The sequence below is a fragment of the Legionella nigrisilvae genome (assembly GCF_977063395.2).
In genome coordinates this window covers 346,030-461,372 of record NZ_CDRUGZ020000021.1, presented here as the reverse complement: position 1 = coordinate 461,372, position 115,343 = coordinate 346,030, and the positions used below count along the sequence as shown (strand labels likewise).

The window sequence follows — 115,343 nt, the reverse complement described above, 5'->3', positions numbered from 1 at the left end:
ACAGGGGAGTGTCAATTGGAGTGAGCCTACTCGGGTCTTTGATTTTTTTGATTTAAAAGGTGATCTTCAATCTTTATTTTCTTCACTTAAAATAAAACAAGTCGAATTCGTAGCTGCTGTCCATGATGCGTTACATCCTGGTCAATCAGCACAGATACATATTAATGGAGTTCTCGCCGGATGGATGGGGATATTACATCCACGTTTGGCAGATGCTTTAGATTTGCAAGAGGATGTCTTACTATTCGAAATCAATTTAGCGGCATTAATGGGACATGAAGCGCCACGTTACAAAGCGATTTCAAAATACCCGCAAATTCGCCGCGATTTGTCATTCTTGGTTGACGCGGAAATCAGCGTTATGCAGATTGAATCAGCTGTTAGAGAAAACATAACCGAAAATTGGTTAAAATCTTTTGATGTATTTGATGTCTACACAGGTGAAGGAGTTCCTCAAGGTAAGAAAAGCCTTGCCGTGGCAATGACTTTGCAAGATGAAAGTAGGACTTTAGTTGATGCAGAGATAAATTCTTTAATTAGTGCTATAATCAACATGTTAGAAAACCAATTTTCAATCATATTGAGGGAATAATCGTGAATGCACTCAGCAAAGCAATAATGGCAGAAACCCTGTGTGATGAATTAAAACTGTCCAAGCCTGCATCAAAGGAAATGGTCGAGAATTTTTTTGAAGAATTGCGACATGCTCTCGAGCATGGCAATCACGTGAAGTTATCAGGATTTGGTAATTTTACATTAAGGGATAAGCCACAAAGGCCGGGTAGGAATCCAAAAACTGGAGAAGAAATTCCAGTAGTAGCCAGGAGAGTTGTGACTTTTAAACCTGGTTTAAAGTTAAAAACAAAAATTGAATCTATAGGAAAGTAGTCCATTGGCCTATTATAATAAACATATTCTCGTATGCACCAATCAAAAAGCTGCAGGCAAACAATGCTGTGGCAATACTGGTGGGGAACCTTTTTTTGATTATTTGAAATCCCGTCTTTTGGAACTGGAGATGCATGGTCCAGGAAAAGTGCGTGTAAGTAAATCGGGATGTCTTGGGCGATGTAGTTCTGGCCCATGTATCGTGATTTACCCTGAAGGCGTTTGGTACAGCTATTCTTCTTTCTCTGATATTGATGAAATCATTGAACAGCATTTAATTTCAGGCAATATTGCAGAGCAGTTATTAATTGACCAGGAATAATCAATAAATCAGGGCAGTCTGGATGTGGAAGTAGAGAAACCTGAAATTAAATTATGAAACACATTGATTTCGGATTCCGCTTTATCGTAGAGAGCCTATAGTTTAGGGTTATGTAGATAATCGCTTAGTACTAATGATGGTGTTTCTGCTTCACACAGATTAAACAAGAGAACAAAAATTATTATGATTCTTGTTTGAAATTTGCTATATTTACGCGGATTTAATTAATTGTTTATAAATTTTTATCCTTTTTTACTTGTAGGATGTTTCTGTTTTGGTTAAAATCGCCCGTCCATGATAGAAGATTACCAATTTAGGCGGTTCGGAGTTCATTTAATGAAGACATTTAGTGCCAAAAGCCATGAAGTCAAACGTGACTGGTTAGTGGTTGATGCCAGCGACAAAGTTTTGGGTCGCTTAGCAAGTGAGATTGCTCGTCGTTTACGTGGCAAGCATAAAGCTGAGTATACCCCCCATGTTGATACTGGTGATTACATTGTAGTTACTAATGCGGAAAAGGTTATTGTGACCGGCCGTAAATTTACCAACAAGATGTACTATCGTCATACCGGATATCCTGGTGGAATAAAATCAGATAGTTTTGAAAAATTACAGGCTAGAAATCCTGTTAGAATTATCGAACTTGCTGTTAAAGGCATGTTACCAAAAAATCCTTTAGGTAGAGAGATGTATCGTAAGCTAAAAGTATATGCTGGCAACGAGCATCCACATACTGCACAGCAACCCAAGCAACTTGATATTGAGGAATAAGTATTATGGCTGAAATGAAGCAATACTACGGCACAGGTCGTAGAAAAAGTTCAACAGCTCGTGTGTTTTTACGTCCAGGTAAAGGCGAGATCAAAGTAAATGGCCGTACTTTACAGGAATATTTTTGCCGTGAAACATCTTGCATGGTTGTAATGCAGCCACTTGAAACCGTTGAGCTTGTTAATAAATTTGATGCTTATATTACAGTATCCGGCGGTGGAGTTTCTGGCCAAGCAGGTGCTGTACGTTTGGGTATCGCCAGAGCATTAGTTGCTTATGATGAAGCAGGATTAGCAGAAGATGCTGAGCCTAGTCCAAATTCGGTTCGTAGAAAATTACGTGCGCGTGGTTTATTAACTCGTGATTCACGTCGTGTTGAACGAAAGAAAGTGGGTTTGCACAAAGCACGTCGTGCAACTCAGTACTCAAAACGTTAATCGTTTATTGGTTAAAAAACCCCGCTTCTGCGGGGTTTTTTATTTTGCGTGGTAAGAGTATGAAGTTCCTAGCCTAGGAGCAAGAAAGCGGGACTCGAGGTATCTATGTCTTATGACCCCGGTTATACTGCCTTGCACCCAGGCTACAAATACATAAGCAAATGATGGTGAATGAAAATACTAAGCCTGATCATGAACAGGATAAAAGCGATCGTATCGATGAAGATCGTCGTCAATTTTTGTTAAAAACAACCTGTGTATTAGGCGGGATAGGTGCTTTATGTGCTTTAACCCCTTTTGTGGCCTCATGGTTACCTAGTGCCAAAGCTCAAGCCGAAGGTGCGCCTGTACATGTTGATCTAAGTAAATTGGAACCAGGTGAGCAGGCGGTTGTTGAATGGCGCGGTAAGCCCGTATGGATAATTAGACGAACCAAGGAAATGTTACAGCGTCTGAGTCAGGGTTCTTCAAGACTTCGTGACCCAAATTCAGTAACGAGACAGCAGCCACCTTATGCAAAAAATGAGTTTCGTTCAATTAATCCAGAATACTTGGTTCTTATAGGGATTTGCACGCACCTGGGGTGTTCTCCAAAATACAAACCCAATTTGGGCGATTTAGGCCCTGACTGGCCCGGGGGGTTTTTCTGCCCTTGTCATGGCTCTACTTTTGATCTTTCCGGTAGAGTTTTTAAAGATGTGCCAGCACCTATTAATTTGGAAGTACCGCCATATTATTTTATCGATCAGCATACTCTTGTTATTGGTGAGGACAAAGTATAGATTCTTTGTCTGCATAATCGGTAGCCTGGGTGCAGCCAAGCGAAACCCGGGATGGTGAACAACATGGTTTTCCCGGGTTTCGCTCGCTGCGCCCAGGCTACAATTTATGATTGGTAACAGAAAAGGCTTGCTTAATGAATAGACTCCTCAATTGGCTCGATGAGCGTTTTCCTTTGATGAGCACCTGGAAAAATTATTTCAGTGCCTATTATCTTCCTAAGAATTTAAATTTTTTATATTTTTTTGGTTCACTAGCCCTTGTCGTTTTGATTAATCAATTGCTAACAGGTTTGTGGCTCACCATGTTTTATACTCCAAGAGCAGAACAAGCTTTTGCTTCTATAGAATATATCATGCGCGATGTTAATTTTGGTTGGTTACTGCGATATATGCACTCAACTGGGGCTTCTGCTTTTTTTATTGTTATTTATTTACATATGTTTCGTGGTTTACTTTATGGCTCATATCAAAAACCCCGTGAATTGGTTTGGCTTTTGGGGATGTGTTTATATATTTTACTTTTAGCGGGCGCATTTTTTGGTTATTTATTGCCTTGGGGACAAATGTCCTACTGGGGAGCAGAGGTAATCACCTCTTTGTTAGGTGCCGTTCCGTATATTGGTGAACATCTTGTCGTTTGGCTTAGAGGGGATTACTCAGTTGGGAATGCCACGCTACAACGTTTCTTTGGGTTACATGTGATTGCCATTCCATTCCTGCTTGTATTTTTGGTGTTCTTGCATGTTATTGCCTTGCATCGAGTGGGATCTAATAACCCTGAAGGTATTGAAATTAAAAATCACTTAGATGCGAAAGGAAATCCTCTAGATGGCATTCCCTTTCATCCATTCTACATAGTTAAAGACTTAGTCATGGTACTTGCTTTCCTTAGCTTATTTTTTGCCGTTGTTTTTTTTGCCCCTGAAATGGGGGGATATTTTTTAGAACATAATAATTTTGTACCCGCAAATCCTTTAATCACACCCGATCATATTGCTCCAATGTGGTATATGTCGCCATTTTATGCCATGTTGCGGGCGGTTCCGAATAAATTACTAGGCATTATCTGTTTGGGCTTAGCGCTATTACTGCTTTTCTTTTTACCATGGCTTGATCGCAGCCCGGTTCGCTCAATGCGTTACAAAGGGAAGTACTCAAGGATTATGTTGTTTCTAGGCGTAACTGCTTTTATGGTATTGGGTTATTTAGGAACAATTCCTGTAACTCCAATACGCTTGTTTTGGGCACGTATAAGTACGATTGCTTATTTTGCTTATTTTATCCTGATGCCTTTTTATTCTCGTTATGAACAATCACGTCCCTTGCCTTCTCGCCTAGGAGGGCAATGATGCGGATGCATGGAATCGCCTTCTACTTGGCCGTATGGTTTGGATGCTTCGTTCTAATTCCAGATGGATGGGCGCATACGGTAAAAGTCGATGTTCAAGATAAGGCTAGTTTACAAAAAGGCGCTCGATTATTTATGAATTATTGTTCCGGGTGTCACTCTTTAAAATATTTACGCTATAATCATATGGCCAAAGGGTTAGGGCTAATAGGATTTAATGGTCAGATAAATCAAGATTTATTAAAAAGTAATCTGATTTTTACCCAAGCAACAATTAATGATCCAATTCGTATTGCCTTGCCTCCTGAGGATGCCAAACAGTGGTTTGGGGTAGTACCTCCAGATTTATCATTAGTTGCTAGAGAAAAAGGGATGAAATGGCTCTATAACTATTTAAATGGTTTTTATAAGGATGATGCTCGTCCATTTGGTACAAATAACCATCTCGTTCCGGATGTTGCTATGCCAAATATTTTAGAAACATTGGCGCATGATCTACCAGAAGTGCAATTTGATCGAAATTTACAAGATTTGGTGACTTTTCTTGTTTATGTGGGTGAACCAGTACAGTCAATACGTCACTGTTTAGGATATTTTGTCGTGGGTTTCTTAGCGATTTTATTTCTCGTCGCCTGGGGTTTAAAAACAATTTATTGGCGAAAAATCGGCGTAAAGTAACCCAAAAAGGTAAAAATGTGGTAAAGTGCGAGTTTTTGTGTGTGTACTTACCTTTGTTATAGGTTGAATTAAATAGGAGTTGCTCATGGCAATTGTTGCGAAGCGCACTATAATGTCTTTATTTTCCGATACAGACGATGTTTACAGCCATCAGGTTCGGATTGTGTTGGCTGAAAAAGGGGTGAATGTTGAAATTCTTGCTGCCAAGCAGGCCGAACCCAGCGCTGATCTCTTATCAGTTAATCCATATGGAACCGTTCCTACTTTAATTGATAGAGAACTTGTGCTTTATGAGCCACGAATTATTATGGAATATTTAGATGAGCGATTTCCTCATCCACCATTATTACCTGTTTACCCGGTTGCTCGTGCTGAAACCCGTAAAATGATGCACAGGATAGAACATGATTGGTATTATTTAATGAACCGTATTTTAAGAGAAGATAATGCGGAACAGGCGAAAGCAAATTTATTTGAAAGTTTAACCGCACTGGATCCTGTATTCGCCGATAAGACCTATTTTTTGAGTGATGAATTTTCTTTGTTGGATTGTGCATTAGCACCGTTATTGTGGCGTTTGCCTCGATTGGGTATTGAAATTGCACCGGAGTTTAAAGGAATAATTGCTTACATGCAGCGCTTGTTCAAACGTGAATCGTTTCAAACAAGTTTGACTGATGCGGAGCGACAACTAAGAGCGGCATAATTATATGACAATGACATCAAATAAACCTTATTTAATACGCGCTGCCTACGATTGGATTGTAGATAACGAATTAACACCTTATATCCTGGTTAATGCCGAATATTCGGGAGTACAAGTTCCGAGAGAACATGTAAATCATGATCGTATTGTGTTAAATATCTCTCCGGCAGCAACTCGCGGTCTTTTGTTGGAAAACGATCGTATCATCTTCACTGCTCGTTTTTCAGGAAAAACAGAACAAATTTTTGTTCCACCAGGAGCAGTATTAGAAATCTACGCTAAAGAAAATGGTAGAGGTATTGCCTTTGCGATCGAAGATGAAGAAGATCCGCCTCCAGCATCTACTGGAGCTGCTGGCGCTGAATCGGATGGCTCAACTGTTTCTAAAAATAAACCTTCATTAAAATTAGTCAAGTAAAATGGACGTAGTCCGGTGCTTTTTAGCCTGGGTTAAGTGCAGTGTATCCGAGCGATTTTATCTCTTTAGCAACGATTCGGGTTCCTTTGTACTTCATCAGGCTACAACGCTTTAAACCAGACTACTTATAAGCAAGTGTTCGAAATAGTAGATTTGGAGCACAAGATGATCATACCAGCAAATGCCTTGTATCGTTGTGAACAAATTAGAACATGTGAGCAACAAGCTTCTTCTTTGTATCAGTTGGATGAAAATGCACTTATGTCCCGTGCAGGAGCGGAGGCATTTTTTCTTATAATTAAACTTTACCCCCAGGTACGACATATTGCCGTATATTGCGGTGCTGGAAATAATGCTGGGGATGGATATGTGGTGGCCAGATTAGCGCATGAGCATGGTTTATCAGTGACGATTTACCAGTGTAAAGCAGTGGCTGATCTCCCTTTTGCTGCACAACATGCAGCGTTAATGGCTATAAATTCAGGAGTGGAGTGTCAAGCGGCTGATGAACCATTAGAGACTGAAGTAGAATTAATTATTGACGCTCTTTTAGGAATTGGCCTAAAAGGGCCTGTACGTGGAGTTATTGCATCAGCAATTAATCAGATCAACTCCAGTGGGCTACCTGTTATAGCTTTGGATATTCCCTCAGGTATAAATGCCGATACAGGAAAGGTAGATAATTTTTGTGTTAAGGCCAACATTACCTTAACCTTTATCGCTCAAAAAGCAGGTATGTATACCGCCGATGGCCCGGATTATTGTGGTATTATTCATTGTTGCTCTTTACAACTTGATTCCTGTGTCTCTCATTTGGTTCCAACTGCTCGTCTTTTAAGTTCAGATACTTTATCTTTACCCTTGGCTAAACGAAAAAAAAATTCGCATAAAGGCAATTATGGCCATGTTTTAGTAGTTGGTGGGGGGCCAGGAATGCCTGGTGCAATCAGTTTGGCTGCTAAAGCAGTAATGCGAACAGGAGCAGGAGCAGTTACCGTTGCTACATGGCCGGAACATGCCAAAAGTGCCTTATCAATAATTCCCGAAGCGATGGTAAATGGTGTTGCAACTGCCCAAGATTTAAAACCGCTTTTAGCCCAGGCTACGGTCTGTGTTATTGGTCCAGGTCTAGGGGAAAGTGAGTGGGCGATGAATCTGTTTTTGACTGCGATTACCTCACAATTACCTATGGTTATTGATGCATCTGCCTTAAGATTGTTAGCCGAAAATCCTCAACTGGATGATAATTGGATATTAACACCACATCCAGGTGAAGCAGCTTGCTTGCTTTCTTCTTCTGCTGATTTGGTTCAGAAAGATAGATACCTTGCCGCGGCAAATATCCAGAAACAATATGGTGGCGTCGTTGTATTAAAAGGGGCTGGTTCGGTGGTTCAAACAGAGAAGGATACTTTTGTTTGTCCCCGAGGTAATCCTGCCATGGCTAGTGCTGGTATGGGTGATGTATTAAGCGGTATTATTGCGGGTCTTTGTGCTCAAGGATACTCTTTATCCGAAGCAGCACAATGCGGTGTGTGGGCTCACGCAGTTGCAGGGGATCTGGTAGCAAAAAAACTGGGAGGAACTGGTTTATTGGCCAGTGATTTATTTGATGTTTTACCTCACGTATTGAATTATCCTGAATGATGACAAATAGTGAATTAAATGATGTTATAACACTAGATTTACCTGATGAGAAGGCCAGTGAACTGTTTGCCTCCCATCTGGCCTCTTGTCTTTGTCCTTCTTTAATCATGACCTTTAGTGGAGACTTGGGGGCAGGTAAGACAACTATTATTCGCGCTATGCTAAGACATATGGGCGTTCAATCTCCAATTAAAAGCCCTACTTTTTCTTTAGTAGAAAGTTATTTATGCAATCATCTAACCCTACATCATTTTGATCTCTACCGTATACATCATGAAGAAGAGTTGGAATATCTTGGTTTTAGAGATTATTTTACCCAGGAGAGCATCTGTTGTATTGAATGGGCAGAAAATGCAGGAGGAGCATTGCCACAAGTCGATATTCGTTTTAAGTTAGCTATTAAGGGGGCTGGACGTGAAATGCAAATTATGGCATTGAGCGCAGCTGGTAAAAGAATTTTAGCGCGTCTTGCAGGTGAAATATGATATTTCGCTTCTTGTGTTTTATAGTGATGTGTTTTTGCTCGATAACAACATTTAGTGCCCAACTCAAATCAATTGTTTTAAAACAGCAAGGAAATCAAACCTCACTGTTTCTAACAATTAATGGTCCATTCACCCATAAATTATTTTTGTTAAATAATCCTGAACGAGTTGTCTTGGACTTAAATAATACACAATTGGCTGTCGATTTAAAGCAATTGGGTTTAATTAATGGATTAGTCCGACAAGTTCGAAGCGGGCATTCGGAGCCTAGAACTTTAAGGCTCGTGTTCGAAGTAAATCAAAAAGTACAACTTAGATCAGCTCCTTGGAAACCCAATGGTGCTTTTGGAGGTATTCGTGTTGATTTACTGCATAGCGGTCATCTTGTTGCGCCTATTGCCGCAACTACTCCTCCAAAAGCAGTGTATGTTGCCCCAAAATCCTACTCCACGCAGAAAATACAACAGCCAAAGTTGCCTGTGAAAGTTGAGACCAAGCAACCAACACTCCCTATCCTCGCAAATCAAAAGCCAATTAAGGTGAGTGGCAGACCCTCTAGACTCCGTGATGTTATTATTGTTTTGGATGCAGGTCATGGTGGCAAGGATCCAGGGGCTAGAGGTCCACACCGCAGTCGCGAAAAAGACGTTGTTTTAGCAATTACTTTGAAGCTAAAACAATTAATTGATAGACAACCCGGGATGCGTGCTGTACTAACGCGGTCGGGAGATTATTATGTTGGCCTGCGGCAGCGTCTTGATATAGCCAGAAAATATAATGGCGATGTATTTGTGGCAATTCATGCAGATGCATTCAATAATCCACATTCAAATGGTGCTTCAGTATTTGCTTTATCGCAGAGGGGGGCTACAAGCGAAGCAGCGCGTTGGCTTGCAGAAAAGGAGAACTATTCAGAATTAGGGGGGGTTAACCTGGGCGATCTGGATGATCAGAATGGTGTGGTGCGTTCAGTCCTGATTGATTTATCACAAACAGCGACGATAAATTCTGGTTTGCAAATGGGGGGACGAGTTTTAAGCCAGCTGGGTAATTTCACCAATTTGCATAATACTAAAGTGGAGCAGGCTGGGTTTGTTGTTTTGAAGTCTGCAGATATTCCTTCAATTTTGGTAGAAACAGGATTTATCTCAAATCCAATTGAGGAACGTAATTTAACCAACCCAGCATATCAAACTCGTTTGAGCCAGGCCATTTTTCAAGGCATTAAAGGCTATTTTTGGGAAAATCCGCCTCACGGATCTCGTATTGAGGCAATGACGACGAACAATGTCCATTTGGTTCGCGCTGGAGAAACTTTACCTGCTATAGCTGCCCGTTATCATGTTTCAGTTGCAGCCCTCCAGTCTACCAATCATTTGCGCGGAATCTCTCGACTTAAGCCGGGCCAAAAACTGGTGATTCCTCCAGCATGGGCATAAGAATTCATCAATTACCGCCGCTCATAGCGAATCAAATTGCTGCGGGAGAAGTAATAGAACGCCCGGCGTCAGTAGTGAAAGAGTTGCTGGAAAACTCTTTTGATGCCGGTGCAGATGCTATTACCATCGAAATAGGTTATGGCGGGCTTAATCAAATCAAGATCAGTGATAATGGAATAGGTATTGTAGCAGAAGACTTGCCTTTGGCCATTGCAGCACACGCGACCAGCAAAATCAGTACCCTTGATGATTTATATGCAATTGACAGTATGGGTTTTCGCGGCGAAGCATTAGCAAGTATTGCATCAATAGCAAAAGTTACTATTAGTTCCAGACCTGAACATCAAGAGACAGCGACCATGCTGCGAGTCCATGGCCTCGAGCGGTCTATTTCACCTTGTGCTCGGGCTGTAGGAACGACGGTAGATGTGGTGGATTTATTTTTTAATGCACCTGTTCGAAAACGTTTTTTAAAAAGCGAAAAATTAGAGTTTCAAGCAATAGAAACCACCGTGAAACGTTTTGCTTTAAGCGCTCCTGGAATTGCGCTCACGTTAAAACATAATGGAAAGCAGGTCCTGGCTCTTCCTGCTGCAACCAATGAACAAACTCGGTTAACACGTATTACCCGTATATTCGGTAGTGCTTTTGTTAAAGAATCAATTTATCTTGATGTGGAACATGGGGAAATGAAGCTCTGTGGTTGGTTAAGTAATACTAATTTTCAGCGTAGTCAAAATGATCGTTTGTGGGTTTATATTAATCAACGGATGGTTAAAGACAAGTTAATTCACCAGGCGTTAAAGCAAGCCTATGATGGTTTATTACATCCTGGTCGATTTCCTGCATGCATATTGTATCTAATGATTAAACATGCAGAGGTTGATGTAAACGTTCACCCCACCAAACATGAAGTTCGCTTTCAACAGCCCCGTTTAGTGTTTGATTTTTTAACCTCCCAATTGACTGCGGCACTGAAGGCTAAAAAAGAAACTTGCGAAGATGCTCCCTATGAATTGAGCGAACCGACGCATCAAAATCAGATTCAAACAATTTATGAACCTTATCCGAAATTAATTGGATCCAGTAACAGCATTTATCATTGTGAAACGGAATTATCTTGGGTCATTTTAAATAGCCGATATATCATAGTGTTCATAAATCAACAACCGTATATTGTGGATATAATAACCTTATATCAACATCGGATGCAGGAGCAAATACCGCAGTTGTTCTTTCCTTTGGCAAGTAGACCTTTATTGGTTCCTATTCGTTATTCTTTTCCGCAAAAGCGACACTCTAGTTCTATAGAATTAGTACAGAGTCTCAAATCATTAGGAATACATATGGAGTGGGTGGACGATAATGAAGTACTTATTCGGAGTATACCGCTTTGTATGCCACATTTAGATTTACGGTTATTTCTAGATTCAATTGCAGAATGCAATGTAGTTCAACAGGATCAATTACTTGAAATAATGAACCAATCACAAAAATTTGATCCTAGACTTCTAAACCGTGAGGAAAAAATTGAATTAAATGAATTATTACTTAAAATATATAAAGAGCAAAACAAAAAGTTTGGCTTATTTACAGCATTAACAAATGAAGATTGTAAAAAATTAGTAGATACATAGTTTTGAGCATAATTAAAATTAAAGAAATAGTTCCCTTCTTCCCTCACCTGGGGAGGAAAGTGTCTAGGGTTAATGAGGCGATTTACACGTACCATATCAGAACCCCAGTCTCACCCTCTCATAACGGGAGGGGTTTCTTCAATATAGGTTACCGCTTGTTTTTTAATTGAGATAATGAATGGTTAAATTAGTTTTATGTTTAATGGGACCCACTGCCTCAGGAAAAACGGCTCTAGCTTGTGAATTAGTTAAACGATATCCTTTTGAACTGATTAGTGTCGATTCAGCAATGATTTATCGGAATATGGACATCGGAACTGCTAAACCCACACCAGAAGAGTTACTAATTGCTCCCCATCATTTAATCGATATTAAAGATCCAATTGAGTCTTATTCTGCAGCTCAATTTTGTACGGATGCATTGTCTTTATGTGAACAGATTTACCTGAAAGGGAAAATTCCTCTACTTGTAGGAGGGACGATGATGTATTTTAATGCATTACAAAAGGGTCTATCAACGTTACCTGAAGCCAATTCGGTAGTTCGCCAACAATTAGAACATGATGCTGCTTTAAAGGGTTGGCCCGCTCTTCATCAAAAATTATTAGAGATTGATCCTGAGTCTGCAGCACGAATTCATGCACATGACGCACAACGAATCCAACGTGCGCTTGAAGTATATTATTTAACAGGTAAAACCTTATCGGCTTTTCATGAACTGGATAAGGAAAAGCCTGACTTTCATTTTGTAAATTTAATTCTCTTTCCAGAACAAAGAGCGTGGCTGCATAACCGTATTGCACAACGCTTTGATCATATGCTAGCTGAAGGCTTTATTGAAGAAGTAACGCAGTTAAAGGAACGATGGAATTTAACCATGCATCTACCTTCAATGCGTTGCGTAGGGTATCGACAGGCAATGGAATTTCTTCAAGGCGATTATGATTTTTCTATGATGCGTGATAGAGGTATTGTCGCTACTCGGCAATTGGCTAAACGTCAATTAACGTGGCTTAGGCATTGGGGAGAGGCTTTGTATTATGATCCACAAAATGAGGCTTTTCGCGATGAGATGATAGCGAAAATCGAGGAAATATTAGATAATCTTAATAAATAAGCGTTAAAGGAACATTATGTTAGAAACTAATAAAGAACCAGCGAGTACGAAAAAAAATTACGTGGTGCATCGTAATGAATTACCCCTGAGTTGTCCCACAAAAGATATGATCTTATGGAATGCCCATCCTAAGGTTTATTTGCCAATTGAAAAAACTGGTATAGAGGTATGTCCTTATTGTGGCTCGAGGTTTGTTTTACAGAATGATTAAATCCATTTGTATTGTACGATTATCTGCATTAGGTGATGTTCTAATGGCGGTGCCACTCATTAGAACCTTACAATCCAGTTTACCCCATGCAAAGTTGACATGGATAATTTCAAAACCTGCTTTTGATTTGGTAGAAGGGATGGATGGAGTAGAGTTTATTCTAATTGATAAACCGAACAACATTGCAGATTATTGGCGCTTTAAAAAACAAATGAAAGGGCGTACCTTTGATGTATTATTAGCTCCGCAAGCGAGTTTAAGAACTAATTTACTCTATCCGTTTATCAAAGCAAAACGTAAAATTGGTTATGATGAGCATCGAGCGAATGACGCTCATGGTTTATTTGTTAATGAACGAATAACCCCGGGTTTAGAGCACACTTTAGATGGATTTTTGAAGTTTGCTCAGGCCTTAGGAATAGAGAAACGTGTTATACGTTGGGATTTACCTATTACTGAAGCAGATTATGAATGGGCAACACAACATTTACCCAAGCAAGGTCCGATTTTGGTGGTTAATCCCGCTGCCAGTAAGCCAGAGCGCAGTTGGCCTGTTGATCGCTATATTGAGGTCTTGCAAAGAGCCAGGAAAAAATGGAATGTACACGTTATTATAACCGGTGGCCCCATCGATTTCGATAAACACTTGGCAGACCAAATTATCCAAGTGATACCTGCGATTAACCTTGTTGGTAAAACAAAACCCAAACAATTGTTGGCGCTCATTAGTAAAGCCACGGTGGTTCTTTGTCCTGATACCGGACCTTCACATATGGCTACTGCTGTAAATACCCCAGTTATTGCGTTACATGCGGTGACCAACCCCCTTATTTCTGGGCCATATCTTTTTCAAGACTTGGTTGTCGATCATTATCCTGAAGCAGCAGAAAAAATTTTAGGTAGTAAACGTATCGAAGATGTTTGGGGGCAACATGTACATGGCGATGAACCCATGCAGTTAATCTCTGTTGATGAGGTGATGGAGAAGCTATCTACTGTTTTAGATGATTATAGATTCCCTACCTAAACGAGATAGCTCTTCGTCTTGGGAGCCTACCAAAATTTTCGAATCCCGATAGCCATAATCCGACCAAATTCTTACTCTGGTAGAGTTAGATCACTTAAAGAAACACCCTTCCTCCACATTTAAAAGAGAATCCTTCGTACTCCTTTCAACTAAATAAAGCTCAATTTCTTCAGTGGATGACTTATTGGGAAGGCAATAATTCCAAAAGAAAGAGGTTGTAGGGCTTTTTGCAGATTTAAAATGGATAGGCTCAGGGTCGCATAGGGGGTCTTTTGAATATAGAGGTGAATGCTGGTTCATTTTTGAATGAGAGGATTCTCTAGGAGAGCTTGCTTCTTGATATTGCTTTTTCTCTTCTTGAAGATGATCTAGGGGTTGTAGTTTAAAGCGATAAACATTCATTAGAATCATGCAGGCTTGAAAAATCATCAATGCAACACCGACTACGGGGTTAAGAGTTAAGCCAACTGAAACTAATAACCCACCTGAAAGCAAAATTGAACCCAGGTTGTAAACCAGACTCATGACCAGATTTTGATTTATATTGGACACGGTTTGTTTAGAGACAGCAAACGCAGAAGCAATTGATAATAATGCTCCATTATGGATTACAATACCTGCTGCCTGCTGGGTTAAAACATCACTGCCGTCGGAAACTACCGCAATACCTAAGTCACTGGCAGTAATTGCAGGAGTATCATTACCTGCATCCCCGATCATGGCTACCTTATGTCCTTTTTTTCTTAAGGCTTGGATATGGGATGTTTTTGATTGCTGCCCTTTTTCTTCAGCCGAACTGGCGATGCAGTTAGCATAAACTGTTTTAATACCCAGCGCTTTGGCATAACGATGAGCGGTTTCCTCATCTGCACCGGTACATAAACAGATTTCTTTGCCCATTGCTTTTAAAGCTCTAATCGTGCAGCACGCATCGTCCCGCACAGGATCGGTTATGACCATAAATCCAATTGCCATTTTATTCCGGGCAACATAGACTATTTGATCACCAGCTTGTAAGTTGGGTTGCTTGAAATTGCGTGGAATTTTGATTCCTTTTTCTTTCATTACGGTCATGCTGCCAATGACATAGTTTGAATCTTTTATTTTCCCAGAAATCCCGGAATGATGAGAGTGATCTAATAAATCTGTTTCAATGTCTGTTATCTTGTATTGACTTGCAAAAGAATAAATAGCTTTTCCTATAGGATGACTTGATTGCCGTTCAAGGGCCGCACAATAAGACAGAAAATCGAGCTCACTAAGTTTACTTTCTTCAAACAGATACAGCTCTTTTACACTAGGAACCCCAGTGGTTAGAGTGCCATTCAAATCAAACATGACCGTGTCTATTTGTTCTGCTTGTTGTAGTGTTTTAGCGCTTTTATATTGTACTCCATGCTCCGCTGCTTTATGCATCCCGGTTTTTACTGCTAAAGGAGTGATCAAGCCTAAAGTACAAGGGCATGCACTTACTAAAACAGATACAGCACATTGAATTGCTATGGCAGCAGGAAAAAAGAGTCCAATAATTATCCCAGAAGTCACTGCCAGTATAATTACGAGTGGGATAAAGTAAGTGAGTAATTGTCCTGTTTTTATTTCAATAGGTGCTTTTTCTAGCGCTGATAGTTCTATGGCTTTATCGAGTCGAGCTAAGAAGGATGAATTTTGAGTTTTTGTTACACGTATTGCTAACGGCTTTTCATTGTCGGCTAAGCGCATACCAGCGAGTACTTCCGTTTGCGGAGAAAAATATTGAGGAAAAATCGCACCGGTATTAATCGTTTTGTAAATGAGACTTTCATCCTCACAAATGCCATCAAGTGGAATAGTTTCTCCAGAATGCACAATAATTACATCATCTACTTCAATCTTATCTAAATCAATTTCATCAAAACCTTGAACGGTTCTTTTGCGCACCGTTCTAGGAGCTCGGTCTTGGAATTTTGCAGTACCAATTTTTTCTTTAATAGTCTCTTCAATTGCAATTCCTAGATGTCTAAATCCATAAATAAGCAAACCGGCCTCAAACATCATGGGAAGCCAAGGTAGAAATAGCGAAGCGACGGAAACGATTAAGATGGAGGCTGTACTGAGCGCAAATAGGCTATCCATAGTTAATGTTCTAGCCTTTGTTAGTTTTGTCCAAGCGTCGTGATACGAGTTTGCACCTAATATTAAGGTTAGTAGGGTACTAAAAACAGCCAGTGAGCTCACTACCGCTAAGGGCAGTCCACTCGTAGCGAGGCAAATGATGAGTACAGCAAGTCCTGAGACACAGCCTACCGCACCGAGAAACCAATGCGATGTAAAAAAGCTTCGAGCTTTCTCTAAGTAATTGGCTTGCTGATTCTTTATTTGTGCATTTTCTTGGGGCTTTTCTTTGGTTGATAAATATTCATATTCTTTACAAATAAATAGTTCATCAATATAGTCTTTTACTTCGTTCCATTCTTTATATTGATCCGTAGGTTCTTGCTCTTCCTCTAGAGTAATGATTGTTTTTTTAGGATCCGCGGTGGTGAGATCGACATGGAACTCTTTCATTCTATCCTTGAGTTTTTGCCTTAAATGGTACTCAAGAGAACCACTACAACTGACACAGGTCATTCCGTCGACATAAAAAGTATAGGTATTATTTTTGGACATGTTGGCTCGTTCATTAAGGTTAATTTATTAAGATTTGATAGGTTCATTTAGGCGAGATGCATCGTGATTTTCCGAACTTAATGGGGCGGATTTTATTGATAAGATGCTAGCCTTAGTCATTGATAAATAAGACGTTTCTTCCTGATTTTAGAAAATATCAAGCCTTAAGTTTTCTTAAAAACTAGAGGATTCAATGTGGGTGAAATCATATCATATGCATCATTTTTTGCACCATGTTTTTTAAATGATTTAATAAAGAAGTTCTTAAAAGGGATCTGTAACTTGGGGTGAATGATTTAGGTAAGCCAATTCATTGTTGTCGGGATGAAAGGAACTCCTTTCACCCCGTAGTTTAACTAAGGTTGTTGCCCGGATGTAAAATCAGTTGAGGGGGCGCCTGTACGAACACTTTGTAATAGCAAAATACTATTAGTCATTAGTAGGCGCTCATGGATTTGACGATCTAAATACAGCTGATAATTGATTTCAGCAAGCAATATGGCAATTTCTTTTTGCACTACGGCAGGTGGCGCATTATTCAGACTATTAATCCATGGAGTATTGCTGGGTCCTGTACCCCCTGTCCCAGAGGTTCCGCCAGTACCCCCTGTACCTGTACTCCCTGTACCCGTATTGTTAGTGCTACCCGCACTAGTCGTGTTATATAATCTCCAGGTTGCCATATTAAATTCGTTCAGTGCTTGGCTCGTTTGACTTCCGCCCTGCTGATTAGGCGCAGTTTGAGGCATTCTTTTTGACATAATGTAATAAAGGTTACTTACTCCTACGGAGTTTTGCGCTGCATAGGTACGTAAACTTGCCAGATATTTAGCCAAAGTTTGTGTGGCCTGCAGTTGTGCAGTTGATGGAGTGTTAGTTCCTGTTTTCATCAGAGTTCTAGTGTACAAATTATCATAATCTGTATATTTAGGTAATGAGATGGGAACGACACTTCCAGTCACGTAGCGTATGAAATTGGCTGCAAGTTGTTCTTGATTTTGTGCTGTTAATCCATTTTTGGGTACCTCTCCGTTGCCTTGGGTACTGCCAAGGTCTTGATTTGAATACATCAGAGGTCCTGTTAGGGCGTTGCTATTAAGATGATTTAAGAATTGCTGAAGGTAATTAGCGTTAAAAAAAGTGAACGCATTAGGAATTTCTCCTACCACTTTTGACGGTACTAAAGTGTCATAAGTCATAGAGCAGTTTTCAGTAAAGGTTTGTGGATCTTTCATGCAGTAAGTATAATTTGGAGTTGCCAAAATATTTAATACTGCTTGGCTTACGGGATCTTGTTGATAGGTTTTTTGGTCCATCAAGGCATTTACAGTAACTTGTCCAGAAGATGACAAATTATTGTAATTAGGAAAGGTATTGTTAGCTAAGGGATTAAGAATGGATGCACTAGGATTCAGGTTAGATGTGCCAGAAGTTTCCGCAGGCAGAAACTGTGCATAAGGATTTCCTGCGTTTCCTGTATTTGATCCCCCTCCACCACCTCCTGCAGTGCTGCCTGAAGTAAAAGTGTTGACAGGAATGGAACCTAATAAAGTATAAAACTGATAGGCCTGAGCAAGTTGGGAAGTTGTTAAATTGATCAGCGAATAACTTATTGAATAGCTTTGATTACCTTGTGTAGGAGTTTCCGTTACGTTATAACCTAAATAATTACCAAAATTTTGGAAGTATTCCACCAATTTTTGAATATTAGTAGAGGTTTGTTGTTGATTATATGAATCGTTTGGATCCTGAGCTGCAGCTGGAAATACAGCAAAAAAAAGTACGTTGAGCAATACAAATTTAGACGCTAATTTCATTTATTCTTCCCCTTCAAGTGCACGTAAAACAAGTTTTAGACGGTACTGACAAAAAACGCGCGACAATAATCTGAGACGCTCAAATACAATATTTCTTTTGAGAAAGACCCCGGCCGGATCGTGGCTTCCAGTGCTTGTCTCTTCGGCATGAATCAAAACACGTGACGCACTGCCTGGATGGACTGTATCAATTGCTTGCAGCAAGCGTAATCCTCGACCTGATTTGATATTACCTACAATTCGAATAAATTTGTCTTCTTCTGATAAGAGGCTCATATCTATTTTTTCGATGTCATCAAGTTCTTTGCCTAATTGCTCCATTGCTTGTTCGAACTCTGGATTTCCATCCAGGGTCCAATCTTCTACACTCTCCATAAAGGTAATGACTCTATAAATCATAGGATCAATATATTCAAACCAATATTGAGCAGACGCTTCATGACTAAGATCAGGCATATTTTTACTCTTTCTTTACTGTATTTTTAGCGGATGGACGAAATCATTACTTACTACTATAGTATATTATGAAAGAGAAAAGAAAGAAGTAAAAAATATGAAAAAGCAGTCAAGAATTGGTAATCTGCTCAGAAGAATAATTAATGTCCGTAGGTGGTTTGATTGGGATCGAATGAAGGCCTTTACCCTGTATTTGGTAAATGGTTTTAAACGTTTATTTGTCCCACAGAAAAAAGTTCAGGGTGAGTCCTTCGACGATGCAGTGAAACATTTGAATCTGACCGACGAAAGTATACTTAGCAAACAAAAATCTCTATTCCGATTGAGTATTATTATGGTATTTGCCGCTCTTTTGATTATGGGATATGCCGTATTTCAGCTTTTCTATGGTTCATTAAAAGCGTTTCTTGTAAGCATTGTTGTAACTTTAATTGCATTGGTTTTAGCCTTTCGTTATCACTTTTGGTACTATCAAATAAAGAATCGTAAGTTAGGATGTACCTTTAATGAATGGTATCGAAAGGGGTTGTTGGGGGAAAGAAATGAATAAGTTGTTGATAACGTTACTTCTCCTGGTGTTTCCTGGTCTGGTTTTAGCCGATGGTTCTTTAAGTTTTGCCCCTCCTGCGAGTGATTATTCTGTTGTCTTTCTCGGTAATTTATTTGGTGTTGTTGATGGAGTTTTAAGCGGTACTGGTAGCCAAATCATGGGAAGCATGTTTGCAGTATTTAATGCTGCAGTTTTGGCATTAGGGGGTATTATTATTATGTATACCCTCATAGTTTCCACCATGAATACTGCTCACGAAGGGCAGATGTTGGGCCAAAAATGGTCTTCAATCTGGATTCCAATCCGTTCCACGCTCGGTTTGGCTTTATTAATACCCAAAGCCTCTGGCTATTGCTTAATGCAAATTTTTGTCATGTGGATTGTTGTACAAGGAGTTGGTGCAGCAGATAAAGTATGGGATGCTGCACTAAGTTATTTGAATCGGGGTGGTGTTATTATCCAAGCCCAGCAAATAAATCCTACCGCATCCTTGACTGAGAATTCCAGCACATCCGGAATAGCGGGCATTGCTACTGGGGCGGTAAATATGCTTGCTGGACAGGTTTGTATGCTCGGCATACAAAGACAACTGGAAAATACCCGCCAAGATCTTCTTGATGCTCAATCCAAACAATCAGGAGCCTGTTACTCTGCTGAACAGGGTAGCTCAATGCAGAAATTTTGTTCCACTGTAGTCCCAGATTTTTTAAGTTCAGTTAATGCAGTAGCTGTTCAAAATGCTTCGCCAACAAATTCGTCTTGGAATGTAAGCATGCCGAATTTTGACTCCAGTTCACCTTATAGTTTTTTAAACGGGATTTGTGGCAGCATCGTCTGGAATAATATTAGCACCCTGAACTCCAAATTTGGTAGTCAACAGTTTCAAGCGACACCTAGTGCAGGGAATAATGTGAAGGTTGGAAATAACACCTTAACCCCAGCAGAGATTGCAGCGACGCAAATGTCAAGAGGCATTGCAGTCCAACAAATGTATATGGACTTAACCTCAGTATCTCGATCTATGGTCAGTAATGATCCACAACTGTCTACAACTACGAATACGAATACTACCAATCCTTTTTCTCCAGTCGCAATGCAACAATTTGGTGTCCCTTATAAGGAAAATGGCACAGTTTGTACTAGTTATAACAGCGGTACTGCCTCACAAGATAAATGTGTGATTTGGGGGCCGGTACAAGGTTCAACAGTCGGGGGAGTTCTATTTAACGGTGCAGAAATTATCAATGCGATTAACGATTATAATGGTATTATGATGCCCACGGTTAATCTCGCCCGTCTTATTTCTCAATCATCAGATAAGAATAAATCCACTGAGTTTATCAACAAAGCTACCACCCAAGGATGGATAATGGCCGGTGCTTATTTCTTTAATCTGGTACAAATTCAGGGCACTTCATCCATAGAAAATGCCGGGCAAGTCGATTCAAAGACAGGGCTGGATTCAAGTTCATTTGATCCCACCGCGATGGCTAGTCCATTTGTTATAAGCTCTGATGGTAAGACCGTCACCTGTGGTCCAGGAAATATGAAAGATAAGGACTTTACTGCCTTGTGTACCTGGTTAGGTGCAAGCAGTGATGGATTACAAAAAATACAAAATGTACAAGCCTTAATTACTAGTACTTCTCCACCTAAAAAACCTTCTTTGTCTTCCAATATGACTGCCGTAGGAAGTGCTCCTTCATCTACGACCTACGGGTATATAAACAATGCATTAATGATGCAAACTCCTGGTCAACCTGGAGTTAAGCCACTTACTTTTGCTAATTCAATTAATTTCGCGATTAATACTGATTTGTATCGTTTACAGCGGCAAAATTTTTCTTGTGGTGAAGTTAAACCGTTCTTTTCAATTTGCTTAGGGCAAATTCTTGGAAATATATTTTATAACATCATTTTAGTGACTATATATAATCTGTTTCTTGACATATTTGGCCAGATTATCAATCAGGTGGTTATGGCATTTTTAATGATCCCATTACAGGGAATGGCAAATATCTTTCAACAGGGGGTGAAGATTCTTGCTGAACCTGGAGTTAATCCAATTGTTGCCTTGGCAAATATGGGGAATTATTACATTAATTTTGCCGGTAATTTATGGATGATGTTGTTAAATATGGCAATTTCCAGCGCTTTAATTCCAGTCTTTGGTATCTTTATTTTTGCGATGATGTCCTTGGCGATGCCGCTAGTAATTGCATGGGTTGGCGTAATGGTCAGTGTCGGTTTTACTACAGCTTATTACATTCCGTTGCTGCCCTATGTGATTTTTACTTTTGGTGCTTTAGGTTGGTTGATTTCCGTTATCGAGGCGATGGTTGCAGCACCGATCGTCGCGTTGGGAGTAACCCATCCTGAAGGACATGATGCCTTTGGTAAAGGTGAGGCAGCAATCATGATTCTAGTGAATGTTTTCCTAAGACCTTCCATGATGATCATTGGTTATATTACTGCTATTGCACTCTCTTATGTGGGCGTTTGGATTTTAAATGCAGGTTATGATCAGGCTGTGTCCTTCATGCAACAGGAGCATACCGATAATTCTGTTCTTGTCGAAGGACTTTTGGGCTCATCTCCATCTTCCTCAGGTAGTGGAATCGGAGGAGTAAGTTATACAGATTGGGCCGGAATTTATGCCTTCTTCTTCTCAATTTTAACCTATACCACCCTATATTTAACGATTATACAAAAAGCATTTACCCTAATAACCTATCTACCCGATAAAGTCTTGCGATGGATAGGCGGCACTCCTGAAAGCATAGGCCAGGAAGCTTCCCAATGGGGTGAGGAAGTAAAAGGTAAGACCCAAGAAGCAGGAAAAGAAACCCAAACCGCACAGGGTCAAATCGATAAGACTTTGGGTGGATATGGTGTGAAAGGTGTTGGGATGGCCAAAGGGCTTCTGGGCAAAGGCGGTGGTGGTGGTAATGTTGATTTTCAAGGAGGTAATTCTACACAGAGCTCTGATGGTGAGGGTGGTGGTAACGAGGGAAAATCTAAAGGTAAATCGTCAAAAAAAAAGAGTAGTAGCTCCAATCAGGACTTGGGCGGCACCGATATGCCAATAACCAAGTAAGAGGCACTAGGAAAAGGGGTGTTTTTTCTTCAGGAGCAAAGAATTTGTTGTACATTGGGCAGAAAAGTATTTGCCCATATGTTATAATTGTATATTAAATAAACACTTAAATAAGTTTTTATCATGGTTGAATTATCTGCTCCTCAAAGTACTATAACGAGTCATTCAGATTTGGCTCAAGATAAGCTTAATGTTTTGCAAAAAGCAAAAATGGATGAAGAGCGATTCATGCAAGAATTGTTTCTTTTTCTGCAAAATAGACGTGGAACAATCTTAGAAGCGCAATTTGACCATAAAACTCCATTAAAAGAAATTGCCACAAGCAGTGGCTATCCTGATCTTCCTACCGCTTTAAATAATGCAAAAAATGCCCGGGGACAGCCCCCCCTAGTGCAAGCGCTGCAAGAACAAGATTTCACAGTAGTAAGATTTTTGCTCGATTCGGGTGCCGAATATGATGCTCAAGCACTCGAAGAATACGATATCGCCATACGTAGTAAACGGGGACAAGAAGCCCTTCAGCAACAGATAATTGCTCCTCCTGAGGGTTATGCTCCATCCGCTTCGGATAAGTTACATTCAGTTAAAGAATTTGGTCTGGTATTAGGTATAGTAATGACCAGCCAAGATGGTGTTTCCTCCCAGCGAGCTCATATTGGACCTACATACCAATTGATGACGGATACGGTCAAGGAATATAGTCAGAGCTATAGTAAAGAACCTGCAAAAGGGGACTTCAAACAAATTGCAGATGCCTTTGCTTTTGCAAATAAAACTGCTAATTTTCAATATAGTACTCCCGAAGGAAGTCCCGAAGCCGGCAATGCACTTTCTAAACGAATACAATCAGGTGAAGTAACCAGTGTTCCTATAAATTGCAAAGGGCACGCCATGGGATTATCTTTTGTGCCAGTCGAAGGAAATCCAGATAAAACCTATTTAGTGTTTACCAACCGTGGCGAAGGTGCAGCAGGAAAACATGGAACCCATATTTATGAAGTAAATACGAAGAAAATCACTCCAGATTTTATAAATCAGGTAATGAGTGGTCATGATAATGGAAAATCCCATGCTCAAATCATGGAACACATTAATCAGGTTACTCAAGGTAAAGATCCGGTTAGTATTATCAATCAAAAACCCCAGAAATATGATAATTGTACCATTGCAAACACGCGCGCTAATATTCATGGAGTCCTTCTCTGTCAGGAAGCCAATCGCAAAGGTGGTTTTGACCATGTGACACAAGAAGTACGTAATGAAGTGAAACAAACTTATAAAGAGTTCACTAGTGACATGAGAGATAAAAAAATTCAGCAATTAGAAAAAGCCATAGAAAAGGATCCTGACAATCCAGATCTAAAAGCTCTCGCCAAAGGGTATTTGGACAAACCCAATAGTAAATCTTCTGATGCCTTGATCGCGACGGTTGCTGAAGACCATCAAGAATCAATCAATATGACTAATCCTTAGCCTAAACACTTGTGTAATATGGGTATAAAATATGAGTTATATCGATAACGCAATTATTTAGGTGCGTTCACAATCGATAGATCAGAAATTCCGCGAATAAATTCCGACATTTCAACAGGCTCTTGACCTATTTTTAAAGAGCTTCGGACAAAATTTGCTGCTTCTAAGATCCTATCTAGTTTATATTTTTTTAATTGGATTGAATGTAAATAAGCAACAAAAAATTCAGTTTTTAAATTACCAATACCTTTACCCATACCTGCAAGGGATGCATCGATAAAGCGAACTCCGGAACTCATTGCTGCCAGGGCGTTTGCTTGCGCAAGACCAAGATTGTCATGAGCATGAAAACCAAATTGAAAAGGATATTTATGAATATACCTATCGTAAATTTCTTGGGTACGAGTGGGGAGTAAACTGCCGTTTGAATCAGCAAAATAAATAATATCAGGGGCATATTCGCTTATTTTTTTGAGGGAATCATCCAGTTCATTATCTTTGTAAAAAGAAATGCACATTAAATTAACCGAGACTTCCAGGTTTGCCTCTTTTGCCATTTTTATCTTAGACAACGCAGATGCAGGTTCGTTTTTAGCGAAGCAGATTCTTAATAAATCGACGCCACATTCTTTTAGCTCTATCAGATCGGTTTGAGAGAGATTGTTTGGAAAAACCATTACGGCCATTTTTGCTCTTTGAATCAAAGAACGACATAGAAGCAGGTAATCTTTGGCGCACCAGCCCGCTCGACCTACTTGGAGAGGTGTAAAAGTGCCATTGCGATAGCCTATTTCAATATATTCAATGCCTGAGTTATCAAGAGGGCGAAGGATTTCTTCGAGTTGAATGTCATCAAAATTAAAATTAGTTCGATGGCCTCCGTCTCTCAATGAGGCGTCTAAGAGTACAACAGGATCAAGCATATAATTCCTAGTGTTGGTAATAAAAAATACCCTTACTTAAATTATAGCTAAAATAACACCTGATGGATAAAATCAGTCAACATAATCGTTTTCTTAAAGGTTCTTATTGTTGGTATTCCTTAGCACCAGCAATAATTAATTTGTAAACTCGTTCACTGATAATACCTTGTTCGAATTTTGCTTTCGCATCCCAAGTCATAAGTTGGCCTTTTTGGCGAACTAATTTACGGGTAGCCGAAGTAACATCATTGGGATCACTTTCAAGTAAAATATCGCGGACTTCTTCGTCAAATACGAGATACTCCCGTAATGCTACCCTTTTTTCATCTACGGTAGGGACAAGTTTTTGCCAAATACACAGTCTAATGGTTTCTAGAATATCAATAGTTCTTCCTAATCGCTCTTCACCAGAAAATGAAGTCACCAACCGACGCATGGTCTCGGCAACCCCCGAAGTGTGTAAGGTAGTATAGACAGGGTGTCCAGTAAGTGCTGCTTCTAATGCGGCACTGATTGTTTCTGCATCACGACACTCACCAACCATGATTAAACGAGGTTTGCGCCGCAAAGCATTTCGTACTCCATCAGCAAAGCTTGGTAAATGCCGAGGAATTTCTGATTGGCTTACCACAGCCGAAATGGTCTCAATTTCATCATAGACAAATTCGATGGGTGATTCATAGGTGAGTACTTTACGGTTGGAGTCTTCTGTTTCGATCAACTCACGGATAATAGAGGCCAATAATGTTGATTTCCCAGAACCGGTTGCTCCGGTAATAAATACGATGCCTTCTTGAGGGGCGATTGCCTGAAGTATATTATCGGGCAGATTCATGGTTTCAAGCCGCGGGGGAGTTGTGGGGATGGTTCTTAAAGTAATTTGGATTGCATCATGTCCTTCTACAAGACACGCGGTTCCATTTACCCGATAACGGTAACGAACGCCCCGATTAGGACGAAATTCATAGTGGGTATCGATATCCTTACCCGAAAGAAGCTGAGTTGTGGCGTTGGGCCCATATATCGCATTAATTAAATCACCCAGTTCGGTATTTGATAAACGACGATTAGTGATTCGTAATAATTTTCCATAAACCTCTGCATAAATAGGTTCGCCAGTTTGGATTGTTATGTCCGAAGCATTGAGACGCTCAGTGTGTTCCAACATTTTATCCATGAAAAGTGGAGTAAAACGCGTGGGTTCATCGGACATTAAATAAACATTATTATTCATACTTCGTATCAGTGGATTCTATTGTTATCGTTAATTGGAGCTATTGTAGGCTGCCAAGATTTATCAGTTATTATAATTTTAGAACGATTTGCCAATTTTTCCATGTTTTTGAATTGCTCTAAAGCATTTTCATCTTTAGAAACCGCTGCCCGCCATTGGTCACTGTTTACATTTAGAGCAGGTAAGGCAGTAATTCTCAATACGCGATCATCGATATGGATTTCGGAGGCATCCCCTGTAATTCCCAAATCAGTATGAGAGACATAAGGAGGAGTTACCATATTCATTGCTAATAATTTTCTATAAAGGATCATTCCACCAAAATCTTCTTTAATTCGCGCAATATTTTCTTCGAGAATGGTATTTGCTTGATCAATACCATTTTTCCAACCTTTGGCCGTGTAGATACACCATATTTTTTTCTCTACTTTGGTTTTAGGCAATAAGGTGTAGTGTGGATATTCTGGTTTAACATAATCGAGCCATAAATATTGGCGCCAAGTTGGTGGAGTGGTAACAAAGTGGGCCTGTTTTGCAACTCGATAAGTACGGTCCGAAATGCGAATGGTTTGCGAATCCGCAAGATTGAGCGTATTTCTACCTTCCAAGAGTACAGGGGGTAGAATATTGTGTTCCAGAATCAGGGAATTGAAATCATAAATGGCATCGAGTCTTCGCGATTGTCTGATCAAGTGCTCATCAATAACTTTTGCTCGCCAGGCTAAACCTGCTTGTGCGCCAAGGCTTAGAGCTGTTTCTTTTAAAGCCATTTGGCGAATTTTACCGTTCTGTTTTTTATTCCTTTGCTTAACATTTACATTTGCCATAGCTTGTATTCCTGCTAAAGAGCCAGTATCACCCATATATTTTGAGGAGTGGCATGCAAGCAACGAAGCAGTTAATACAACAACTATTAAGCTAGGAATAAATTTTGGCATAGCGTAATTCAACAACCTGACTGTTAGGATAAACATGAATATAAGCTTTTCTACCCGCTTGATAATCTATATCACGCAGGATTTCAGCTAAACTTTGATCTTTAATATTAAGACTAATTAAAACAGGAATTGAAGGTGCTTTTCCTAATACACGTAGTCGGAAATGAGCTGATTTAGCAATACGGGCAGTTAACTCTTCAATTGGACCTGACCAATCCACACTTGCTCTGGCTTGTAAGTTGTATGCATTAGGTATCGTGAGCGTATTGTCTTTATGTGGTGGTAAAATTTCTTTTTCGACACGCGCCATTTCATGCATGGAATCACTTACAGATACCGCTGCTTCTGCTAATTTAATTGTAGCATCGTCGCTAGGATTGTTAACTGGTGGTTTTTTGAAGAGTACTCCACCATGTTTACAACCCACAAGCAGGATTGAGGCAATAAATAGCATGAGAAGCTTATTGTTCATTCAATCTTCTTTAATGTCTGGAAATATTCGTTTGATTGAAACAGGAGCTAAGCTCCTTGTCAAGCCTATAAATGAGGAATTATATGAATTTAAACGGAAATAATTTTGCAAAATTTTCGTCCCTTATCTCATCGTAGCCTAGACGCAGCGAAGCTAAATTCGTCATTCGTGTCTCGAATGCGCTAGATTTTATTCGTCGCACGCAGATCACAAATTAATTTAGTTTTTCAAATAAAGCATAAACTACTTGTCCTGCTTTTTTGAGTTTTATTTGACGCCACTGCGTTTCATCCAAGTCAATAACTGTAGGAGATTCCAAGTAAACAAGACCTCCACGTTTAAGGACATTACTTCTTGTTATATAGGAAATACATTGAGGTAGGAGATTGTGAGCAAAAGGAGGATCCAGAAAAATGATATCAAACTCTTCTTGGTGGCCCTGAAGATATTGAAGTGCATCTGTTCTCAATGATTTGAGTTTTGGACTGTTAAACTCAGTGATTACTTTCTGTAAATTGGTATACGCTTTGGGCGATTGCTCAAGAAAAACTACTCGTGCTGCTCCTCTAGAAAATGCCTCAAAACCTAAGGCACCACTTCCTGCAAACGGATCGAGACAGCGAGCATCTCGGATGTCATGCATGAGCCAATTAAATAAAGTCTCGCGAACCCGATCTGGAGTGGGACGGAGTCCTTTTACATCTGGAACATGTAATTTTTTTCCTCGATATAATCCGCCGATAATACGAATGATTTGTTTCACGATTTACCCACGGTAAGTAATAGTAATTTATCTGGATTAACTTGTTGTTGAAATGCCTGTTTTATTTGCTCTTTAGTCACTGCATTAATACGGGCAGTGTATGTATCGAGAAAATCTTCGGGTAAATGATAAAAAGCAATCCGTAATAAAATATTTGCAATGCTGCGATTACCCGATAAAGAAAGGGGAAAACTGCCAGTGAGATATTGTTTTGCAGCATTGAGTTCTTCATCCGTGGGACCTTTATTAATATAAGTTCGCAACACGTTTTGAATGATCTCTAAGGCATTTTGAGTTTGATTATTTTTTGTTGATAAACTGATGAGGAAGGGACCTTTTCCGGACATGGGAACAAATTGACTATCAATACCGTAGGTCAGGCCTCTTTTTTCTCTAACTTCAATAGCAAGTTGAGACACTAATGCACCACCACCTAAAATATAATTTCCTACGATAAGAGGAAAGTAATTGGGTGCATGATGATCAATCCCTATCTGGCCAAGGCGGATCACAGTTTGAGTAGAAGGAAATGGAATCTTTACTGTATCGGCGTGGGTTAATTGAGTGGCTGGGGGAATAGGGGGAGCAGAATGTCCTTCAGGAAGTTCTTGAGTCAGTTGATCGGCAAGTTGATGGGCTGTTTCACTATTAATTGCGCCTACCATTACTAAAATAGCGTTTTTTGCAACATAATAACGTTTATTAAATTCAATTACTTGACTCATGTTAATGGCATTAACTGTCTCTGCAGTACCATTGACAGGATGCGCATAGGGGTGTTGCTGATATAAGGTTTGGAAAAAATGAAGATTAGCTATTTCTTCAGGGGATTCTTGGCGTTGTTCAATGGTCATCAATAATTGTTTTTTTTCTCTTGCAAACGCTTCATCTGGAAAATCTGGATGGTTAATAATTTGTGCAAAAGTGGTCGCTGCTTTGGGCAACGCTTCTGGATCAACGAGTGTTCTGAGACTAAATATCACCATATCTCGGTTGATCTCTGCTTTGTATTGAGCTCCCACATCGGCCAGGGACTCAGCAATTTGGTTTGCATCTTGACCCGCATTGCCCTGGTTCATTACGCGACTGGTTAAGGCACTTAAGCCAAATTGGTTTTCATCGTATGCTGAACCTGCCGCGAAAGCGAGGCTGATATCAAGCATGGGCACTTCCATAGCAGGATAAAACACGACCTGAACGCCGTTTTTGGTAAGCCATTTTTCCGTTTTGAACGTGCTTGCTGTCGTTGTGTGTGACAGTCCGATCATCAATGCCATAATACATGCGCTAAAAATTCTCATGATGCTGCCCTTTGTGGTTGAGGTTCTAATATTGCTGTCGTCATGTTTTTTTCTTGAAAGTAATGCTGGGCGGTTTCCTGAACTTGTTGTGGGGTAATTGCATTGATCGCTTTAGTATAATCGTTTGCCTTTTGCCACCCGATCCCAATGGTTTCTAAGAGACCCAATTCGGAGGCCTGGCCAAAAATTGAATCCTTTTCAAAAGTTTTCTGGGCAATGATTTGATGTTTGATGCGTTGCAATTCTACCTCGTTCACCGGATTTTTTTTCAAATCATCCAATTCCTTAAGAAGCCCATTTTGCAAATCCGTTAAAGTATGATTTTGACTGGGAGAACCATATACAATAAATTGGGTTTGATATCTCGTGTATGGATTATAATAGGTATCCGCACCTGTGGCGATATGCGTTCCACGAATCAAATTTTTGGAAAAACGAGCGCTTTCACCGGCATCTAAAATTCCAGCAATGACTTCCAAAGCATAGGGCTCGTATTCTTTTTTAGCAGTTTTTACACTGGGAACGGAGTAACCCATCATGAGCAACGGTAATTTGGCTGCGCCTTGAATATGAACAATCTTTTGACCTAAGGCGGGTGGTTCATTTTGCAATTTACGCTCAGGAATGGGATGTTTGGGTATAGCACCAAAATAATGTTCTGCCAAAGTCCGAACTTGCTCTGGGTTAACATCTCCTGCAACCACTAAGGTTGCATTATTAGGCGCATAATATTTTTTATACCATTCTCGCAAATCTTCAACGGACATATGCTGTAGATCACTCATCCAGCCAATAACCGGATGGTGGTAGGGAGCACTAAGATGCGCCGTTGCCAGAAAGCGCTCAAAAGCCAGTGCTTGTGGATTATCATCTGTTCGAAGACGTCGCTCTTCCTGGATTACTTTAATTTCTTTGCCGAATTCATTTGTATCTAGAAGCAAATGATTCATGCGGTCGGCTTCCAGCTCAAAACTGGTAGCAAGTTTTGAAGCATCTATTTTTTCGAAAAAAGCTGTGTAGTCATTATTGGTAAAAGCATTTGCTTGGCCACCAATTGCCGCTATAATTTTGGAAAATACCCCTAAAGGAAATTTTGGGGTTCCTTTAAACATCATGTGTTCCATCGCATGCGAGACCCCTGTAATACCACCGGGTTCATCCGCCGATCCTACGTTATACCAAATCATGGAAACAGCGATCGGCGCTCGATGATCTTCTTTTACCAATATTTTTAATCCATTATTCAATGTAAACTCTTGAACTTGGCTAAAGGTCTGGCAAGATAGTACCATGAGTAAAGTAAATAGTATTTTGCGCACAACTTAACCTCAAAGTAAAAAAGATGATAGAATTTCATATTTTTCAGGATTTGTACACTATATGATTAAATGGTTCAAACGCAGTCATGATTCTACCTCCGCGGAGGCCGATCCACAAAAGCCTGCTGACTCGTTGTCTCCAGCTCCTGTAGAAGTAACAGAACAGGAACAAGAGCCTATAAAGGAAGGTATTTTTGCACGTTTCAGAAAAGGATTAAGTAAAACTCGTCACCAGCTTGGTGACGGGATTGGCCGCTTGTTGTTAGGTAAAAAGGAAATTAGCCAAGACTTATTAGATGAGCTAGAGACTCTTTTAGTTAGTGCTGATCTGGGAGTAGAGACAACTCAAACTGTATTAAAACAGTTGACCGATAGTTTAGCTCGTAAACAGTTATCTGATGGAAATGCTGTTTATGAAGCCCTTAAATCTCATTTGCAAGCGATATTAACCCAAAATAATCAGCCCTTAACTGTAGAAACTGCCGACCATTCTCCTTTTGTTCTCTTAATGGTAGGGGTAAACGGTGCAGGTAAAACCACTACCATAGGAAAACTGGCTAAGCAATTTCAGCAGCAAGGTAAAAAAGTTATGTTGGCAGCCGGTGATACTTTTAGAGCGGCTGCAGTGGAGCAATTGCATGTTTGGGGAGAGCGAAATGATATCCCGGTAATTGCTCAACATACTGGAGCGGATAGTGCTTCGGTAATTTTTGATGCCCTGCAAGCCGCAAAAGCACGTAAAATAGATGTCTTAATCGCCGATACTGCAGGCCGGTTGCACACTCAAAGTAATCTGATGGAGGAATTAAAAAAAGTAAAACGTGTATTGCAGAAATTATGTCCTGAGGCTCCTCATGAAACAATGTTGATATTGGATGCAAGTATAGGGCAGAATGCTTTAGTGCAAGCACGACAATTTCATGAAGCAATTGGATTGAGCGGAATTACCATGACTAAATTAGATGGTACAGCTAAAGGCGGTATTTTGTTTGCTATTGCTAATGAACTTAGATTACCCTTTCGTTACATAGGGATTGGTGAAGGGATAGAGGATTTACGCCCCTTTGATGCAGAGCAATTTGTTGGTGCACTATTTAATGATCACATTTGACCAAGTGACTAAACGCTATCCTGGTGGTTTCGAAGCGTTAAGCCAGGTGAATTTTTCCTTGCAGAAAGGAGAGATGGCTTTCCTTACTGGGCATTCAGGGGCGGGGAAAAGTACCCTGCTTAAATTGATTGCTCTTTTGGAATGGCCCACTTCCGGTCAATTAACAGTAAATGGTTTGCGTTTGAACCAATTAAAAAAACGTGACGTTGCAGCACATCGCAGTCAATTGGGCATCACTTTTCAATCACCCTATTTACTAAATGATCGCACTGTATTTGATAATGTAGCTTTACCTTTACAAATTCAAGGCATGGCTTATCCCATGATTGCCAAAAGAGTCCATGCAGCTCTGGATATGGTTGGTCTATTAAGCAAGGAAAAAATGCTTCCTATCCATTTATCAGGTGGTGAACAGCAACGCGTAGGAATTGCACGCGCCGTGGTACATAAACCTGCCTTGTTATTGGCTGATGAACCTACCGGAAATCTTGACCCCAAACTTTCAACCGAGATCATGGCTATTTTTGAGCAATTTAATCAAGTGGGTGTTAGCATCCTTATTGCCACCCATGATTTGCCATTAATTGCAGGAATGAAACACCGTATTGTCATGCTTAAAGGGGGACGAATGTGTTAGGACGAGCACAATCAATCCTGGCCTACCATCTGCAGGCAGCGATACAGAGTTTAAATTCATTATGTCGTAAACCCTTGGCCACCATGATGACCTCCATCGTGATTGCCATTGCCTTGGCCTTACCCGCTCTTTTTTGGGTGTTTTCGGATAACGTGTCTCAACTAACCGCAAGTTGGCAGCGTGGCGGGCACATCTCTCTTTATTTAAAGCCAGGATTATCCGATTCAGAACAACAAGTGGTCTTGGAAAAAGTACGTAAAACTGATGGTGTAGCTCAAGTTTCCTTAAAAACCTCCTCTGAGGGTTTGTCTGAATTAATTCAGCAAGAAGGGATGCAGGATATTATGCGTTATCTTCCGGAAAATCCTCTACCCGCAGTGGTGGATGTGGTTCCGGCTTTAATCATTGATTCACCAGCAAAATTAGATTTACTGGCACGTCAATTACAGACCATAACTCAAGTAGACAATGCCAAAGTGGATATGGAGTGGATAAGTCGCTTGCATGCTCTTTTAGGTTTTGCGGCCAAGTTTGCCAATGCATTATTGGCTTTATTGGCAATGGCAGTTATTATGATTGTAGGCACTACACTGCGCTTGGCCCTTCATAGTCGACAAGAAGAAATTCAGGTTTTGAAGTTAATTGGAGCAAAAGATCCTTTTATTCTCAGGCCCTTTTTATATTCAGGGATTTGGTACGGTGCTTTAGGTGCTATTTTTTCGGTCTTTATGGTTAATATTTTTATTTTCAGCTTGGGAGCTGCGGTGAACCAGTTGGCCGTTGCTTATCAAATGCACTATCCATTAACAGGGCTGTCAATTCGCCAGATCTTGCTACTTGTTTTATTTGCAATTATACTAGGATGGATGGGGGCACGTTTATCGGTAAAACGACAATTGGCTTCCATTGAACCACAATTATGAGTTTGTTCTTTTATCGTGTTTTTACAGAGAAATTTTTAAAGGAAGAAGCATGAGTCAGTATTTGCAACTTGCCGAAATGAATTTACCTGTGGGCAGTCTTGATTCGTACATTCACAGGGTCAATCAAATTCCTATGTTATCCTTAGAGGAAGAAATCGCTTACGCTGAGCGTTTTCATACTGAAGGAGATCTTGAGGCTGCACGCCAATTGGTTCTTGCGCATTTACGTTATGTGGTCCGAGTTGCCCGTGGTTATTTAGGATATGGATTACCTCTAAACGATTTAATTCAGGAAGGTAATATTGGTTTGATGAAGGCGGTAAAACGCTTCGATCCAAAGATGGGCGTACGGCTTGTTTCTTTTGCAGTGCATTGGATAAAAGCAGAAATCCATGAGTTTGTTTTACGCAACTGGCGTATTGTTAAAATTGCAACAACCAAAGCGCAGCGTAAATTATTTTTTAATCTTCGCCAAATGAAAAATCGTTTAGGCTGGATGAGCAATGAAGAGGTGAATGCTGTCGCAAATGATCTGGGTGTAAGCCGCGAAGACGTGTTAGTTATGGAACAACGCCTGAACGCGATGGATACACCTTATGATGCTCCTGACGCCGATGAGCAGGATGAGTTTTATACAGCTCCAGAGCGTTACTTATTTAATGCGAATGACGACCCCTCTGTGTTATTGGAAAAGGAAAATGCTGGGGATCACGGGCGTGAACAACTCATGTTTGCCCTGGATCAGTTAGATGAGCGTAGCCAGGATATTTTACAGCAACGTTGGTTAGCTGAAGAAAAGCTAACATTACACGACTTAGCTAAAAAATACGGCGTATCCGCTGAGCGGGTCCGACAGCTTGAAAAAAATGCCATGAAAAAGCTGCGACAATATATAGAAAGCGCATAACTTCTCAATTCTTAGAGCACCCTCATTGCATGCAGAATCGTCCTATATATCCTGAATACATGCCATATTTGTAGCCTGAGTGAAGCAAAGCGAAACTCAGGTTTTATCATAGATTTCTTGATTTTCGCTACGATTTACCACATCTACGTTATCCAAAAAATCACACACCAATGGCCCCACTCGTTCATCCAATAAAACACTTACATGGTTCGCGTCAGGAAGTAAGCAAAGCCTAGAATTTGGATATTTTTTACAAAACTCGATAGATTCTTTTGTGCTAATTGTATTATCTAACTCTCCATGAATGCATAGAAAAGAGATATCAGGAGATTGAGCTATGAAATGGTGTAAGCGTATTAATTTAATATCAAATTGGGCTTGTTGCTTCATAACCTGACGTAACTGTAGATAACCATGACCGCTTAGTTTAAATTTTTTTGCCATCCGGTTAACAGGGCTGCGCATCTGCGTGGGTGATGCAATTAAAATTGCGCGCTCTGGTTTATGCTCTAATTGCCATTCAGGAAGTTGACCTGCTACATTGAGCGTGTTGAGTAGCATTGAGCCACCAAAAGAATGTCCAATAACGGCATAAAAAGGCCCATGTTGATTAATGGTGTCTTTCAGAATAGCAACCGCATCTGTCCACGGTAGTTGTAACCCCTTTGCCTCTCCATGTGCGGGAAAATCAAGTGCATATACTTCATAACCTTGCTGATGGAGCGCCTGGATTATGCGTGCCATATAGGCGGCACGGGATATCCATCCGTGAGTAATCAGTATTTTTTTCCCTTTTGAGTTCTTTTGGGGTACAAAACGATGCAACACATGGTGCCGAGGAAATTCCTGGTGAATTACTTCAGTACGTCTTCCCTCGATAAACTCACAAGCCAGTTTGGCAAAATCTCGGTACTCCTTTTCCAAAGGAAAAAAAATAGGAGTAATAAAGGCTTGATAACACAATTGGGCATGTAAAATATCTCGTACACGGATTAATGATGAAGTGATCATAATTATATCCCCTTAAGAGTTTACTTTAATTGTAGCACCAAAAATAAAACATTTTGTCAACAGAATAGTTTAGTTTTTTGCTTTTGGCGGGTTGCTGGCTGTGAACTTTTTTACATTAAGAAAGAAAGGAGGGAAAATGGTAAATGCTGTTATGGAGACTCAATAGAACTTAATGTATTTCATCACTTTATCTCTTTAGCTCAATTTTATAAACTAGAGCTTTTAAACGTTAATTCGGGTTTATTTCGGGAGCTTGAGATGCATACTTCAAATTATATTTATCATGATGATGGACAGGAGCTCCATGGATTTGTTGCTTATGACAATTCTTCGGAAGGCCCACGTCCTGCTGTGCTCGTTGTCCATGATTGGTCTGGTCGCAATGAATTTGCGTGCGACAAGGCAAAATTATTAGCCAAGATGGGTTATGTGGGTTTCGCTGTAGATATGTATGGGCAGGGAAAACTGGGTTCCACTACAGAAGAGAAACAGGCGTTAATGACCCCTTTAGTTTCTGATCAGGCTCTATTACGACGTCGTGTTCAAGCTGGATTGACTGCTGTTTGCTCTATGTCTGAGGTTGATAGTAAGAAAGTTGCAATTATTGGTTTTTGTTTTGGAGGAATGTGTGCTCTTGAGTTGGCTAGATCTGGAGCAGCTGTCAAAGGTGTAGTTAGTTTTCATGGTTTGCTGCACAAACCTGGAACTATAAAATCTGAACCGATCAAAGCTAAAATTCTAGCGTTACATGGTTATGACGATCCTATGGTTAAACCCGATACAGTTCATGTATTTTGCAAAGAAATGACAGATGCGCATGTAGATTGGCAAATGCATATGTATGGACATGTGCAACATGCGTTTACTAACCCCTTGGCACATGATACCCAATTAGGAACGATTTACAATTCAGTTGCTGCGCAACGTTCATGGCAAGCAATGAGCAATTTCTTGCAAGAGGTTTTGGGAAAATAATTTACTCTAAACGAAATAGAGGAGCCGGGGAAGCAATATAAACCCCGGAGTGCCACTTAAATTATTTTGCTTCACTTCTTTCGAATGTTTTAGAGAGTTATGGAATAAATCATTAAAACTCGTAGCGAGGGGCTCGATTATTGAACAATAAAGAATTATAATGCCGAAAAAATAATCTTGCTTCTGTTTTCTGTGTTTTTTCCATAAGTCTTTTACTCTAGAGTTAAATATAATATATTGAGTGATTTAAGTTCTTACTCGCTTTTTTATTAAAAGTAGACGACAAAACAAATCAAGTTGTGGAAAATTTACCAATTATTAGGAGCCTATCCCAATTTGAGTTTCTCATCCGGTCATAACACTATGAAATTGCATCACTTCTTTGAGCAATCTGTTGATAATTGTTCAGACAATATTGCTTTGATTTGCGATAATTCATTTATTTCCTATCAGGAGTTAGAACATCGCGCTAATCAATTGGCCCATTATCTCCACGAAAATACAATCTCCAAGGGTAGCATTGTAGGCATTCTATTAGAGCGATCGATAGAATGCTATATTGCTATATTGGCGACATTAAAAACGGGTGCAGCTTATGTACCTATTGAAGTAGATTATCCCAACGAACGAATTAACTATATTTTTTCTGATCTACCCTTTGATGCAGTTTTAACTTCCTCGTTACAATTAGCCCAGAAAAATTTGGAATGGCCAACTTATTATGCAATAGATCAATTGGCCGAAGAAATTTCTCGATACCCAACAAAGCGATTAATTCTTCAAGAAGATTTAACGGCTAATGACTTGTGTTACATCATTTATACTTCAGGTTCAACTGGAAAACCTAAAGGAGTTGAAATTACTCAGCGTAGTATTTGTCACTATGTTGAAGTTGCGAGCAAACTATATGATATAAAGAGTAATGATAAGGTATATCAAGGTTTTTCTTTGGCATTTGATGCTTCTTTGGAAGAATTTTGGATGGCTTTTGCCAATGGTGCCACCCTGGTTGCTTGTACTGCTAAAGAAGTTCGCTCAGGCTTAGGTCTCGTTTCCTTCTTACAACAACATCGAGTTAGTGTTTTTTCAACCGTCCCTACGTTATTGTCTACTCTAGAAGGACAATTACCTGATCTCCGCATACTTATTTTAGGCGGAGAGTCTTGCCCCTCCAGTTTGGTGAAGCGTTGGAGTAGAGAAGGGCTGCGGATAATTAATACTTACGGTCCCACGGAAGCAACCATTATTGCTACTTATGCAGAATGTAACCCTAAGGAAGAGGTTACCATTGGTAAACCCTTGCCCGGTTATGAAGTTCTCATTGTTGATGAACAATTACGAGAAGTAGCTGAAGGAGAAGAAGGCGAGTTGTGTATTGCTGGAGTTGCTTTGGCTCGTGGTTATGTCAATCGCCCCGAAGATACTGCAAAGAAATTTGTTTTTAATCCGTTAAATCACAAACAGCGCTTATATCGAACAGGGGATTTAGTTTCAAGAGCTCCTAATGGTGATCTTCTCTTCGCTGGACGAATAGACGATCAAATCAAGTTGCGTGGATTTCGTATTGAATTAAACGAAATTGAAACAGTAATCATGCAATATACTGGCATAAAACAAGCCGTGGTTTCTTTGCAAACCCTTGAGCAACCGACACTTGTAGCTTATTTAATCCTTGATATTAAAAATGCCTTTGATGTAAATGAATTTAAATCATTTTTGAGGTCGCGCTTACCTGATTATATGCTTCCATCGCTAATTGAAATTTTGGAAACGTTTCCAGTTTTAGCCAGCGGTAAAGTGAATCGCAAAGAGCTTCCTAAACCCGTGCAAAAATCAGAGAGAGTTTATATAGCACCTGAGTCTGAGCTTGCAAAAGAAATCGCTCGCGCCTGGGAAAACGTATTTGATTGTAAAAATATTTCAATAAGTGCAGACTTTTTCTATGATTTGGGTGGACATTCCTTACATGCAGCAAAGGTCATATCTAATTTACGCAAAATACCGGTGTTAAAAAATATTTCCATTCTGGATTTATATAAAAATCCAACAATTCAACTATTAGAACAGAAGTTTAATGATCCTTGCCTTAATCCACAAACCGATGAGCAACAAGCACCCAAGAAAAAATACAAAGTGCCACAATGGAAATATTATTTATGCGGTGTAGGTCAATTTTTTGGGTGTTTATTGCAATATGCAGTGGGAACCTTACAACTATTGGCTGTTATTTTATGTTACAGCTGGGTTAGCTCTGAATATTCAATTATATCTAGAGAATTACAGCTCGCCTTCCTAGGCTTGTTTTTGTCCATGCCAATCATTTCGTTATTTATTACGATTGGTTTGAAGTGGATTTTACTGGGACGCATTAAACCTGGCGAATATCCACTTTGGGGATGGTTCTATTATCGTTGGTGGTTAGTGCAAAGGCTGCAAAAGAATTTATTTTTAGCTAAGTTTTTAGTGGGTTCGCCCTTGGCTGGTATTTATTATCGCTTACTAGGAGCTAAAATAGGTAAAAATTGTTATCTAGGGTCGATGCAGATCTCTGCTCATGATTTGTTAACCATAGGGGATAACACTTCGATTGGTGCGGACAGTAGACTTAATGGTTATATCATTGAGGATGGTTGGTTAAAAATAGGTTCCATCAGTATAGGCAATAATTGTTATATTGGTTCACGTGCAGTAGTTGGGTTAAATGCACAACTTGAAGATTATGCTGTTTTAGATGAAATGTCCATGCTGCCTGATCAAGGCTTAATTCCTCAAGGATCTTATTTTGCAGGATCCCCAGCAGTGCCAGGTACTATTCCCGCAGATCACATTACTCGGAAGAAAGTTGCGATTGAAGAATCTACCCTGTTGGAAAATACCCTTTTTGGTATTTTGCATTACTTAGGCGTTGTTTTTGTCATGGGGGTTTATTATTTATGCTTAATTCCCTCAATCTCATTGATTAGCTATTACTACGATCAGAGTCATTATTTCACCACAATGTTTTTTGCCATACCTTTAGGGGCGATCTTATTTTTAGGGCTATATTATTTATGCATTGTACTCTGTAAAAAAATCATTTTAGATAAGATAAAACCCGGCAATTATCCTTTAAAGAGCTTTTATTACTTCCGTCATTGGTTGATAGTGAAATTATTGGATGGGGATGAAATCTCGATTATGGCAGATACCTTGTTTATGCCTGCTTTTTTAAGATTACTCGGAGCAAAATTAGGTAAGGGCGTAGAAATGGGGGAAACCCCTCATATTATTCCTGATCTAGTCACTATAGATGAAGGTGGTTTCACCGCCAGTTCTGTCGCTCTAGCTTGGCCAGGTGTTTATAATGGTTTTATTTCTTTTGCCCCGGTTTCTATTGGACGTAGAGGCTTTGTAGGAAATGTTAGTTTATTATCGGCGGGCAAATCCATTGGCGAGGGTGCTCTATTAGGATGTTTGTCGGTGACCCCATCTGACGGCAGGGCATCAGAACCTCATTCTGCTTGGCTTGGTTCACCTGCTGTGTTTTTACCGAAGCGCGAGCTTTTTGTTGGCTTTTCTGATAAAGAGACCTTTTATCCCTCCAAAAAACTCTATTTCATGCGCCTATTTATTGAGTTGATACGTGTTATTTTACCCTCGACATTTTCATTAATAGCATTATTTAATATGTTGTATGTCTTGGATTACATGTTAAGTGAATACTCCTGGCTTGTGACCGCATTGGTTCTCCCACCCGTAGAAATGTTTATTACGGTTTGTCTTGTTGGAGTATTGGTTGGCTTAAAATGGATAATGTTAGGTAAATTAAAACCTTTAACCAAGCCTATATGGGATCCTTTTATTTGGAAGAATGATGTGATCGAATATTCGTACAACTATTATACGAATCCGCATTGGACCAATAAAGTTTTAGGCACTCCTTTTGCACTTTGGGTGCATCGTTGTTTAGGAACTAAAGCGGGGAAGAGGGTTTTCACAGACAGTGCTGAATTTTCTGAATTTGATCTGATTACTATTGGTGATGATGTATGTATTAATGCAGAGACAATAATTCAAACTCATCTCTACGAGGATAGAATATTTAAAGTTTCGAATGTTACTATTGGCTCTGGGTGTAATGTGGGTGTTGGTTCAATTGTTCTCTATAACACCTTGATGGAGAATAATTCTTCTTTGGGTAGTCTCTCTTTATTAATGAAGGGTGAACGTTTACCTGAAAATACCCATTGGGCTGGTATTCCTGCCCAATCCACTGCACTTGGTAGGTCATACCCACAAGTGGCTCAGCAACGTGCTCCTGAAGAAAGCCCAGAAGTGCTTCCGGAATTATTATAATAATCAGCCTGGGTTTCGCTTCGCTTTACCCAGGCGTTTATGATAGGCCTTACCTTAATAAATAATTATCAATCAAGCGTATGTTGTCGATTCGTACGGCAGCAAAACGTCGATCGTGATGTTCTTCCACATACTCTACCATAATCCCTTTTTGAGTTAGCTTTTCGATGATTTGCTCACATGTGAGCTCTTTGTACTGAAATATTTTGGCAAACTCTTCAGCTAGAGCTTTTTGATCTTGATTGAGACGGTTATTTCGTGAACTGTAAGCCAATCCACTCGGTTCACGGATCGTCGGACATGCTTTAATTTCAATATCCATAAAAAAAGCATGAACCATACCTTGAATCAATAAGTATTGTTGGTAATCTTTTTCACCGAAATAGGCCCGATGAGGTTTAGTCAAGTTCAAAAGTTTCATAACTACCGTTAATACCCCATTAAAATGTCCCGGTCTATGGGTCCCTTCCATGAGTTGACAAAGTTGGTGTTCACTCACTTGATAGTTGTATTCATCCGCATACATTGAGTGTTCATTGGGAAGAATGCAAAAATCGACACCCGTATCTTCCATAATTTTAAGATCCGCTTCTAATGTTCGAGGGTAATTTTTAAAGTCCTCGGTTTGATTAAATTGGGTAGGATTTACAAATAAACTGGAAACAGTGTAGTGATTCTCTCTTCGACTGGCTAAAAACAAAGATGCATGACCTGCATGCAAATTACCCATAGTTGGGGCAAAGCCTAGAGTGGATTGAGCGGATAAAGTCCTACGAAAACTTATCCATTCTTTTAGATCGTGAAAAATTTTCATGAGTTACTCCTGAATAGGGTTACCATCTGAATAGGACCTGAATGAAGTGACGAATAAGGGTTTGCCATAGCTTTATCCAGATCCTATTCCTACAGTTTCATAGATGAGTCAGAACAATTCTTATTGATAAAAATTTAGGAAGAATTATTCTGCTCAATTTCAAATTAAAATGAATGTTCCGCTGTTGGAAAACTAACTTGTTGAACCTGTTGGGCGTAAGCATTTAATGCAGTCAATAGAATTTCTTTACCCTGAAGGTATCGTTTGACAAACTTAGGATTGAACTCTGTTTGTAAACCAAGCATATCATGCCAGACAAGCACTTGGCCGTCAGTATGAGAACCTGCTCCAATACCAATAGTAGGTATAGTTATTGAATTAGTTATTGTCAGCGCGAGCTGTTGGGGAACACATTCGATGACTAGGGCAAAGCATCCAGCCGTCTCTAACTGACGAGCTTGCTCAATAAGTTGTTCTGCTTGCTCTTTGTTTTTTCCCTGCACTTTATAACCCCCTAATTGATGAATGGATTGAGGGGTTAAACCGATATGTCCTATAACGGGCACACCCGCCTTCACAAGATAAGAAATCGTTTGACAGGTATCTGCATCCGCTCCTTCAATTTTCACGGCCTGCGCACCTGCCTGTAATAAGCTTTTTACATTGTTTACAGTGTGACTCAGAGAACCTTTATGGCATAAAAAGGGCAAATCACTAATTAAAAATTGTTGTTTCAGCCCCCGTGCTACAGCTTGGGTATGAAGTATCATCATCTCCATGGTCGCAGTAACGGTTGTTTCATGGCCATGAACTGCCATAGCTACAGAATCTCCGACGAGTACACAATCTATATTTGATTCAGCTACAATGCAGGCAGAAGGATAATCATAACAAGTGATCACTGAAATTTTTTGGTGTTCTTCTTTTTTACGTTTGAAATCATGAATTTTCATGCTTTTCTCCTCAATAAAAAAGAGTAAGCATTATAGTGGAACGCGAAACACATTATAGGTACCTGTCGCATGGATCAAGTCCTCCAAAAAAAATTAAATATGAAGTCGCTGCCAAGAGGTCAGCGCATTATGAGTCTTTAGAGCTGCTCATAAGGTTATCATATTTGAAATTCGGATAGTTGAGAAGTGGGGATAGGCACATTATCCTTTGGGTGTATCGAGTGGACTTCATCTTGAATTTTGTTACGCTGCATTCAAGCTTACAATGGTTATTTTTATACGGGTAGTACTTCATTTTGTATTTGATGCATTTTATTCATCTATAATTCTGGGTTATCATTGATGTTTCGCGCCACGGGCTAGTTTCATTGTGAGATATTTGGTACGCGGTGTGGAAAAGAGGTTTTTTATAATACGAGTTTTTTATGCAAATCACTGAAAAATTATCCCTCCCAGGCGAGCATCCTTTATTTTTGCAAGGAGCGATTGGGAAACTGGAGGCAGTTATAACTGTCCCAGAGCAGAACCATGCCGACTATATTGCTTTTTTAGGCCATCCTCATTCCCTTCAGGGTGGCACTATGAATAATAAAGTAGTGACCACTTTAGCACGTGTCTTTAGAGAATTAGACATCCCTTCTGTACGTTTTAATTTTCGTGGAGTGGGTCAATCTGAAGGGTCTTATGATGCGGGAGTAGGTGAAAGCGAGGATATCCTGGTGTGGGTTCGTGAGTTGCAAGAAGAGCACCCCGAGAAGAAACTAATTTTTGCGGGCTTTTCTTTTGGTTCTTATGTGACTTATCGTGCTGCGGCCCAATCTGGTTCCAAATTATTAATTTCCGTAGCTCCGGCAGTTAATCATTATAATTACCATGAATTTAATCCTATGCCATCTCCTTGGCTTATTGTTCAGGGCGATGAAGATGAAGTTGTTCCACCTGCTTTAGTTTTTGATTTTGCTGCCAAAGCCGCAATCCCGTTGATTCAGTTTGCAAACACCGGACATTTTTTTCATGGTAAATTAATCGAGCTCAAAGCAAAGCTCCTGGAATATATTCGCTCTCAGGTTGTTTTATAATGAATTTGATTACTCAATATGAAGCCGCAATTCAGTGCGGTGACATTGATGATGACCCTCTGCAACGCGACATCTTGACGCATTTGGAGAGTCTTGCATATCAGGTGAAAAAATCAAATTCGTCCTGGCTTTATCCCTTAATTAAGCCTCGAATTAAAGGGGTATATATTTATGGGCCTGTTGGTGTAGGAAAAACGTATTTAATTGATTTATTTTATGATTGCCTCGAAGAGAAAAAGAAGGCTCGCTTTCATTTCCATCATTTCATGCAACAGGTGGATGCTCAGTTAAGACGCTTACAAGGACAAAAAAATCCTCTTCGCCAAATTGCTAAGGAGTTGGCCAAAACGACTCGGGTACTGTGTTTTGATGAGTTTATGGTCCATGATGTCGCCTATGCCATGATTTTAGCGGAGTTATTGCAATCTTTAATTGCTTATGGGGTGATTTTGGTTATTTCTTCGAATATACCCCCCGATGAATTATATCGCAATGGAGTTCATCGAAAACGTTTTTTACCCGCGATTACCGCAATTAAAGAACATTGTGAGGTGCTCCATTTAAATGAGCAAAGAGATTATCGAGTAGGGAGAGCTCCACTGCTAGATGCTTATTTATTTCCTTTAAATGAGCATACAACCCAAGTGATGGAGCAACAATTCAAGCTTTTGGTGAGTGAATTTAAAGAAAATGGCACCATTACGATACAGAATCGCGAGATTCCTTATCTCAAACTTGCAGAACAATCGATTTGGTTTGCCTTTGATATTCTTTGTAATTTGCCGCGTAGTCAATTGGATTATCTAGAGATTGCAGATAAATTTGATACCATTTTCTTAAGTGAAGTTCCTGCATTAACCGTCAATCATACCTTACAAACGATTATGTTCATTCATTTTATCGATGTGATGTATGATCGCGGGATTAATATTATCATTTCTGCAGAGGTAGCAGTTGAAGAGTTGTATGTCGAAGGAGAAATGCAGGAGACTTTCAAGCGGACATTAAGCCGTTTGCTGGAAATGCAGTCGGTAGATTATCTGGCACGCCATCCCAAAAGAGAGCTTAAGGAGTTGATTTCAAAATAATTCGGCGGGAATGGTTGTAAAAGTGAGCCTATAGGTTCTGTTTGCTTCCCTACATTTAAGAAATAATTAAGGATCTTCTCTCCTGCGGATTGGACTCCCGATCTAGTAATCAAACACATTACTCCATCTCGCGGACAAACCGAAGGACGTAGGATAAGCTAAGGGCTATTATTTAATAACTGTAATGCTGCCTTACTTAGGCTAAGGGTTTATCTGGAATTAGAATAATGTATAATTTTTCCCTAAATTGAGAATGATTCTCGATTTCATTTATGTTAATATGATTAAGTTATTTGACGAGTTGCTGTTAGGACATGATAAATATTACAGAATTAATACAAGGTGATAGAGTACGGTTAACCAGTTTTGGTGCTACTGGGGTGCAATACAGACGCAGACTTTTATCTTTGGGAGTTACTTGCGGCACTGAATTTTTAGTTGTGCGAATGGCCCCTTTAGGATGTCCTATCCAAATTGAAGTCAGAGGAACTTCCTTAACATTGCGCAAGGAAGAGGCGAGCCAACTGATTTTGGAGCGTATATGACTCATGTGTTATTGGTCGGCAATCCTAATTGTGGCAAGACCACTTTGTTTAATGCATTAACGGGTGATAATCAGCGCATAGGAAACTGGCCTGGCGTAACCGTCGAAAAGAAAACAGGGTCGTTTTTGGTCGCGCAACAACGGATTGAAGTAACTGATTTGCCAGGAATTTATTCTCTTATAGCTCATGCAGATGGCATCAGTCAGGATGAAGAAATTGCGGCTCAATCTGTTGTTACTATCGAAGCGGATTGCATCATTAATGTGATCGATGCGTGTCATCTTGAGCGGCATTTATATTTGACCACCCAGATTTTGGAATTAGGAAAACCCGTACTGCTTGCGTTAAATATGATGGATATTGCTCAGCAAAGAGGAATCTCCATCGATCCAAAGGCTTTGTCACAACAATTAGGTTGTCCTGTTATTCCAATCCAAGCACATAAAAAAATAGGCATTGCACAATTGATGCAGGAAGTGACACGATTGCCTCAAGCAGCGACTCCCCTGCTATTTCCCCTAGCCACACCCATACAACAGACATTAATGACCTTGGAAAATACCTTAATTCATCAAGGTTATAGTCAATCGCGTGCTTATTATTATGCCCGTAGGCTCGCAGAGGGAGATAAACTCTTATCCGATAAGACAATTGCTCAAGATTTAACTTTATTGAATGAAGTAGATCCTAATCTGGATGTATTATTGGCTGATGCGCGATATCAAAAAATACATGAAATAGTTACAGTCGTGCAAAAAAAGGGTAGTGATGCCAGCGAACATTTCACTGCAAAACTCGATAAGATAATGTTGCATCGTTTTTTTGCTCTCCCTATATTTTTTGCCATGATGTACTTAATGTTTTTATTTGCAATTAATGTAGGTGGTGCTTTTCAGGATTTTTTTGATATCAGTACCGATACAATATTTGTTCAAGGAACCTCCTGGTTATTGCATCAAATCGATGCACCGAATTGGGTCATCGCTTTATTGGCAAATGGTGTGGGCAAAGGAATTAATACCACATTAACGTTCATCCCCGTTATTGCAGCCATGTTTTTCTTCTTATCCTTGTTAGAAACATCAGGTTATATGGCAAGAGCTGCTTTTGTTGTGGATAAGGCGATGCGAAAGATGGGTTTACCAGGTAAGTCATTTGTACCGATGATTGTTGGTTTTGGATGCAACGTTCCTGCAATTATGGCCGCACGTACCTTAGATTCAGAACGCGATCGCTTATTAACAGTAATGATGAGTCCTTTTATGTCGTGTAGTGCTCGTTTGGCTATTTATGCGGTATTTGTTGCTGCATTTTTTCCATCGGGTGGACAGAATATAGTATTTTCTTTGTACCTTATAGGAATCTTGATGGCAGTATTAACGGGATTCCTCTTGCGTAAAACTACTTTAAAGGGGCATGCATCCCCGTTAATTTTGGAATTACCGGCATATCATAAGCCCGCACTCAAACGTTTACTTAAAGAAACGCTTCTGCGTTTACGTTTTTTTGTAGTGCGTGCAGGGAAATTAATTGTACCCATCTGTGTTATTTTAGGTGGCTTAAATGCCATTACTATAGATGGTGGAATTAACTCTGGTGAAGCCAGTACTCAATCATTGCTCTCTTTAATGGGGCAATCAATAACTCCTTTATTTGCCCCCATGGGGATTCATCAAGATAATTGGCCTGCAACAGTAGGGTTACTGACGGGTATGTTGGCCAAAGAAGTGGTCGTGGGTACATTAAATTCACTTTACGCGCAAATGGGTCATGTGACTGAAATTGCTGCGGCACACTTTGATTTTTGGGATGGAATTAAAACAGCTTTTTGGACAATCCCCCAAAATTTAGCACAATTGGGTTCTGCCTTGGTAAATCCTATATTGGCTAGTGCTGCAGATAATCCGGTATCACAGTCAGTATATGGAATAATGGCAGAGCGGTTTGATGGTAAAATAGGGGCTTACGCATATCTGCTGTTTGTCCTTCTTTATATCCCTTGTGTCTCTACGATGGCAGTAATACGTCAAGAAGCAAATAAGAAATATATGTGGATCTCTGTAATTTGGTCTTTTGTTGTTGCGTATGGTACAGCGGTTTCATTTTATCAAATTGCTAAATGGATGCAAAATTCAGAACAAAAGGCGTTCGTAATTCTTGCATTAATTCTCATTTTTTTTATAGGAATGCGTCAATACACTAAACGCAGCACTAGGAGGCATAATGCTGTTGCAAATACGTGAGTACATTTGCCGTGAAGGCATCGTGAGCACCCAACAATTGACTCGAGAGTTTCGTTTGGATCTTCCAGCATTACAACCTATGCTTGATTTATGGATTGGGAAGGGCGTCATCCGTAAATGCCAGGAAAAGGCAAATTGTCAAAGTACATGCTTTAAATGTCGTTCGAGTGCCCCTGAATACTATCAATATCTTTTATAGTTTATCGTTTGCCTAGATTGCTATTTTTACAGGTATTTTACTTAAGCTGTTTTAACTTTCGTGCTCATTCATTAAAATTGGGCTAATATACTCATATAGGTTTGATTTACATGTGGTAAGCAAATGGCTGATGAACCAGATATTCCAACTGCTGACGAAAACTCAGAATTTATTGATAACATCGATAACAGCATGGACTTGCGCAAGTTGCAAATGGAAGAGGATTTAAATGATCCTGTGACTTTGGTAGAGCGGGTTTATCAAATCTGGTGGCATTGGGCTGATTTTCAGTTGTATATTGTATCTCCCTCTATCGATCTTCTTGTACCTCCAGTACTGATCAAGGCGGAATTAATTCCCGGTACAAATGAGCTTGAATTTGTCTATCCTATTCTTGATTCGGGATCCAAATTATCTACTTCTAAAAGCGAAGAGCTAGTTTCTGCTGGAATGTCAATGTATAAGCTTTATATGACCATAGAAAAAATGATTTATATTTTGGTCGAGCGATTAAAAGAAGGCGGCATTGATAAGGAGACAGAGGTTCAGGTAGCTTTCGGTGGGCATTTGCTTCCTCAAAGAAAAGCGTTTGAGTCGATTATTAATTTACCGTATAACGTTGTAGTTACTAACTTCGATCCAGGCGCATGGGGTGAACGATACTTACAAATTGTGAAACAAAATGCAGAAAAGTTCGGATACCCTTCAGAATCGCCCAGAGAAACATTTAGACAACCACATAAAGCCTCTGGCTCTGGTCCAAAAAGATAAGAATATTCACGCTACTCATCGTTAATGCTTTTATTGCCTATTTAATTATTTTTAGTTGAATTTTATTACTTCACTTTATATTCTTATTATTAGTTACATCTTTACAAAAGTTTCCTTAGCAATACAATAACTTGATCTTTTATTTTGCACATCGGATATAAGCACAACAAAAGATCGAAATGCACCAAAATCTAATTATTTGCATCAGAGAATGACAATTTGTAAAAATATTCTTTTTGATTTAAGTCAGCTATCGAAGTTCTGTCTAATAGTATTTACAAATTTATTTGAATTAGATGGAGACAAATTAAAATTTGCTCGGAATACGCAGGAGCTTATCTTGCACGATAAAAACAGAGTGCTATACTTCGCATTTGTGCTATTTAATTAACTTTTTTAATTAAGGAAGAAATTCACAGTGAACAAAAAAAGACCCGTTAATCTGGATTTGGGCAGTTTAAAGTATCCCCCTATGGCTATAGCGTCCATCTTACATAGGATTTCAGGGGTAGTTTTATTTTTACTGTTACCCATTATGCTGTACATCTTTGGTCAGTCCGTGCAATCAGAAGAAACATTTGCGCAGGTGAAAAATTTGCTATCTCATCCCGCTTATAAAATGGTTATGTGGGCGTTTGGTGCCTCGATGATTTACCATTTACTTGCAGGGATTAGGCATCTTTTGATGGATATAGGGGTTGGTGAGCATCTTGATGCTGGTAGACGTTCTGCTGTGTTAGTCATTTTTCTTGCCATTATTTTGTCAATTTTTCTAGGAATCTGGATATGGTAAATAATGTCACCAGCTTAACAGGTAATGGGTTAAAGGATTGGTTGATTCAACGCGTTACAGCAATTTATTTTGCTGCATATTCCTTTTTTATAATTGGTTTTTTGTTGTTGCACCCTGAACTGGGTTTTGCACAATGGCACGCTCTTTTTTCCAATATATTAGTTCGAATTGCATCACTTATCGCATTGTTTGCGCTTTCATTGCATGCATGGATAGGTATTTGGACTGTAACTACCGACTATATGAAGTGTACTGCTCTTCGTTTATCAGTACAAATGTTCGTACTTTTATGGCTCCTGATTCAATTCATCTGGGCCTTAATGATCCTTTGGGGGTAGTAGCATGGCAATTGCACGTAACACATTTGATGCAGTAATTATTGGAGCTGGTGGAGCTGGAATGCGTGCCGCATTGCAGATGGCAAATTCTGGCTTAAAGGTCGCACTTCTATCTAAAGTATTTCCAACTCGTTCACATACAGTATCTGCTCAAGGAGGTATTACTTGCGCATTGGGTAATGCGCACGATGATGATTGGCGTTGGCATATGTATGATACCGTGAAAGGGGCGGACTATATTGGGGATCAAGATTCAATTGAATACCTGTGTAAAACAGGTCCCGAAGCCGTATATGAACTTGAGCATATGGGATTGCCTTTTTCACGCATGGATAATGGCAGAATTTATCAACGCCAGTTTGGTGGTCAATCCAAGAATTTTGGTGGTGATCAAGCAGCACGTACTTGTGCTGCAGCGGATAGAACTGGACATGCTTTATTACATACCCTCTATCAACAAAATTTAAAAGCTAAAACACACGTATTTAGTGAATGGTATGCTCTTGATCTTGTTAAAGATTCGCATGGACATATATCTGGTGTTACTGCAATGTGTATCGAAACCGGTGAAGTCGTATTTTTCCAATCGCGAGTATGTATTTTGGCTACCGGTGGTGCAGGTCGTATTTATCAATCGACAACCAATGCCTTTATTAATACCGGGGATGGTTTTGGTATCGCATTAAGGGCAGGTATCCCCTTACAAGATATGGAAATGTGGCAATTCCATCCTACCGGAATTGCTGGAGCCGGTGTTTTGGTAACTGAAGGGTGTCGAGGTGAAGGCGGTTATCTGATTAACAAAGACGGTGAACGTTTTATGGAGCGTTATGCACCGAGAGTTAAAGATTTAGCTTCCCGGGATGTAGTTGCTCGCTCTATGGCTCTCGAGATCCGTGCAGGTAAAGGTTTTGATCCCAAAGGAGTGGATCACGTTAAATTAAAATTGGATCACTTAGGTGCCGATCTGATTAAGTCACGCTTACCTGGTATTCGTGAGTTATCTATGAAATTCGCCGGAGTTGATCCAATTGTTGAACCAATTCCAGTGGTTCCTACCTGCCACTACAGCATGGGTGGTATCCCTACAAATATGCATGGGCAAGTACTTACCAAAACCAACGGTGTAGAACATATCGTAGAAGGTTTATATGCCGTAGGTGAGTGCGCGTGCGTTTCGGTACATGGTGCAAACCGTTTAGGTGGTAATTCATTACTGGACTTAGTCGTTTTTGGTCGAGCAGCAGGATTGCATGTTGAAGAGTTATGGCAATCAAATCATTTACCTGAGATGAATTATATTAGTGAGGATGATATTGCTCCGTCTTTACAGCGATATAATCGATGGAACAATTCAACTGAGGGTGAAAGCCCAGCAGTGATTCATGATGAAATGCAACGTGTAATGCAAGAGGACTTTGGCGTCTTCAGAACCGGTGAAGTAATGGCTTCTGGCTTAAAACGTCTTCAGGCTCTGCGGGAACGTTTAGCACATGCTAAATTAGAAGACAAAAGCAAGATATTCAATACGGAGCGAGTCACTGCATTAGAGTTAGATAATTTAATGGCAACTGCATATGCTACAGCGCAGTCTGCAATTGTTCGTACGGAAAGTCGAGGTGCTCATAGTCGTGAAGATTATCCGAAACGTGATGATGCCAACTGGATTAAACATACGCTATATTTTGAGGAAGGTGAGAAGATTGACTTTCGTCCCGTGAATACATCACCCAAGCACGTCGAGCCTTTTGCGCCAAAAGAACGCGTTTACTAAAGAGGATACATTACATGGCAGCAGATAGTAGAACATTGACCCTATCAATATATCGCTATAATCCTGAGGTGGATGCTAAGCCTTATATGAAAGATTATGAATTGGAGATTCCAGTTAAAAGTGATCCTATGTTACTTACGTTACTTGAACGTTTGAAAGCAGAGCAGGATCCCTCAATTACGTACAGACGTTCTTGTCGCGAAGGAGTATGCGGTTCAGATGGCATGAATATTAATGGGACAAATGGCTTGGCATGTATTACCCATGTGTCCCAGTTGAATACTGATAAAATTGTTATTCGTCCTTTACCGGGATTTCCAGTTATTCGTGATTTAGCAGTGGATATGACGCAGTTTTATCAGCAATACGAGCGTATCGAGCCTTATTTGCAAAATAATGAGATTCCACCAGCCCAAGAACGGTTGCAATCACCAGAGGAACGCGCTCAACTTGATGGATTATATGAATGTATTTTGTGCGCATGTTGTACCAGTTCGTGTCCTTCATTCTGGTGGAATCCTGAAAAATTTGTTGGTCCTGCTGGTTTATTACAGGCAAGACGATTTTTAGCAGACAGCCGTGATACCGCAACAGCTCATCGTTTGGATAAATTACAAGATCCATTCAGTGTGTTTCGGTGTCGAAGTATTATGAATTGTACTAATGTCTGCCCAAAAGGACTCAATCCGACGAAAGCAATTTCCGAGATTCGCCTACAAATGTTGACACAAGAAACCTAATAGTACTTTTCTTGTTTATTGGTACTGGTAAAAGCCATATATAGAAAAATATAATTCCTGTAAGACGGGGAACCTCTTAAATGTGCTCGAAACCAGTATAAGGATGATCCCCGCACTTGCGGGGATAGCTGTTTTATCCACGGGGATGAGTGGAATACCCAATTTACTGGTGGTAGTGATTAATACCCCTTTGGAGAAAAGAAAATGAGCAGTTCCGATCTGCAAAAAAAATGGGCTTCTTCCTATTTATCTGGCGGAAGTATGGCTTATGTTGATAGTCTGTATGAAGATTATCTTGCTGACCCCAGCTCGGTTTCATCCGATTGGCGAGCAGTATTTAGTGCTTTGCCTAAGGTGAATACCGAAAAGGAATTCTCACATAGAGATATTCGTGATTATTTTTTGCAGAATGCAGATAAAAAAACCATACCTGTAGCCCAAGCCTCAGACAGTCAGCAATTTAGGATTGCCGACTTGATCAACGCATATCGCTCATTGGGTCATCATGCGGCTAAACTTGATCCATTGGAAATGACAGAACGCACACCGGTCCCTGCACTGGAACTGGAGTATCACCACTTATCTAATGTAGATAGAAATCGTAAGTTTTTTGCAGGCACTACATTTGATGGTCCAGAAATGACTCTGGACGAAATATATCAAGCGCTGCGCGAAACGTATTGCAGCAGTATTGGTATTGAATACATGCATATTTCTAATACTGAAGAAATAGAATGGCTACAAGCACGAATGGAGTCGGTACGCGGTCGACTTAAATTAGATGCGGCAAAAAAAATGCAAATTTTAAAAGACTTAATTGCTGCAGACGGTTTGGAACGTTATTTAGGGACACGTTATGTAGGGCAAAAGCGATTCTCTCTTGAAGGGGGCGATTCATTAATTCCCATGATGAAAGAAATCATTGAGTGTGCCGGTAAAGCTAATGTTAAAGAGTTAGTTATCGGTATGGCACATCGAGGTCGTTTAAATGTGTTGGTGAATGTATTGGGTAAAGAACCCAATCAATTGTTCCAAGAGTTTGAAGGAAAAATAAAATATGAACGTACTGGGGATGTGAAATATCATTTAGGCTTTTCTTCAGATATAAGAACCAATTCAGGTTCAGTAGTACATCTGGCTTTGGCTTTTAACCCCTCACATTTAGAAATTATTGGACCTGTAGTAGAGGGGTCGGTACGTTCTCGTTTAGGTCGTCGTAGCGATCTGGGCAAAAAGGAAAAAGTTGTTCCTATTGTTATCCATGGGGATGCTGCATTTGCCGGTCAGGGCGTGGTGATGGAAACCTTTAATTTTTCTCAGGCACGTGGTTATAGCACGGGTGGTACAGTCCACATTGTTATTAATAACCAAATAGGCTTTACTACCAGTAATCCTTTGGATGCACGCTCTACTTTATATTGTACTGATGTGGCCAAAATGGTTCAGGCACCTGTTTTACATGTGAATGGTGATGATCCCGAAGCGGTCGTATTCGCAACGAAGCTTGCATTTGATTTCAGAATGAAATTTAAACGAGATGTCGTAGTGGATCTCGTATGTTATCGACGCCACGGGCACAATGAGGCAGATGAACCTGCGGTAACTCAACCTGCGATGTACCGTAAAATTAAATCCATGCGTCCTCTGCGTGAAATCTATGCCGAGCAATTGACCCAAGAAGGTTTACTAACCAGTAAAGATGCTGAACAATTAGTAGAAGCATATCGTGATACTCTGGATCAGGGTAAAGCGGTTGTCGATCTGGTTCATGGTGATTATGAAGGAAAGTATGCAGTAGATTGGACTCCCTATCTGAATGCAAAATGGACGGATAAAGTAGATACCACTATTAAAAAAGACAACTTACAAAAATTAGCTAAAATCTTAAGCGAGTTACCGAAAGGCTTTACATTACATCCGGTGGTTCAACGCTTATTAAATGAGCGCGATAAAATGACGGCCGGTGATTTACCAATGAACTGGGGGTATGCTGAGATAATGGCATACGCTAGTTTAGTTCAAGAAGGTTATGGGGTTCGTTTATCTGGCCAGGATTCTGGAAGAGGAACTTTTGCTCATCGTCATGCTGTATTGCATGATGCTGAAACTGGAGAAACCTTTACACCTTTAGAACAAATAACTAATGAACTAGACCGCCCTTTTTCAGTAATCGATTCAGTGCTTTCTGAAGAAGCCGTATTGGCTTTCGAATATGGGTTCGCCGCCTCTGCACCTAATTTCTTGGTACTTTGGGAAGCTCAGTTCGGTGATTTCGCCAATGGGGCGCAAGTGGTTATCGATCAATTCATTAGTTCTGGTGAGCAAAAATGGGGTCGTCTATGTGGTTTAGTTATGCTCTTGCCTCATGGATATGAAGGACAAGGCCCTGAGCACTCTTCTGCCCGTCTAGAGCGTTACATGCAACTTTGCGCTCAGCACAATATGCAAGTTTGTACGCCAACTACCCCTGCTCAGATCTTCCATTTATTAAGAAGACAGGTTATCCGTAATTTCCGTAAGCCATTAATTGTTATGACTCCCAAGAGTCTGCTACGTCATAAACTAGCAGTTTCTCCTTTGGAGGATTTATTCAAAGGTAAGTTTCACACTATTATTCCGGAAATTGATGCGATAGATGCACAAAAAGTTACAAAAGTGGTACTGTGCTGTGGAAAAGTTTATTATGATTTGCTGCAAATGCGTCGTGATAAAGAATTAAACCATATTGCATTGGTGCGAATTGAGCAATTATATCCGTTCCCTAAAAAAGCACTTACTACGGAGCTCAATAAATATCCTCAAGCCAAGAAGATTATTTGGTGTCAGGAAGAGCCGCAGAATCAAGGAGTATGGTTCTCTTCTCAACATAATATATTAGATTGTTTGCGTCCTGAACAAACCTTGCATTATGCCGGAAGAGAATTTGCTGCGGCACCTGCAGCAGGAAGCCCTGCTCTGCATGCAAAAGAACAACAAGCTTTAGTAGAGCAAGCTTTATTGGACTGATTGTAAGTTTATCGTAGTCTGGATTACTGCTTTGCTTTTTACCCAGGTTACAATGTGTTAACGAATTTAATAAAATAAGAAGGTATAACCATGTCTATTGAAGTCAAAGTACCTGTTTTGCCTGAATCGGTGGCTGATGCAACTGTAGCTGCATGGCATAAAAAAGTAGGTGATAAAGTTACTCGTGATGAGAATTTACTCGATTTGGAAACGGACAAAGTCGTCTTGGAAGTCCCGGCTCCTGCTGATGGAATACTGGCTGAAATAATGTTTCAAACAGGCGACACAGTTCGTTCTGGCCAATTACTTGCAAAAATAAAAGCTGGCGCTGGATCTGAGGCTCAAGCCGAGAAGAAAGAAGATAAAGCTGAATCACTGAAGGAAAATGAACAGGCTGAACGTGAGGAAGTAAGTGCAAAAGAAGATAAGTCAACCAGTCCTGTAGTTCGACGCATAATGGCAGAACATGACCTTCAACCTGGGCAAATAAAAGGCAGTGGCAAAGAAGGTCGGATTACGAAAGAAGATGTTCTCGCTTACATAGAGTCGAGTAGAGAAAAAACATCCGCTAAAGAAAGTGGGAAAGAGCAACCCCCCAAAGCATCTATGGGCCTACGTGAAGAACGTCGAGTTCCAATGACACGGTTAAGGGCTAAAATTGCGGAGCGCTTATTAGAAGCGCAACACAATGCAGCGATGTTGACGACTTTTAATGAAGTAAATTTGAAAGCCGTTATGGATTTGCGTGCTCAATATAAAGACAGTTTCGAGAAAAAACATGGTGTAAAACTTGGATTTATGTCTTTTTTCACCAAAGCAGTCGTTGAGTCATTAAAGCGTTTTCCCGCAGTGAATGCCTCTATAGATGGTCAGGATGTGGTCTATCATGGCTTTTATGATATAGGTATTGCGGTATCTACAGAAAGAGGGCTGGTCGTACCGGTGATTCGTGATGCGGATCAGATGAGTATGGCTGATATTGAATTAGCAATCAACGATGCTGCAAAAAAGGCTAGAGAGGGTAAATTAGCCATGGAAGATATGCAAGGAGGTACCTTTACTATTACTAATGGTGGGGTATTTGGTTCTTTATTGGCAACTCCGATCATTAATCCACCCCAAACAGGAATTTTGGGAATGCACAAAATTGAAGATAGACCTGTAGTGGAAAAAGGACAAATAGTGATTCGTCCTATGATGTATGTGGCTTTATCTTATGATCATCGATTGATTGACGGTAAAGATTCAGTACAGTTTTTGGTAAGTGTGAAAGAGTTATTGGAAGATCCTGCTCGTCTTTTGCTTAATGTTTAATGAAATGTAACAGTGAAATTCGCATTGACGCATAAATGTATCTGGGGGAAGGCGTAGCTGGAACCCAGAGGTTTTAAATTTATCTAAGTATATCCTGCTGTTGATCTTATTATTCGTGTCCAGGATATGATGCATAAATTAACACTTATGCTAGTGACGGATTTTGCTTTTTTAGAAAGGTAATCGCAATGAATTTACATGAATACCAGGCCAAACAATTATTTGCTAGCTACAATCTACCCGTACCAAACGGTGAAGTCGCTTACAGCGTTGAAGATGCAATGCAAGTTGCCGCACAGTTATCTACTCCCCGTTGGGTTGTTAAAGCACAAGTACATGCTGGGGGTAGGGGAAAAGCCGGTGGTGTGAAGTTAGTAGCAAATAAAGATGAATTAGCTGCAGCAGTTAAAGCATTATTAGGTACTCGTTTAGTTACTTATCAAACTGATGCTCATGGACAACCGGTTAATGCTGTTTTAATTGAAGAAACATGTGATATCGGCAGAGAATTATATCTTGGCGCGGTTGTTGATCGCGCTACCCGTCGCGTCGTATTCATGGCTTCTACGGAAGGTGGTGTAGAAATAGAAAAAGTGGCTGAAGAAACGCCCGAAAAAATTTTTAAAGTAATTATGGATCCATTAGTTGGTGTCATGCCATTCCAATGTCGGGAGGTGGCATTCAAATTAGGTCTTAAAGACGATCAAATAAAGCAATTTACACAGTTGATGATGGGCTTGGGTAAAATGTTTGTTGATTGTGATCTGAGCTTATTAGAAATCAATCCACTTGTAGTGACAAAACAAGAACAATTAATTTGTTTGGATGGAAAAATTAATATAGATGGCAACGCATTATACCGCCAACCTAAATTAAAAAGCATGCGCGATACCAGTCAAGAAGATGAGCGGGAAAATCGTGCCAGCGATTGGGAGTTAAACTATATTCCTCTGGATGGAACCATTGGTTGCATGGTGAACGGTGCGGGTTTGGCGATGGCGACTATGGATGTGATTAAACTTCACGGTGGTGAACCCGCTAACTTCCTAGATGTGGGTGGTGGTGCGACTAAGGAACGAGTAAGTGAGGCACTGAAAATTATTGTTTCTGATGACAAAGTCAAAGGCATTTTAGTCAATATTTTTGGAGGCATCGTTCGTTGTGACCTGATTGCCGATGGTATTTTGGCCGCAGTGGAAGAAGTCGATGTGAAAATTCCTGTGGTAGTACGTCTTGAGGGTAATAATGCACAACTAGGTGCTGATATTTTAAATAAAAGTGATTTGAATGTGATTGCTGCAACCAGTTTAACTGATGCTGCGAAAAAGATTGTGGCAGCTGTTGCTTAATTACTAAATTTCGAGGTTAACAATGAGTGTATTGGTTAATAAAAATACTAAGGTATTGTGTCAGGGGTTTACTGGAAAGCAAGGAACTTATCATTCAGAACAAGCGATTGCTTATGGCACACGTATGGTTGGTGGTGTGACCCCAGGCAAAGGCGGGCAGAAGCATTTAGATTTACCGGTATTTAATACCATGCGCGAAGCCGTGGAAGAAACCAAAGCGGAAGCGAGCGTGATCTACGTTCCGGCGCCCTTTTGTAAAGATTCTATTTTAGAAGCGGCTGATGCGGGCATTCAATTAATTGTTTGTATCACTGAGGGTGTTCCCGTACTGGATATGTTACAAGTTAAAGTGTATTTGGAAAATAATACTCAAGCTCGTTTGATTGGACCCAATTGTCCTGGAATTATTACCCCCGGCGAGTGCAAAATTGGAATTATGCCCGGTTCTATTCATTTACCTGGAAAAGTAGGTATTGTTTCACGTTCAGGAACATTAACGTATGAAGCAGTAAAACAAACTACAGATAAAGGTTTTGGCCAAAGTACGTGTATCGGTATAGGCGGCGATCCCATTCCAGGAACCAGTTTTATTGATGCTTTAGCTTTATTTGAGCAGGATCCTAAAACTGAAGCCATTATTATGGTAGGGGAGATCGGTGGATCTGCAGAAGAAGAAGCTGCTGAATACATTAAATCGCATGTCAGCAAACCCGTAGTATCCTATATTGCAGGGGTAACAGCACCTGCTGGGAAACGTATGGGGCATGCTGGTGCAATCATTTCGGGTGGCAAAGGGACTGCAGCAGAAAAATATGTCGCTTTAGAAGCAGCAGGCGTGAGAACTGTACGTTCGCCTGCAGATCTAGGTGATGCAATTGCCGAAGTTACAGGCTGGTAATTTATTTGGAGGTTGCCTGGGTTAAGATAAATTCCTAACCCAGGTGTACTTAGTTCCTACCAGTAAGACTGCTGATATTTCATTAACCCTATTTTTATGGTACTTCATGACAAATTTTCGAAGCATTGCGGATATAAGACGAGAGTATGGAGAGCTCAATTTAGATGAGCAATCACTTCCAGAAGATCCAATTGTTCAATTTAAGCTTTGGTTTGAAGATGTTTTAAAAAATGAAAAAAATGATCCTACAGCTATGGTGCTCTCCACAGTAGATGATCAAGGTTTACCAGATTCTCGAGTCGTGTTATTAAAAGGTTTGGAAGGTGGGAGTTTTGTTTTTTATACAAATTATCAAAGTAAAAAAGCAAAACAGATTCAAAATAAGCCATACGTAGCACTTAATTTTTACTGGCCACAAATGGCTAGACAAGTACGTATTCGTGGACAAATCAAACCAATTGATAAAGAACAATCAGATCTTTATTTTTCAACAAGACCTATAAAAAGCCAATTCAGTGCTATTGTTTCCCCACAAAGTCATGAGGTTGCGGGAAGACAAGTTTTGGAGAACGCTCTAAATGAGTTAATTCAAAAGCATGGGCAAGAACCTGTGTTACGACCCACATTTTGGGGAGGTTACAAGGTTATTCCTGATGAAATCGAATTTTGGCAAGGTCGAGACAATCGTTTGCACGATAGAATTCATTATTATCTAAAAAATGGACACTGGACGTTTCATCGTTTAGCACCATAGTAATAACATGTACTAGCGGCAAAATTTGCCGGCAAAAAGGTAAGTTCTGCCACAAATTTACATTTTATCCTTCTTTTTGTACTTACTCTATTTTTTCTGTTTTTTAAAGATACAAAAAAAACTTGGCCTGATTCTTGCTTAATATAATATAGCATTATAAAACTCAAATTGATTCTGAAGTTATTTTTTGCATGCTAAAAGAAAATTTGTCAAGAATTAGTAAATGTTTTTATTTGGTAAATAAGCGTTAATAGAAAGTCGTAAAATTGTCTTAAGTGTAGAAATTATTAACAGTATTATAGGAAATACTGTGCGAATAAATAGAGGGTATAACCATGAACGACATAACAGCCTTACTACCACATATTAAATTACGTTTTAATGTTGAACATCCAAGCTATGAAGACAGTTACGCATTTGGATACGAATGTGCGCTGGCAGAAGTAGCTGAAGAGGATAATCCATTTCGTGAAGGAACCCAACAAGCAGAACACTGGTTAGAAGGATGGTGGGATGCAATGGAGGGCGAAGAACCTTTATTTGAGTTGAATGCCTTAGAAAATGAAGAACTGACCGTAAACGAAGTAGTAGCTGCGAATGATAAAGAGTATGGTCATAAGCATGGCTTTTTATCATTAGTGATTGAAATTAGCGGTGCAATAGCAGCTTCTGCAATCGTTGGATATCAATTGTTTGAGTTGGTTGCATAAACTATATATATATGAGGGATCTTCTCTGACTGCCGAGCAAGACAGAAGATCTCTCGTCGTTACCACATTTGAATGAAGTGGTTGTCTAAGTTAGATCTAATTTTTGAAAAGTTTGAGAACCATTGATCGCATTCGTGCGATTTCAGATGGATTAAATTCCTTATAAAATTCAGTACCTATGTTCAGACATAGGGTCACCTGATCACCAAGCCCCTTAAGCAAGTCGACGCCAGATAATTTTAGCAAATGGATTTCATGTGCAATATCTACTGCCCACGCATCAAGATAGCTCATATCCGTGAACACAGGAAGGAATATATGGCCTTGCTCTTGCAGAAATAAAACCCTGGGTTGCTCGTCATTTAAACTTTGTTCTACAGGGATGATGAAGTTAGCCTTGATAAATTCAAGATAAGCTTTATTTGCTTCTTTAGTAGTTCCAGCTGCATCAAGAGCTTCTTTAATTGCAAGGTTAAGAGCGTTCATTTTTAGCCTTAGTAGTAAATGTTGAGCGATATGATAGCATTTTGGTTTAACAATAACCCAAAGAAATGTACATATAGCAATAACAGGTATATTTTATACCTTAAAATTAAACAACCTAATTATAACCATTTTCTGTACCTATGAAAATGAAATCAAACTATGTGTTGAAATAAATGACAACAGCAGTATAATGTAGGTTTTGTTTTACAGATTTATTGCTCATTTTTTGGATAAATATTTTTAGTTTTTTTCATTTTTATACTCCTAGCAATATAAAATTGAGTCGATCAATGAAATGCTGACAATCTTTATCCTGGGATTGTTTTTTGATGTGTGCGTTGTAACCCTTCAAAGCCAATTAGGATCTTATTAGCGTAGAGAGTTTATGAACAAAATACATGAGTCAAGAGTAGAAATTTATACCGGTAAAAATTATTTAGGATTTGCCTGGTTAGTATGGGGATTAGCTGCTGCATTCTATTTTTCTGATTATATGGCTCGTGTTGCCCCTGGAGTAATGCATCGCTACTTACAAATTGATTTCGGAATCAATGAAGCAGGATTTGGTATTTTAACTGCCTCATTTTATATTCCTTACATCCTCATGCAGATTCCAGTAGGCCTTACTGTAGATCGTTTAAGTATACGTTGGCTACTCACTGTGATGTCATTGGTTACCGCTTTTGGATGTTGTGTGTTTGGTCTTGCGGATAGCCTATTCATGGGCTCAATAGGTAGGATGCTTATAGGTTTTAGTGCCGCTTTTGCTTTTGTTTGTTCTCTCAGATTGGCAACATCTTGGTTTCCTCCCACAATGCTCGGGTTGCTTGCAGGTTTAACCCAGGCTTTAGGAATGCTGGGTGCGGCAGCTGGAGAGGCTCCAGTTTCATTTTTAGTCACTAATGTGGGATGGCGCCACAGTATGTTGATTATTGCTTTTCTGTTCATTGCTCTAGCAGCTTTATTGTATCAATTTGTACAAGATAAACCGGGTGAACATCGAAGTGAGATTCGCTCTATAAATCAGCTTAGTATTCTTCAAAGTTTAAAAATTATATTGTCATGCAGACAAACTTGGCTGAATGCGTTATATGCTGGATTTTTATTCGGCCCAACTGCTGTTATTGGCGAGGCAATCGGTCCTGCCTATCTACAATTTGGTAGGGGATTAGGTGCACATGCCGCTGCTTTTGCTACGGGATTAATTTTCATCGGATGGGGTATTAGTGGTCCTTTATCAGGTTGGCTCTCCGATAAGATGGGACGTCGTAAACCATTAATGATCCTCTCTGCATTATTCGGTGTTATTTTTACTTCCTTATATGTATTCAGCCCAACTTTAAGTCAAAACTCAGCTTATTTACTCTTCTTTCTTTTCGGATTGACCAATACAGGTGTCGCTATTGCCTACGCCGTTTCCACCGAAATCCATGATAGAAACGTGATAGGAACTTCTATTGCATTTACTAACATGATATCCATTTTTGTTGGGGCGTCATTACAGCCTTTAGTGGGCCGATTGGTCGATATGGTATCTGGTGCTCGTTCTTATAATGTCGAAACGCTATTACTTTCTGATTTCCAAGCAGGTTTGAAGTTGCTACCGCTTTGCTCCATAATCGCACTCGTGTTGGCATTTACCGTGAAGGAAACGTATTGTAAGCCAACAAGCCATTCCTAAGTGCCTGAAATTTTTATTGATTAAGCAGAAAATAGTTAACACTGTTTTTTTATAAGCTTATCGCACTCTGATGTTATTTGCTGTTATACTTTCAGCTGCAGTTTTTGCATGCGAATTAATAACATGGAGAAGAGAATGAAAAAATTTACAGGATTAGTCATTATCCTGGCCGTTCTAATTCTAGGCGGGTATTATGGTATGGGCGTTCTTACTGAACGAACAATCAGAAAGAATATACAAGTAATTGACCAATCTAATGGATTATATGCTGAAATCCAACAGTACAATAAAGGATTATTTAGCTCTGAAGCCCAAATTAAATGGCGTCTGCATATTCCCGAGCGTGTAGTTCAAGATGAAAATGGACAATCTAAAACTCTTCCTGCTCAAGACTATAACATGGAGATGCCATTAACCATCCACCATGGCCCATTTATTTTTTCCAATAAACGCTTACGTTTTGGATTAGGTTATGGTGAGGCAATTTTTCCATTTCCTGCAGAATACAATAAACAATTCGAAGCTCAATTTACTCCAAACTCTGTAAAACCACAGTTAGATTTAAGTATTTTTGTTAATTACCTTAATGAAAGTACTGTGGAATTCAATGTTCCTAATTTTAAATTAATTGCAAAAGATGGTTCAGGTACTCTTGAATGGTTAGGAATGGATTCAAAAACCACCATGTCTTCGGGAATGAGTAAAGTTGCGGGTAAAATTGTCTTAGAGGGTTTAAATGCTATTAAAGATGATACCCGAATTAGTTTAAATCAAGTATCCAGTGATTATGATTTACATGAAACACCTGCCGGCTTGTATTTGGGGGATGCAAATTTCTCTCTTCCTTCATTTAATGTTTTTGTAAAAGAACAAAAAATGTTTGCTTTGAACGATCTTATCATCAAGTCAGATAGCGATATTGAACAACATCTGTTTAATACTCATTTTAACTTGGCTATAAAATCAGTATTAGCAAACGGACAAAATTATGGTCCAGGAGAATTGGATGTTGCTTTAAGAAATCTTGACGCAGATGTGTTGGCTAAAATTAACCAACAAACTACCGCTATGCAAAATGGTAATGATATTCAACGCCAACAAGCCATGCTTGCTCTTCTTCCCGAGCTGCCCAAATTATTTAACAAGGGTGCCGAGTTTGAAGTTTCTAAGCTTAGCCTTAAGATTCCTCAAGGACAGATTGAAGGTAATCTTTATGTAACTTTGCCTAAAGGTGAAAATGCTAATCCATTTGAAATGATGCAAAAGATTCAAGGTAAAGCGAAGTTGCAAATTCCTTCAGAGGCTGTAAAAGCAGTTATGAAGCAATCGGTAATGCAACAAATTTCCAAAAAACCTGATCTACAACAAACCTTAACCCAGCAACTCCAAGCAAATCAAGCTGGAGGCCAAACAGCTCAGCCCGCTCTAACCCCTGAGCAATTAGCTGAAATGCAAACGAATAAACAACTAACCGCATTGCAGCAAACTGGGCTCATTACAGTTCAAGGTACGGATTATGTAATTGAAGTGAGTTTGGACCAAGGTAAATTCACAATAAATGGCAAACCTTACGATCCTTCGATGATGAAATTCTAGGATTCGACTGAAGTAATTTTGTAAGGAGTAGATCGTATAAAACAACCTACTCCTTATAAGAACTTTTTGAGTTTAAATTGAACATTATACATTGATTTTTAATACAGTTTTTTCTGTTCTGCCCTTGTCTCCATGGGCTTGTTTCGGTAATATACTGTTTTTAAAAGGAGGAGCTAATAATAATGACAACAATCAGTAATGAAGTAGTGGATAACACCGCTTCTCTAGCCGAAAGCGTAACTCTTTCAGTGCAAAAATATTTTTCAGAGCTTAAGGGAACTGATCCTGTTGACTTATACCAATTTGTACTTGAAGAGATTGAAACACCATTGTTCCGTGCCGTAATGGAACATTGTAAATACAATCAGTCTCGAGCAGCAATTATGCTGGGGATTAGTCGTGGAACTTTGAGAACTAAACTACGTCGATATTTCGATGATAAATATGTTGGTACGCGCGACTAACTCAAATATGTAGTAAAAGGGGAGCTGGGAGCTCCTTTTTTATAATCTAAATGTTAACAAGTTATTCTAATTAGCGACAGTGCAAGTATGTTCCATCTGGACGTTGCGAAGAGTCGTAAATGCTAGCAGTTGAATTTCGTAAGTGTTAAGCCCTTAGACTGAGCGTTATTCTGGCGTATCTTGAATGAAAAGCAGTTCGGAGCTTGGGTGCTGATGTAGGGCTACGTTGCTCAAAAAAACCTTCTCAGGTTCAAACGTTCATCAGTCTTCTAAGAGCTCTGAATCGAATCCAGCCCTCCTTGCAGCAGGGTTCTAAAAGATAATCAATCCTCCTATTTCCGCGGCTTGTCCGCGGGATCAATAATTTCTATCCTAAAAAATGAATTTCGCGGGCAATCGGTGAAGAAATGCCAAAAGGAACCACAATCTGCAGCTAAGATTGATGCGGAGTTGAGAGAACCTGTTTGCAAGCAAACAGGTTAGACCGGTATAGTCCTTAGGAATATTTTATGTTTATTCAGCGAACATGGAACTTACGGACTCTTCTATGTTGACTCGTTTAATTGCCTGAGCCAGCATATCAGATAAACTTACAACCCGAATTTTTTTACATTGACGTGCTTCGTCAGACAAAGGAATAGTATCCGTTACTACAATTTCATCAAGTACGGAATTTTTAATATTATTGACTGCAGGGCCAGATAAAACAGGGTGAGTAATATAGGCTCTTACGCTATGGGCGCCATTTTTCTTAAGTTCATGTGCTGCGGAGCAAAGAGTTCCTGCGGTATCTACAATGTCATCAACAATAATGCAGTTTTTATTTTTTGGCTCGCCAATGATGTGCATTACCTCGGATTTATTAGGACCACTACGACGTTTATCGATGATACATAAGTCCGCATGGTCAAGGCGTTTTGCAACCGCACGGGCTCTAACAACACCCCCAACATCAGGAGAGACAACCATCATATTTTCTAGATTCTGGTCTTGTATATCTTCGAGAAGTATCGGAGTCGCATAAACGTTGTCGACTGGCATATAGAAAAAGCCCTGTATTTGATCCGCGTGGAGATCTACAGTAAGAACTCTACAGATACCTACTGATGCCATCATATCAGCAACAACTTTAGCTGTAATCGGCACGCGTGCAGAGCGAACCCTGCGATCTTGACGTGCGTAACCGAAATAAGGAACTACTGCCGTGATACGGGACGCAGAAGATCTTCTTAGCGCATCAGCCATTGTAAGGAGTTCCATCAGATTATTATTTGCTGGAGCACAGGTTGATTGGATTATAAAAACGTCTCTTCCTCGGACATTTTCTAGAATCTCGATCATGGTTTCCCCATCGCTAAACGTACCGACAGTCGCTTTGCCAATAGGTATTTTCAAATGAGAAGAAATTTGTTGAGCTAATTCCGGATTTGCATTTCCGGCAAAAATCATCATTGTGGACATGTGTAAAAAGCCTTAGATTTAGGTTAATCACTTAACTTAAACACATAGCAGAAGACAGCCAAAAAGATATTATTATTATTTGAGCATTACAAGACGCATCCTTCCAGGTTATCTTCTGCTGTCTGTTTACTTGAATCAACAAGAATGTGGCAGGGGTGCTAGGATTCGAACCTAGGTATGCAGGGATCAAAACCCTGTGCCTTACCGCTTGGCGACACCCCTAAAATTTGCAGATTCTTACAATCATCCGTTATAAAATTGCGCTCATCCCTGCAAATGTGTTGCGTATTTTGCAGTGGTTTTGGGAACATGTCAACTTTGAAAGCAATAATTTTTTCTATTTTTAAGTGAGAGTAAGAGTTGACATTGCTGCTAGATTGTCATATGTACTTGAACAAGTAAAGCGAAATTTAGGAAGAAAATCCCTAAACTTCGCTCGGCAAAATTCAAACATGCAGACTGGATTTATACGGTCCAGTTCTGAATCACTACTTTGATCATTACTCCGTTGCCTTCAAGGCGAATCATGCTTGGCAGATCAACTCCTTTAACCGAAGTGTATTTGGTGAAATTAATCGTATAGCCATTTTGTTTTAATTCGACCAGGTGATTGTAGTCATCACGATGCTCCGCCTGGACTGGGCCTGGAGCTGGAAGCCCTCTTACCCAATAATAAAGATTATTTACCGGAAGCCTAATTCCAGTTTGTTCAACTAATAGTTCATCGGCATTGTGTGACGTTATTTTTTTAGGTCCATCTTGGAATGTGACGGTATCACCTTTTTTATCAATAAGAACCGTTCCCCCGCCTAAAGGACCCATGAGACGAATTTGGTAAGCACTAGGGCCGCTTTGTTTCCAATTCATAGTAGCGGACCAACCTTTGCTTTTACTCTTTGCAGCCATAGCACCACGAATTTCCCAGGAGGAGACCGTTTCTGTTTTAGCTTTACGTTGTTCTACCGGCATCGTTTTGTTTTCAGGCAATTCTGCAGCAGGTCGGGGAGGAGCACAGGCAGTTAGCAAGAAGAAGGGTATTATTATAAATAGTTTCATATTGTTCATTTTTCACCTCAAGTCCATTTTTGTAGTTTTTCAATTAACAATACGCTAGACTTATCGCATATGCAATCAGTCTTAATTAATATGAAATTAAAAGCAATTTATCCTGGTACGTTTGATCCAGTTACCAATGGGCATGTGGATATTATTCGTAGAGCTACTAAGATTTTCCCTGACACGATTGTTGCTGTGGCAAGCAATAAAGCAAAACGGCCTTTTTTACCATTGGAAACGAGGATACAACTCGTAGAAGAAGCGGTTGCAGATTTACCCGGAGTTCATGTAGTTGGATTTGATAATCTTTTAATTGATTTTGTATTAGAACAGAAGGCTGGAATTATTTTACGCGGTTTACGGGCAGTTTCTGATTTTGAATATGAGTTCCAATTGGCCGGCATGAATCGAAAATTATCCAAGCAAATAGAAACAATCTTTTTAACACCCTCAGAAAATTTTATGTATATTTCTTCTACTCTGGTTCGCGAAATTGCGATTTTAAACGGAGATATCTCTCAGTTCGTTCCTTCTTGTGTCGTAAGGGAACTCCAAAAGAGACAGGATGAGCATGGAACGTCAGCTAGTATTTAAAATACTTTCCCTAATTACAATTAGCATTAATTTATTGATTTTTTTTTCAAATACTTTTGCCAAACCAAATAATATTCTTCCACCAGGATATGCAATCGCCAGTGCAAATCCATTGGCAACTAATGCAGGACTTGAGATTTTAGCCAGTGGTGGAAATGCTTTTGATGCAGCTGTTGCCGTTTCTGCGGTATTAGCCGTCGTTGAACCCTACCATTCTGGTCTTGGGGGAGGGGGATTTTGGCTTCTACATCAAGAAGATCAGCATAAAAACATCTTTATTGATGGACGAGAAACTGCACCACTGGCTGCGAAAAAAGACATGTATTTAGCACCGGATGGTAGTGTAATCCCGGGATTATCCTTAAATGGAGGTTTAGCAGCCGCAATTCCAGGAGAACCAGCTGCATTGATCTATATTGCAAAAAATTATGGGCGATTACCCTTAGCAAAATCATTGGCGCCGGCCATTAGAATAGCACAAGAAGGTTTTTTGGTTGATAAACAATTAAGTTCGTTTTTAAGCAATGAAGATCGATTAACACAAATCAAAAAATATCCATCCACTGCTAAGATTTTCTTGAATAAGGGGCGTCCCTATCGCATTGGAGAACGGTTAATTCAAACCGATTTGGCGAATACCTTAAAACTCATTGCAGAAAAAGGAGAGCAAGGATTTTATGCTGGAGAAGTCGCAGATCGATTGGTGAGGGGGGTGAATGCTGCGGGAGGTATTTGGACGCTCGAGGATTTGTCTAAATATCGTATTAAGGTCAGAGAGCCTTTGATAGGAGCCTATCATAATATGCTCATTGTTACTGCCCCCCCACCTTCAGCAGGAGGAGTAGCACTATTGACTATGTTGAATATATTGTCTCACTATTCCCTCGCATCATTTTCAAAAGTTCAATGGGTTCATTACCTAGTAGAGTCTATGCGTCTTGCCTATTGGCAGCGTGAACGGTTTCTTGGGGATCCTGACTTTGTCACTATTCCTGTCGAAAAGTTACTTTCTGCAGAAAACGCCAAGCAGTTGAGTACATTAATTCCACCTAATAAGGCAATACCTAGTTCTATTTTGCAAGAACAAACCAAAAATCATCAAGGAGAACAAAAAAGTCTTACGCACACAACTCATTTCTCCATTATTGATACTGAAGGCAATCGTGTTGCAGCGACTCTGTCCATAAATTTTATTTTTGGTTCCAGTGTTGTCGCTGAGGGCACGGGGGTTTTATTGAATGACGAGATGGATGATTTCTCAAGCAAAGTGGGCCAAGAAAATGTTTTTGGTATTGTTGGAGCAGATCAAAATGCGATCGCACCTGGAAAAAGGCCCTTATCCAGTATGACGCCCACTTTTCTTGAATTACCCGATCGTGTGGCAATTTTAGGAACACCGGGCGGTAGTCGTATTCCTACCATGGTGTTAATCGCATCATTGGTATTTTATGACACGTACGGGGCAATTAGTATGGTATCAGCAATGCGTTTTCATCATCAGTATTTGCCCGATGTGGTACAGATTGAACCCGATGCTTTGCCTCCATCAATTCAACAAGCTTTAAAAGCTATGGGGTATAATCTGATGCAGTTAGGCCGAAATTATGGTGATATGCAAGCAATTACTTGGGATAAACAAACCAATATCTTGACTGCGGCATCGGATCCGAGGGCAATAGGATTGGCAGCATCCATAGTCAATACACCGAGTGGATATGGAGTAAGGTTCTAGTTTGTGTGGCAATTAAGGAGACGTATTTTCTCCCACCAGTTCTTTGATGACTTCAAAAGTCTGATGAATTAGTTTTTCTTTGTTCTCAAGTGTAAATTGTGATGCATCAATTGCCTTGCCTATATGGATTTCTGCTTTTTGTTTTAGATGAAAATTAAACGTACGTGCGGGTAAAATATTATTAGCACCCCGTATCCCTATAGGAATAATGGTTGCCTTGGACTGAATTGCGGTGATAAATCCTCCCTTTTTAAATGAACCGAGTGTTCCATCTTTGGAGCGAGTTCCTTCCGGAGCTATCCACATAACAATTCCACTTTCCATTAATTGCTTAGCAAATGCTAGGTCCTTTATGGCTTGATATCTATTTTTTCGATCAATAAAGGGAAACTCTGCCGCTTTCATGGCTTGTCCCATTAAAGGAATTTTTGCGAGTTCTTTTTTGGATAGCATGCGAATGGAGTTATTTGGAAAAGCTTTAAATGCGAGAGGAATATCATAAGCACTGGAATGATTGCACATAATAATGGTCGCCTTTCCTGCTTGGGGATGAGTATTAAAAGGGTTAATCACTTTATACTCTACTTGTACTGCATTCAGCAGTTGATCAATCCAATGGTGTAATGCTTTATCCGTCCACTTTCGGTTGAGAGTGCTAAAAAAATATTTAGAAAGACAGCGTGTACTGGTTACTGCTGTGTAAAATATGATCTTACAAAGAATCCAAGCCGTTCGGAATTGATTTATTTTCATTAGCGTTAGGGTTAAGTAAATTCGCGGTAATATAGCGCAAGTTGATACAATTGCCCAGAGAGTTTTTGGTAAGAATATAATCTCGGCATAAGTATCCCTGGTCGCAATCTACTTTAGAAAAATCCTATTGCCCTCCCTAAAGAGTTGAAAAAGGATTCGTTTGGGGGAACCATATGTATGTCAAAACCAGAGGACATGATTTTGTCCTCACCCCAACGTTCCAGCATGTAATTACGGTAATGCATTTCATGTAAATGGCCAATAGCTCCTATTTTTTCTCTTGCTTCATGCTTTCGTTCGTCTTCAATGATCTCAAGGTAACGGAGGTTATAATAGAGATTTTCAGGCATAAATTCCTTCGCTTTCTTAAAGTAAGGAATCGCCTCTTGTTTCTTTTCCTCAAAATAAACAAGGACATCAGCTAGTAAATAATACATTTTTGCCAGAGTTTGGCGCATCTCTTTTGACTTGGACTCATTAAAAGCAATGAAAGCTCGAAGCTCCTTTTTCAATTCTTCTACTTCGTCGGTGTGTTCTTTAAGGAATAGGGTTCGAGTGCTTAAATGATCGTTATAATCAATGGGGACCGCAAGTCGTGCAATCAAACAATCAATCTTACGAAGTAATAATTTATTATAAAGTTGGGTTAACGCACTATTGCTATTAAGGAATAAGTATTCACTAAGTAGATGTTGTGCTTTATTCAATTGAGCTCGATCGGAGTCTTTAGCCGAGTGTATGAGTTCATCAATTATCAAAATAGTCGATGCATAAGTCATGCTTGCCTCCATGACAAGAAAATCATGAGGTTTGATACGTATTATCTTTGACGCAAGGATGATTTGCTCTGCAGCAATTTGTGCTGCTTCAGTTTTTTGACTGAGCAATAGTTCTTTTACTCGAGATTCATTGGCATTAAATTGAGTGCAATAATGTTCTCGTAAGCGCTCAAGCCCGTGTTTATTAAATTTGAAATTAGGATGACTTGTATACAAAGTATCTGCGTCTTGAAACCGATTGTTTTCAATGGCAGAGTCAAATTGATGTAAAATCCATTCTTCTTTTATTGTGATATCCTGCATTGAATCCTCTTGATCAAGAATCTGGGGTTCAAGTCGGACGGCTTGGGCTAAACACTCAAGAGTTTGATTACCAATAAGTAGTTTGGTTATCCCCCATTTACTTCTTTCCCTTTTAGCATCGTTTATATAAGATTTAGCGACTTGGATGCGTAATTGGGGATAGGGTATCAAATAAACTGCTTGTTCTTCGTTGTCAAAATTAGCTTTGATGTAATCAACAGCTTGTTCCTGATCGCTCATATTGGGTGATAAAAATAATGCAGCGATAAGCTCAACTGCAAGTTTTAAGGCTTGGGGATCAAATTGTTCCTGAGTTAAATAATAATCGATAAAAGGTTTTTTAAACTTATGTTTGACTTCGGGAGACCATGCTAATGCTTCGTGGTATTGTTGTTGGGCAGCCAAATGTTGGGCATATGCTTCAGCAAAGAGACTGGATTGAAAACAATTTGCTTTGTTGACGGATTGTCCGTAGTAATGAATTTGGCTGATTGCATCTTTTATTATTTGGTAGTCTTGAGGATCGATGGAGGGAACTAAATAAGCCAAATATTCTTGTATTAAGGTTTGTCCAAAAGGGTACCCTACACGAATGGATGCATTGAATTCTGGAAAACTATGGGAGTGAGTGAGGAAATGACTCATTAATAATCGTTGCAGTTCTTTAGAGGTGTGATTGGTTCTGGGTGAGTGGGTTAATTTTATGAAACGTTTAGAGATTGGGAATCCATCGCTGCTTTTATTCAACTCCTCAGCTTTAAAGCCTTTGATATAGCCAGTATAGGCGATTTTGGCTAAAGTCATTTCTATTCGATTAGGATGGCAATGATTTTCAAAGCCTAACCAACCTTTAAATGATTCAAAAATTGTACGAAACCAACTAACACGAAAAATATCGATTCCATCGGTGTATAATCTTTGCCGCGGATACAGTGTAATTTCTCGCCAAAACGTCTGGTATTCATCTTCATCGAAATCGTAGATAACGAAGTCAGGAAGGTGAATTCTCCCGTTTTCTTGATATTTTCGGACGATATGTCTTGCTAATTTTAAACGCAACATACAAAACCTTAATAAAATTAAGCAATTGTATGTTAATTTAAAATCAAGTATTGAGCAATTGAGTTATATGATGAGCAGGGTAAAGACGTATTTTAGATGCATTGTTGTCTTTGTTGCTGCGTAACTGCTGAAATTAATTTTGGCAATTGGGGCAAAAAAAAGAATTACGGCCAGCAATCATGAGGGATTTGATAGGGTGTTGACAAAGCAAGCAAGGTTGATTTTTTCGACCATACACTTTGAGGGACATACTGAAGTAACCTGGTTTGCCATCAAAAGCATAAAAGTCACGCAGCGTAGTTCCACCGCATAATATTGCCTGTTTGAGTACTTCTTTAATCTGTTTTGTAAGTACCTGACATCTTAATTCAGAGAGCATTTTCGCTGGAGTAGCTGGATGAATATTAGCTAAAAATAGACTTTCAGTAGCATAAATATTTCCGACACCTACTACAATTTCATTATCCATAATCAATGATTTGATGGGTTTATTTTTATTTTTTGCCCTTTGGACTAAGTAATGCCCATTAAATTCATCAGAAAGAGGTTCAGGGCCTAAATGAGCAAATAGTGGATGTTGGTACGGATTTTCATCAATATAAAGAAACAAACCAAAACGCCTAGGATCACAGAAGCGAAGCATACAGCCATTGGTCAACGTTAACAGGATGTGATCGTGCTTTTCTGGTTCACTTTTAGCATCGACTATGCGTAAATGACCTGACATTCCGAGATGGATTGATAGATATCCTTTTGAGAGCTGGATCAGAATATATTTTGCCCTACGAGAAACTCCGACTATTTTTTTGCCAGCACACAATTGATCCAAATTAGGAGGAACAGGGATGCGAAGTTTAGAATTACGCACCGTAACCCCTTTGATTGTTTGTCCTTCGAGATGGGATTTTATTCCTTCTTTTGTAGTTTCAACCTCAGGTAACTCAGGCATTATTTTTGATCGTCATGGTCAATGATTCGGCCCTGACTTTTAGTAGTTATTTCTGTTTTAGCCGGGTTGTTTGGAAATAGATATTGTTTTATGGTTGCGATTATCCAGAGAATGCCCCCAATAAGAAGACCCCAAATCAAAACATAGGAAAACATAAACAGCAGTCCAAAGAATAGTGCAATAGCAACCCCTGCTATTAAGAAGGGCACTATATTCTCAAAAATTTTTCCTAAGGAAAATTTATCGTTCATAACATAATTCCTATATAATTATCTATTAATTATCGGCTACATAATGAAATGTTGCAACGTAAAGAGTAAAATTGTGTTATCCTTAATATGATATAAGGATTTTCTGGAATTCTTATCTGGGTACCCAAACTAAAGGATGAGTTTTTTCTTAATTTGCATTTTGCATTTTGCATTTAAAGTGGAGCTATTATGGTTTTTGGTTATTTAAACCTGTCTTTTTGGGGATATGTGATTGCAACGTTGGTTATGACGCAAATTACTATCGCAGCAGTAACGCTATATCTTCATCGAAATCAAACGCATCGGGCGATGACATTGCATCCTATTGTCAGTCATTTTTTCCGTTTATGGCTGTGGTTAACAACTGGAATGGTTACCGCAGATTGGGTTGCTATTCATCGTAAACATCACGCCTCATCAGATGTTGAGGGGGATCCTCATAGCCCTGTAGTTTTTGGCATCAAAAAAGTATTTTGGCAAGGAGCTGAACTTTATAAAACAGCTCGTAAAGATAAAGAAATGGTAGCTAAGTACTCTCATGGTACTCCCACAGATTGGCTTGAGCGAAAAGTTTATTCTCCTCATTCTGCCAAGGGAATTTTGCTCATGTTACTCATCGATCTCTTCTTATTTGGTGTGCCTGGCATTACGGTCTGGGCAATTCAAATGATGTGGATACCTGTTCATGCCGCTGGGGTCATTAATGGAATTGGTCACCATTGGGGATATAGAAATTTTGAATGTCCCGATGCTGCAAGAAATATTTTCCCCTGGGGTTTTTGGATAGGCGGAGAAGAATTACATAATAATCATCATACTTTTGCTTCTTCTGCAAAGTTCTCGGTTAAATGGTGGGAATTTGATATTGGCTGGATGTACATTCGTATTCTTTCCTTTTTAGGCCTTGCCAAAGTTAAAAAATTACCACCAAAACTGGCTATGGAAAAAGGTAAACTGCAAGTCGATTTAGATACGGTTAAAGCCGTGATCTCGAACCGGTTTCAAGTGATGTCTAATTATTATAAAAGTGTGATTAGACCCATACTGAAACAAGAAAAATATAATAACCTAGAGAGCAAGGAAGAAAAGAAACTTTTTGCGCGTGCTGGAAGTTTATTACGACGTGAAAATTGTCTTTTAAGTAATAAAGCAAAAATCCGTTTGTCTCGTTTGTTAGAAGCTCGTGAACAATTGCGTATTGTTTATGCTTACAAGCAATCATTACAAGGTATTTGGTTGAAGACGGCCTCTACCCAAAAAGAACTTATTGAGGCACTACAGCAATGGTGTCGTCAAGCTGAAGAATCAGGTCTTGATGTATTGAGACAATTTGCACAACAGATCAAAGGATATGTTCCTGTGTATAGATAATTTTTCTATATTTCTCCCTATGTCTTTTCATGAAAGTGAAAGGACAGGGTGAGAAATGGTAATTTTATTTGTTTTTTCATTTTGATTGTCTATAGTAGTATTTTAATCTCGTAATAACAGGGAGTGGTTATGATGAAAGGTGTAGCAATAGTTACTGGTGGTACGGGTGGTATAGGGACAGCCATTTGTCAACGTTTAGCTGCCGATTTTCAGGTTGTAGCGTGTTATTTCAAACATGGAAAGCATGAAGAAGCGAAGCAATGGCAAGAGGAACAAAAAAAGCTCGGTTATGATATAGATATCGTTTACGGTGATATCGCACAATTTGCAGATTGTGAAAAAATATTGGCTTTAGTCATGGAGCGTTATGGCCGAGTTGACGTTCTAGTTAATAATGCCGGGGTTACTCAAGATTGTAGTTTACGAAAAATGACTCCCGAGCAATGGCAATGTGTGATTGATGCCAATCTAACCAGCGTATTTAATATGACTCGCAATACAATCCCTGTAATGCTCGATAAAGGTTATGGTCGGATTATTAGCATTTCTTCAATTAATGGACGAAAAGGTCAATTTGGCCAATGTAATTATGCTTCGACCAAGTCTGCGCTCTATGGGTTTACTAAAAGTCTTGCCTTGGAAGTAGCAAATAAAGGCATCACTGTGAATACGGTTTCTCCTGGTTATATCGAAACTCCTATGCTTGCTTCTGTGAAAGAAGAAGTACTCAAATCAATTATCTCAAATATTCCTGTTGGCCGTTTAGGGTATCCAAAAGAGATCGCTGATGCGGTGGCTTTTTTAGCATCTTCGGAAAGTGGATTTATTACTGGTGCGAACTTAGATATTAATGGCGGACAGTATATGTAAAGTTTAGCCCAGGAGGGTGACTCTTGGGCAGTAAAGTCATTTTTTCATTAATTCTCACAACTTTCTAACTCATAGAGAACCATATGCAACATAATAATATTGTATTGATTACTGGTGGTACTGGCGATATCGGCACTGCAATCGCGAAAGAATTGAACTCCTCTTACAAACATATTTTTGCACTTGATTTAATTTCTGAGGATGAAGGAAAAGCATGGAAAAAAGAACGAGTAGATGAAGGTCATAAGAATATCTATTTTCGTCATATGGACGTAACCGATTATGAGCAATGCGGAAAGGTTATTTCTTCCATTATTGAAGAGTACGGTAATATTGATGCGTTAATTAATAATGCAGGAATTACTCGGGATGCTGTATTTACAAAAATGACTAAGCAGCAATGGGATGAAGTATTAACTGTGAACCTCGATGGTATGTTTAATGTAACTCGCCATGTAGTAGAAAACATGAAAGAGCATGAGTCCGGTCGGATCGTGAATGTTTCTTCGGTGAATGCTCAAAAAGGACAATTTTCACAAGTAAACTATGCCGCATCCAAAGCAGGAGTTTATGGTTTTACTAAGAGTTTGGCGCAAGAGCTAATGAGTAAAAACATCACTGTGAACAGTCTTTCTCCCGGTTATGTAGATACTCGATTAATGAAAGGTATTCGTCCAGATATTTTAGAAGGAATCATTGCGCAAATTCCTGCTAAACGTTTAGCACAAACTCAAGAAATTGCTTGGGCTGTAGAATTTCTAATTAGTGAAAAGAGTCGATATATTACCGGAGCTAATCTGAGCGTCAACGGTGGTCTCCACATGTATTAAAATGCTATCTTCCTTATTATAAAGACTTCTTCCTGTTTCAGGAGAGGCAATAGATTCATCTCTATTCAGTTAAGGAATTATTGTTGTTTGTATCCAACGGTCTATCCGCAGGAACCCTTAGGCAGAACCTTAAACTTAAATGGCGATGAAGAATAGGGTGATATTTTTACCCTCACCTAACATAAAGAGAAAACTATGACTCGATTAATAAAAAAATACAAAAATCGTCGGCTTTATGATACTGAAACAAGTCAGTATATAACCCTAGAAGAGTTACAGCGCTATGTTGTAGAGGGAAAGCAATTTAAAGTGGAAGATTCCTTAACCGGAAATGACATCACCAACTCTATTTTATTACAAATTATTGTTGAGATGGAGGCAGGTTCAACCCAATTTTTATCTTCAGAGATATTACGGCAAATTATTGCTCTCGCAAATCATCCAATGCATGCTTCTTTAAAACAGATGATGGAGCAAATGTTCCAAGCGATGGAGAAACCTTTACAAAATAATCCCTACCGCCAGGCTACTGAAACATGGAATCAACAAATGCAAACCATGATGCAACAATGGCAAAATTTATTTAAAGGTTGAGCGGGAAAGTGTTCTTTAAATAGAAAGGGAAACCCACGCATTCATTTTTATGCTGCATTGCAAAAAATATTTGTCTAACCCATTGACATATGTGGACTCTATGGACTAATATTAAATTGTGCAATGCAACATAGAGGAGAATATCATGACTCAACAAAATTTTGAAAGATGGACTGAAATAGCAAAAAAACTTCAAGAGCCTTTTCAAGCCATGGCTGAATTAAATGTAAAAACCTTACAAGGTATGAATTATCTCAAACCTGAAGAGATCGCGGGTATTAAAAAACCTGAAGAACTATTGGAAAAGCAAATTAATGTAGCTGTTGAAAATGGCCACAAAGCTTTAGATTATATGCAAAAATCTTTTCAAATTGTTGAAAAGGCTATGTTAGGTTTCGTTCAAGAAGCTAAAAAAGCATCTGAAGTTAAACATTAGTTATATCTTTTAAAAGCAGCGCTAACATTCAGTTGGTGCTGCTTTTAAGTTTCCTAATCATCTTATCCTTAAATCTTCCATCCATGCAATTAATCTTGATGCTGTTTCTTATAAATCCATTCTCACTCATCTATTTGGATACTTTCAACTCTCATTATTTCACAGTAGATGATTTTCAATTAATCCTTATGTCTTAATACACCCACTAACAGTTGATTAAACTTTAACAAAACTAGTCAAATAATAGATTGTTTCTGGGTGGGGGTAGAAAAGTGCTTTTTTAGTTCTCCACAAGAGGATACAATGTTCAAGATGAGAATGATTCTATGAATAAGACTACTAAAATGGGGGCATTGATTGAGTGATCATTTTTCGTTATTTAGCTAAAGAAGTGTTTCTCACTTTGATCGCGCTAACCTCCATACTGGTATTAATTTTTCTGAGCAACCAATTCATACAATATCTAAATCGGGCAGCCTCCGGAAATATTCCTGGTGTCATTATTATGAAGTTAATGGTACTTGAATTGCCTACTTTACTCAGCTTGTTGATACCATTGGGTTTTTATATTGCCATGTTACTCGCTTACGGGCGTTTATACGCGGAAAGTGAGATGACTGTATTACGTGCCTGTGGATATGGACCCAATCAATTACTAAAACATAGTTTTATCATGGCTACAGTAGTGGCAATTATTGTGGCAATAGTAATGATTTGGGTGAGTCCTTTGATTTATATTGAACGTTCTAAGCTGTTACGCACCACAGGGATTCAAACCTTGGTACAAACTATCATGCCCGGACGCTTTCATGCGATTAATGGAGGCCGGGAAGTATTTTACGTCCAGTCTATGAGCCGGGATCATGCTAAAGCGGAACAGGTATTTCTGGCAAAACGGAGTGTTATCGATAAACAAATACGATGGGATGTATTATGGGCAGACCAAGCCTTTGCCGAAACGGATGCAAAAACAGGTGAGGACTATATCATTCTGCAAAATGGTAAAGAATATCAGGGAATTCCAGGCCATGCTGATTATCAAGTTGCGGAATTTGGTGAATATAAAGCGCGATTACCCCATCCTGTAATGAAGGCATCTGAAGATCTCCGTACAATGAGTACCGCAAGTCTATTACCTTATAATAATGAAAGTCCTGCTAAAGCAGCTGAGTTACAATGGCGTATATCTGTACCCGTCATGGTCTTTACTTTAACTTTGATTGCAGTTCCTTTGAGCCGAATAAATCCACGTTCTGGTAAATACGCCAAGTTACTACCCGCAATCATTGTTTACATTCTCTATGCTAATTTTTTGTTTATCGGACGTGATGCAATGATTTCCGGAAAAACACCTCAGTGGATGGGTTTATGGTGGGTGCATCTTATTATAGGTCTCTTTGGACTATTCCTAATCTGGCGTGATCGGGTGAAGCTGGCATGAGTATGAAAATACTAGATCGCTATATTGCGAAAACTGTTCTTGGCTCCATTGCTTTAGTCACGCTGATGTTAGTAGGTTTAGAGATTTTTATTTTATTCGTAGGCGAAATTAGTGACTTGGGCCGAGTTGATTACGGTATCGTACAAGCAACGTTTTTTATCTTGTTACAAATGCCCTATCAAGTGTATTTATTTTTCCCTATGGCAAGCCTTTTAGGCTCTTTAATTGGCCTGGGTATTTTAGCCAATAATAGCGAATTAGTAGTGATGCGCGCCTCAGGTATGTCTATAGGACAAATAACTTGGGCCGTTTTAAAAGCATCTTTATTACTTATTGTGATAGTTACTGCACTTGGCGAAACCGTAGTACCTTACTTAGCCCATTATGGCAATGACTATAAATCTGCGGCAGTGAGTGGAGGTCAAACATTAAGAACCTCAAAAGGCTTTTGGTTGCGTCATGGCAATGATTTTATTTCTGTGGGTTTGATACGCTCTAATAATACCCTAAACAACATTTATCAGTTCCATTTTGATGCCCATCATCATTTAAGAATGTCGCGTTTTATTCGCGAAGCGAAATATACCCCAACAGGTTGGGTGGCCTATAATGTGCAACAATCCGATTTTGGTGCGGATAAAATCACAGCTCGAACGATTCCTTCTCTTCCTTGGGAGATCTCTGTAAAGCCCAAAATCTTGATGATTAGCAGTAGCGATCCCGATGAGATGACTCTGAAAGAACTAAATCGTTATATACGTGAGCAAAAGCGAAATCATCAAAATGTGCATAACTATCAATTCGCTTTTTTACAACGAATTATTCAACCCTTTACGACCATGGTAATGATGATTCTCTCTATTCCCTTTATCTTTGGGCCACTGCGCTCAAGCACGATGGGATCAAAATTGTTAGTGGGGGCTGCGGTCGGTTTTAGCTTTCATATTGTAAGCCGTTTTTTTGGTCCTCTAAGCACAGTTTTTCAATTGCCATCTGAATTAGCTGCCTTAGGACCTACCTTTATTTTTGCGTTATTGGGTCTATATTTGATGCGAAGAGTTAGGTAAATGACCTAAACAGGCGTTGATGCCCCTTGAGCTTCTACTCATATTCTTATTGTGGTAAAATATTGTACACCCCATGTGAAATCCTAAAAATATGAAAATTCAGTGCAAGTTTTGTCGACAGCGCATGGAACCCACTGTTTGTTGGGAAAAAAGATTAGTTACTACGGATCAAGCAGTATATTATTGCAGTTTATGCAAATCACAATTATTTGTTTTAGGTGGTTTTATGGATAAACCATTTTGGCAGAGACCCATATATTTATGGTTTTGTGGTTCATTAATCATCGATTTGATTGACTATTGGGAAAAAGCAAAAAATCTTTTAAGTGAGATGCATCTTGGTAAATTAGCTTACCTTGTTTTATCCATAATTTTGACACTAATTGCTTATTTCTTTTTGAAGTAAAGAGCCTGTGACGATGCGAGATTTTTGTAGCTTGGATTCCGCTTTGCTGCATCAAGGATTATACCACTTGTCCAGCGGCCCATCCCGATGACCAAGCCCATTGAAAATTATATCCTCCTAACCAACCAGTAACGTCTAAGGCTTCGCCAATGAAATAAAGGCCAGGGGTATCTTGAGCTTCCATTGTTTTAGAAGAAATGGCATGGCAATCTACACCGCCAAGAGTTACTTCAGCAGTACGATATCCTTCAGTCCCATTTGGTTTTACAATCCAGGAGTTGAGTTGTTTTGCTATAGATTCGAAATCACGATTTGATAAATCTGCAAGTTTCTTATCAGCAAGTTCTGGAGAAATAAATAATTCAATAACTCGTTTGGGCAAATGAGTGGACAAGATTGAGTTTAATTGTTTTTGTGGTTTTTCTAGACGTACTTTTTTTAAGTACTCCAATACATTGATTTCAGGTAATAAATTAATACAAATGCATTCTCCAGGATGCCAGTAGGAAGACAATTGCAAAATGGCAGGGCCACTCAAACCGCGATGGGTGAATAAGGTATTTTCACGAAATTCTATGCGGGCATTACTAACTAAACTATCAATACCAATCCCAGAAAGCAGAGCGGCTCGTTCTTTTTCCAATACATCCAAAGTAAGAGGAACCAGCCCGGCACGAGTGGGCCATACTTTTATCCCAAATTGTTCTGCAACTTTATAGGCAAATGGACTTGCTCCCATTGTAGGGATGGATAAACCACCACTGGCAATGATCAAAGACTCACAGCTCAATATGCCCTTGGTGGTTTGTAGTTTAAATTGGTATGATTTTTCAATCTGTTCTATGCGGGTATTAAGTTGAATAGCTGCACCTACAGCAGCACATTCTTTAAGCAGCATATCAACAATATCTTTCGATTTATTATCACAAAATAATTGACCTAAGGTTTTTTCATGGAAAGGAATTTTATGTTTTTTAACGAGTTCGATAAAGTTCCATTGAGTGTAGCGTGTTAAGGCAGATTTTAAAAAATGGGGATTATTTGAGGTGTATTTTTCAGGTTCAATATAATAGTTAGTAAAATTACACCGGCCCCCGCCTGACATTAAAATTTTTTTTCCAACTTTATTCGCATGATCTAACACTAGAACTCTACGATGACGTTTTCCTGCTTCAATCGCACACATTAAACCTGCGGCGCCTGCACCAATAATAATGACATCAACTGCTTCCATCTCGGATCGACTTGTTTTAAAACGTAAACATGCAAGATTAACACGCGTTAAGCGGGATTCAAAGATTTCTTATTGCCCTACGTGAGATTCTTTTATACAATCACTTAACGTACTAATTTTTAATACATTTTATGTATATCCTTAACCACCTATTAGCTATCTTATTGGGTATAACCATCTTACCTTTGCGCATATTTGCATACAATACGTTGTTTGCAATCTTTGCGACGCTTATTGGGGTGGGAGCTGTAATACACCTTCCTCTAGCCTTTGCCTATACGTTTAAAAATGAGGGTATGTCGCCCACAATGAATTTTCTGCTGACTATGTTGGTTGTAGTGCCAATGACAGTAGCGACTATTTCAATCGTTTTTGCAATGACTGCGACTTATTTAATATACGATACGGTACTTGGAATGCTCGAATCGTTTTGGCTGGGTTTTAGAAGTGGTTTGCTTTATGAAATGGAGGGTTTTGGAAATGCATATCGTACCCAAACTTTGAGTTCAGATTTATTTGTACAGCTAAGAGCTTTTATTGATTGGGTCAATGAAGAAGAATCAATTGATGAGGTCGATTTTGATGGGTTTCAACGTATTAGAGGAGAATTACAAGACGTTGTCGTAGTACATGAAGATCTAGAGGTTCCGGATTTGGAACAGAAAAACCCTAAGAAACTTTCCAAATTATTAGATAAAACCCAGTTACAACAAATTGAAAAACTTATAAATGTTTTGACCCAGCCCAAAAAACCTTTATCACATCAAGAAAAACAACAGTTAGAATCTTTAAAAAAGTTGTATATGCAATATAACGATTTGTCGAAGAAACTAGAGGAGGTACGTGTTGCTTTAGAACAAGATGATAAAACTCAAATTAAGGATGAAATAATTGCTTATAATGAAGTGGAAACTCCCATTTTATTGGTAAAACAATATAAAAATGACCAGGATGACAAATGGTATAATGTCCCTGCGAACAGTTATGTAACAGATAAAGAAAGTTTATTACAGTGGTTAAAACTGAAACCGCGCCATCCTCTCAATAAAGATTTGTTGAAAAAACCAGACTTTTATAACGGCATGACTACCCGGTATATCTGGTATGTTCTTACCTTAGAAGATTGCACTTCGCAAGAGCTAGATGAGGCGGCTGCACAAATGTCTGTTTTAGTTGAGGCTTTGCAGCCTTTAGTATCGGATACGCAAAAAATAGAATTGGGGCTGGGTTCTTCTTCACAATCATTTTTTAGTTCCGGACTTCAAATACCTCCATCCGATCCTGGTCCTGCACTTAAACCCTTTAAAAGTGGTCAAGTATAAGCAAGTCTCTTTTGCAAAGAATTATTTTCTTTTTTATCTGGATTATAATCACAATATTAATTTAAGCTTATACTGTAAGTATTCAGCGATCTATTTAAGGACAATCATCATGAATGAACTTGATATTTTACAATTATTTTATGATGAGATGAAAAATCGTAGTGCCACTCGAGATCAAGTCTTTTTGAACATGGAAGAGGATGCTGCGGCAATACTTTCCCAAAAGTTAGGACAGTCGGTATCCGTTGCAGATCTACAAAAATTAACGGATATATGTATTGCTAATGAATGGCTGGAGCGAACGACTGCAGATCCTAATTATAAATATTTATCGTTAACTGAAGCAGGATTACAGACTATTTTAGCTAATCAGTACAGTTAATTGTGCATTAAGGGTATAAACTTTAAGCAAAAGTAGGTAAAATACGTCAATTTTATTCTTTTTTGTTGTTAATATGCCAAAACGAACCGATATTAAATCCATTCTCATCCTGGGAGCAGGCCCTATTGTAATAGGACAAGCTTGTGAATTTGACTACTCAGGTACCCAAGCGGTGCGTGCCCTCCGGGAGGAAGGGTATCGGGTGATCTTGGTGAACTCCAATCCTGCCACCATTATGACCGATCCAGAACTTGCAGACGCCACCTATGTGGAACCAGTGTCCTGGAAAGAGGTCGCTCGTATCATTGAAATTGAACGTCCAGATGCGCTGTTACCTACAATGGGGGGGCAAACAGCTCTAAACTGTGCTTTGGATTTAGTACGCGAAGGAATCTTAGCAAAATATAATGTTGAAATGATTGGCGCAACCCGAGAAGCGATTGATCGGGCTGAAGATAGAGAAAAATTCCGTCAATTAATGATCAAAATTGGTTTGGATATGCCTCGCTCAGCGATTGCTCATAGCCTGGAGGAAGCAATTCAGGTACAAGCGCAGCTCGGTTATCCAGCAATTATTCGCCCATCATTTACCATGGGGGGTAGTGGGGGTGGTATTGCCTATAATCGTGAAGAATTTGAAGAAATTTGTACGCGAGGGTTGGAGTTGTCACCTACCCATGAGTTATTGATTGATGAGTCAGTGCTTGGGTGGAAAGAGTTCGAAATGGAAGTAGTCCGCGACAAAAATGATAATTGTATTATTGTCTGCACCATTGAAAATTTTGATCCTATGGGTGTCCATACTGGAGATTCGATTACAGTAGCTCCGGCGCAAACGCTCACTGACAAAGAATATCAGCGAATGCGGGATGCGGCTATTAAAGTATTAAGAGCAGTAGGAGTGGATACCGGCGGTTCGAATGTACAATTTGCCGTTAATCCTGAAGATGGAAGAATGTTGGTGGTTGAAATGAACCCCAGGGTTTCTCGAAGTTCTGCGTTAGCATCTAAGGCAACTGGATTTCCTATTGCGAAGGTCGCAGCCAAACTGGCTGTAGGTTATACTCTCGATGAGTTAAAAAATGAAATTACCGGTGGGAAGACTCCTGCATCATTTGAACCCAGTATTGATTATGTAGTGACTAAGGTCCCTCGCTTTAATTTCGATAAATTTCCCCAAACTTCAACCACATTGACCACGCAGATGAAATCTGTGGGCGAGGTTATGGCCATTGGATCCAATTTTCAGGAATCATTACAAAAGGCAATTCGTGGTTTAGAAATAGGGCGCTGTGGTCTGCATTCTTTATTTCCAAAAGGTGATTTAGCACGTTTAAGAGGACATTTGCGAGAACCAACTCCTGATAGACTTTGGTATATCGCTGATGCATTTAGAAATAATATGTCTCTTGAAGAAGTTCATCAGGAAAGCCGGGTTGATCCCTGGTTTTTAGCGCAAGTCGAGGAACTGATTGCTTTAGAACGTTCTGTAACAGGTAAGGCATTGGCAGATATCGATACTTTTACGTTACGCTTGTTGAAGCGAAAGGGTTTTGCCGATGCGTACCTAGCCCAAATATGGGCCTGCCCTGAAGAGCAGGTTCGCACACGACGCAAAGAGCTAGGCATTGTTCCTGTTTATAAGCGCATTGATTCATGTGCTGGTGAATTCCCAAGTGATACGGCCTATATGTATTCCTGTTATGAAACTCGTTGTGAGTCTCGGCCTGATACAGACAAGAAAAAGATCATGATTCTTGGTGGAGGTCCTAACCGTATTGGTCAGGGAATAGAATTTGATTATTGTTGTGTGCATGCAGCGATGGCGCTTAGAGAAAGCGGGTGCCAGACGATTATGGTCAATTGCAATCCCGAAACAGTTTCTACAGATTTTGATACCTCGGATCGGTTGTATTTTGAACCAGTAACCTTAGAAGATGTTTTAGGAATTGTCGATGTAGAAAAACCAGACGGAGTGATTGTTCATTACGGTGGACAAACCCCTTTAAAATTAGCACGCGCTTTAGAAGCTAACGGTGTTAAAATTATTGGAACCTCCCCGGACGCCATTGATAGAGCGGAAGATAGAGACCGGTTTCAAAAATTAGTCACTGAATTAAAATTACATCAACCCGATAATGGCACGGTGCGGAGTGAGGCAGAAGCCATAGCTTTAGCAAATAAAATTGGTTATCCGTTGGTTGTTAGACCTTCCTATGTTCTCGGTGGTCGAGCTATGGAAGTTGTCTATCAAGAAGATGATTTACGACATTATCTATCGCATGCAGTTGCGGTATCTAATGACTCTCCCGTTTTATTGGATAAATTTTTAAATGATGCAATTGAAGTAGATATTGATGCGGTTTGTGATGGTAAAGAAGTATTGATTGGTGCTGTAATGGAGCATATAGAACAAGCGGGTATTCATTCAGGAGATTCTGCTTGTACGTTACCTCCATTTAGCTTAAGTGTTGTGGTGCAACAAGACCTAATGGAACAAATGCGGCAAATGGCTTTAAATTTAGGTGTTGTCGGTTTGATTAATGCACAATTTGCAATTCAAGCGGATGACATTTATGTCTTGGAAGTCAATCCAAGGGCCTCAAGAACAGTTCCTTTTGTTTCCAAAGCGACAGGATTGCCTTTGGCTAAAATCGCTGCTCTTTGTAAATTGGGTGTTAGTTTGAAAGAACAAGGATTAAGCAGCCAAAATCACCATATGCCATCGTTTTATTCCATTAAACTTCCGGTATTTCCTTTCATCAAATTCTCTGGAGTAGATTCTATTCTGGGGCCAGAAATGAAATCTACGGGTGAAGTGATGGGTATTGCCAGACGTTTCGGACAAGCTTATGCTAAAGCACAATTGGGTGCTGGTTGCAACATAGCTAAACGACGTCGCGCTTTTGTCTCTGTTCGAGATGCAGATAAAACACGAGTGGGTGAAATTGCTAAACGGTTAATTGAATTGGGTTTTGAAATAATTGCAACGCGCGGTACTGCATTGGCCTTGCAAGCAGCAGGTGTCGATTGCCGTAGAGTATTTAAAGTGAACGAAGGGCGTCCCCACGTTTTAGATTTTATAAAAAATAATGAAATTGATTTTATTGTAAATACAACTGAGGGTAAGCAAGCTATTGCCGATTCATTTGCAATCAGGCGCAATGCATTGCAACACAAGGTTAGCTATACTACAACTTTGTCAGGAGCTGAGGCAGCTTGCTTGGCTATGAAATATGAAGATAGAGAAACTGTGACCCGATTGCAGGATTTACATTAAAAAATCGTAGGGGTAAAGCACAGCGTAATCGGGTTGCTTTTTACAAGTAACCCGTTATGGCTGATGTCCTCATCCCTGCTACGATCTTACAATGGTTTAACTTAATGTGAAAAGCTCTTTTTCTTGTTGTTTTGGAGAAAAAGTAGAATTACCAGGGAATTATTATTTTGAGGTAGATATGAGTAAACACCCCATGACATTACAAGGTGCCCAAGCACTGAAAGAAGAATTACATCGTTTAAAATTTATTGATAGACCTCGTATAGTTGAGGCGATAGCGACAGCACGAGCTCACGGTGATTTGAAAGAAAATGCCGAATATCATGCGGCTCGAGAACAGCAAAGCTTTAATGAGGGCCGTATTCAGGAGCTGGAAGCTAAATTATCTCATGCACAAATTATTGATATCAGCAAGCTTCCCAATAATGGTAAGGTAGTTTTTGGCGCTACAGTGACTGTCTGTCATGTCTCATCAGATGCTACCCTCACCTACAAAATTGTGGGTGAAGATGAGGCGGATATTAAACAAAATAAAATTTCTTATAGTTCTCCAATCGGTCGTGCTCTAATTGGTAAGGAATTGGACGATGCAGTAACAGTAAATACACCCGGCGGAATGGTGGATTATGAAATTATTGATGTACAATACGTCTAATGACCCTAAAAACTAGATCTCCCAAAATGGAACCTGGGCATCACCACAAAGCCCAGGTTTTGAATCGTTATGTTCACTAAATCGATAACCAAGTTTTATACAATAGTTTCACATTCTTCCTTAGTGATTTGTTCTGCGTTTTTCTTCCATTTTGCTTACTTGCTCCCTAAATATAAAAAGAATCTTTTTAATCCAACAAAAGGTCTATAATTAAATATAGCTTTTTGAACCGATGCTAAAAACAATATAATCTGGATGTTTACTATTACAGGAAGTAATAATGAGCGTATTATCTGAATGGTTTCAAACAACACCAATTCCAGCTAATGTCATTACTGGTTATTATGATTTTAAACTCGTAACCTTATCCTATGTAATTGCGGTTCTTGCATCCTATGTTGCCTTAACTTTTGTGGGAAGGCTTCGCGCTACAAAAAATACGTATCGCCGAATTTATTGGCTCGCAGGTGGTGCTTTTGCAATGGGAGCAGGAATTTGGTCTATGCATTTTGTGGGAATGCTCGCCTTTATTATGCCTATGCCCATGGAGTATGACATAAATTGGACTGCTGTTTCGTTAATAATTGCCATACTCGCTTCCGCTTTAGCCTTATTTATTTTACAGAGAAAAGATTATTCGATTGTTCATCTGGCTCTGGGTGGTTTAATCGTGGGTCTTGCGATATCCACCATGCACTATATGGGCATGGAAGGGATGAAAGTGCATGTAAATATTCATTATTTACCCGGGTTATTTTTTCTTTCTATTGGGATAGGGATTGCTGCGGCAGAAACTGCGCTCTGGCTAGCGTTGGAGAGTAACTATGGTTCGAGTAAAAGACAATTTAATCTGAAAATTATTAGTTCTTTATTAATGGGGTTTGCCATATGCGGCATGCATTATACAGGAATGTCAGCCGCTGTATTTACAACCAGTCTAACCCACGTTATGACCGGCGAGAATGTGGCAATTCAACAAAATTATTTAGCCTATTTTGTGGCTGGAATCAGCGGATTAATTTTTATTATTGCCCTCACAGCATCGGGTTATTACAAGAAAATGCTCACCGCAATAGATAATGAGAAAGAATTTCTTAATGCGATGCTTGATAATTTAGAGGATGGCATTATAGCCTGCAATGCAGAAGGGCGAATTACCGTATTAAACCATACAATTCAAAAATACATTAATTCAGATAAGACAGATAAGAACATTGATAATATATTGGATTATTTTAGTCTTCACACCATGCAAAATACGCCCCTCGCCCCAGATGATTTTCCACTTAAACGGGCCTTAAATGGTGAGCGTTTGCGCGACATTGAGCTCTTTATGCATATAAAAAAAAATGGAGTTCGCAATGTGGTGATTGATGGACAAAAGATCATTAACTCTGAAGGAAAGAACTTAGGTGCGGTTATCGTCATCCATGATATAACGGATTTAAAACAAACTGAGAAATTAAAGAATGAATTTGTTTCTATAGTGAGTCATGAATTACGTACCCCACTTACTTCAATACGAGGTTCTTTGGGGTTATTGGTCAGCGGTGTTTTAGGGAAATTTCCTGAAAAGGTAATGAAATTGCTTGAGATCGCGAACAATAATTGCGAACGCTTACTTTTATTAATCAATGACATTTTGGATATTGAAAAAATTGAAGCAGGGAAGATGGATTTTGAGTTAAAAGTAACAAACTTAAATAAACTAGTAAACGAGTCTATAGATGTTAACAAAATGTATGCGGATAAATTTAAAGTTAAAATTAAATTACTCCCACCTGAACATGAGTATTTAGTGACGGTTGATCCTGACCGGTTAATGCAAGTTTTAGCAAATTTGGTTTCTAATGCATGTAAATTTTCTTATGAACATGAGACGGTCACGATACAAATTAAACAATTAAACTCAGTAGTCCGCGTATCGGTTGTAAATAAAGGGAAGGGAATTTCTCCTGAATTTCAGTCACGTATTTTTCAAAAATTTTCTCAAGGAGATTCATCAACTACCCGGGGGAAAGGGGGAACTGGTTTAGGATTAAATATTAGCAAAATGATTATTGAAAAATTGGGTGGTACGTTACATTTTGAGAGTAAGCCTGATGAGCTCACCACATTTTATTTTGAATTGCCATTAGCACAAAAATCCCTTCTCGTGACAGCAGAAAAAAATCAAATAATTATTCCGGAAACCAAAAAGCGCCTACTTATATGTGACGATGATGAGGATCAATCTGATTATATTAAGTTACTTTTAGAGTCAGCCGGTTTTATTGCTGAGATTGCTTCTTCCGCGGCTGAAGCGCGACGGTTATTACAACATCAGCAATACCATGCACTTTTATTGGATCTAATATTACCTGACCAGGATGGGATCTCATTCATTAGAGAATTACGTATGGATAAAAAAACCATGAATTTGCCCATTATTGTACTTTCTGTAATTGCTCAAACAGGAAAAGAGTTATCCAATGGTGATGTTGTTTCAATTATAGACTGGCTGGATAAGCCAATTGATTTTAAAAAACTACTTAAGTCAATTAATAAAGTACAAAAAAGTGATTTTCAAAAAAAACCTCATATATTGCATATCGAAGACAATAAGGATACGCAAGAAATTGTAGAAACGCTTCTTGAAAAACATGCAAATATCTCAACAGCAAATAACCTACAGGAAGCAAAACAAATGCTTGAAAAAGACAAGTATAGTTTGGTTATTTTAGATTTATTGTTACCCGATGGGAATGGAGCAGAAATTTTACCTCTGATCTCAAAATATCATGCACCGGTGGTTGTATTTTCTGATACCAAGTTAAATGAAGATTTCTCAAAGTTTGTTAGCCAGGCTTTACTTAAATCGAATTCTTCAAATGAAATTTTGTTAAATACTATTAAAAACCTTCTTTAAGTCCTATTAAAGGAGAAAACTATGGCGAATAAAGAGCTTAAAAGGATTTTATATGCTGAGGACGAAGAGGATATAAGAGCTATCGCCCAAATTGCTTTAGAAGATATTGGCGGGTTTTCGGTAAAGTATTGCTCTAATGGGAAAAAAACTCTTGAGGCAGCCAAAGAATACACACCCGATTTGCTTTTATTGGATGTAATGATGCCTGAAATGGACGGGCCCACTACCCTACGCGAATTACGTAAGAATCCAGATTTTATAAAAATACCCGCTATATTTATGACTGCTAAAATACAAAGTAATGAGATAGCAGATTATAAGTCAATCGGAGCAATTGATGTAATTAAAAAACCTTTTGATCCGTTGACTCTCGCAACATCAATAAAAAATGCATGGTTGAAATATAATGGATGAAAATACACAAAAAAAATTGCATAATCTTTTCGTTCTCTATAGTAAGAGCCTTCCTGAGAAAATTCACAATATAGAGATGCAGTGGCATGCCCAACTTAAAGAATGGGATTTAACAAGCTTTCAGAATTTTCATCGTGATGTCCACAGTTTGTGTGGCTCAGCGGGCACCTACGGTTATACAGAATTAAGTAAGACCGCGCGTAAGATGGAAATATTATTAAAGGATATTCTTACTAAGGGTAAATTAACTCAGGATGATCAAGAGAAAATCACTCCCTTTTTTAACCAGTTGAAAAGTGTATTGGCTCAAGAAATTCCTAAGAAGCCGATTTTCGCAGAGGAAACTCAACCTACCGATAATAAGTTAGTGTATGTATTGGAGCAGGAAAAGGAATTAGTTAATGAACTTATTGAAAATTTAAAGCAAGCAGGCTATCGCGCGCAATCAATAAAAAATATGCTTTTATTATTGAGTTCAATGCAAGAAAACCAACCTATTGCAATTATTATCAATACGGATTATTTAAAAAAATCGGCACTAGAGCAGCTGATCGACATACAAAAACAACAAAAAACGCCCAGCCAATTGTTTTGTATTATCCCTAATGCTGATTTATTACCTCGACTTACTGCCATCCGGGCGGGTTGTGTGGCGTATTTTCAAAAGCCTCTTGATGTGTCTTATTTGGTGCAGGAATTAAATATAAATTGCAGTTCGTCTGTTAATGAAGCTTATCGAATCTTAATTTTGGATGACTCGAAATCTTTGACGGAATATTACTCTCTGATTTTGAAACAAGCAGATATGATTACGCGTGCTATTACTAATCCATTGAACTTATTAAAAGAGCTGGAAGCATTTCATCCTGATTTACTTTTAATGGATGTTTATATGCCTGGATGTTCTGGTTTAGAACTTGCCGCCCTACTGCGTAAGGACAGAAGATATACAAAAATCCCAATTATTTTTCTGTCTACAGAAGATGATAAAAATAAAAAATTAGCTGCAATCAGTTTAGGTGGAGATGATTTTCTTACTAAGCCTATTTCACCCCATGATTTAGTTTCAGCAGTACGATCACGATCGAACCGCGCCAGTATTTTAAATTATTACATGACCACCGACAGCCTAACAGGCCTATTAAACCACTCAAGTATTTTGAATCGCTTAAACATTGAAATTGCGCGAGCAAAACAACAAAACAGCCCTCTTTCATTTGTGATGGTTGATATTGATCATTTTAAATCGATAAATGACTCTTACGGTCATCCATTTGGGGATCTGGTAATTAAAAAGTTATCTTCTTTATTTATAATGAGTTTACGAAATCGAGACATCATTGGACGGTATGGAGGCGAGGAGTTTGCCATCATCTTGCCCGGTGCAAGTCTTGAATGCAGCCAAAAAATCTGCAATGACTTGCGATTGCAGTTTGCTCAAAATTATTTCACAGTGAATGAACAAAAGGTTCATGTAACCATTAGTGTGGGTATCTCTTATTTTGATGGGAATTATGATATTAACAACTTGGTCAATCAAGCAGATAAAGCATTATATAAAGCTAAAGAAAATGGACGAAACCAAGTAGTTGTTTTTGACGAAACCTTGGTTTTAAATTAGTTGCCAAACATGTAATTTAAGTGAAAATCAAATATTACCTGGGTTTCAAAGAACGAATACCCAGGTTTTAGCCTTAGAATTAAGGTTGGAATACTTCCTGCTGAATACCGCCGACAACCCATTGAGAACTATTAGAAAATTGACGGAAATGCCAAATTTCACACAGTGGATTTATGGGTTCATTATCTTCTTTTATTGAACCGGTAAAGCGGACACTCGCGATGAGCGAATTTGACTGTTTAGAAACATCCAATAACTCAGCATCTAAAGTAATTACATCTGTTTTATTCGCTGCACTTCCCCGCTCATCTAATTGCATCTTGATTTCTGCAAATACCTCTGGTGCGGTGAACTCACTTAAATCTTGGAGATTTTTTTGGTCATAAGCAGCTTGTAAGCGGTTAAATGTCACTTTGGCTTCCCGTAAAAAGGTTTCAGGTACAAAACCTAGGGGATATTCAGAATGATTACTCCCAGCGCTACTTCCTGAGCTGTTATTAAAGGGTTGGGTAAAATTATTAAAAGGACCTTGGCTAGAACGGGTTTGTCCTTGATTAGTTTGAAAACCAGGTTGCATTCTTTTACGGAAAAAGCCAACAATAAAAAAGAGAATTGCACCCATAATTAACCAGGTCAAGATTCCATTAGCAAAACCATGTCCCATAAACAAACTGGTGAGCAAACCGCCAATCAGTAGACCACTGAGCATTCCTCCCCATCGGCTGGTATTTTTGGTGCTTTGACCAAAAGCACTGGACTTTTGCACCTTATTAGGTGAAAACAAAGCACTTTGTGAACGTTGAATGCCAAAACTTCTGCCAGCACCAAAACGTTTTGCTGAGGCTTCATTGACCAATAGTCCAAAGCTTAATAATGCAATAAGTAAATACGAAACAAGCGTACGCATAGTATCAGACCTTTCTTTTTTAAATGAAGACCTAAGTATAAAGGAATTCGAATGAAACCGCATCTTTGTGGTTGAAATTTGCACTATAATTAAAAACTGTAAGAATTTTCAAAATTCAGTAATGGATAAAATCAAATAAAATATGACCAGGTTATGCGTTAAATACATAAGGAGTATGTTATGTCTGAATATCAAAAAGGAGATTTGGGGACTGAGCGCAGTCATTTTTTTCCAAAAGCCATGCATCACACGGCGGAGTCGGAAACAGTATTGATCCGAGTACAGGCTCTATTAAGTCGTATTGAAGAGGGAATCGCCTATTGTAAGCAACAAAAGGAACTGTATCCGAGGATGCAACAATATGCTGACAAAATATCAGTTTTAAATGCCATCAAAAACTATATTTGTGGCAATATAGGTCTTGATCTTTTAGAAGAATATATGATGATGTATCCCAAATGGGATAAAAATCCTGAAGGTGTAGATATTAATAAGTTGCTTCAGGAAGCTCTCACTTTTAAAGGTGAGCCTCAATAAAAGTCATTTATGACTAAGAAGGTTCATCTATTAAATAACTATACTATAGATTCCTTTAATGTGAATCCGTTCAATATTCCTGGGGTGAAGGGGTTTACTTGATTGTTTGTTTTTAAGAGGTAACGTCCTGAGTTACTATTGATTTCAAAGAGAATTTGCAAGCTAGAACTGTCTTGTTCATCAATTAGGACATTCACTTTCTCGAGTAGCTTAAATAAGGCCCAAGTTCCTTGCTCTGCCAATTCATAATGATTGCCTTCAATTGAATCGAGGGCGAGTTTGGCATGAGATTGAGGCCAGCTAAAACGAATAACGGACTCCGTACTTTGATTATCGATTAATTTGGTTCTGCCAATTTCAAGCTCTAGATGCGCAACAACAGGATCTAAGCTAATTTTTTGTAAACTAAAATCAATTTTACTCTCTTCCCCATGATCAGGGAAAAACATATTAGTTATAATATTTGCACGTATCAGCGCATCTAATGTCTCTGAGGCAATAGGTAATACGGAATCATTTACTGCTTTAGGCTTCCATTCTGCACTAGAAATATCCAGAAATGGCTTAACATAGTTTTCAGTAAACGTGTTTAAAGCGCCCCGAGTAGAAAAGAAATGGTTAAAGTCTGTAATTGTGATTTCTTCTTGTTGGGACGCGTCGAACGGATAACGTCTGGCAATAGTCGTTTGAAATTCCCTGTAAACGGTTTGTTGCCATTGTTGGTTAATATACTGGCGACTGTCTTTGATCAAAATACCCCATGCGTCACTCGCTAATTGTTTGGTCCATGTACTTAAAGGTTCAGGTAATTGTCGTGCTTGATTATAAAGCAGACTTACTGGATCAGAAGCACTTTCACTGGAAAAGCGAGTTTTAGTAATGTTAAATGCGGTTCTACCCCCATCATTTATCATGGATAATGTTGAAATAAAGCGTTCTAAATCCACGATTTTTTGACTGAGTTCTTTTGTACTGGAATGACTCATTAAATTTAGATCAGTAAATTGATTGGCAATTGCCTGATTAAAAGGGGACGAAGTATTGGTCAAGTCCGCTTTGGTTTCTTGTTGAATCAGGGAAATTATCTTTCTTAATGAATGAGTTTGCTCTAAATTTTTAACAATTTGTCGTCCTGTTTGATAATCTTGATAATGCAATGGTTGCGACTTACGCATAAACGTTTGCCACCAGGTCACATAGTCAAAACAATAAGCCTGGGTGATCATTTCTTGCAATTGATTTAAGTCATTGCGTGCAAGTACCCAGTTTTCTTTCTGCAGGCTGTAGCTAATGTCAGGAATTTTTTGCATGATTTCGTTAAAGCCTGCACGAGTAAAGTAACTTGGCAATTCATTAGTTGCCAATACAAACCCTTCAATGGCGATTTTTTGTTTCGTACCAGGAAAAAATTCTTTGGCAATGGAATAATAAAGGTAGCTGGTGGGTAATGCATTTAAATAATTTCTCGCATCACTAATTACCTGCGGTTTTACAATTATATTGCGGGGTGGTTTACTTAATAAAAGTTTTAATAGTGCCAGTTGTTTATTTAAAGCACTTTCTGGTTGACTTTTCCATTGATTCGCAAACCAATCTTGTACTTGCATCGCAGAAAAATGTTCCGGCTGGCTTAACATGAGGTAAATTTTCAATGCGTTATAACGAACAATAGGAGTATTCCCTGGATTATTGATTACATCTTCCAATTCACTGGTTAAGGAGGGTAAGAATTCACCGTGGAGACGATTTTGAGCATTATGGTGTAAATTATATTTTAATTGATGTACTGTTGGTAATGATAAGGAGTTACTGGGAATGTGGCTCATTGTTTTGGCTGCATTAGATAAATGATAAAGAGCCTGCTTTTCTTTATTTTTTTGACTATTGAGCACATCATAGGCCAATAATTCTTTACTTGTTTCATCGAGTAAATGGGCGGTTTTGTAATGGTTATAACTTAAAATCAATAAACTCATTCCAGCAATACTTGCGGTTATCGCAATAATAGGTTTTTGTGAGAATTTTCTAACTTGTGGAATTTGGCTACAATGTTCCTGAATAGTGCTTAATGCACCCTCAACAAAATAAGCTCTGAAATTGGTCGCTTGCGGAAAAGTATCTTGTACTACCAAAGCATATTCATGCTGAATTTTCTTGTTCAAGCGATCAATGCTCACCCCGCCTTGTTCCGCACTACAAAAATAAATGGAATGTAAATTAAAGAGTCTGGGCGAAATTCCTTGAATTAATGCTTGAATAGGGGAGCGAAGGCTTGCGACCTGTAGTGGAAACTCCCGAATTAAACTGCGACGCATTGTGGAGCGAGCAGGATGCATTTTGTGAATGACTTGTTGGCCAATTTGTTCGGTGAGTTGATTGAATTGTAATGAATAGGCTTCTACTTTTTTCTTTAATTCATTTCTACAATCGAGCGAAAATCCTAAAGGTTTTAATAATTCAGTTGCATGTTCTGATTGATAAAATTCGGTGAACCCTGCGAGGGTATCCATCTTGGTGAACATCAGCGCCAGATTGACAGGATAGCCTAGATTTGTTCCAAATCGTTCTAATAATTGTAAATGTGCTTTTTTTTGTTCAGCAAACTGTCCTGGATCGGCTATGAGCAAGTCGTTTACATCAATACATAAAACTAAGCCGGTAATTTTAAGATAGGTGTTGCATCGATTTAATTGCTTTAACGTCGTAAGCAACAAGGTTTTACTGTTGGTAAGCCAATTTTCACCAAGCTCAATAATGATCCCTTTCTGATTATAGTAAATTTTTGCATGTTGCTCGCTGAAAACGGGTATTTCTTCCATATTGCTTTGTTTTAATACGGCCGATTTTCCTTGAGCATTTCTGCCCGTAATCACAATAAATGATAGCTGATTGCTTTGAGGCTTTAGTTGTGAAAGTATTTTTTTTATGGCATCACATAATGCCCGTAAAGAATTGTCCATTAGCTATCCAGAAGAGCAAGTTGGGTGTGTCCAAATAAAACGGTTTTTGCTTTATTTTCCAATAAATATTGGCTGGTTAAAAAAGCAAGTGTTACCACAGTAACCGCAGTAACCAAGGTTATGATAACCGCTTTGTAATTCTTTTTAACAATTTTAGGTATAGGATTTTCATTGAATAAGCGGCGCGGTTGATTGAACCGATTTTGCTGAATTATTTGATAAAGATCTTCAATGTAATTATCCAATACCTGCCGTCCATCTGCTTTGAGATGGTAATGGCCCTCAAAACCAATAATCAGAAAAAAATAGACTAACTCAATGAGATCAAGATATTGATTTGGGCGTTCTTTAATGTAATTTAGGATTTCAAAAAAACGTTCTTGTGGTTGAGCATTATCATTAGTGAGCGGAGTGAATGCCTTAAACTCAGCGGTAATTTGGTATACGCGCATGTAATTTTTACCAATGATTTCATCTATAGTTGCGGCCATTAAATAATAAGCGATTGCTGCAAAATCTCCTGGGTATTTAGAAGCATCCATTTTACTTTGAAAAGCGAGTAATTCATGCTCGATATTGTCTCTGATATTCTCAATAGGGGGTAATGAAGGGCTAAGACAGAGTCGCTCTAGTAGTGATAAAAGAGGGCCTGCGGCTGCAACTAAAGCATTAGTAGAAAAGGGAGCAATGAATAATTTAGAGCGATAGTAACCTTGCGGGACGATCATAGTTCCCGAATTAACAAGGTGGCTGCTGACCAGTGAGGCTGGATAATGCGCAACTGTCATGGTCTTGCTCCTAATAGGTCTTGATTCAAGCATGAAATCGTATTGCAAACACTCTAAAGTAAAAAAGAGATGATACGTTATATAACGCGCATTGTTCAAGTGAGTCAAGCTTTATGATTTTGTATTACGGTAGAATGCGGCTGGGGGCTGGGTGTTTACTTCGTTGTTTATACTTTTATCCTTGTTGTAACGATTGCGATCCTATCTAAGGGGGCAAATACCCCCAGATTTCTCGTTAAACATTTTTATATGCAATCAATAACCCGTTCTCCATTTTTTTAACACCTTCGTTCCTTGTATTTACCTATTAACCGCTGCATAAAAATTTGAATTATAGGTCTATGAATTGACACTCAAATTAGTTTTGATTTCAAGGTGTTCATCCTGATTAAAGTCGCGAATCAACCCTATAATTTCAGTATGGCGGCGTAATTGTTCTTTATCAGTTTGCCAGTAACAGGACACCCCTGTAGGTAAACGTCCTTCCTTATCGAGTGCGTATTTATTAGCATTATGATTTAACAACATTAATACAGTCGTTTCATTATTAACATAAGCTGCTTGATGCAAAGCGGTCCATCCAGTTTTTGTTGCCTTTATATTAACATCAGCACCGGCATCAATGAGTGCCTGCAAACATTCTCCATCCTTATCATAATTTGCGAGTTCAATAATAGGATAGCTTCCACCACATTTCGTAATACATTCTTTCGCGATCAACTCCGGATTTTTATCCACGAGAGCCTTAATAACCTCTTTACCACATTTCGTATACATAGACGCATAATGTAAAGCAGTGCCATAGTCTCCTTCAACTGTAAGATCTGAATACTGAATATAAAGTTCAATAATTTTTTTTAATCGAGGAGTATTGTGAAATGCAGTTTTCATGAGAGCAAGTTGCAGCGGCGTCATTTTTTGCTCATGAAAAAACCCATAATTAGAAAATTTTGTTGAATTAATTTCACGTTGACTAGGGCTCTTTTTTTGATCTTCTATCAAAAGTTGTTCTAATTCATCTAATGATTCTTCTGAGATATTAGTTTTCGAAGATTCTACATAATCATGAAATTTATTAGGCATCTTATATCCTTTACAGTTAATTTGGGGCAATAGTAATCTCTTAGTCCTATTTTTTTATCAGTAATAATGGGACGGCCAGATGGTACCGGATAGGCGACATATGCACAATGTGCTTTTTTTTTAAAAAATTACCTCTAATATCATTATGCTTATGGTGCTCATCAACCAAGATTAACTTTGAATATATTTCTGGAGCATATTGCATCGTTCCTTAACAATAAGGTACTATTCTTGTTTGCCAAATATAGAACTATTTTGGTACTATATTTATAATAGGGATAGAAGATAAAATAAGTGAATTTTTGTTTCTAATTAAGACTTATTTAGTACTAGATTATTCGAGTTTGAGGTGTTATGCTTCGCATCAGCAAGTTGGCCGATTATGGAACAGTAGTGATGGTTTATCTCGCAAGGCACGCGAAAGGATTGTGTAATGCGCGCGATATCGCGTTACATACTCATCTGACTGTACCTACGGTAAGTAAAATTTTAAAACGTTTAACCAGTGCGGGTTTGTTAACTTCAGTGCGTGGAGTGACTGGGGGATACCGATTGCGACGACCTGCAACTGAGATTTCTGTGTCGCAAATAATTTTTGCATTGGAAGAACATCGTGGTTTCACAGAATGCAGTTTGCAACCAAATGATTGTTCATTACAAGGTGTTTGTACTATTCAGGGTAATTGGCGCTTAATTAGCCAAGCAATTGAAACTGCCCTAGATAGTGTGAGTTTGGCTACTTTGGCGAAACCCACTTTGCAAGCATACGATGTGGACCGAGTTCGACAATTGGCAAGTGGAGTTAATCGTGGCTAAAAGCAGTGAGCAAATTAATTCTCTGCTCGATAGAGAATACCAACATGGGTTTACCACCGACATTGAAGTAGATACTTTCGAACCTGGCTTGGATGAGGATGTTATTCGACGTTTATCAGCAGTTAAAGGCGAGCCTGAATTTTTGCTGGAATGGCGTTTAAAGGCTTACAGGTATTGGTTAACCATGACCCCTCCTCAATGGTCCAGTGTGCACTACCCGCCCGTGGATTACCAGGCTCTTTCTTATTACTCAGCGCCTAAACAGAAAAAAGATGCTCCTAAAAGCCTGGATGAAGTTGATCCCGAATTGCTAAGAACCTATGAGAAATTAGGTATACCCTTAAGGGAACAAGAGATGTTGGCTGGTGTTGCTGTCGATGCGGTATTTGATAGCGTTTCGGTAGCAACTACATTTAAAGAAAAATTAGCTGAAAAAGGGGTAATTTTTTGTCCTATCTCTGAAGCGGTACACAAATATCCCGAATTACTCATGCAATATTTGGGTTCCGTAGTGCCTTATCGCGATAATTTCTATGCCGCACTGAATTCAGCAGTATTTAGTGATGGCTCTTTTGTTTATGTCCCTAAAGGGGTACGTTGTCCCATGGAATTATCCACTTATTTCAGGATTAATGCGGCATCTACCGGACAATTTGAACGTACCTTAATTATTGCCGATGCCGACAGTTATGTTTCATATCTAGAAGGTTGTACAGCGCCTATGCGTGATGAGAATCAATTACACGCCGCTGTGGTTGAGCTAGTTGCTATGGATGGAGCACAAATTAAATATTCCACAGTCCAAAACTGGTATCCAGGGGATAAGGAAGGAAAAGGTGGAATTTATAACTTTGTGACCAAGCGAGGAGCATGTCGTGGCAAGCGCTCTAAAATTTCCTGGACCCAAATTGAAACCGGTTCAGCAATTACCTGGAAATATCCCAGCGTAATTTTGCAAGGGGATGATTCCGTCGGAGAATTTTATTCAGTTGCCTTAACCAATAATTATCAACAAGCCGATACAGGCACTAAAATGATCCATATTGGTAAGAACACGCGCTCAACCATTATTTCCAAAGGAATTAGTGCGGGGCGTGCACATAATGCGTATCGTGGTTTGGTTCGTATTGCACCAACAGCAACTAATGCACGTAATTATACTCAGTGTGACTCCATGTTGATGGGGTCTGAATGCTCTGCGCATACTTTTCCTTATATTGAAGTCAAAAACCCTACGGCACAGGTAGAACATGAAGCAACTACTTCAAAGATTAGTGAAGAGCAACTGTTTTATTGTCAACAACGAGGAATTGATACCGAGGATGCTGTTTCGATGATTGTAAATGGTTTTTGTAAGCAGGTATTAAAAGAATTACCTATGGAATTTGCGGTGGAAGCGACTAAATTGCTAGGTCTAAGTTTAGAAGGGGCAGTGGGCTAATATGTTAAAAATCAAAGACTTAAATGTTGAGGTAAATGGGCAATCCATTTTGAAGGGCATTGATCTTGAGGTCAATGCGGGTGAAATTCATGCCATCATGGGACCTAATGGTTCAGGTAAAAGCACCCTGTCTAAAGTATTAGCTGGCCATCCTTCGTATCAAGTGACTGGTGGAGAAATAAATTATCTAGGGCAGGATTTGACCCCTTTATCTCCCGAAGAAAGAGCACGTGCTGGTATTTTTTTATCATTTCAATACCCAGTGGAGATACCTGGGGTCACCAATGTTAATTTTCTCAAAGCCTCGGTTAATGCAGTCCGTAAAGGTCAGGGAAAAAATACTCTTGATGCAATTGAGTTTCTCTCATTCATTCGCGAAAAATGTAAGTTACTCGAAATGGACGAAAGCTTTTTATATCGCAGCATTAATGAGGGATTTTCCGGAGGTGAGAAAAAACGGAATGAAATTTTACAAATGGCCGCTCTAGAGCCTAAACTGTCTATTCTCGACGAAACAGATTCGGGCTTGGATATTGATGCATTGCGTATTATTTCGCATGGTGTTAACGCCATGCGGTCGCCTGAGCGTTCGATTATTTTAGTAACGCATTATCAGCGCTTATTGGATTATATTGAGCCAGATTTCATCCATGTGCTGGTAAATGGTCGTATTATTATGTCAGGTGATAAATCATTAGCGCTTGAATTAGAGAAAAAAGGATACAGCTGGCTCGAGGAAACGGTGTAATGATATGAGTGAAATTTTGGATTTTTACCATCAACGAGCAAAAGCCAGTTTATCTACTTTGCCTTGGCTTGCCCAATTGCAAACTAAAGCATTGAGAGATTTGAATCGAAATGGCTTTCCAACACGTCATGATGAGGACTGGAAATATACCAGTGTTGATGCTCTATTGAGCCAGCCATTTATGCTTTCTGATAATGAAAGAACCCCTCAAGAGTCTGCGGTCACAGCACACGATGGAAAAATAAATTCTGATTTACCAGTAAATCAGAACATATCGATCCAAAATGGACTCATTTTGGGGATGGAACAAGTTATCAAAATGGTTCCTCAAGGAGTATTAGTCCTTCCTTTATCGGATGCATTAACGAAACATCCGGAACTACTTAAACCGTATCTAGGAACTATTCTAAAGCAAGAGCATGGTTTTCATTATTTAAATACGGCTATGATTCATTGCGGCCTATTGATTTACATTCCAGCCGGTGTGGTGATTGAAGAACCTATCACTCTAGCCCACATACAGACCCAAACGAATCAGGCAGTTTATTTGCGACATCTCATTATTGCTGAGGCAAACACGCAGGCTACAATCATTGAAGATTATCAAGGTTTGGCTAATTGTTGTTATCTGACGAATACAGTAACTGAAGTTGTAGTTGGTGCTAACGCCAAATTAACGCATTATACAATTCAAAGAGAGAGTAAATCTGCTTTTCATCTAGGTCATTTATCGGTAAGACAATTGGCAGGTAGTGAATTTGCCAACCACTCCTTAAGCCTAGGCGGACAATGGGTGCGGTCCGATATCAGTTTGTATTTGCAAGAAGAAAAAGCTCATTCTTTGATGAATGGAATTTATGCTCCTGCTGAAGGCCAGCATGTGGATCATCATACCACAGTGCACCACTTGGTTCCTAACTGCAGTAGTGAGCAGGATTATAAGGGAATTCTCACTGGACGTTCGCGTGCGGTATTTAATGGTAAGGTAGTGGTTGCTAAAAATGCCCAGCACACCGACGCCAAACAACAAAATAAAAATTTATTACTTTCCGCAAACGCAGAAGTTGATACGAAACCACAATTAGAAATTTTTGCTGATGATGTTTTGTGCTCTCATGGCGCAACAGTGGGACAATTGGATGAGGAGGCCTTATTTTATTTGGCGACTCGTGGAATTGACCGACTCGAAGCATCGCACTACTTAATTCATGCTTTTGCGAGTGATAATTTGCGCCTTATTCCCCATCGTCAATTGGCGGATTATATGGGACATTTATTAACACAACAGTTGGGGTAAGCTAATGGACGCTTTGGATATTCAGGCAATTCGGAGAGATTTCCCTACACTTCATCAAAAAGTAAATGATTCTGATTTAATTTATTTTGATAACGCCGCAACATCACAAAAGCCTAAAGCGGTGATTGAGGCTATTTCTCGTTATTATGAGCATGACAATTCGAATGTGCATCGCGGTGTACACACTTTAAGTGTTAGAGCCACTGAGTGCTATGAAGCAGCACGTTCCAAAGTGAAACGATTTATAAATGCAAACTCGCCCCGAGAATGTATTTACGTACGCGGAACAACTGAAGCAATTAATTTAGTAGCCCAAAGTTTAGTTGCTCCACGTATTTTACCTGATGAAGAAATATTAATCACCCACATGGAACATCATTCCAATATTGTTCCATGGCAAATGGTATGCAAAAAAACGGGTGCCAAGCTGCAAGTTGCACCTATTTCTCTAGATGGCGAGATTTTGTTGGAAGAGTTTGCTAAAAAATTAAATAAAAATACCAAATTTGTTGCTATCTCCCATGCTTCTAATGCTTTAGGTACTATTAATCCAGTTAAAGAAATGATTAAGATGGCCCATGATTTTGGTGCCGAAGTATTATTAGATGGAGCCCAAGCAGCCCCTCATTTTCCAGTAGACGTACAAGATTTAGGGTGTGATTTTTATGCGTTCTCCGGACATAAGCTCTATGGTCCTACGGGTATTGGTATTCTATGGGCCAAAGAAGAACTTTTAGAGGCGATGTCACCCTATCAAGGGGGGGGCGAAATGATTAATTACGTTACCTTTGACGCCACAGAATATGCGGCACCACCTTATAAATTTGAGGCAGGTACTCCTAATATTGCTGGAGCAATTGGCTTAGGCGCTGCAATCGATTATTTAGAGTCGTTAGATAAAGAAGCACTCTTTGCATATGAACAAGAACTACTCGAATATGCAACTGCTGGGGTTCGCTCTGTAAGTGGATTTAACCTCATTGGAACTGCCAAACAAAAAGTACCTGTGGTCGCTTTTGTACATGGAACCATTCACGCGCATGATATTGGCACTATTTTAGACAGTGAAGGAATTGCAATACGCAGTGGGCATCATTGTGCTATGCCCTTGATGGATTTTTATAATGTGGCTGCTACTTCACGTATTTCCTTGGCATTTTATAATACTAAAGAGGAAATTGATGTATGCATACAAGCATTACATCGAGTTAAAGAGGTATTTGCATGAGCGCTGAATTACGAGAACTTTATCAAGAAATCATTATCGATCACAACCGCAACCCGCGTCATCACTATGAAATGAAGGATGCGACAGTGCAGGCGAATGGTTTTAACCCTTTGTGCGGGGATAAGTTAACCGTTTATGTCAAAATCGAAGCGAATTTGATTACCGAATTGAGTTTTTTAGGATGTGGTTGTGCTATATCACAAGCCTCGGCCTCTTTGATGACTGACTCCATAAAAGGCAAAACCATAGAAGAAGCCCATGAGATGTTTCATCGTTTTCACCATATGCTGACGCAAAATGAGGAAAGTCAGTTACTGTATATGGATAAGTTGACAGTTCTTGCAGGAGTGAAAGCTTATCCGGCACGGGTAAAATGTGCTACTTTGGCTTGGCATACTCTTGAAGCAGCATTGAATAAAGACAATAACGTGGTGAAAACCGAGTAATGGTTTATTAAAAGCCGCAACCTAGGGTGCAGTTACCAAAAAAACGCAGGTACTTTATGTTTGGTTTTAAGAAAAAACAGGATCCGGAATTATTGAAAGAGGCTATTATTAATGCGCTTAGGGAGATCTATGATCCTGAAATTCCCGTCAATATTTATGATTTGGGTTTAATTTACGATATTTTGATCGATGATGAAGCCCATGTGGTTATACACATGACTTTAACTACCCCAGGTTGTCCTGTTGCCCAAACTTTTCCAGGAACAGTAGAACAAGCCGTCAATAAAGTTGAAGGGGTTCGCGATTGTTCGGTAGAGTTAGTTTGGGAGCCGCCTTGGTCTCAAGACAGAATGACTGAAGCAGCTCGACTGGAATTGGGAATATTTTACTAATGTGGCAACCTTCCGCACCGATCGAGCATTTGCGTCAACGGGCGAAATTATTAGCAAAGATACGCTCTTTTTTTACTGAGCGCGACTATTTGGAAGTTGAAACTCCAATTATGGCGCGTTATGGCACAACCGATGTGTACCTTAGCAACATAAAGGCCACTTTTCGTGGCAAATCCTACTGTTTACAAACCTCTCCTGAATATCATATGAAGCGATTGCTTGCTGCTGGTAGCGGCTCTATTTTCCAAATCGCCCGTGTCTTTCGTGATGATGAGCTGGGGCGATGGCATAATCCAGAGTTTACTTTGTTAGAGTGGTACCGACTGGGCATAGATCATCATGCCCTCATGGATGAGATGGATGATTTCCTGCATATAGTGATGCAATCTAAACCTCTAATCAGAAAAACGTATCAACAGGCTTTTCTTGAAGCATGTGATGTGGATCCATTCTCTGCTCCAATTACACAATTTAAGCAAATATTGAGACGTTATGAGTTGGATAATGTATTAGCTCCTCAAGAAGAAGATAGAGATCAATATTTATTTCTGCTGATGAGTCATATTGTAGAACCTTTTTTGAGTAAAGAAACTGCTCCCGTTGCGGTCTATAATTTTCCGGAATCACAAGCAGCTTTAGCAAAAATTAATCAGGGAGTAGCCGAACGTTTTGAAGTCTATTACCAAGGTGTTGAGTTAGCGAATGGCTTTCATGAGTTGACGGATGCTACCGCCCAGGAAAATCGTTTCACTCAAGACCAAATGCTAAGAAGGGAAAAGGGTTTTCCCTCTGTGGAGGCGGATCAATACCTATTGCAAGCTTTAAAACATGGCTTGCCTTCTTGCAGCGGAGTGGCCTTAGGTATTGACCGTTTATTGGCTTTAGCCTTAGCACAATTTGAGATTTCACAAATTATTTCTTTCGATTTTAACAGAGCATAAATTTCCATTTTCTTCCCTCAAAATCATTCATAATCAACCTACAATGAATCCAAAGATGGTCTAATATTAATCATATAGGGCTTTTTTGTAGTTTCCAATTATGATACGAGCTGAAGAGATTTTTAAACCTGATTTTAAAGGCAAACCAGATTTTAAAGGTCCAATAGTATTACACATGATCGATCAAAATGGTTATGGTGATGTATCTTTAGGAATTAAAATTGCTAAGTTTCTCTCCAAAAAATATCCAGATGCTCCAGTTTACGTTTTGGCAAGATCAGATTCAATAAAAAAAATAATCGAGATTGAGCCTGACTTTTTAGAGCAAGTCACTCATCCTAAAATTAAAACGGTTAACACACAAATGACGAGTCATTATGCACTCCGTGAGTTATGTGAGGGTGCGCAACTTGCCGTAGAAACAGCTATTTATGATGACTCATTGAACAAATATTATAAAAAAAATACCTGTCCCAAAATCTTTATTGGGGAATATGGACTTTATGAGAAAAAGGACTATAAGTCACCCATAATAAGTTTAAGTGGCAATGTGGGTGTAGGAGAAGATTATCCTGGTATTTTAATTGAATCTGATTTAAAAGAATTTTCACGTTTGAGTCCTGCAGCCAAATTAGAAGCTCGAGCAAAAATTCTTAACGGATTGGATCCCCTGTTGAAAAAACAAATGTTAGGGAGTGAGAGTGGAGATGCCTCAGTTTTTCTTAAAAAGAACAGTTTTGCTTTTTCCTATTATAACTTCCCCTATTCTTATAAAAGAGCAGCCACTGTATTTGCGGCAAGTACTGAGGAAGGAAAACACGCAAACTATTTTGTAAGTGCTTCCGATAAAAACGACAAGGATCAAGTGGTATTAGAGGCTTTAGAAGACAAAGATTTTCAAGATAAGTTAAAACAACTGGGATATAGCAAGCTTGTTTTTTATACTGAAGACTCAGATAAGCCACATAAAGAGATTATTTTAGATAAAACAAATGCTGAGGGTAGGGAGTTTAGAGTATTCCAAAGAAATCGCTTTACTCACGATACCACACTTGATTTGATGCGTTTGTCTGATGTCTGCGGAGTTGCAGGCGACCAATCACTTACAGAAGCATTTTCCCTTGGTGCTTACCCTGTTCCAGAGGAATGGCATTGTCAAATAAAAATAATAAATCAAATTGCAAATACCTATTATGCTAATAATGGGGTCATGTCACATATACATGGGAATACATGGGAAAGTAAAAGCTCACTTAACGAATGGGCCTATGCTGGTGAAATATTGCGTAAATTCCGTCCTACCGTAGATATTGTTCTTACCAAATTCCAAAATGAGGCAAATCTTTACAATGCACTGGACTATCGGCTTAATATGGAACTTGAAAAGCCAAAACAAGAAGAAATAGACAAATATAATAAAGCCTTTATTGAGGCACTTGAGGTGAATCAAAGGAGTCTAAAAACAGACAAGGATAAAGCTTTTCATATAGCTACAGAGATAGCGCGTTATTATGCTAAGTACGAACCCAGTCAACCCCTGACACTTGGTAAAATACTCGATACAATGAGTACGCATGTCGGTAAATCAATTTCCCATATTGATAAAATAGCTAATGTTGTTGTTCAACAAAAAGATTGTGACTTTATAAAAAGTGAGCGCAGTACTAGTTTTATAAAAAGGAATATTACCCACACCTCCTCACGAAATACAGAATTATTTTCCAAACTCCAATCGTTGCAACGACACCATTTTCCCTCCTCAATGGAAGGAAATACCCAAGATAAAAGCAATTCGTTTAAAGAAAAATTTTCTGAAGTGCGTCAATCGGAAGTTACAGAAGGCGATCTCGATTTGGCAGTAAAGTATTTAGCTGGATTAAGTATACAAACACTCAGTGAGGAGATAGGTTTTGGTCATACCCACAATTTTGGCAAATCCTTGCATGACGGATATCACTTGGTTGAAAAAATAACCCCTTACGAACCGGATAAGCCGGTAAATGAAAATAAAAAATTTACGTTTATTATTGAGACTAATTACCATTCGGATGAAAAATATCAAATTACGATTTCTAAAGAGCAATTGCGAGAATTTTCAGAGCGACAACAGATGAAAGAGGCGCAATCTGCATACAATTGCTGAGCATACCTTGGGATTCTGTAGGCGTGAGATCAGATGGTAGCTGCCTTCTCTACGTTCTCTTGAGCGTTGCTTCTGGGGCTCAGCTCTTTTCCTTCATAAATTCTCTACTTTCCTTGTTTCATCCCAAGCTTTGCATGACCCCACCTGGGGTTTAATTACAGCATATTGATTTGCTTTCGGCGAAGATAGAGTACACTTCATTGTCACCAATGATTAAATGATCAAGTAAGCGAGCATCAACTAATTCAAGGGCCTCTTTGATACGTTCGGTGACGACAATATCTTGATGACTTGCATCAGATAGACCTGATGGATGGTTGTGAGCAAGGATGATGGCGGCAGCATTATGTTGTAAGACACGTTCTATGATGGGTCTGGGATGAATCGTTGCGGTATTGATTGTGCCAGAAAAAAGTTCTTCATAAGCTATGATGCGATGTTGATTATCCAGAAAAAGAGCTGCAAAAGTTTCATTTTTATAATCGCGCATCCGCTTTTTTAAATAAGCATAGGTTTGTTTGCTGTTGGTGATTTGGGTGTCTTTTTGCAATTGAATGTAATCACTGCGACGGCACATTTCTTTGACTGCTTGTAATTGGGCATAGCGTACGTCTCCCAAACCATGTATCTGCTTGAAACTCTGTTTATCTGCATTAAGAATGGCGCGTAAATCCCCCAAATGCTTGAGGAGATCAAATGCTAATTGAACACAGGATTTTTTATTACTGCCCGAACTGATAAAAATTGCGAGTAACTCTGGGTCTGAAAGACTTTGTGCACCATGGGTAAGCAATTTTTCACGCAGATCTAACTGCCGTGTTGATTGGACGATCGTCATTTTTCTATTCCTTTATTGCGAAGTTTATGCTTTGATCGAGGCTATTCTTATCAAAAATGTTGAACCATGCAAGATTTTATTGGGAAAAAAGTACTTCTTGGGATTTGTGGTGGGGTCGCCGCATATAAATCAGCTTACCTGATTCGAGAGTTAACTCGAGCCGGTGCCGAGGTTAAAGTGGTGATGACCCAATCGGCCCAGGAATTTGTTAGTCCCTTACTCATGCAAGCTTTATCAGGAAATGAGGTACGTACGAATTTATTTGATGCCCAGGCAGAGCGGGCTATGGGACATATTGAATTGGCGCGTTGGGCCGATTATTTGGTAATTGCACCCGCTTCTGCCAATTGTCTTGCCAAAATAGCACAAGGTATCGCTGATGATTTGCTCTCTACTTTATATCTTGTAGCCGAAGTTCCCGTACTGGTTTGTCCCGCTATGAATCGCAGTATGTGGGCTCATCCCGCGACCCAAGCCAATTGTAAGCTATTACAGACACGCGGTGTTATTTTTGTGGGGCCTGAAGAAGGTTCTCAAGCGTGTGGTGAACAAGGTTTTGGGCGGGTAAGTGAAGTGGAACAAATCATGAGTGCTTTACGTTTACATGAGGTCCATCAGTTGTTAGCAGGAAAAAAAGTACTGGTAACTGCTGGACCCACCCGTGAATCCATAGATCCAGTGCGCTATATCAGCAATTACAGCTCTGGAAAAATGGGCTATGCGCTAGCAGAAGCTGCTGCAATGGCTGGAGCACAAGTTACTTTGATTAGTGGGCCAAGTTCTTTACAGGCATCGGCGACCATAAAGCGGATTCAAGTGGAGTCTGCACAGGAAATGCTGGATGCTGTAATGCGGGAAATGCCAGCAGATGGTATATATATAGGAACAGCTGCTGTTGCCGATTATCGGGTTGAGTCACCAGCTTCTGAGAAAATAAAGAAAAAAAATCAAGATGAAATGACACTAAAATTGATAAAGAATCCTGATATTTTAAGTCGTGTTGTGGATTCAGCTAAGGCGTCTTATGTAGTTGGATTTGCTGCGGAAACAACGGATGTTTTACATTATGCCACCGAAAAATTACAGCATAAAAAACTGGATATGATCGTGGCTAACGCAGTAGGCAAAGGACTTGGATTTGAAAGTGAGGTGAATCAAGTTTCTTTGATTACAAAAAGCAAACAAATCGAGCTGCCCTTAACCCATAAAACGCGATTGGCAGGACAAATCATTGCAATCATTGCTGCAACTCTGCAAAATGATGCGCATTAATGTTAATAGGAAAAATTATGACGCAAGCGATTCAATTAAAAATTCTTGATGCTCGAATAGGAGACACAATTCCGTTGCCTACTTATGCGACCGATGGTTCAGCCGGGCTCGATTTGCGTGTTTGTATGAATGAGCCGATTCAAATTGCACCGCAAGAGACTGTGCTGTTGCCAACCGGTCTGTCCATTTATATTGCTGATCCCAAATTAGCGGCTGTCATTTTACCCCGTTCGGGTTTAGGACATAAAAATGGTATCGTTTTGGGTAATTTAGTTGGACTGATTGATTCTGATTACCAAGGGGAACTTAAGATTTCGTGTTGGAACAGAGGAATGGAGCATTTCACTGTGAACCCTGGAGAGCGTATTGCGCAATTGGTTTTTATTCCAGTTGTACAAGCAGCTTTTGAATTAGTTGCTGAATTTACTGAAACCTCTAGAGGGGATGGTGGGTTTGGTAGTTCGGGGAGGCATTAAAATGAACTATCAGCAAAAGCAAGTTTCTCGCTCTGTATTTAGGGCTTATGATATTAGAGGCATAATTGGCCAGGAATTGGATGAAAATGCGTTCTACAGTATTGGATTGGCGTTAGCCTGTTATTTACGTGATTTACAACGTCAGCAAATTTTTTTGGCACGAGATGGTCGCCTTACCAGTTTGGCTATGTCTTCAGCTTTAAAACAAGGATTACTCGATAGCGGAATTGAAGTACTTGATTTAGGGGCCGTTCCTACCCCGGTGATGTATTTTGCTGTTCATACTCAAAGTATCGATTGTGGATTGATGGTAACCGGAAGTCACAATCCGGCGAATTACAATGGCATCAAAATGGTGTTGTTGGGTAAGACTTTAATGCAAGAAGATATTGATGTCTTGTATCGGATGGTTCATGAAGGAAAACGCATCACTGGCCAAGGTAAAGATGTCGCATTCGATATATTGCCTACTTACAAAGAACGGATTATAAGTGATATAAAAATTAAACGCCCTTTAAAAGTCGTAGTTGATTGCGGGAACGGTATCGCTGGTCCTGTTGTACCTCAAGTGCTTCGTGAATTAGGCTGTGAGGTGGTTGAGCTTTATTGCGATGTGGATGGGCACTTTCCTAATCATCATCCTGATCCCACTGTCGAGGCTAATTTAGCTGATCTGAAAGCTGCGGTAGCAATACATAAAGCAGATTTGGGTTTAGCTTTTGATGGCGATGCCGATCGAGTCGGGTTGGTCACGAACAAAGGGGAAATGATTTGGCCTGATCGTTTGATGATGCTTTATGCTCGGGAATTATTAACACGCCGTCCCGGAGCTACTATAGTGTTTGATGTGAAATGCTCCAGTCATTTAGAATCGGTAATCAAAGAGGCGGGCGGTGTAGCAAAAATGTGTCCTACTGGTCATTCCATTGTGAAGCACATCATGAAACAAGAAGGAGCCGCCTTGGCTGGGGAAATGAGTGGCCATTTGTTTTTTAAAGATCGTTGGTATGGATTTGATGATGCACTCTACAGTGCTTGTCGGTTGCTCGAAATTTTTAGTGCTTCGAATAAGACCGTAAGTGAACAATTTGAAGTAATTCCTAATAGTGTTAATACTCCGGAATTAAAAATTGCCATTGCGGATGATGAAAAATTCCAGTTTATGAAACGATTTAATGAAATGGCAGAATTTCCGCCTCAAGCACGTGTTATTGCCATTGATGGGTTACGTGTGGAATTTGATAAGGGTTGGGGGCTATTGCGTGCCTCGAATACCACCCCTTGTCTCGTTGCTCGTTTTGAAGCGGAAGATGAACATAATTTGGAACAAATTCAGGAGTTGTTCAAAAAACAGATGCATTTATTGGATGCCAAACTTGAGTTGCCATTCTAGTTATAAGGCTGACCTAGGTGAAGAGATATATCCCACCTAGGTTTCTTAAAGCCTCGTTCAAAATAAAGTATTAAGTTTTTATTGAAAAGTATTCCAAAAAAGAACACACTAAGTTCAATTCATGATGAATTTTATGAGAAATGGAGTTAAGCTTGGAACATTTAAAGTTACTTGATCCTTCCAACATATCTACAGCGAACACGAGTGAAAAAGACCTGTCCCTTGTCACGATTGGCCAGGGTTGTCGCTTGACCATTGCTTCTTCGCAAGCAGTGTCACATTATTCATCTGCGGTTGCTTTACCACCCCAGGCTACTGAAGTCATCGAAGCTTCATATCAATTTTTGAAAATTCATGTTGATTCGAGAATTCCCATTTATGGTGTTAATACAAATTTTGGGGATCAGGTTCGCTATATCGACGCCGCTATAAAAGATACTGAAGAACTGGATTACTATGAATCAATTAATGAGCGACAAGAAAACATTATTCGCTCTCTTTCTTGCGGCTTGGGAGCAATTGTCGCACCTCATATCGTTCGTGTGACGATGATGCTGCGCGCCCATTGTCTGGCGCAAGGCTATTCAGGGGTGCATCCCGCCCTGATTAACGCGTTGTTAGATTTTCTAAATGCGGGTATTACTCCTGTGGTTCGGTGTTATGGTTCTATTGGCGCCAGTGGTGATCTGATTCCTCTTTCCATGATTGCTGCAGCGCTTATTGGAGAACCCGTTGCGGTAATTTATCAAAATAAAGTAATGCGGGCACCGGAGGCAATTCAATTAGCTGGACTTAAGGCTTATAAACCTGTCATGCGCGATGGTCTTGCTCTCATTAATGGTACATCCTTTATGACTGCAATCGCGAGTTTGGCAGTTTATGACTTACATCGGTTATTCAAACAAATGTTAGCGGCAATTGCGATGACCTTAGAGTCTTTACTGGTAATAAGTAGTGCTTATCATCCAATGGTGCATCAACTGAAAAATCAAAAAGGCGAAACGGCCATTAATCAATTTTTTATTGACTTCTGGGAAGGAAGTCAGTTATTGACCGATTTAGATGAATTGCGCACAACCGATTATACCTATAAACCAGTGCAAGATTATTATTCTATTCGTTCGGTTCCTCAAGGATTTGGCCCATTTCAAGAAAACTTAGAACGTGCGATTCGATGGATAGAAAATGAAATGAACTCTGTTAATGATAATCCTGTCATTGATGTTGCTGCGAATAATATTCATCATAGTGCAAATTTTATGGGCTATTATATCACGGATGCGTGTGATATTTTAAAAATGAATATTGCCCAGGCTTCTACATGGATGCATGCACTCCTTGCAAACTTAGTTCATCCCCGCAAGAATCATAATTTACCAGTGAATTTAGTACCAAATCCAGAAACGCATAATGGCTTTCGTTCCATGCAGTTGTTGTCAGCAGCACTTGCAGTACAAAATCGTAAATTTGCCCAATCACATCAGTCATTTACTTTACCTACGGAGGGTGATAATCAGGATGTGAATAGTTTAGGAACTCATGCTGCTTTTGATTTTCAAGAATCAGTTGCTAATTTGGAACGTCTCACCGCAATTTTGTTTCTCGCTGCAACACAGGCACTTGAGTTACGGGGTATTGAAAAAGCAAGTAAAAAAGCTCAATCTATCTATCACACGGTTCGTCAGTATTCTCCAAGAATAGAACACTGTAGGCCGATGACAGAAGAAATAGAACTAATTATCAATTTACTAAGGGATAGTAAAATTTAAAGGAGTAAAACGTGCGTCGGTCTCATTTATACCTAACGCTTTCTTCATTCTTCATGGCTTCACCAGTCTTAGCGACGTCCGATTTTAATCTGCCTTTTGTGAACACGGCAGGATTAGGAGTGGCTTATGCCGATTGGGCTACTGCAGCCAGTGATGCGAGTACGGCGTATACAAATCCGGCGGGGCTAGTTAAACTGACTCATCAACAAATAGTCGGTAATGCATTGGGTATAATAGGCACGGCTCGATTCACAGGAACTGCAACGACCCCAACATTTCCCTTTCCATTCCCTGTCGTTCAATCTGGTGAGGCAAAGAGCCAAATTAAGGCTTTTCTGCCTTCATTTTATTATTCTGCCCCTTTAAACCAGCGCCTTTCTTTTGGTTTTAATTTAACGACTCCATTTGGATTGGGTACGAATTATGGTTCTACACGTTCCGCTATAGCGCGTTATGCTACTACGCGTGCTCAAGTTGTGGGAATTGATGCAGGTCCAAGCTTAGGGGTAAAAATAACCGATCGTTTTTCTCTTGGAGCGGGATTCGATGCGCTGCATCTGTCATTCACCCTAAATAATATGTATGGCCCTCCTGTTTCTTTTCCTTTTGATTCAAGACTAGAAAATCATTTAAGTGGCTGGGGGTATGGCTGGCATGGGGGGGCTTTATTTGATTTTTCACCCGAAACCCGGATTGGTTTAAGCTATTATTCTAGAATCTCCCTTACTACAACGGGAGATAGTACGGTTCATGCACCTGCAGTAGGACCCGAAGTTGTCGTTTTCAGTACCAATCAACAAAAAACAAAAGCGGCTTTACCCGCCCGAGGCGAATTGAGTTTGCAACATGATTTCACAAAACGTTGGACAGGAATGGCCACTGTCTTTTACACCCATTGGAGTACCTTTAAACAAATAACCATGGAAAATACGCAAACGCCGATGGGAATAACACTTCCAGTTACAATTCCTTTTAATTATCACAATTGTTTTGATTATGCAGTTGGGGCTACATATAAGGCAACTGAAAAAATATTATTCCGTGGCGGGCTTCAATTTATGAGCACTCCCTCAAATGATAGAGACAGGGGTATTGCTGATCCTGTGGGTAGCGCTACCATTTTGGCTGTAGGGGCTCATTATCAACAAGATGAGCACTTAGGATATGATGTTGGGGTGGGACATTCGTTCTTTAACCCGATGTCAGTGAACCTTATCACTCCGTTGACTGCTCTTAAAGGACATACCCATACCCAAACAACTGCAATAGGTGGACAAATTACCTGGGCATTTGCATAGTTTTTATCATCTTAGAAGAAGCAAAGTAGAAAGTCCTAGTAATTGGATTGAAACTTTGGATCGAAAGATTTCAGATAAATTCTGAATTTAGCTTAAAAAGTGTGGAAAATGGAATTATTTTGAACTAATTTTAATGGATAGGATACCACAAATAAGTTGTCCAACCCATAAGTAATGCGATTAATCATGGAGGATTATCAGCATGAAAAAAATAACCAATTATGATCAATTCAAGAATATTCTTCCTTATTCGAGTGAAATGTTTGGAGTATATCAACCATTAATTGGCTGGAAATCAAAAAGAATATTGAAGCGTATAGAGAAATTTGCCCAGTTACAAAATGAATTTTTGCTGGATCAGCTGACGAAACATTTTGTAAGTGAAACATCCATAGCAGAC

General features: G+C 39.3%; 105 protein-coding genes and 1 tRNA gene (2 of these 106 only partly in view). 79 read left to right on the top strand and 27 right to left on the bottom strand.

Features of this window, described 5'->3' with window-relative positions; genetic code table 11:
• The 17 genes from pheT to ACWTE2_RS12940 form a co-directional block, all read left to right on the top strand.
• Positions 1-592: the final stretch of a phenylalanine--tRNA ligase subunit beta gene (pheT, locus tag ACWTE2_RS13020; protein ID WP_454785669.1), read on the top strand. The gene continues 1,790 nt to the left of window position 1, outside the view; the window shows 592 of its 2,382 coding nt (coding positions 1,791-2,382); the start codon falls outside the window, past its left edge; its stop codon occupies positions 590-592.
• Between the two features lie 2 nt (positions 593-594).
• A complete protein-coding gene (locus tag ACWTE2_RS13015) occupies positions 595-888 on the top strand; it encodes an integration host factor subunit alpha (protein WP_182392391.1) in 294 nt (97 codons plus the stop codon).
• 4 nt (positions 889-892) lie between these two features.
• Positions 893-1,210: a (2Fe-2S) ferredoxin domain-containing protein gene (locus tag ACWTE2_RS13010; RefSeq protein WP_182392392.1), complete on the top strand. Its 318-nt coding sequence runs from the start codon at positions 893-895 to the stop codon at positions 1,208-1,210.
• Positions 1,211-1,546: 336 nt separating this feature from the next.
• On the top strand, positions 1,547-1,981 hold the full coding sequence (gene rplM / locus ACWTE2_RS13005) for a 50S ribosomal protein L13 (RefSeq protein WP_028380713.1): 435 nt from the start codon (positions 1,547-1,549) through the stop codon (positions 1,979-1,981).
• 5 nt (positions 1,982-1,986) lie between these two features.
• Entirely contained in the window at positions 1,987-2,418 is a 432-nt protein-coding gene (gene rpsI / locus ACWTE2_RS13000) for a 30S ribosomal protein S9 (RefSeq protein ID WP_182392393.1), read from the top strand.
• Positions 2,419-2,582: 164 nt separating this feature from the next.
• Positions 2,583-3,200 (top strand): ubiquinol-cytochrome c reductase iron-sulfur subunit, encoded by a 618-nt coding sequence (gene petA, locus ACWTE2_RS12995; protein WP_454785700.1) that lies wholly within the window; start codon positions 2,583-2,585, stop codon positions 3,198-3,200.
• 134 nt (positions 3,201-3,334) lie between these two features.
• Positions 3,335-4,549: a cytochrome b gene (locus tag ACWTE2_RS12990; protein WP_454785668.1), complete on the top strand. Its 1,215-nt coding sequence runs from the start codon at positions 3,335-3,337 to the stop codon at positions 4,547-4,549.
• Positions 4,549-5,226 carry a cytochrome c1 gene (locus ACWTE2_RS12985; RefSeq protein WP_454785699.1) on the top strand — a complete coding sequence of 226 codons (678 nt, stop codon included), beginning with the start codon at positions 4,549-4,551 and terminating at the stop codon, positions 5,224-5,226. The genes ACWTE2_RS12990 and ACWTE2_RS12985 overlap by 1 nt, the downstream gene beginning before the upstream one ends.
• An 85-nt stretch (positions 5,227-5,311) precedes the next feature.
• Positions 5,312-5,932: a glutathione S-transferase N-terminal domain-containing protein gene (locus ACWTE2_RS12980; RefSeq protein ID WP_182392395.1), complete on the top strand. Its 621-nt coding sequence runs from the start codon at positions 5,312-5,314 to the stop codon at positions 5,930-5,932.
• A gap of 4 nt (positions 5,933-5,936) precedes the next feature.
• Complete coding sequence (locus ACWTE2_RS12975) at positions 5,937-6,350, top strand: ClpXP protease specificity-enhancing factor (protein ID WP_454785667.1); 414 nt, start codon at positions 5,937-5,939, stop codon at positions 6,348-6,350.
• 165 nt (positions 6,351-6,515) lie between these two features.
• Complete coding sequence (locus ACWTE2_RS12970) at positions 6,516-7,997, top strand: NAD(P)H-hydrate dehydratase (RefSeq protein WP_454785666.1); 1,482 nt, start codon at positions 6,516-6,518, stop codon at positions 7,995-7,997.
• Positions 7,997-8,482 (top strand): tRNA (adenosine(37)-N6)-threonylcarbamoyltransferase complex ATPase subunit type 1 TsaE, encoded by a 486-nt coding sequence (tsaE, locus tag ACWTE2_RS12965; protein WP_454785698.1) that lies wholly within the window; start codon positions 7,997-7,999, stop codon positions 8,480-8,482. Before ACWTE2_RS12970 ends, tsaE begins: the two co-directional genes overlap by 1 nt.
• Positions 8,479-9,921, top strand: a complete 1,443-nt coding sequence (locus ACWTE2_RS12960; protein ID WP_454785665.1) for an N-acetylmuramoyl-L-alanine amidase — start codon at positions 8,479-8,481, stop codon at positions 9,919-9,921. The genes tsaE and ACWTE2_RS12960 overlap by 4 nt, the downstream gene beginning before the upstream one ends.
• Positions 9,912-11,558, top strand: a complete 1,647-nt coding sequence (gene mutL, locus ACWTE2_RS12955; protein ID WP_454785664.1) for a DNA mismatch repair endonuclease MutL — start codon at positions 9,912-9,914, stop codon at positions 11,556-11,558. Before ACWTE2_RS12960 ends, mutL begins: the two co-directional genes overlap by 10 nt.
• Positions 11,559-11,736: 178 nt before the next feature.
• Complete coding sequence (miaA, locus tag ACWTE2_RS12950; protein WP_454785663.1) at positions 11,737-12,675, top strand: tRNA (adenosine(37)-N6)-dimethylallyltransferase MiaA; 939 nt, start codon at positions 11,737-11,739, stop codon at positions 12,673-12,675.
• A gap of 16 nt (positions 12,676-12,691) precedes the next feature.
• Entirely contained in the window at positions 12,692-12,886 is a 195-nt protein-coding gene (locus ACWTE2_RS12945) for a zinc-finger domain-containing protein (protein WP_182392402.1), read from the top strand.
• On the top strand, positions 12,879-13,913 hold the full coding sequence (locus tag ACWTE2_RS12940) for a glycosyltransferase family 9 protein (protein WP_454785662.1): 1,035 nt from the start codon (positions 12,879-12,881) through the stop codon (positions 13,911-13,913). Before ACWTE2_RS12945 ends, ACWTE2_RS12940 begins: the two co-directional genes overlap by 8 nt.
• A 90-nt stretch (positions 13,914-14,003) precedes the next feature.
• Here ACWTE2_RS12940 and ACWTE2_RS12935 read toward each other — a convergent pair whose 3' ends face one another.
• From ACWTE2_RS12935 to icmW, 3 genes are all read right to left on the bottom strand, one after another.
• Positions 14,004-16,562: a heavy metal translocating P-type ATPase gene (locus ACWTE2_RS12935; protein WP_454785661.1), complete on the bottom strand. Its 2,559-nt coding sequence runs from the start codon at positions 16,560-16,562 to the stop codon at positions 14,004-14,006.
• Positions 16,563-16,918: 356 nt separating this feature from the next.
• A complete protein-coding gene (gene icmX / locus ACWTE2_RS12930; protein WP_454785660.1) occupies positions 16,919-18,379 on the bottom strand; it encodes a type IVB secretion system protein IcmX in 1,461 nt (486 codons plus the stop codon).
• Positions 18,380-18,835 (bottom strand): type IVB secretion system protein IcmW, encoded by a 456-nt coding sequence (gene icmW, locus ACWTE2_RS12925; protein ID WP_182392406.1) that lies wholly within the window; start codon positions 18,833-18,835, stop codon positions 18,380-18,382.
• A gap of 97 nt (positions 18,836-18,932) precedes the next feature.
• Between icmW and icmV the strand changes: the two genes are divergently transcribed.
• The 3 genes from icmV (at position 18,933) to ankD (ending at position 23,955) form a co-directional block, all read left to right on the top strand.
• Positions 18,933-19,385, top strand: coding sequence for a type IVB secretion system protein IcmV (gene icmV / locus ACWTE2_RS12920; protein WP_454785659.1), 453 nt, complete (start codon positions 18,933-18,935; stop codon positions 19,383-19,385).
• The gene (gene dotA / locus ACWTE2_RS12915) at positions 19,378-22,482 is read left to right on the top strand and encodes a type IVB secretion system protein DotA (RefSeq protein ID WP_454785658.1); all 3,105 of its coding nucleotides are present in this window, start codon (positions 19,378-19,380) and stop codon (positions 22,480-22,482) included. The genes icmV and dotA overlap by 8 nt, the downstream gene beginning before the upstream one ends.
• A 123-nt stretch (positions 22,483-22,605) precedes the next feature.
• Positions 22,606-23,955, top strand: a complete 1,350-nt coding sequence (gene ankD, locus ACWTE2_RS12910) for a Dot/Icm T4SS effector AnkD/LegA15 (RefSeq protein WP_454785657.1) — start codon at positions 22,606-22,608, stop codon at positions 23,953-23,955.
• Between the two features lie 53 nt (positions 23,956-24,008).
• Here ankD and ACWTE2_RS12905 read toward each other — a convergent pair whose 3' ends face one another.
• The 7 genes from ACWTE2_RS12905 to ACWTE2_RS12875 all read right to left on the bottom strand — a co-directional run bounded on the left by ACWTE2_RS12905 (position 24,009) and on the right by ACWTE2_RS12875 (position 30,878).
• Entirely contained in the window at positions 24,009-24,878 is an 870-nt protein-coding gene (locus ACWTE2_RS12905; protein WP_454785656.1) for a beta/alpha barrel domain-containing protein, read from the bottom strand.
• A 103-nt stretch (positions 24,879-24,981) separates the two neighbouring features.
• A complete protein-coding gene (gene dotB / locus ACWTE2_RS12900) occupies positions 24,982-26,112 on the bottom strand; it encodes a Dot/Icm type IV secretion system ATPase DotB (RefSeq protein WP_454785655.1) in 1,131 nt (376 codons plus the stop codon).
• 8 nt (positions 26,113-26,120) lie between these two features.
• The gene (locus ACWTE2_RS12895) at positions 26,121-27,050 is read right to left on the bottom strand and encodes a type IV secretion system DotC family protein (protein ID WP_182392411.1); all 930 of its coding nucleotides are present in this window, start codon (positions 27,048-27,050) and stop codon (positions 26,121-26,123) included.
• A complete protein-coding gene (gene dotD, locus ACWTE2_RS12890; protein WP_182392412.1) occupies positions 27,031-27,522 on the bottom strand; it encodes a type IVB secretion system lipoprotein DotD in 492 nt (163 codons plus the stop codon). The genes ACWTE2_RS12895 and dotD overlap by 20 nt, the downstream gene beginning before the upstream one ends.
• A 214-nt stretch (positions 27,523-27,736) precedes the next feature.
• On the bottom strand, positions 27,737-28,285 hold the full coding sequence (gene rsmD, locus ACWTE2_RS12885) for a 16S rRNA (guanine(966)-N(2))-methyltransferase RsmD (protein WP_454785654.1): 549 nt from the start codon (positions 28,283-28,285) through the stop codon (positions 27,737-27,739).
• Entirely contained in the window at positions 28,282-29,586 is a 1,305-nt protein-coding gene (locus ACWTE2_RS12880; protein ID WP_454785653.1) for a M16 family metallopeptidase, read from the bottom strand. The genes rsmD and ACWTE2_RS12880 overlap by 4 nt, the downstream gene beginning before the upstream one ends.
• On the bottom strand, positions 29,583-30,878 hold the full coding sequence (locus tag ACWTE2_RS12875; protein WP_454785697.1) for a M16 family metallopeptidase: 1,296 nt from the start codon (positions 30,876-30,878) through the stop codon (positions 29,583-29,585). The genes ACWTE2_RS12880 and ACWTE2_RS12875 overlap by 4 nt, the downstream gene beginning before the upstream one ends.
• An 88-nt stretch (positions 30,879-30,966) precedes the next feature.
• Between ACWTE2_RS12875 and ftsY the strand changes: the two genes are divergently transcribed.
• The 4 genes from ftsY to rpoH are packed head-to-tail and all read left to right on the top strand — an operon-like array spanning position 30,967 to position 34,483.
• A complete protein-coding gene (gene ftsY, locus ACWTE2_RS12870) occupies positions 30,967-32,016 on the top strand; it encodes a signal recognition particle-docking protein FtsY (protein ID WP_182392416.1) in 1,050 nt (349 codons plus the stop codon).
• Positions 32,003-32,653 carry a cell division ATP-binding protein FtsE gene (gene ftsE, locus ACWTE2_RS12865; protein ID WP_182392417.1) on the top strand — a complete coding sequence of 217 codons (651 nt, stop codon included), beginning with the start codon at positions 32,003-32,005 and terminating at the stop codon, positions 32,651-32,653. The genes ftsY and ftsE overlap by 14 nt, the downstream gene beginning before the upstream one ends.
• The gene (gene ftsX, locus ACWTE2_RS12860) at positions 32,647-33,576 is read left to right on the top strand and encodes a permease-like cell division protein FtsX (RefSeq protein ID WP_454785652.1); all 930 of its coding nucleotides are present in this window, start codon (positions 32,647-32,649) and stop codon (positions 33,574-33,576) included. The genes ftsE and ftsX overlap by 7 nt, the downstream gene beginning before the upstream one ends.
• A gap of 49 nt (positions 33,577-33,625) precedes the next feature.
• Positions 33,626-34,483 carry an RNA polymerase sigma factor RpoH gene (gene rpoH, locus ACWTE2_RS12855; RefSeq protein ID WP_182392419.1) on the top strand — a complete coding sequence of 286 codons (858 nt, stop codon included), beginning with the start codon at positions 33,626-33,628 and terminating at the stop codon, positions 34,481-34,483.
• A 96-nt stretch (positions 34,484-34,579) separates the two neighbouring features.
• On the opposite strand, the gene ACWTE2_RS12850 is transcribed toward rpoH, so the two are convergent.
• Complete coding sequence (locus ACWTE2_RS12850; RefSeq protein ID WP_454785651.1) at positions 34,580-35,494, bottom strand: alpha/beta hydrolase; 915 nt, start codon at positions 35,492-35,494, stop codon at positions 34,580-34,582.
• A 258-nt stretch (positions 35,495-35,752) separates the two neighbouring features.
• On the opposite strand from ACWTE2_RS12850, the gene ACWTE2_RS12845 reads away from it, so the two are divergent.
• Together ACWTE2_RS12845 and ACWTE2_RS12840 are read left to right on the top strand one after the other, a co-directional pair.
• Positions 35,753-36,469: a dienelactone hydrolase family protein gene (locus ACWTE2_RS12845; RefSeq protein ID WP_454785650.1), complete on the top strand. Its 717-nt coding sequence runs from the start codon at positions 35,753-35,755 to the stop codon at positions 36,467-36,469.
• 363 nt (positions 36,470-36,832) lie between these two features.
• Positions 36,833-40,804, top strand: coding sequence for a Pls/PosA family non-ribosomal peptide synthetase (locus ACWTE2_RS12840; RefSeq protein WP_454785649.1), 3,972 nt, complete (start codon positions 36,833-36,835; stop codon positions 40,802-40,804).
• 49 nt (positions 40,805-40,853) lie between these two features.
• Here ACWTE2_RS12840 and panC read toward each other — a convergent pair whose 3' ends face one another.
• Both panC and panB read right to left on the bottom strand, forming a co-directional pair.
• Positions 40,854-41,618 (bottom strand): pantoate--beta-alanine ligase, encoded by a 765-nt coding sequence (gene panC, locus ACWTE2_RS12835; RefSeq protein ID WP_454785648.1) that lies wholly within the window; start codon positions 41,616-41,618, stop codon positions 40,854-40,856.
• Between the two features lie 164 nt (positions 41,619-41,782).
• Positions 41,783-42,571, bottom strand: a complete 789-nt coding sequence (gene panB, locus ACWTE2_RS12830; RefSeq protein ID WP_454785647.1) for a 3-methyl-2-oxobutanoate hydroxymethyltransferase — start codon at positions 42,569-42,571, stop codon at positions 41,783-41,785.
• Positions 42,572-42,996: 425 nt separating this feature from the next.
• On the opposite strand from panB, the gene ACWTE2_RS12825 reads away from it, so the two are divergent.
• From ACWTE2_RS12825 to ACWTE2_RS12750, 16 genes are all read left to right on the top strand, one after another.
• Positions 42,997-43,650, top strand: coding sequence for an alpha/beta hydrolase (locus ACWTE2_RS12825; protein ID WP_454785646.1), 654 nt, complete (start codon positions 42,997-42,999; stop codon positions 43,648-43,650).
• On the top strand, positions 43,650-44,738 hold the full coding sequence (gene zapE, locus ACWTE2_RS12820; protein WP_454785645.1) for a cell division protein ZapE: 1,089 nt from the start codon (positions 43,650-43,652) through the stop codon (positions 44,736-44,738). Before ACWTE2_RS12825 ends, zapE begins: the two co-directional genes overlap by 1 nt.
• A 314-nt stretch (positions 44,739-45,052) precedes the next feature.
• On the top strand, positions 45,053-45,283 hold the full coding sequence (locus tag ACWTE2_RS12815) for a FeoA family protein (RefSeq protein WP_182392427.1): 231 nt from the start codon (positions 45,053-45,055) through the stop codon (positions 45,281-45,283).
• Positions 45,280-47,526, top strand: coding sequence for a Fe(2+) transporter permease subunit FeoB (gene feoB, locus ACWTE2_RS12810; protein WP_454785644.1), 2,247 nt, complete (start codon positions 45,280-45,282; stop codon positions 47,524-47,526). The genes ACWTE2_RS12815 and feoB overlap by 4 nt, the downstream gene beginning before the upstream one ends.
• Entirely contained in the window at positions 47,507-47,725 is a 219-nt protein-coding gene (locus ACWTE2_RS12805; protein ID WP_182392429.1) for a FeoC-like transcriptional regulator, read from the top strand. Before feoB ends, ACWTE2_RS12805 begins: the two co-directional genes overlap by 20 nt.
• A 123-nt stretch (positions 47,726-47,848) precedes the next feature.
• Positions 47,849-48,496: a virulence factor gene (locus ACWTE2_RS12800; protein WP_182392430.1), complete on the top strand. Its 648-nt coding sequence runs from the start codon at positions 47,849-47,851 to the stop codon at positions 48,494-48,496.
• A gap of 418 nt (positions 48,497-48,914) precedes the next feature.
• On the top strand, positions 48,915-49,289 hold the full coding sequence (sdhC, locus tag ACWTE2_RS12795) for a succinate dehydrogenase, cytochrome b556 subunit (protein WP_182392431.1): 375 nt from the start codon (positions 48,915-48,917) through the stop codon (positions 49,287-49,289).
• Positions 49,283-49,627, top strand: coding sequence for a succinate dehydrogenase, hydrophobic membrane anchor protein (gene sdhD / locus ACWTE2_RS12790; protein WP_454785643.1), 345 nt, complete (start codon positions 49,283-49,285; stop codon positions 49,625-49,627). Before sdhC ends, sdhD begins: the two co-directional genes overlap by 7 nt.
• 4 nt (positions 49,628-49,631) lie before the next feature.
• Positions 49,632-51,401, top strand: a complete 1,770-nt coding sequence (sdhA, locus tag ACWTE2_RS12785; protein ID WP_454785642.1) for a succinate dehydrogenase flavoprotein subunit — start codon at positions 49,632-49,634, stop codon at positions 51,399-51,401.
• Between the two features lie 14 nt (positions 51,402-51,415).
• Entirely contained in the window at positions 51,416-52,141 is a 726-nt protein-coding gene (locus tag ACWTE2_RS12780; RefSeq protein ID WP_454785641.1) for a succinate dehydrogenase iron-sulfur subunit, read from the top strand.
• Between the two features lie 204 nt (positions 52,142-52,345).
• The gene (locus ACWTE2_RS12775) at positions 52,346-55,147 is read left to right on the top strand and encodes a 2-oxoglutarate dehydrogenase E1 component (protein WP_454785640.1); all 2,802 of its coding nucleotides are present in this window, start codon (positions 52,346-52,348) and stop codon (positions 55,145-55,147) included.
• A 90-nt stretch (positions 55,148-55,237) separates the two neighbouring features.
• Positions 55,238-56,461: a 2-oxoglutarate dehydrogenase complex dihydrolipoyllysine-residue succinyltransferase gene (odhB, locus tag ACWTE2_RS12770; RefSeq protein ID WP_454785639.1), complete on the top strand. Its 1,224-nt coding sequence runs from the start codon at positions 55,238-55,240 to the stop codon at positions 56,459-56,461.
• Between the two features lie 188 nt (positions 56,462-56,649).
• The gene (gene sucC, locus ACWTE2_RS12765; RefSeq protein WP_454785638.1) at positions 56,650-57,810 is read left to right on the top strand and encodes an ADP-forming succinate--CoA ligase subunit beta; all 1,161 of its coding nucleotides are present in this window, start codon (positions 56,650-56,652) and stop codon (positions 57,808-57,810) included.
• A gap of 22 nt (positions 57,811-57,832) precedes the next feature.
• Entirely contained in the window at positions 57,833-58,708 is an 876-nt protein-coding gene (sucD, locus tag ACWTE2_RS12760) for a succinate--CoA ligase subunit alpha (RefSeq protein ID WP_454785637.1), read from the top strand.
• A 106-nt stretch (positions 58,709-58,814) separates the two neighbouring features.
• Positions 58,815-59,462, top strand: a complete 648-nt coding sequence (gene pdxH, locus ACWTE2_RS12755; RefSeq protein ID WP_454785636.1) for a pyridoxamine 5'-phosphate oxidase — start codon at positions 58,815-58,817, stop codon at positions 59,460-59,462.
• Between the two features lie 335 nt (positions 59,463-59,797).
• The gene (locus tag ACWTE2_RS12750) at positions 59,798-60,172 is read left to right on the top strand and encodes a transmission trait enhancer LetE (RefSeq protein ID WP_454785635.1); all 375 of its coding nucleotides are present in this window, start codon (positions 59,798-59,800) and stop codon (positions 60,170-60,172) included.
• Positions 60,173-60,268: 96 nt separating this feature from the next.
• Here ACWTE2_RS12750 and ACWTE2_RS12745 read toward each other — a convergent pair whose 3' ends face one another.
• Entirely contained in the window at positions 60,269-60,658 is a 390-nt protein-coding gene (locus ACWTE2_RS12745; RefSeq protein ID WP_182392441.1) for an SseB family protein, read from the bottom strand.
• A gap of 385 nt (positions 60,659-61,043) precedes the next feature.
• Between ACWTE2_RS12745 and ACWTE2_RS12740 the strand changes: the two genes are divergently transcribed.
• From ACWTE2_RS12740 to ACWTE2_RS12730, 3 genes are all read left to right on the top strand, one after another.
• Positions 61,044-62,339 (top strand): MFS transporter, encoded by a 1,296-nt coding sequence (locus tag ACWTE2_RS12740; protein WP_454785634.1) that lies wholly within the window; start codon positions 61,044-61,046, stop codon positions 62,337-62,339.
• A 135-nt stretch (positions 62,340-62,474) separates the two neighbouring features.
• The gene (locus ACWTE2_RS12735; protein WP_454785633.1) at positions 62,475-63,935 is read left to right on the top strand and encodes a YdgA family protein; all 1,461 of its coding nucleotides are present in this window, start codon (positions 62,475-62,477) and stop codon (positions 63,933-63,935) included.
• A 182-nt stretch (positions 63,936-64,117) separates the two neighbouring features.
• Entirely contained in the window at positions 64,118-64,399 is a 282-nt protein-coding gene (locus tag ACWTE2_RS12730; RefSeq protein ID WP_003633193.1) for a helix-turn-helix domain-containing protein, read from the top strand.
• Between the two features lie 513 nt (positions 64,400-64,912).
• Here the strand turns inward: ACWTE2_RS12730 and ACWTE2_RS12725 are convergent.
• The 3 genes from ACWTE2_RS12725 to lolB all read right to left on the bottom strand — a co-directional run bounded on the left by ACWTE2_RS12725 (position 64,913) and on the right by lolB (position 66,898).
• On the bottom strand, positions 64,913-65,860 hold the full coding sequence (locus tag ACWTE2_RS12725; protein ID WP_454785632.1) for a ribose-phosphate pyrophosphokinase: 948 nt from the start codon (positions 65,858-65,860) through the stop codon (positions 64,913-64,915).
• 147 nt (positions 65,861-66,007) lie between these two features.
• Positions 66,008-66,082 (bottom strand) — tRNA-Gln (locus ACWTE2_RS12720).
• A 243-nt stretch (positions 66,083-66,325) separates the two neighbouring features.
• The gene (gene lolB, locus ACWTE2_RS12715) at positions 66,326-66,898 is read right to left on the bottom strand and encodes a lipoprotein insertase outer membrane protein LolB (protein ID WP_454785696.1); all 573 of its coding nucleotides are present in this window, start codon (positions 66,896-66,898) and stop codon (positions 66,326-66,328) included.
• Between lolB and ACWTE2_RS12710 the strand changes: the two genes are divergently transcribed.
• The 3 genes from ACWTE2_RS12710 to ggt are packed head-to-tail and all read left to right on the top strand — an operon-like array spanning position 66,834 to position 69,242.
• Positions 66,834-66,974: a hypothetical protein gene (locus ACWTE2_RS12710; RefSeq protein WP_454785631.1), complete on the top strand. Its 141-nt coding sequence runs from the start codon at positions 66,834-66,836 to the stop codon at positions 66,972-66,974. The genes lolB and ACWTE2_RS12710 overlap by 65 nt on opposite strands.
• A gap of 11 nt (positions 66,975-66,985) precedes the next feature.
• Positions 66,986-67,510 (top strand): pantetheine-phosphate adenylyltransferase, encoded by a 525-nt coding sequence (coaD, locus tag ACWTE2_RS12705; protein ID WP_182392446.1) that lies wholly within the window; start codon positions 66,986-66,988, stop codon positions 67,508-67,510.
• Complete coding sequence (ggt, locus tag ACWTE2_RS12700; protein WP_454785630.1) at positions 67,488-69,242, top strand: gamma-glutamyltransferase; 1,755 nt, start codon at positions 67,488-67,490, stop codon at positions 69,240-69,242. Before coaD ends, ggt begins: the two co-directional genes overlap by 23 nt.
• A 12-nt stretch (positions 69,243-69,254) precedes the next feature.
• Here the strand turns inward: ggt and ACWTE2_RS12695 are convergent, their stop codons facing one another.
• From ACWTE2_RS12695 to ACWTE2_RS12680, 4 genes are all read right to left on the bottom strand, one after another.
• A complete protein-coding gene (locus ACWTE2_RS12695) occupies positions 69,255-69,995 on the bottom strand; it encodes a lysophospholipid acyltransferase family protein (RefSeq protein WP_182392448.1) in 741 nt (246 codons plus the stop codon).
• A gap of 113 nt (positions 69,996-70,108) precedes the next feature.
• The gene (locus tag ACWTE2_RS12690; protein WP_454785629.1) at positions 70,109-72,139 is read right to left on the bottom strand and encodes a hypothetical protein; all 2,031 of its coding nucleotides are present in this window, start codon (positions 72,137-72,139) and stop codon (positions 70,109-70,111) included.
• Positions 72,140-72,272: 133 nt separating this feature from the next.
• Positions 72,273-73,088, bottom strand: coding sequence for a bifunctional DNA-formamidopyrimidine glycosylase/DNA-(apurinic or apyrimidinic site) lyase (gene mutM, locus ACWTE2_RS12685; protein WP_454785628.1), 816 nt, complete (start codon positions 73,086-73,088; stop codon positions 72,273-72,275).
• Positions 73,088-73,339, bottom strand: a complete 252-nt coding sequence (locus ACWTE2_RS12680) for a hypothetical protein (RefSeq protein WP_454785627.1) — start codon at positions 73,337-73,339, stop codon at positions 73,088-73,090. The genes mutM and ACWTE2_RS12680 overlap by 1 nt, the downstream gene beginning before the upstream one ends.
• Positions 73,340-73,528: 189 nt before the next feature.
• Between ACWTE2_RS12680 and ACWTE2_RS12675 the strand changes: the two genes are divergently transcribed.
• The 8 genes from ACWTE2_RS12675 to ACWTE2_RS12640 all read left to right on the top strand — a co-directional run bounded on the left by ACWTE2_RS12675 (position 73,529) and on the right by ACWTE2_RS12640 (position 80,354).
• Positions 73,529-74,710, top strand: coding sequence for a DesA family fatty acid desaturase (locus ACWTE2_RS12675; RefSeq protein WP_454785626.1), 1,182 nt, complete (start codon positions 73,529-73,531; stop codon positions 74,708-74,710).
• A 129-nt stretch (positions 74,711-74,839) separates the two neighbouring features.
• Positions 74,840-75,580, top strand: coding sequence for an acetoacetyl-CoA reductase (gene phbB, locus ACWTE2_RS12670; protein WP_454785625.1), 741 nt, complete (start codon positions 74,840-74,842; stop codon positions 75,578-75,580).
• 83 nt (positions 75,581-75,663) lie between these two features.
• A complete protein-coding gene (phbB, locus tag ACWTE2_RS12665) occupies positions 75,664-76,410 on the top strand; it encodes an acetoacetyl-CoA reductase (RefSeq protein WP_182392454.1) in 747 nt (248 codons plus the stop codon).
• Positions 76,411-76,605: 195 nt separating this feature from the next.
• Positions 76,606-77,004: a polyhydroxyalkanoate synthesis regulator DNA-binding domain-containing protein gene (locus ACWTE2_RS12660; protein ID WP_454785624.1), complete on the top strand. Its 399-nt coding sequence runs from the start codon at positions 76,606-76,608 to the stop codon at positions 77,002-77,004.
• A gap of 145 nt (positions 77,005-77,149) precedes the next feature.
• Complete coding sequence (locus tag ACWTE2_RS12655; protein ID WP_454785623.1) at positions 77,150-77,440, top strand: phasin family protein; 291 nt, start codon at positions 77,150-77,152, stop codon at positions 77,438-77,440.
• 361 nt (positions 77,441-77,801) lie between these two features.
• Complete coding sequence (gene lptF, locus ACWTE2_RS12650) at positions 77,802-78,881, top strand: LPS export ABC transporter permease LptF (protein WP_454785622.1); 1,080 nt, start codon at positions 77,802-77,804, stop codon at positions 78,879-78,881.
• Positions 78,878-79,948, top strand: a complete 1,071-nt coding sequence (gene lptG / locus ACWTE2_RS12645) for an LPS export ABC transporter permease LptG (protein WP_454785621.1) — start codon at positions 78,878-78,880, stop codon at positions 79,946-79,948. Before lptF ends, lptG begins: the two co-directional genes overlap by 4 nt.
• 124 nt (positions 79,949-80,072) lie before the next feature.
• Complete coding sequence (locus ACWTE2_RS12640) at positions 80,073-80,354, top strand: hypothetical protein (RefSeq protein ID WP_454785620.1); 282 nt, start codon at positions 80,073-80,075, stop codon at positions 80,352-80,354.
• Positions 80,355-80,412: 58 nt separating this feature from the next.
• Here ACWTE2_RS12640 and ACWTE2_RS12635 read toward each other — a convergent pair whose 3' ends face one another.
• Entirely contained in the window at positions 80,413-81,588 is a 1,176-nt protein-coding gene (locus ACWTE2_RS12635; RefSeq protein ID WP_454785619.1) for a BaiN/RdsA family NAD(P)/FAD-dependent oxidoreductase, read from the bottom strand.
• Between the two features lie 209 nt (positions 81,589-81,797).
• On the opposite strand from ACWTE2_RS12635, the gene ACWTE2_RS12630 reads away from it, so the two are divergent.
• The 7 genes from ACWTE2_RS12630 to ACWTE2_RS12600 all read left to right on the top strand — a co-directional run bounded on the left by ACWTE2_RS12630 (position 81,798) and on the right by ACWTE2_RS12600 (position 92,170).
• A complete protein-coding gene (locus tag ACWTE2_RS12630) occupies positions 81,798-82,910 on the top strand; it encodes a coiled coil protein (RefSeq protein WP_454785618.1) in 1,113 nt (370 codons plus the stop codon).
• Positions 82,911-83,019: 109 nt separating this feature from the next.
• Entirely contained in the window at positions 83,020-83,292 is a 273-nt protein-coding gene (locus ACWTE2_RS12625; protein WP_454785617.1) for a hypothetical protein, read from the top strand.
• A 73-nt stretch (positions 83,293-83,365) separates the two neighbouring features.
• Positions 83,366-86,572, top strand: coding sequence for a carbamoyl-phosphate synthase large subunit (gene carB, locus ACWTE2_RS12620; protein WP_454785616.1), 3,207 nt, complete (start codon positions 83,366-83,368; stop codon positions 86,570-86,572).
• Between the two features lie 178 nt (positions 86,573-86,750).
• Positions 86,751-87,227 (top strand): transcription elongation factor GreA, encoded by a 477-nt coding sequence (gene greA, locus ACWTE2_RS12615; protein WP_182392464.1) that lies wholly within the window; start codon positions 86,751-86,753, stop codon positions 87,225-87,227.
• Between the two features lie 280 nt (positions 87,228-87,507).
• Positions 87,508-90,135 (top strand): MHYT domain-containing protein, encoded by a 2,628-nt coding sequence (locus ACWTE2_RS12610; protein WP_454785615.1) that lies wholly within the window; start codon positions 87,508-87,510, stop codon positions 90,133-90,135.
• 21 nt (positions 90,136-90,156) lie between these two features.
• Positions 90,157-90,549, top strand: a complete 393-nt coding sequence (locus tag ACWTE2_RS12605; protein WP_454785614.1) for a response regulator — start codon at positions 90,157-90,159, stop codon at positions 90,547-90,549.
• Entirely contained in the window at positions 90,542-92,170 is a 1,629-nt protein-coding gene (locus ACWTE2_RS12600) for a diguanylate cyclase (RefSeq protein ID WP_454785613.1), read from the top strand. The genes ACWTE2_RS12605 and ACWTE2_RS12600 overlap by 8 nt, the downstream gene beginning before the upstream one ends.
• A 79-nt stretch (positions 92,171-92,249) precedes the next feature.
• Here the strand turns inward: ACWTE2_RS12600 and ACWTE2_RS12595 are convergent, their stop codons facing one another.
• Positions 92,250-93,077 (bottom strand): Tim44 domain-containing protein, encoded by an 828-nt coding sequence (locus ACWTE2_RS12595; RefSeq protein WP_454785612.1) that lies wholly within the window; start codon positions 93,075-93,077, stop codon positions 92,250-92,252.
• Between the two features lie 180 nt (positions 93,078-93,257).
• On the opposite strand from ACWTE2_RS12595, the gene ACWTE2_RS12590 reads away from it, so the two are divergent.
• Positions 93,258-93,614 (top strand): hypothetical protein, encoded by a 357-nt coding sequence (locus ACWTE2_RS12590; protein WP_454785611.1) that lies wholly within the window; start codon positions 93,258-93,260, stop codon positions 93,612-93,614.
• 38 nt (positions 93,615-93,652) lie between these two features.
• Here the strand turns inward: ACWTE2_RS12590 and icmF are convergent, their stop codons facing one another.
• The 3 genes from icmF to ACWTE2_RS12575 all read right to left on the bottom strand — a co-directional run bounded on the left by icmF (position 93,653) and on the right by ACWTE2_RS12575 (position 98,445).
• Positions 93,653-96,574, bottom strand: a complete 2,922-nt coding sequence (icmF, locus tag ACWTE2_RS12585; protein WP_454785610.1) for a type IVB secretion system protein IcmF — start codon at positions 96,572-96,574, stop codon at positions 93,653-93,655.
• A complete protein-coding gene (gene icmH / locus ACWTE2_RS12580) occupies positions 96,574-97,362 on the bottom strand; it encodes a type IVB secretion system protein IcmH/DotU (RefSeq protein WP_182392471.1) in 789 nt (262 codons plus the stop codon). The genes icmF and icmH overlap by 1 nt, the downstream gene beginning before the upstream one ends.
• 339 nt (positions 97,363-97,701) lie before the next feature.
• Positions 97,702-98,445: an ankyrin repeat domain-containing protein gene (locus ACWTE2_RS12575; protein WP_454785609.1), complete on the bottom strand. Its 744-nt coding sequence runs from the start codon at positions 98,443-98,445 to the stop codon at positions 97,702-97,704.
• A gap of 354 nt (positions 98,446-98,799) precedes the next feature.
• On the opposite strand from ACWTE2_RS12575, the gene ACWTE2_RS12570 reads away from it, so the two are divergent.
• The 9 genes from ACWTE2_RS12570 to ACWTE2_RS12530 all read left to right on the top strand — a co-directional run bounded on the left by ACWTE2_RS12570 (position 98,800) and on the right by ACWTE2_RS12530 (position 107,897).
• Positions 98,800-99,261, top strand: coding sequence for an SUF system Fe-S cluster assembly regulator (locus ACWTE2_RS12570; RefSeq protein WP_182392473.1), 462 nt, complete (start codon positions 98,800-98,802; stop codon positions 99,259-99,261).
• Positions 99,254-100,702, top strand: coding sequence for a Fe-S cluster assembly protein SufB (gene sufB / locus ACWTE2_RS12565; protein WP_370530104.1), 1,449 nt, complete (start codon positions 99,254-99,256; stop codon positions 100,700-100,702). Before ACWTE2_RS12570 ends, sufB begins: the two co-directional genes overlap by 8 nt.
• 1 nt (position 100,703) lies before the next feature.
• Entirely contained in the window at positions 100,704-101,450 is a 747-nt protein-coding gene (sufC, locus tag ACWTE2_RS12560; protein WP_454785608.1) for a Fe-S cluster assembly ATPase SufC, read from the top strand.
• Between the two features lie 4 nt (positions 101,451-101,454).
• Positions 101,455-102,747, top strand: a complete 1,293-nt coding sequence (sufD, locus tag ACWTE2_RS12555; protein WP_454785607.1) for a Fe-S cluster assembly protein SufD — start codon at positions 101,455-101,457, stop codon at positions 102,745-102,747.
• A 4-nt stretch (positions 102,748-102,751) separates the two neighbouring features.
• Positions 102,752-103,975 carry a cysteine desulfurase gene (locus ACWTE2_RS12550; protein ID WP_304599266.1) on the top strand — a complete coding sequence of 408 codons (1,224 nt, stop codon included), beginning with the start codon at positions 102,752-102,754 and terminating at the stop codon, positions 103,973-103,975.
• Entirely contained in the window at positions 103,972-104,421 is a 450-nt protein-coding gene (gene sufU, locus ACWTE2_RS12545; RefSeq protein ID WP_454785606.1) for a Fe-S cluster assembly sulfur transfer protein SufU, read from the top strand. Before ACWTE2_RS12550 ends, sufU begins: the two co-directional genes overlap by 4 nt.
• 56 nt (positions 104,422-104,477) lie before the next feature.
• Positions 104,478-104,813, top strand: coding sequence for an SUF system Fe-S cluster assembly protein (locus tag ACWTE2_RS12540; RefSeq protein WP_182392478.1), 336 nt, complete (start codon positions 104,478-104,480; stop codon positions 104,811-104,813).
• Positions 104,813-105,754, top strand: coding sequence for an elongation factor P--(R)-beta-lysine ligase (gene epmA / locus ACWTE2_RS12535; protein WP_454785605.1), 942 nt, complete (start codon positions 104,813-104,815; stop codon positions 105,752-105,754). Before ACWTE2_RS12540 ends, epmA begins: the two co-directional genes overlap by 1 nt.
• A 100-nt stretch (positions 105,755-105,854) precedes the next feature.
• Positions 105,855-107,897 carry a hypothetical protein gene (locus ACWTE2_RS12530; RefSeq protein WP_454785604.1) on the top strand — a complete coding sequence of 681 codons (2,043 nt, stop codon included), beginning with the start codon at positions 105,855-105,857 and terminating at the stop codon, positions 107,895-107,897.
• 151 nt (positions 107,898-108,048) lie between these two features.
• On the opposite strand, the gene radC is transcribed toward ACWTE2_RS12530, so the two are convergent.
• On the bottom strand, positions 108,049-108,735 hold the full coding sequence (gene radC, locus ACWTE2_RS12525; RefSeq protein WP_182392481.1) for a RadC family protein: 687 nt from the start codon (positions 108,733-108,735) through the stop codon (positions 108,049-108,051).
• A 66-nt stretch (positions 108,736-108,801) separates the two neighbouring features.
• Between radC and coaBC the strand changes: the two genes are divergently transcribed.
• From coaBC to ACWTE2_RS12495, 6 genes are all read left to right on the top strand, one after another.
• Positions 108,802-110,007 (top strand): bifunctional phosphopantothenoylcysteine decarboxylase/phosphopantothenate--cysteine ligase CoaBC, encoded by a 1,206-nt coding sequence (coaBC, locus tag ACWTE2_RS12520; RefSeq protein WP_454785603.1) that lies wholly within the window; start codon positions 108,802-108,804, stop codon positions 110,005-110,007.
• A gap of 17 nt (positions 110,008-110,024) precedes the next feature.
• Positions 110,025-110,483: a dUTP diphosphatase gene (gene dut, locus ACWTE2_RS12515; RefSeq protein WP_454785602.1), complete on the top strand. Its 459-nt coding sequence runs from the start codon at positions 110,025-110,027 to the stop codon at positions 110,481-110,483.
• A 1-nt stretch (position 110,484) separates the two neighbouring features.
• Positions 110,485-111,876, top strand: coding sequence for a phosphomannomutase/phosphoglucomutase (locus ACWTE2_RS12510; protein ID WP_454785601.1), 1,392 nt, complete (start codon positions 110,485-110,487; stop codon positions 111,874-111,876).
• Positions 111,877-112,028: 152 nt separating this feature from the next.
• The gene (locus ACWTE2_RS12505; protein ID WP_454785600.1) at positions 112,029-113,645 is read left to right on the top strand and encodes an HAL/PAL/TAL family ammonia-lyase; all 1,617 of its coding nucleotides are present in this window, start codon (positions 112,029-112,031) and stop codon (positions 113,643-113,645) included.
• 11 nt (positions 113,646-113,656) lie between these two features.
• Entirely contained in the window at positions 113,657-114,943 is a 1,287-nt protein-coding gene (locus ACWTE2_RS12500; protein ID WP_454785599.1) for an OmpP1/FadL family transporter, read from the top strand.
• 202 nt (positions 114,944-115,145) lie between these two features.
• On the top strand, positions 115,146-115,343 hold the beginning of the coding sequence (locus tag ACWTE2_RS12495) for a peptidoglycan-binding protein (RefSeq protein WP_454785598.1). The gene runs 2,634 nt beyond the window's last position; the window shows 198 of its 2,832 coding nt (coding positions 1-198); it begins with the start codon at positions 115,146-115,148; the stop codon falls past the right edge of the window.

Bases quoted from the DNA above. Each gene is read 5' to 3' on its own strand.
- rplM (WP_028380713.1), top strand. From the start codon at position 1,547: ATGAAGACATTTAGTGCCAAAAGCCATGAAGTCAAACGTGACTGGTTA.
- rpsI (WP_182392393.1), top strand. From the start codon at position 1,987: ATGGCTGAAATGAAGCAATACTACGGCACAGGTCGTAGAAAAAGTTCA.
- petA (WP_454785700.1), top strand. From the start codon at position 2,583: ATGGTGAATGAAAATACTAAGCCTGATCATGAACAGGATAAAAGCGAT.
- ACWTE2_RS12990 (WP_454785668.1), top strand. From the start codon at position 3,335: ATGAATAGACTCCTCAATTGGCTCGATGAGCGTTTTCCTTTGATGAGC.
- ACWTE2_RS12985 (WP_454785699.1), top strand. From the start codon at position 4,549: ATGCGGATGCATGGAATCGCCTTCTACTTGGCCGTATGGTTTGGATGC.
- ACWTE2_RS12980 (WP_182392395.1), top strand. From the start codon at position 5,312: ATGGCAATTGTTGCGAAGCGCACTATAATGTCTTTATTTTCCGATACA.
- ACWTE2_RS12975 (WP_454785667.1), top strand. From the start codon at position 5,937: ATGACAATGACATCAAATAAACCTTATTTAATACGCGCTGCCTACGAT.
- ACWTE2_RS12970 (WP_454785666.1), top strand. From the start codon at position 6,516: ATGATCATACCAGCAAATGCCTTGTATCGTTGTGAACAAATTAGAACA.
- tsaE (WP_454785698.1), top strand. From the start codon at position 7,997: ATGACAAATAGTGAATTAAATGATGTTATAACACTAGATTTACCTGAT.
- ACWTE2_RS12960 (WP_454785665.1), top strand. From the start codon at position 8,479: ATGATATTTCGCTTCTTGTGTTTTATAGTGATGTGTTTTTGCTCGATA.
- mutL (WP_454785664.1), top strand. From the start codon at position 9,912: ATGGGCATAAGAATTCATCAATTACCGCCGCTCATAGCGAATCAAATT.
- miaA (WP_454785663.1), top strand. From the start codon at position 11,737: ATGGTTAAATTAGTTTTATGTTTAATGGGACCCACTGCCTCAGGAAAA.
- ACWTE2_RS12945 (WP_182392402.1), top strand. From the start codon at position 12,692: ATGTTAGAAACTAATAAAGAACCAGCGAGTACGAAAAAAAATTACGTG.
- ACWTE2_RS12940 (WP_454785662.1), top strand. From the start codon at position 12,879: ATGATTAAATCCATTTGTATTGTACGATTATCTGCATTAGGTGATGTT.
- ACWTE2_RS12935 (WP_454785661.1), bottom strand. From the start codon at position 16,562: ATGTCCAAAAATAATACCTATACTTTTTATGTCGACGGAATGACCTGT.
- icmX (WP_454785660.1), bottom strand. From the start codon at position 18,379: ATGAAATTAGCGTCTAAATTTGTATTGCTCAACGTACTTTTTTTTGCT.
- icmW (WP_182392406.1), bottom strand. From the start codon at position 18,835: ATGCCTGATCTTAGTCATGAAGCGTCTGCTCAATATTGGTTTGAATAT.
- icmV (WP_454785659.1), top strand. From the start codon at position 18,933: ATGAAAAAGCAGTCAAGAATTGGTAATCTGCTCAGAAGAATAATTAAT.
- dotA (WP_454785658.1), top strand. From the start codon at position 19,378: ATGAATAAGTTGTTGATAACGTTACTTCTCCTGGTGTTTCCTGGTCTG.
- ankD (WP_454785657.1), top strand. From the start codon at position 22,606: ATGGTTGAATTATCTGCTCCTCAAAGTACTATAACGAGTCATTCAGAT.
- ACWTE2_RS12905 (WP_454785656.1), bottom strand. From the start codon at position 24,878: ATGCTTGATCCTGTTGTACTCTTAGACGCCTCATTGAGAGACGGAGGC.
- dotB (WP_454785655.1), bottom strand. From the start codon at position 26,112: ATGAATAATAATGTTTATTTAATGTCCGATGAACCCACGCGTTTTACT.
- ACWTE2_RS12895 (WP_182392411.1), bottom strand. From the start codon at position 27,050: ATGCCAAAATTTATTCCTAGCTTAATAGTTGTTGTATTAACTGCTTCG.
- dotD (WP_182392412.1), bottom strand. From the start codon at position 27,522: ATGAACAATAAGCTTCTCATGCTATTTATTGCCTCAATCCTGCTTGTG.
- ACWTE2_RS12880 (WP_454785653.1), bottom strand. From the start codon at position 29,586: ATGAGAATTTTTAGCGCATGTATTATGGCATTGATGATCGGACTGTCA.
- ACWTE2_RS12875 (WP_454785697.1), bottom strand. From the start codon at position 30,878: ATGGTACTATCTTGCCAGACCTTTAGCCAAGTTCAAGAGTTTACATTG.
- ftsY (WP_182392416.1), top strand. From the start codon at position 30,967: ATGATTAAATGGTTCAAACGCAGTCATGATTCTACCTCCGCGGAGGCC.
- ftsE (WP_182392417.1), top strand. From the start codon at position 32,003: ATGATCACATTTGACCAAGTGACTAAACGCTATCCTGGTGGTTTCGAA.
- rpoH (WP_182392419.1), top strand. From the start codon at position 33,626: ATGAGTCAGTATTTGCAACTTGCCGAAATGAATTTACCTGTGGGCAGT.
- ACWTE2_RS12850 (WP_454785651.1), bottom strand. From the start codon at position 35,494: ATGATCACTTCATCATTAATCCGTGTACGAGATATTTTACATGCCCAA.
- ACWTE2_RS12845 (WP_454785650.1), top strand. From the start codon at position 35,753: ATGCATACTTCAAATTATATTTATCATGATGATGGACAGGAGCTCCAT.
- ACWTE2_RS12840 (WP_454785649.1), top strand. From the start codon at position 36,833: ATGAAATTGCATCACTTCTTTGAGCAATCTGTTGATAATTGTTCAGAC.
- panC (WP_454785648.1), bottom strand. From the start codon at position 41,618: ATGAAAATTTTTCACGATCTAAAAGAATGGATAAGTTTTCGTAGGACT.
- panB (WP_454785647.1), bottom strand. From the start codon at position 42,571: ATGAAAATTCATGATTTCAAACGTAAAAAAGAAGAACACCAAAAAATT.
- ACWTE2_RS12825 (WP_454785646.1), top strand. From the start codon at position 42,997: ATGCAAATCACTGAAAAATTATCCCTCCCAGGCGAGCATCCTTTATTT.
- zapE (WP_454785645.1), top strand. From the start codon at position 43,650: ATGAATTTGATTACTCAATATGAAGCCGCAATTCAGTGCGGTGACATT.
- ACWTE2_RS12815 (WP_182392427.1), top strand. From the start codon at position 45,053: ATGATAAATATTACAGAATTAATACAAGGTGATAGAGTACGGTTAACC.
- feoB (WP_454785644.1), top strand. From the start codon at position 45,280: ATGACTCATGTGTTATTGGTCGGCAATCCTAATTGTGGCAAGACCACT.
- ACWTE2_RS12805 (WP_182392429.1), top strand. From the start codon at position 47,507: ATGCTGTTGCAAATACGTGAGTACATTTGCCGTGAAGGCATCGTGAGC.
- ACWTE2_RS12800 (WP_182392430.1), top strand. From the start codon at position 47,849: ATGGCTGATGAACCAGATATTCCAACTGCTGACGAAAACTCAGAATTT.
- sdhD (WP_454785643.1), top strand. From the start codon at position 49,283: ATGGTAAATAATGTCACCAGCTTAACAGGTAATGGGTTAAAGGATTGG.
- sdhA (WP_454785642.1), top strand. From the start codon at position 49,632: ATGGCAATTGCACGTAACACATTTGATGCAGTAATTATTGGAGCTGGT.
- ACWTE2_RS12780 (WP_454785641.1), top strand. From the start codon at position 51,416: ATGGCAGCAGATAGTAGAACATTGACCCTATCAATATATCGCTATAAT.
- ACWTE2_RS12775 (WP_454785640.1), top strand. From the start codon at position 52,346: ATGAGCAGTTCCGATCTGCAAAAAAAATGGGCTTCTTCCTATTTATCT.
- odhB (WP_454785639.1), top strand. From the start codon at position 55,238: ATGTCTATTGAAGTCAAAGTACCTGTTTTGCCTGAATCGGTGGCTGAT.
- sucC (WP_454785638.1), top strand. From the start codon at position 56,650: ATGAATTTACATGAATACCAGGCCAAACAATTATTTGCTAGCTACAAT.
- sucD (WP_454785637.1), top strand. From the start codon at position 57,833: ATGAGTGTATTGGTTAATAAAAATACTAAGGTATTGTGTCAGGGGTTT.
- pdxH (WP_454785636.1), top strand. From the start codon at position 58,815: ATGACAAATTTTCGAAGCATTGCGGATATAAGACGAGAGTATGGAGAG.
- ACWTE2_RS12750 (WP_454785635.1), top strand. From the start codon at position 59,798: ATGAACGACATAACAGCCTTACTACCACATATTAAATTACGTTTTAAT.
- ACWTE2_RS12745 (WP_182392441.1), bottom strand. From the start codon at position 60,658: ATGAACGCTCTTAACCTTGCAATTAAAGAAGCTCTTGATGCAGCTGGA.
- ACWTE2_RS12740 (WP_454785634.1), top strand. From the start codon at position 61,044: ATGAACAAAATACATGAGTCAAGAGTAGAAATTTATACCGGTAAAAAT.
- ACWTE2_RS12735 (WP_454785633.1), top strand. From the start codon at position 62,475: ATGAAAAAATTTACAGGATTAGTCATTATCCTGGCCGTTCTAATTCTA.
- ACWTE2_RS12730 (WP_003633193.1), top strand. From the start codon at position 64,118: ATGACAACAATCAGTAATGAAGTAGTGGATAACACCGCTTCTCTAGCC.
- ACWTE2_RS12725 (WP_454785632.1), bottom strand. From the start codon at position 65,860: ATGTCCACAATGATGATTTTTGCCGGAAATGCAAATCCGGAATTAGCT.
- coaD (WP_182392446.1), top strand. From the start codon at position 66,986: ATGCAATCAGTCTTAATTAATATGAAATTAAAAGCAATTTATCCTGGT.
- ggt (WP_454785630.1), top strand. From the start codon at position 67,488: ATGGAACGTCAGCTAGTATTTAAAATACTTTCCCTAATTACAATTAGC.
- ACWTE2_RS12695 (WP_182392448.1), bottom strand. From the start codon at position 69,995: ATGAAAATAAATCAATTCCGAACGGCTTGGATTCTTTGTAAGATCATA.
- ACWTE2_RS12690 (WP_454785629.1), bottom strand. From the start codon at position 72,139: ATGTTGCGTTTAAAATTAGCAAGACATATCGTCCGAAAATATCAAGAA.
- mutM (WP_454785628.1), bottom strand. From the start codon at position 73,088: ATGCCTGAGTTACCTGAGGTTGAAACTACAAAAGAAGGAATAAAATCC.
- ACWTE2_RS12680 (WP_454785627.1), bottom strand. From the start codon at position 73,339: ATGAACGATAAATTTTCCTTAGGAAAAATTTTTGAGAATATAGTGCCC.
- ACWTE2_RS12675 (WP_454785626.1), top strand. From the start codon at position 73,529: ATGGTTTTTGGTTATTTAAACCTGTCTTTTTGGGGATATGTGATTGCA.
- phbB (WP_454785625.1), top strand. From the start codon at position 74,840: ATGATGAAAGGTGTAGCAATAGTTACTGGTGGTACGGGTGGTATAGGG.
- phbB (WP_182392454.1), top strand. From the start codon at position 75,664: ATGCAACATAATAATATTGTATTGATTACTGGTGGTACTGGCGATATC.
- ACWTE2_RS12660 (WP_454785624.1), top strand. From the start codon at position 76,606: ATGACTCGATTAATAAAAAAATACAAAAATCGTCGGCTTTATGATACT.
- ACWTE2_RS12655 (WP_454785623.1), top strand. From the start codon at position 77,150: ATGACTCAACAAAATTTTGAAAGATGGACTGAAATAGCAAAAAAACTT.
- lptG (WP_454785621.1), top strand. From the start codon at position 78,878: ATGAGTATGAAAATACTAGATCGCTATATTGCGAAAACTGTTCTTGGC.
- ACWTE2_RS12640 (WP_454785620.1), top strand. From the start codon at position 80,073: ATGGAACCCACTGTTTGTTGGGAAAAAAGATTAGTTACTACGGATCAA.
- ACWTE2_RS12635 (WP_454785619.1), bottom strand. From the start codon at position 81,588: ATGGAAGCAGTTGATGTCATTATTATTGGTGCAGGCGCCGCAGGTTTA.
- ACWTE2_RS12625 (WP_454785617.1), top strand. From the start codon at position 83,020: ATGAATGAACTTGATATTTTACAATTATTTTATGATGAGATGAAAAAT.
- carB (WP_454785616.1), top strand. From the start codon at position 83,366: ATGCCAAAACGAACCGATATTAAATCCATTCTCATCCTGGGAGCAGGC.
- greA (WP_182392464.1), top strand. From the start codon at position 86,751: ATGAGTAAACACCCCATGACATTACAAGGTGCCCAAGCACTGAAAGAA.
- ACWTE2_RS12610 (WP_454785615.1), top strand. From the start codon at position 87,508: ATGAGCGTATTATCTGAATGGTTTCAAACAACACCAATTCCAGCTAAT.
- ACWTE2_RS12605 (WP_454785614.1), top strand. From the start codon at position 90,157: ATGGCGAATAAAGAGCTTAAAAGGATTTTATATGCTGAGGACGAAGAG.
- ACWTE2_RS12600 (WP_454785613.1), top strand. From the start codon at position 90,542: ATGGATGAAAATACACAAAAAAAATTGCATAATCTTTTCGTTCTCTAT.
- ACWTE2_RS12595 (WP_454785612.1), bottom strand. From the start codon at position 93,077: ATGCGTACGCTTGTTTCGTATTTACTTATTGCATTATTAAGCTTTGGA.
- ACWTE2_RS12590 (WP_454785611.1), top strand. From the start codon at position 93,258: ATGTCTGAATATCAAAAAGGAGATTTGGGGACTGAGCGCAGTCATTTT.
- icmF (WP_454785610.1), bottom strand. From the start codon at position 96,574: ATGGACAATTCTTTACGGGCATTATGTGATGCCATAAAAAAAATACTT.
- icmH (WP_182392471.1), bottom strand. From the start codon at position 97,362: ATGACAGTTGCGCATTATCCAGCCTCACTGGTCAGCAGCCACCTTGTT.
- ACWTE2_RS12575 (WP_454785609.1), bottom strand. From the start codon at position 98,445: ATGCCTAATAAATTTCATGATTATGTAGAATCTTCGAAAACTAATATC.
- ACWTE2_RS12570 (WP_182392473.1), top strand. From the start codon at position 98,800: ATGCTTCGCATCAGCAAGTTGGCCGATTATGGAACAGTAGTGATGGTT.
- sufC (WP_454785608.1), top strand. From the start codon at position 100,704: ATGTTAAAAATCAAAGACTTAAATGTTGAGGTAAATGGGCAATCCATT.
- sufD (WP_454785607.1), top strand. From the start codon at position 101,455: ATGAGTGAAATTTTGGATTTTTACCATCAACGAGCAAAAGCCAGTTTA.
- ACWTE2_RS12550 (WP_304599266.1), top strand. From the start codon at position 102,752: ATGGACGCTTTGGATATTCAGGCAATTCGGAGAGATTTCCCTACACTT.
- sufU (WP_454785606.1), top strand. From the start codon at position 103,972: ATGAGCGCTGAATTACGAGAACTTTATCAAGAAATCATTATCGATCAC.
- ACWTE2_RS12540 (WP_182392478.1), top strand. From the start codon at position 104,478: ATGTTTGGTTTTAAGAAAAAACAGGATCCGGAATTATTGAAAGAGGCT.
- epmA (WP_454785605.1), top strand. From the start codon at position 104,813: ATGTGGCAACCTTCCGCACCGATCGAGCATTTGCGTCAACGGGCGAAA.
- ACWTE2_RS12530 (WP_454785604.1), top strand. From the start codon at position 105,855: ATGATACGAGCTGAAGAGATTTTTAAACCTGATTTTAAAGGCAAACCA.
- radC (WP_182392481.1), bottom strand. From the start codon at position 108,735: ATGACGATCGTCCAATCAACACGGCAGTTAGATCTGCGTGAAAAATTG.
- coaBC (WP_454785603.1), top strand. From the start codon at position 108,802: ATGCAAGATTTTATTGGGAAAAAAGTACTTCTTGGGATTTGTGGTGGG.
- dut (WP_454785602.1), top strand. From the start codon at position 110,025: ATGACGCAAGCGATTCAATTAAAAATTCTTGATGCTCGAATAGGAGAC.
- ACWTE2_RS12510 (WP_454785601.1), top strand. From the start codon at position 110,485: ATGAACTATCAGCAAAAGCAAGTTTCTCGCTCTGTATTTAGGGCTTAT.